Source organism: Pseudomonas sp. DF11 (genome assembly GCF_058148565.1).
This window is the reverse complement of the sequence record NZ_JBYVYN010000002.1, coordinates 456,893-568,763: the sequence shown is the minus strand read 5'-3', so window position 1 is coordinate 568,763 and position 111,871 is coordinate 456,893. Positions and strand designations below refer to the sequence as shown.

Below are 111,871 nucleotides of genomic sequence, written 5' to 3'. Positions count from 1 at the left end.
TTGCCCGGCGTAGGTATAGGTCGGCGGGTCGAGCTGGTAATAGCCGTCCAGTTCGGCGGGCAACACCCGGACGATGCTTTCGATGGTGTTCAGCGGAATCGCGTACTGGTCTTCATGGCATTGCACCATCAGCGCCCGGTTGACCGCCACGGTAAACGGCAGGCGGATGCGAAAATGCACGCCCTGCCCCGGCGTGGAATCGATGATCATGCTGCCGCCCAGTTGCCGAACTTCTTCATGGACCACGTCCATGCCAACGCCGCGCCCCGAGATCTGGGTGATTTTTTCCGCGGTGGAAAACCCCGGTTGCAGGATGAACTGCAGCACGTCGCGGTCGCTGATGTCGCTGTCCGGCGCCAACAGGCCACGCTTGATCGCCTTGCTCCGCACCGCCTCCAGCGGCACGCCGGCGCCGTCGTCACGGATGTCGAAAATGATGTCGCCGCCTTCCCGGGACAGGTCGAGGCTGATGCGTCCCCGGGCCGGTTTACCAGCGGCTATGCGCACATCGGCCGGCTCAAGGCCATGGTCGACGGCGTTGCGCAGCATATGTTCCAAGGGCGCGGCCATGCGTTCCAGCACGTTACGGTCCATCTCGCCGTCGGCATTGCCAACCACGAATTCCACATCCTTGCCCAGTTCCTGCGCCACTTGCCGGACGATGCGCTTGAGCCGTGGCAGCATGCGCTCGAACGGCACCATGCGCGTGCGCATCAGGCCTTCCTGGAGTTCGGTATTGATGCGCCCCTGCTGTTGCAGCAAGACCTCGGCATCGTGATTGCTGCGATCAAGGGTTTCCTTGAGCTCGAGCAAGTCCGAGGCGGACTCGAACAGCGCCCGGGACAGCTGCTGCAACTGGGAATGGCGGTCCATTTCCAACGGGTCGAATTCTTCGTAGCCCAGGCGCTCGGCCTCCACCTGTTGACGGCTGAGGATTCGCCCCTGGGTTTCGGTATCCAGGCGCCGCAACTGGTCGCGCATGCGCTCGATGGTGGTTTCCATTTCGCCGAGGGCCACGCGTGCGTCGTTGACCTGCTGTTCGATGCGCCCACGGAAGATCGATGTTTCACCCGCCAGGTTCACCAGGTCATCGAGCAGTTCGGCGGAGACCTTGACCATGTCCGCCCCGTCGCCCGGGGCACCGGGGTCAGGTCTTGCGGGCGCCGCCGGCGGACTCACGATGGGAGTGGAGACGGGGGCCGGCTCCGGCGCCGCGACGGCCTGCGGCGCGGCATTCTCCTGGGGATGATTCACCGCCTGGATCTGCGCGATCAGCCGGTCGGCCAGCGGGCACGGGTGGCCGGCGCGCACCGCGTCGAGCATCTGCGCCAGGCGGTCATGGCTGCTTTGCAGCAAGGTGAACAACGCCGGGGTCGGCTGGAGCAGGCCCGCCGACAAGCCTTCATAGAGGTTTTCCAGCTCGTGGGCCAGGTCGCCAATGGGGACGATTTCCACCATGCGCGCACCGCCCTTGAGGGTGTGCAAGTCCCGCAGCAGGGTTTCCACTGCCTGGCGGTTCGACGGGTCTTCTTGCCAGCGCAACAGCGCCGCGCCTGAGCTGTCGAGGATATCGAAACCTTCTTCAAGGAAGATTTCCAGCAGCTCGGGATCATGACCAGCACCGTCGGCCTGGCTCGCTGCGCTCGTCTCGATGGCGTTAGGCTTGTCCTGGCGGAACCGTCGTATGGCGTCGATCAACGCCACGGGATCGCCCAACGGCTGGCCCTGCTGCAACTGTCCAAGCAACAGATCGAGGCGTTCGTGGCTGCTTTCGAGCAGTTGCGCCAGTTCCTTGCTGTAGCTGTAACGGCGGTCCACCAGTCCTTCGTAGAGGTTTTCCAGCTCCTGGGCCAGGTCGCTCACCGGCCGGATGTCGGCCATGCGCGCACCGCCCTTGAGGGTGTGCAAGTCACGTTGCAGCGAGGACAGCGGCGCGCCGTTATCCGGATCGGCCAACCAGCGTTGCAAGGCCTGGGCGGCGCTTTCGAGGATGTCCTGGGCCTCTTCGAGGAAAATCGACGCCAGATCATCCTCCATCGAGGTATCGGCGGGCGCGTTGCGTTCCATTTCCGCTGTTGCGTGGCCCAGCTCGCGGATGCTCAGGGTTCGGCTGCCATCGCTGCGGATCAGGCCGGTGGCCGACGGGTCGAGACTCTCCTGGAGCAAGCGGCGCAGGGCTTGGACCCGTTCCGGCTGCGCATGCACATGCTGCCCGGCCGCCAACTGGTCGAGCATGTCGATCAGCGCTTCATGGGCGAGCTGCGCTTGCCGGAAAAACTCATCGCTGACCGCCAGGCTGCTTTCTTCTACCGCACCGTAGAGGTCCAGCAGGGCTTCGCAGAGTTCATCCACCGGGCGCAGGTCGGCCAGGTGCGCGCCTTCGCCGAGGGTGGTCAGCTCATCGAGCAGCGCACTCAGCTCCTGGCCCTCGCCAGGGTGCTGCTGCCAGCGCTGCAAGAGGCTTTCGGCATCCAGCAGGATGTCCATGCCCTGGGCGAGGAAGTTGTTGATCAGTTGTGGGTCGCGTTTGGTTCGTAGCGCCTTGTCCGGCGCACTGTTGGCGGCGTGCAGGCGCTCGGCCTGCAGGGCCTGGGCGCGCCGGATCAGATCCGCGGCACCAGGGATCGCCGCCAGCGGCTCGCTGTGCAACTGGCGCAGGCCCCGGCGCAGCAGCCCTTCGGCTTCCATCAGCAACTCGACCTCATCCAGGTCGAGGGCAATCAGGTGCGCCCGGTATTCCCGGGCCAGCTCATCCATCGCACCAGCCAGCTCGGCGATAGGCAGCACGCCGGCCATGGACGCGCTGCCCTTGAGGGTGTGCAAGGCCCGCTGCAACTCATCGCTGGCCTGCAACGGCAAGTGGTCGGCCGCCTGGTCGAGAAAGCGATTGAGGCTGGCAAGGTGGCCTTGGGCTTCGTTATCGAAGATCTTCAACAGCAGCGGATCGAGGGCGGCCACGTCCTGCTCGTCTTCATCGTCCTCATCGCCGCCCTTGGCCAGGACATGGGCACGGGCGGCCAAACGGTCGACATCGTCGCGCTGGCGCTGACGATTGGCGGCGAATTCGGCCACCAGGTCCGGTAACAATTGCACCGTGTCTTCGATCAACTGGCGCACCGGGGCCTGCGGCTCGACGCTGCGCTCCAGCACCCGGTTGAGCAGGTTTTCCACGGCCCAGGCCAGTTCACCGAGCACCAGGGCCCGGACCATCCGGCCGCTGCCCTTGAGGGTATGGAAGGCCCGACGCAGTTCGCCCAGGGCAACAGGGTCGTCGGGATGCGCGCTCCAACGGGGCAGGTACTCACGCAGAACGTCGAGCACCTCGTCGGCTTCTTCGAGGAAGACCTCGCGCAACTCGTCGTCCACCGGATTTTCATCCATCGGTGGCGGTAACAGGCTGCCCGGGGTGCTCCTGGCCGGCGGATTGACCGCCGAGACCGGGCTGGCCAGCACCTCGGCCAAGGACTGCACCGTCTGCGGGTCATCCAGTTCCTGCAAGTCCTGCATGACCTGGGCTTCGTTGGGGCTCAACACATCATCGAGCACCGGCACCCGTGCTTCGTCAGGGAAATAACCGAGCGCGGCCAGGCTCCGTTCGACCCCGTCCAGCAAGGGCTCGCCAGGGGTTTCCGGGTCCTCGCTCAAGCGTTCCAGATAGTATTCGAGGCCGGTGATCACGTCGGCCAGGTGGTCGAGTTCTTCCCAGCCCGGCTGGGCCTGCTCCAGCAACAGATGGTCGCGGATGAACGCGTTGCAGGCTTCTACCAGGCTGGCGGCACGGCTCAGGGGAATCATCGCCAGCGCGCCGCGCACCTGGGTCAGCAGCGCCGGCAAGGGTTGTAGCTGCTCGCTGTTCCAGTCCGCGTCGATGTAGTCGACGATCATGTCCTTGGCCTGTTGCAGGCAGGTGTGGGCTTCCTTGATGACGATCTGGTGGATCTGGGTCAGGTCGGTGGTGGGCAGGTGGGTGTCTTCGCGGCTCTCGGGCTCGACGGTGCCGACCATGCCGGCCAGGGTCGCCTCGACATAGAGCAAGGCCCCGGCGACGTCCATGAGGGTCGCGTCATCCGGTTCGCGCTGGCCCTGGGCGAGGCTCAACACCACCGCCAACTGATCGATGATGACCTTGCGCGGTTGGCCGAAACCCAGCACCGCCAGGGTGTCGGCGATCTGCCGCAGCGGCGCCAACAGGCTGTCCAGCTCCGAGGCGTGCTGGCGATCGCTGCGTACGAACAGGTCCAGGCGTTCCTTGACCCGTACCAACTCCTCGCACAGCGCGGCGAGCACCGAGCGCATGGCGTCGCGGTCGGGCCCGGCCAGGCGTGCGCGTTCTTCGTCGACCATGGCGCTGTCGGGTAGCGCGTCGTCCAGTGAGTAGCGTTCTTTCATGATCTGCATCTGCCCGCTGGGATGTTCGGCCTTGGCAATATAGAACAACAAACTCTTGAGCAGGTGGGGCGGTGCCGGCTGATTGATGCCGGGCATGCCTTGCTCCAGCAGGCGCTTGAGTTCCTTGTCGGCTTCCTTGAACAGGCTGCGCAGCGCCGGGCTGTTGGCGATGCGCCCGTCACGCATGCCTTCGACCAACGCCGAGGCCACCTGCCATAACGCATTGAGCGGCGCCCCGGTACACAACGTTTCCAGGCGATGGAAAACCTTGGCCAGGTAACCGAGATGGGTCGCGTCGTCCTGTTCGCGCAGCAAGCCCACCAGGGCCATTTGCAGGGTCTGGCGCAATTTGCGCAAGGTGTTTGGCAGGTCAGCGGGTTCGAGACGTTGCAAGGCCTCGTCGCTGAGCGGCGCGATATCGGGCAATTCGGGGCTGAACAGGCTGGTTTCCGACAACAGGCTCTCGCCCCGGGCACTGCGCAGGTCGTTGATCAAGGGCAGTACCACCAGCGGCAGGTCGCGACGGGCACCTTGTACGCGGTCCAGATAGATCGGCAATTGCCCCAGGGCCTGGCTCAACAGGCTGATGGCTTCGTCGCGATGGGTCACGCGGTTGTCCTGCAGGGCGGCGCACAGCTGTTCCATCTCCTCGGCCAGCAACGCCGCACCGTAGAACTCGACCATCTGCAGGCCGCCATGGACCTGGTGAATGCAGGCCAGGCATTGCCCGAGGGCATCCGACGCCTGCGGATCGTCCACCAGGCGGTTGAGGGCCAGATGAGCCTGCTTCAGCGTTTCGGCAATCTCGCCCTTGACCCATTCCAGGGCCACGTAGTCGTGCCGATCACCCATAACCACTCCAAATCAAAGTCATATGCCGCAGGCGCTTATCAGCCTTTGTGGCGAGGGGATTTATCCCCGCTGGACTGCGGAGCAGTCCCAAAATAGCCAGCCTGGGACACAAGTGCTGGACTCAGCATTGCTGGGGGCCGCTTCGCAGCCCAGCGGGGATAAATTCCCTCGCCACAAAGGCTCATCACCCCCCGACAGGTCCAGTCCGTCACGCCTTGTCCTCATCCGCCGCAGGCGCTGCCGGCAAGGTAAACCCCGACACCGAACGGCGCAGCTGGCTGGCCATTTTCGCCAGGTTGCCGATGCTCTCGGCGGTGGCGGTGGAGCCCGACGAGGTTTGGGTGGTGATCTGCTGAATCACGTTCATGGTCAAGGAAATCTGTCCCGCCGAGGTGGTCTGTTGCTGCGCGGCGTTGGAAATGCTCTGGATCAGCGCTGCCAGGGTCTTGGACACACCTTCGATTTCCTCCAGGGCCACACCGGCATCCTGGGCCAGTCGCGCACCGCGCACCACTTCGGTGGTGGTCTGCTCCATGGAAATCACCGCTTCGTTGGTATCGGCCTGGATCGCCCGCACCAAGGTCTCGATTTGCCGGGTCGCCGCCGACGAACGTTCGGCCAGGCGCTGCACCTCATCGGCCACCACCGCGAAGCCGCGCCCGGCATCACCGGCCATGGACGCCTGGATGGCGGCGTTGAGGGCCAGGATGTTGGTCTGGTCAGCGATGTCGTCGATCAGGCTGACAATGTCGCCAATCTCCTGGGATGACTCACCCAGGCGCTTGATGCGCTTGGCGGTGTCCTGGATCTGCTCGCGAATGTTGTCCATGCCATGAATGGTGTTGTGCACCACCTCATTACCCTTGTTGGCGATCTCCACCGACCGCTCGGCCACCGCCGACGATTCGGCGGCGTTGGCCGATACCTGGTCGATGGACTGGGCCATTTCATTAATTGAAGTCGAAGCTTCGGAGATTTGCTGGGCCTGGTGCTCGGAAGCCTGGGCCAGGTGCATCGCCGTGGCCTGGGTTTCCTGCACGGCGGCGGCGACCTGCCCGGCGGTGAGGTTGATGGTCGCCACCAGGTCGCGCAGTTGGTCCACCGAATAGTTGATGGAGTCGGCGATGGTGCCGGTGAAGTCTTCGGTGACCGAAGCGGTAACGGTCAGGTCGCCGTCGGCCAGGTCCTCGATTTCATCCAGCAGACGCATGATCGCGTTCTGGTTGCGCTCGTTCTTTTCCGCGGTTTCGTGCAACTGGCGATTGGTTTCGCGGACCATCACCAGCCCGATCAGGATGATCGACATCAGCGCCAGCAAACCCAGCACATAGCCGCCGATGGTGTTGATGGAACGCCCGCCGGCGAGGTTTTCGAAGGCCGTGGCCAGGTGCGAAGCCTCGTCGAGCAGGGTCTGCGACAGGTTGAAGATGTTGCCGGCCGATTCACGGACCTTGAACAGCTCCGGGGAAGTCTCGAGGATTTCATCCACCGAGCCCGAGACAAACTCGAACAGCTCGCTGATTTCGCTCAGGCGTGCCCGGGCATCGCGGTCCTGGACCTGGGAAATCTTCAAGGCCGGGTCACCTTGCAACATGCCATTGAGCACCTGGCCAAAACGCGCGGCGTCGCGACCGAAGGTGTCGGCGGCCTGGCTGGCGTTTTCGTCCCCCGCCAGCACGGTGTTCACCGCGCCGAGAATCCGCTCGGCCAGCAATGACTGGCGCTGGGCCATGGCCACCTGGGCGGCCGGCGCGCCGCGCTGCAGCAGGATCTCGACGACTTTTTCGTACTCGACCTGCAACTGCGGCACGGTTTCGGCCAAGGTGGCCGCCACCTGATGCAACGACAGCACAGTCTGTTCACTGGAGAGAATGGCATCGGTGTTCTTGAGCAGGCGCTCCCAATCCAGCTGCACGGCGCGCATCTGCGGGCGCAGGGTGGCGGGCGCAGGTGGCAGGCCGGTCACCGGGTCGCCCTGCTTCAGGTAGCCCCAGCGCTGGGCGAAATCATTGCGCGCATCGCTCAACAGCTTGAACGCCGCAGCCTTGCCGGCAGCGGCCTCGGTGGCGTTCTTGGCGATGCGCTGGGACAGCACCCGCAATTCACCGGCATGGCCGATGTACTGCTTGTCATAGGTGGATTGGGTATTGAGGTAAGCGAAGTTGGCGAACAGCAACATGATGAAGACGATCAGCGCGACGAACAGCACGATGATCTGCGAACGACTGCGCGACGCTTCCAGTGGCTTGCCTGTTTTTGCTTTGATCATCGGTTCTCGCCTGTACTGCCCAATCCCACTCACCGCTGTTCCTGGGGGTAACTGCCTTGCTTACCTGCCAGACTGAGTCGCCTCCTTCGCGAGCAAGCCCGCTCCCACATTGGATCTGCTGAGAACTCAAACTGTGTGAGCGCCAGAGACCAAATGTGGGAGCGGGCTTGCTCGCGAAAAGGCCAGCCCATTCACCCAACCTTTCTCGTCAAACAGCCACATCCATGAACCCTGGCGAACGCGCCAGGGCAAACGGGCTGAACACTTGCCACTCGCGCTCGCCGCAAAACCGACCCTTGACGAAAACCGATTCGGGGCCATCGAGATCATCCATCAGTGTCGGCTCCAGGCTGTCCTGGGCGAAATGCTGCAACCCGAGGACCTCGTCCACCAGCAACCCGGCGAACACTTCATCGTGATCCACCACCAGTACCCGGCGCTGCTTGCGCACGGGCGACAGCTCATGACCGAAGAAACCGCACAGGTCCATCAGCGGCAACAACCGCCCGCGCAGGTTAGCCACACCACGAACCCACGGCTTGACCCCGGGCAAATGTGTGTGACGTGGTTCGTGCAGTACTTCGCTGACTTCGCCCATCGGCGCCACGTACCAGTGCTCGCCCAAACGAAAGCCGATACCGCTCCAACCGGCGCGGTGGGTCGGCTGGGAGGGCAAGTCCGCTCCCAGCAACCGGCAACGCCGATCGATCTGTAGCAGCAGTTCGAATGCAGTCAGCGATTGGCTCATGGCTGCGCCGTCAACCCGCCAGCACTTTGTTCAGGGTCGCGATCAGGGTTTCTTCGTCCACCGGCTTGGTCAGGTAGTCCTTCGCGCCTTGGCGCGTACCCCAGACCTTGTCGGTGTCCTGGTCCTTGGTGGTGATGATGATCACCGGGATGTGGCCGGTGTCCGGATCCTTGGTCAACTGGCGCGTGGCCTGGAAACCGTTGAGGCCGGGCATGACGATGTCCATCAGTACCGCGTCGGGTTTTTCCTGGCGGGCCAGGGCCACGCCATCGGCGCCGTTCTCGGCCTTCAGGACCTGATGGCCGTGTTTTTCCAGCATACCGGTCAGTTTGTACATTTCAGTCGGCGAATCATCGACGATCAGAACTCGTGCCATGGTGTTCCCCATTTTCTTGTCGACCCCAGGCCCGATGGCCGAGTGTCATTAATGTGCCTGGTGCGGCTGGACAGCGGCAAAGCCCGGGACATGGGCCTGTATCGCGCCCAGCAGTTCTTCCTTGCTGAACGGCTTGGTCAAAAACTGATCGGAACCGACGATGCGCCCCTTGGCCTTGTCGAACAACCCGTCCCGGGACGACAGCATGATCACCGGCGTGGCCTTGAACGCGCTGTTGTTCTTGATCAGGGCACAGGTCTGGTAGCCATCGAGGCGCGGCATCATGATGTCGACAAAAATGATACCCGGATGATGGTCGGCGATCTTGGCCAGGGCATCGAAGCCGTCGATTGCCGTGATCACCTCGCAGCCCACGTTGCGCAGCAAGGTTTCGGCGGTGCGGCGGATGGTCTTCGAGTCGTCGATGACCATGACCTTCAAGGCGCTGGGTTGCTGCGTGAGATGCTCTGCCATTGCCACTGCGAACCGATTTTTAACGCGTAAGTGTGATCGACAGCGCAAACCCTTGATGTTCAAGGCCCGCACGTCACATGGCAGCCTTTTTAGCACAGTCTCCATCGCCGATCTATCGGCCGCTCGGCGCGGTGGTTTTTCCTTGACCGCCAATCTTCCGGGCGCCACTCTGACGCCACTTTTTCACGCCATATGTGCCCATCAAATTTCGAGGAACCAAGCCATGAGCGTACGCGTCGGCATTGTCATGGACCCTATCGCCAGCATTTCCTATAAAAAGGATAGCTCGCTGGCCATGCTGCTGGCCGCTCAAAAGCGCGGCTGGGAGCTGTTCTACATGGAGCAGCGCGACCTCTACCAGGCCGAAGGCCAGGCGCGGGCGCGGATGAAACCGCTGAAAGTCTTCGCCAACCCGCAAAAGTGGTTCGAACTGGGCGAAGAAAGCGATGCGCTGCTGAGCGACCTGGATGTGATCCTGATGCGCAAGGATCCGCCGTTCGACATGGAGTTCGTGTATTCCACCTACCTGCTGGAACAGGCTGAAAGCGCTGGCGTGCTGGTGGTCAACAAGCCCCAGAGCCTGCGCGATTACAACGAAAAGCTGTTCGCCACGCTGTTCCCGCAGTGCACGCCGCCGACCATCGTCAGCCGGCGCCCGGACGTGTTGCGTCAGTTCGCCGACCACCACGGTGACGTGATCCTCAAGCCCCTGGACGGCATGGGCGGCTCCTCGATCTTCCGGCACACCGCCGGCCATCCGAACCTGTCGGTGATCCTGGAAACCCTGACCTTGCACGGCAAGCAGCAGATCATGATCCAAGGCTACCTGCCAGCCATCGTCGATGGCGACAAACGCATCCTGATGATCGATGGCGAACCGGTGGACTATTGCCTGGCGCGTATCCCGGCAGCCGGCGAGACCCGCGGCAACCTGGCCGCCGGCGGGCGTGGCGAAGCCCGTCCGTTGACCGAGAAGGACCGCTGGATCGCCGCCCAGGTCGGCCCGACCCTGCGCGAGAAAGGCCTGCTGTTCGTGGGCCTGGACGTGATCGGCGAGCACCTGACGGAAATCAACGTCACCAGCCCGACCTGCATCCGCGAGATCGACAACGCCTTCGGTACGGATATCGGCGGGATGCTGATGGATGCCATCGATCAGAAGCTCAAGGCTCGTTGATCCAGATCTGCTGAAGGAAACCCACATTGCGTTATCATGCCCGGCCTGAAAAAAACGCGATGTTGGTTTCCTTGTCATGACTCTCCCGTCCGATCTGCCCCAAGAGCTCGCCCATCGTGGCGTGCGCCCGGCTGATCGCCTCGGTTTTACCCTGTTCCTGGCGGCGCTGATCCACTTGGCCTTGCTGCTGGGCGTCGGGTTTGCCACGGTCGAGCCCAAGCAGATCAGCCAGACCCTGGAAATCACCCTGGCCACCTTCAAGAGCGAGGCCAAGCCCAAGAAGGCCGATTTCCTCGCCCAGGAAAACCAGCAAGGCAGCGGCACCCTGGAAAAAAAGGCGATCCCCAAGACCACCGAGATCGCGCCGTTCCAGGACACTACGGTGCAAAAAGTCACCCCGCCGCCAGCGGCCAAGCCCGAAGTGCAGGAGACAGCGCCCAAGGCCGCCGTGACCACCGTGGCGCCAAAGCCGAAAAAAGCCCCGGCCAAGGAAGAGGTCAAGCCTGACCCCAAGCCCCAGGCCCCCGCACCGACTTTCGACAGCTCCCAACTGTCCAGTGACATCGCCAGCCTGGAGGCCGAACTGGCCCAGGAGCAACAGCTCTACGCCAAACGCCCGCGCATCCACCGCCTGAGCGCCGCCTCGACCATGCGCGACAAGGGCGCCTGGTACAAGGACGAGTGGCGCAAGAAGGTCGAGCGCATCGGCAACCTCAACTACCCCGACGAAGCCCGGCGCAAACAGATCTATGGCAACCTGCGGCTAATGGTCTCGATCAACCGCGACGGCTCATTGTATGAAGTGCTGGTGCTCGAATCCTCCGGCCAACCACTGCTGGACCAGGCCGCCCAGCGGATCGTGCGCCTGGCCGCGCCGTTCGCACCGTTTACCGGCGATCTGTCGGACATCGACCGGCTGGAAATCATCCGCACCTGGAAATTCGCCCGGGGCGATCGCCTGTCCAGCAACTGACACACCGCCAATCTTTTAGCCAGTATGAACATCCTGTGGGAGTGAGCCTGCTCGCGAAGCCATTTGTCATTCAGCATGGAAGCGACTGATACACCGCATCGCGAGCAGGCTCGCTCCCACAAGGGATTTGTGTCCGCCAGACGATTTGCAGCACATCCCCAGCTTGTCAGTTCGGCCCTGCGCCGCCACACTAGCGCCTATGAAAAACGTCAGCCCCACCTACCTCAAGCATCACTTCCTGATCGCCATGCCGCACATGGCCGATCCGAACTTTGCCCATACCTTGACCTACATCGTCGAGCACACGGCCAATGGGGCCATGGGGCTGGTGATCAATCGCCCGCAGGAGCTGAACCTGGCGGACATTCTTGAGCAGTTGCGCCCCGATGTAGAACCGCCACTCCTGTGCCAGCACGTGCCGATTTTCATCGGCGGCCCGGTGCAGACCGACCGTGGCTTCGTGCTCCACCCGTCGGGCCCCAAATACCAGGCCACGGTGGATCTGGACGGCGTGTCACTGTCCACTTCCCAAGACGTGCTGTTCGCCATCGCCGACGGCGTCGGCCCGGAAAAGAGCCTGATCGCCCTCGGCTATGCCGGCTGGGAACCTGGACAACTGGAAGCCGAACTGGCTGATAACGCCTGGCTGACCTGCCCGTTCGACGCCGACATCCTGTTCAACACCAGCAGCGAACTGCGCCTGGAAGCGGCGGCCAGCCGGTTGGGGGTCAACCTCAGCCTGCTGACCAGCCAGGCAGGACACGCCTGATGGCGATGCGCTTGCTGCTGGGCTTCGATTACGGCACCAAACAGATCGGCGTGGCGGTCGGCCAGGTCATCACCGGCCAGGCCCGCGAGTTGTGCACATTGAAGGCGCAGAACGGCGTTCCGGACTGGAACCAGGTCGAAGCGCTGATCAAGGAATGGAAACCCGACGCCGTGGTGGTCGGCCTGCCGCTGAACATGGACGGCACGCCCAGCGATATGTGCCTGCGCGCCGAAAAGTTCGCCCGCCGGCTCAATGGTCGCTTCAACCTGCCCTTCTATACCCATGACGAGCGCCTGACCACCTTCGAGGCCAAGGGCGAGCGCCTGGAGCGCGGAGGGCAGAAAGGCAGTTACCGCGACAATCCGGTGGACGCCATCGCCGCCGCCCTGCTGCTGCAAGGCTGGCTCGACGCGAACGCCGCCCTGTTCGAAACCTGATTTCTTACAAAGCGCCGCCAAGGCGCTTTCTTTTAGCGACAAACCGCGCCACTCACCATCGGCCCGGGAACCTGAAGGAGCCAGCATGAGCCTGCCCAATCCTGCCGAACTGATCAGCCAGATGGCGATTCGTCTCACGGCGCACCTGGAACAACGTGGCATCAGCGAACCGCGCTATATCGGCATTCGCACCGGTGGCGTCTGGGTCGCCCAGGCCTTGCTCGATGAACTGGGCAGCCAAGCGCCCCTGGGCACCCTGGACGTGTCGTTCTACCGCGACGACTTCAGCCAGAACGGCCTGCACCCACAAGTGCGCCCCTCGGCCCTGCCGTTCGAGATCGAAGGCCAGCACCTGGTCTTGATCGATGATGTACTGATGAGCGGCCGGACCATCCGCGCCGCCATGAACGAACTGTTCGACTACGGCCGCCCGGCCAGCGTGACCCTGGTGTGCCTGCTGGACCTGGACGCCGCCGAGCTGCCGATCCGGCCAAATGTCGTCGGTGCGACGCTGAAGCTGGCCGCCCACGAGCGGGTCAAGCTTTCCGGCCCGTCGCCGCTGCAACTCGAATTGCAAGACCTTGCCCTTTAACTGCCCTTGTAAGAGTCCATCGCGATGACGCCTCTCGAAACCAAGCGCCCGCTGCAGCTCAACGATCAGGGCCAGCTGCGCCACTTCCTGTCCCTCGACGGCCTGCGCCGCGAGCTGCTGACGGAAATCCTCGACACTGCCGACTCATTCCTCGAAGTCGGTGCCCGGGCAGTGAAGAAAGTCCCGTTGCTGCGCGGCAAGACCGTGTGCAACGTGTTCTTCGAAAACTCCACCCGCACCCGCACCACCTTCGAACTGGCGGCCCAGCGGCTGTCGGCGGACGTGATCACCCTGAACGTGTCCACGTCCTCGGCGAGCAAGGGTGAAACCCTGCTCGACACCCTGCGCAACCTCGAGGCCATGGCCGCCGACATGTTCGTCGTGCGTCACGGCGATTCCGGCGCGGCGCACTTCATTGCCGAACACGTGTGCCCGCAAGTGGCGATCATCAATGGCGGCGACGGCCGTCATGCCCACCCGACCCAGGGCATGCTGGACATGCTGACCATCCGTCGGCACAAGGGCAGTTTCGAGAACCTGTCGGTGGCGATCGTCGGCGACATCCTGCACTCACGAGTGGCCCGCTCGAACATGCTGGCCCTCAAGACCCTCGGCTGCCCGGATATCCGCGTGATCGCGCCGAAAACCCTGCTGCCCATCGGCGTTGAACAGTACGGCGTGAAGGTCTACACCGACATGACCGAAGGCCTCAAGGATGTGGACGTGGTGATCATGCTGCGCCTGCAGCGTGAACGCATGACCGGCGGCCTGCTGCCTAGCGAAGGCGAGTTCTACCGCCTGTTCGGCCTGACCACCGCCCGCCTGGCCGGGGCCAAGCCGGACGCCATCGTCATGCACCCGGGGCCGATCAATCGCGGCGTGGAGATCGAATCAGCGGTGGCTGACGGGCCACACTCAGTGATCCTCAACCAGGTGACCTACGGCATCGCCATCCGCATGGCCGTGCTGTCCATGGCCATGAGCGGGCAAACGGCCCAGCGCCAATTCGACCAGGAGAACGCCCAGTGAAGCTCAGCATTCTCGGCGCACGCGTGATCGATCCAGCCAGTGGCCTGGATCAAGTGACTGATATCCATATCGATGCCTGCAAAATCGTCGCCCTGGGCGCCGCCCCGGCCGGTTTTGCCGCGGTCGAGACCGTCGACGCCCAAGGCCTGGTGGCCGCCCCTGGCCTGGTGGACCTGAACGTCGCCCTGCGCGAACCGGGCTACAGCCGCAAAGGCAGCATCGTCAGCGAAACCCGCGCCGCCGCCGCCGGTGGCGTGACCAGCCTGTGCTGCCCGCCGCAGACCAAACCGGTGCTGGACACCTCGGCCGTGGCCGAACTGATCCTCGACCGCGCCCGCGAGGCCGGCAACACCAAGGTCTTCCCGATTGGCGCACTGAGCAAAGGCCTGGACGGCGAGCAACTGGCCGAGCTCATCGCCCTGCGCGACGCCGGCTGCGTGGCGTTCGGCAACGGCCTGAACAACTTCCGCAATACCCGCACCCTGTGCCGCGCCCTGGAATACGCGGCGACCTTCGGCCTGACGGTGATCTTCAACTCCCAGGACCACGACCTGGCCGAAGGCGGCCTGGCCCACGAAGGCCCGACCGCCAGCTTCCTCGGCCTGCCGGGCATTCCGGAAACCGCCGAGACCGTGGCTCTGGCCCGGGACCTGCTGTTGGTGGAGCAAAGCGGCGTGCGCGCGCACTTCAGCCAACTGACCAGTGCTCGCGGCGCGGCGCTGATCGCCCAGGCCCAGGCCCGTGGCCTGCCGGTGACCGCCGACGTGGCGCTGTACCAGTTGATCCTGACCGACGAAGCGCTGATCGATTTCAACAGCGTCTACCACGTCCAGCCGCCGCTGCGCACCCGCGCCGACCGCGAGGGCTTGCGCGAGGCGGTGAGATCCGGGGTGATCTCAGCCATCTCCAGCCACCACCAGCCCCATGAGCGCGATGCCAAGTTGGCACCGTTCGGCGCCACCGAGCCGGGCATCAGCAGCGTCGAACTGCTGCTGCCGCTGGCCCTGACACTGGTGGAAGACGGCTTGCTCGACCTGCCGACCTTGCTCGCACGCCTGAGCGCCGGCCCGGCCCAGGCACTGCAATTGCCAGCTGGGAAACTGGCGGTTGGCGCGGCAGCGGACCTGGTGCTGTTCGACCCTGCCGCGTCCACCGTGGCCGGTGAAGCCTGGCGCTCCAAGGGCGACAACTGCCCGTTCCTCGGCCATAGCCTGCCGGGTGTGGTGCGTTACACCTTGATGGATGGGCGGATTACTCACCAGGCCTGATACCGCGTCGCTCCTCTCGCGAGCAGGCTCGCTCCCACAGAGGGATCCTCGGTGAACACATGATGTGTGAACACCTCGATCCAATGTGGGAGCGAGCCTGCTCGCGATGCAGACGACTCGGTCTTACTGAAAAGCCCCCCGCTTCTGCGCATTCCGAATCGAAACCTGATCATTCAGCGTCCAGAAGTCATACAGCACCCCCAGGAAAAACACCCCACCCGTCAGCAGGTAGATAATCCCGCTGAGCCATTTGCCCTGGTACATGCGGTGTACGCCAAGCACCCCGAGAAACGTCAGCAGGATCCACGCCACGCTGTATTCGATAGGCCCTGGGGTGAAACGCAGGTCCGCTTCGCGATCCATGGCCGGGATCAGGAACAGGTCGATCAACCAGCCAATGCCCAGCAGGCCGAAGGTAAAGAACCAGATCGTGCCCGTGACCGGCTTGCCGTAATAGAAACGGTGGGCACCAGTGAAACCGAAAATCCACAGCAGATACCCGATGACCTTGCTGTGAGTATCGCGGATTGCATCCTGCTGATAGCTGTTCATGAATGGCCTCTTTTGCCTCGATAGATAAATTTGTTCAGATTTTTTGTGACTTTTTTGTGTCTCGCCGACAAGCGGTCCTGAGCGACTTTGAACCAAGGAAACCCCCGTGGTGTCGGGGTTCTGTCGGACAATCGGGTCAATTTGTCACAATCATGCGGGGTTGGCGCCAGGTTTCGAATCGACAAACGGCCTCGGAATAGCGAAAAAAGCTGTTATAAAGTTGCGCGCTAACCTTTAAGAGCCCTGCCTAATGCGTCCATTTTTCAAGACATGGCTAACCATTTGCCTATTATTGCCACTGGCCGCCCACGCCACCAATCGTGAGCAACGTCTTCCCAACGTCAACGGCTACACCCCGAAATCCCATGTTTCTGCTTCCTTGAGCAAGAACAAGCCAAGCGCCCAGCGCCTGAGCACGGCCAACAGCAAACTGGTTCCGCCGATGGCGACCAAAGCGAGCAGCAACGTGCTGAGTCGTGCCGTGAATGTGCTCGGCACACCTTATCGTTGGGGCGGCAGTAGCCCAAGTAAAGGCTTCGATTGCAGCGGCTTGGTGAAATACGCCTTCAACGACGCCACCTTCGACCTGCCGCGCACCTCCAATGCGATGGCTGCCGGTCATGGCGAGAAAGTCGAACGCAAGGACCTCAAGCCCGGCGACCTGATTTTCTTCAAGCTCAAGAGCCGCCGAGTCAATCATGTGGCCATCTACCTGGGCAACGACCGTTTCATCCACGCTCCGCGCCGTGGCAAGTCGGTGACCATCGATACCTTGAACAAGCCGTACTGGGACACCCACTACGTGGTGGCCAAGCGGGTTCTGCCGAAAGAGCCGGGTGGTTTGCGGGTGGTTCAGCGCTGATCCAAAGAACTCAGCGGCCTCTGTGGCGAGGGGATTTATCCCCTCGCCACAGGTCACACCGCTTGTCCCTCTAGAAGTTATCCGGTGTACGCGCCCGCTCCCGGGCATGTTCGCGGCTGATCAAGCCCTTGCTCACCAAATCCTTCAAACACATATCCAGCGTCTGCATCCCCAGCGAACCACCGGTCTGGATGGCCGAGTACATCTGCGCCACCTTGTCCTCGCGGATCAGGTTCCGGATCGCCGAGGTTCCCAGCATGATTTCATGCGCCGCGATCCGACCGCCGCCGATCTTCTTGACCAGCGTCTGGGAGATCACCGCCTGCAACGATTCCGACAACATCGAGCGAACCATGGACTTCTCGTCACCGGGAAACACGTCCACCACCCGGTCAATGGTCTTGGCCGCCGATGTGGTGTGCAGTGTGCCGAACACCAGATGCCCGGTTTCCGCGGCGGTCAGCGCCAGGCGGATGGTCTCCAGGTCGCGCATCTCCCCTACCAGGATCACGTCCGGATCCTCCCGCAGGGCCGAACGCAGGGCCGTGGAGAAACCCTGGGTGTCGCGGTGCACTTCGCGCTGGTTGATCAGGCATTTGCGCGGTTCGTGAACGAATTCGATGGGGTCTTCGATGGTGAGAATGTGATGGTGCTTGTGGCTGTTCAAGTGATCGATCATGGCCGCCAGGGTGGTGGACTTGCCTGAACCGGTAGGCCCGGTCACCAACACCAGCCCACGCGGCGCTTCGGTCACTTTGCGAAACACTTCGCCCATCCCCAGGTCTTCCATGGTCAGGACTTTCGACGGAATGGTCCGGAATACCGCCCCCGCGCCGCGATTCTGGTTGAAGGCGTTGACCCGGAACCGCGCCACACCCGGCACGTCGAAGGAAAAGTCGGTCTCCAGAAACTTTTCGTAATCTACCCGTTGCCGGTCATTCATGATGTCGTAGATCAGTTCATGGACCTGCTTGTGGTCCAGCGCCGGCAGGTTGATGCGCCGCACATCGCCATCGACGCGGATCATCGGCGGCAACCCGGCGGACAGGTGCAGGTCCGACGCGCCCTGTTTGGCGCTGAACGCCAGTAACTCAGTGATATCCATAGCGCTCCTCAATTCCAGTAGAATGCCGCGAACCTCACCGCTGGCGCTTCTTTATGTCCACGATAGCAGACAACATCGCTCAGGTTAGATCGCGTATCCGCGCTGCGGAGCAGGCCGCCCAACGTGTCGAACACAGTGTCCATCTGCTGGCCGTGAGCAAGACCAAGCCCGCCCAGGCCCTGCGCGAGGCCTATGCCACCGGCCTGCGGGACTTCGGCGAGAACTACCTGCAAGAAGCCCTGGGCAAACAGGTCGAACTGACCGACCTGCCCTTGATCTGGCACTTCATCGGCCCCATTCAATCGAACAAGACCCGTGCTATCGCCGAACATTTCGACTGGGTGCATTCCGTGGATCGCTTGAAAATTGCACAGCGCCTGTCCGAACAACGCCCGGCCGAGTTGCCGCCGCTGAACATCTGCATCCAGGTCAATGTCAGCGGTGAAGCCAGCAAGTCCGGCTGCACCCCGGCAGACCTGCCCGCCCTGGCCAGCGCCATCAGCGCCTTGCCGCGCTTGAAGCTGCGTGGGCTGATGGCGATTCCCGAGCCGACCGACGATCGGGCCGCCCAGGATGCCGCCTTCGCCGCAGTCCAACGCTTGCAAGCCAGCCTCGACCTGCCACTGGACACTCTTTCCATGGGCATGAGCCACGACCTCGAGTCGGCCATTGCCCAGGGTGCGACTTGGGTGCGGATCGGGACCGCCCTGTTTGGTGCCCGTGACTACGGTCAAGCCTGAAGCATGCTCAACTCATCTCTTTATAAGGACCTGTCATGAGCAACACGCGTATTGCCTTCATCGGCGCCGGCAACATGGCCGCCAGCCTGATCGGCGGCCTGCGGGCCAAGGGCCTGGACGCTTCCCTGATCCGCGCCAGCGATCCGGGTGAAGAGACCCGCAACCGGGTGAGCGCCGAGCACGGTATCGAAACCTTCGCCGACAACACCCAGGCCATCGACGGCGCGGACGTCATCGTGCTGGCGGTCAAGCCGCAAGCGATGAAAATCGTGTGCGAAGCCCTGCGCCCCAGCCTCAAGCCCCAGCAACTGGTGGTGTCGATTGCCGCAGGCATCACCTGCGCCAGCATGAACAACTGGCTCGGCGAACAGCCGATCGTACGCTGCATGCCCAATACCCCGGCGCTGCTGCGCCAGGGCGTCAGCGGGCTGTTCGCCACCGCACAGGTAAGCGCCGCACAACGCCAGCAGGCCGAAGAGTTGCTGTCGGCCGTCGGCCTGGCGCTGTGGCTGGAAACCGAGCAACAACTGGACGCCGTCACCGCCGTCTCCGGCTCGGGCCCGGCGTACTTCTTCCTGCTGATCGAAGCCATGACCGCCGCCGGCGAGAAACTCGGCCTGCCCCGGGATATCGCCGCGCAGCTGACCTTGCAGACCGCATTGGGGGCCGCGCACATGGCCGTGTCCAGCGACGTCGATGCGGCCGAGTTGCGCCGCCGCGTGACCTCGCCGGCCGGCACCACCGAAGCGGCCATCAAATCGTTCCAGGCCGGGGGCTTCGAAGCCCTGGTGGAAAAAGCACTCGGCGCCGCCGCGCACCGCTCGGCCGAAATGGCCGAACAACTGGGCCAATAAGGAGCCATTCATGATTGGATTGAACACCGCAGCGGTCTATGTGCTGCAAACCCTCGGCAGCCTGTATCTGCTGATCGTGCTGATGCGTTTCGTACTGCAACTGGTGCGCGCCAACTTCTACAACCCGCTGTGCCAGTTCGTCGTCAAGGCTACCCAGCCGCTGCTCAAGCCTTTGCGCCGGATCATCCCCAGCCTGTTCGGCCTGGACATGTCGTCGCTGGTGCTGGCGATCCTCGTGCAACTGGCGCTGATGGCCCTGACCCTGCTGCTGACCTACGGCACCACCGGCAACCCGCTGCAATTGTTGATCTGGTCGATCATTGGCGTGACCGCGCTGTTCCTGAAGATTTTCTTCTTCGCCATGATCATCAGCGTGATCCTGTCGTGGGTCGCTCCGGGCAGCCACAATCCCGGCGCCGAGCTGGTCAACCAGATCTGCGAGCCGGCCCTGGCGCCGTTCCGTCGTATCGTGCCGAACCTTGGCGGCCTGGATATTTCGCCGATCCTGGCGTTCATGGTGCTCAAGCTGATCGACATGCTGGTGATCAACAACCTGGCGGCGATGACCATGATGCCGGAAATCCTGCGCCTGCTGATCTGACCCCGGTGAGCTACTTTCGCTGGGACGGCGACGACCTGATCCTGGAATGCCACCTGCAACCGGCAGCCCGCAGCGATGATTTCGCCGGGCTGCACGGTGACCGCCTGAAGATCCGTCTCACCGCTCCGCCGGTCGAGGGCAAGGCCAATGCCTACCTGATGGCGTTCCTGGCCAAGGCGTTTGGCGTGTCCAAGAGCCAGGTCAGCCTGATCAGCGGCGAATTGAACCGACAGAAACGGGTGCGGATTCATTCGCCGAAGAAGCTGCCGGAGCTGCCAGGCCTGACACGGGCCTGATCGGTTAGCGCAATCTTGTGGCGAGGGGATTTATCCCCGCCGTCGCCTCGGCGTGTCTGACGGATCGCATTAGCTGTATTGGGGCTGCTGCGCAGCCCAACGGGGATAAATCCCCTCGTCACAGTTAAATCGCCCAGCCGCGCCTTTGCTTGCCGCCTGCCACAGCGGTCTTTAGACTTACGCCTCATTTCAACGCGAGCAGGGTCGATGCCAACTGCCTTTCCCCCCGATTCCGTTGGTCTGGTGACGCCGCAAATGGCGCATTTCAGCGAGCCCCTGGCCCTGGCCTGCGGCCGTTCGTTGCCAGCCTATGACCTGATCTACGAAACCTACGGCACCCTCAATGCCACGGCCAGCAACGCCGTGCTGATTTGCCACGCCTTGTCGGGGCATCACCACGCCGCCGGCTACCACAGCGTCGACGACCGCAAGCCCGGCTGGTGGGACAGTTGCATCGGCCCGGGCAAGCCCATCGACACCAACAAGTTCTTCGTGGTCAGCCTGAACAACCTCGGCGGCTGCAACGGCTCCACCGGCCCCAGCAGCCTCAACCCGGATACCGGCAAGCCCTTCGGCGCCGATTTCCCGGTGCTGACCGTGGAAGACTGGGTCCACAGCCAGGCGCGCCTGGCCGATCGCCTCGGCATCGCCCAGTGGGCAGCCGTGATCGGTGGCAGCCTGGGCGGCATGCAAGCCTTGCAGTGGACCATCACCTACCCAGACCGCGTGCGCCATTGCCTGGCAATCGCCTCGGCGCCCAAGCTGTCGGCGCAGAACATCGCCTTCAACGAAGTGGCGCGCCAGGCGATCCTCACCGACCCCGAATTCCACGGCGGTTCGTTCCAGGAACACGGTGTGATCCCCAAGCGTGGGCTGATGCTGGCGCGGATGGTCGGCCACATCACCTACTTGTCCGACGACTCCATGGGCGAGAAATTCGGCCGTGGCCTCAAGAGCGAAAAGCTCAACTACGACTTCCACAGCGTCGAGTTCCAGGTCGAGAGTTACCTGCGCTATCAGGGTGAGGAGTTTTCCGGGCGCTTCGATGCCAACACCTATCTGCTGATGACCAAGGCGCTGGACTACTTCGATCCGGCAGCGAACTTCGACGACAACCTGGCGAAAACCTTCGCCAATGCCACTGCCAAGTTCTGTGTGATGTCGTTCACCACTGACTGGCGCTTCTCCCCGGCGCGCTCCCGGGAGCTGGTGGACGCGCTGATGGCCGCGCGCAAGGACGTCTGCTACCTGGAAATCGACGCGCCCCAGGGCCACGACGCCTTTTTGATCCCGATCCCGCGCTACTTGCAGGCGTTCGGCAACTACATGAACCGTATAACGCTGTGAGGACGCCATGAGAGCCGATCTGGAAATCATCCAGGAATGGATCCCCGCCGGCAGCCGCGTGCTCGACCTGGGCTGCGGTAACGGCGAACTGCTGACCTGGCTGCGGGACAACAAGCAAGTCAGCGGCTACGGCCTGGAAAACGACCCGGACAACATCGCCGAGTGCGTCGCCAAGGGCATCAACGTCATCGAGCAGGACCTGGACAAGGGCCTGGGCAACTTCGCCAGCAACAGCTTCGACATCGTGGTCATGACCCAGGCCCTGCAAGCGGTGCACTATCCGGACAAGATCCTCGACGAAATGCTGCGGGTCGGGCGCCAGTGCATCATCACCTTCCCCAACTTCGGCCACTGGCGTTGCCGCTGGTACCTGGCGAGCAAGGGTCGCATGCCGGTCTCGGAGTTCCTGCCCTACACCTGGTACAACACGCCGAACATCCACTTCTGCACCTTCGCCGACTTCGAGGCGCTGTGCCGCGAACGCGAAGCCAAGGTCATCGATCGCCTGGCCGTGGACCAGCAGCACCGCCACGGGTGGGCCAGCAAGCTATGGCCTAATCTGTTAGGTGAGATAGGCATCTATCGGGTCAGCAGCCCGGGCCTTACCGATTACCAGGTCGCGGTGTGAGCCCCGGCCTCACCAGGAGCACGACATGAAACGTCTAGGGTTGTTTCTCATCACCGTTTGCCTGAGCGTTGGCGCCATGGCCGCCGACGTTATCAAGGGCGAGCGCAAGGAAGTGTTCGGTGACGTCACCGTGCACTACAACACGTTCAATTCCACCTTCCTGACACCAGACATCGCCAAGGCCGCCGAGCTGATTCGCAGCAAGGAACAGGGCGTGATCAACGTCTCGGTGCTCAAGGATGGCAAGCCCTTGATGGCCCAGGTCAGTGGCACGGTGAAAGACCTCACCAGCCAGAGCATCCCGCTGCAATTCAAGCAGGTGACCGAGCCAGGCGCGATCTACTACATCGCCCAGTACCCGGTGCCCCAGCAGGAAACCCGCACCTTCGAGATCAAGGTGCAAACCGGCGACAAGATCAACACCATCAACTTCAACCAGGAACTGTTCCCGGGCCAATGATCAACTTCACCCAACTCGTACTGGCCAGCCACAACGCCGGCAAACTCAAGGAACTGCAGGCCATGCTCGGCGGGTCGGTGCAGTTGCACTCGATTGGCGAGTTCAGCCAGGTGGAACCGGAAGAGACCGGCCTGTCGTTCGTCGAGAACGCCATCCTCAAGGCCCGCAATGCCGCGCGTATCTCGGGCCTGCCGGCGCTGGCCGACGATTCCGGGCTGGCCGTGGACTTCCTCGGCGGCGCCCCGGGCATTTACTCGGCGCGTTACGCGGACGGCAAAGGGGACGCGGCGAACAACGCCAAGCTGCTCGAAGCCCTCAAGGATGTGCCCGAAGCCGAGCGCGGCGCGCAATTCGTGTGTGTGCTGGCCCTGGTGCGCCATGCCGACGATCCGTTGCCGATCCTCTGCGAAGGCTTGTGGCATGGGCGCATTCTGACCGAAGCCAGCGGCGAGCACGGTTTCGGCTACGACCCGCTGTTCTGGGTACCGGAGCGCAATTGCTCCAGCGCCGAGCTGGGGCCGGTGGAAAAGAACCAACTGAGCCACCGCGCCCGCGCCATGGCCCTGCTGCGTCAACGCCTGGGCCTGCAATGATCGATGACGCTCCGGCACCGCTGATTCACGGCGGTGCACAAACGCCTCGGGCGCCCCTGCCGGTGCTGCCGCCCCTGGCGTTGTACGTCCACATCCCGTGGTGCGTGCGCAAATGCCCGTATTGCGACTTCAACTCCCATACCGCCAGCCCGCAGTTACCGGAAGAAGAATACGTCGACGCCCTGCTGGCCGACCTCGACCAGGATCTGCATGCGGTCCATGGTCGACCGTTGAGCTCGATCTTTTTCGGTGGCGGCACCCCGAGCCTGTTCAGTGCCCAGGCCCTGGGCCGGTTGCTCAAGGGCGTCGAAGCACGCATTCCCTTCGCCCAGGACATTGAAATCACCCTGGAAGCCAACCCTGGCACCTTCGAGCAGGAAAAATTCGTCGCTTACCGGGCCTTGGGTATCAATCGCCTGTCCATCGGCATCCAGAGCTTCCAGCAGGCCAAGCTCGAAGCCCTGGGCCGGATCCACAACGGTGACGAGGCGGTGCGCGCCGCCGGCATGGCTCGCCAGGCCGGGTTCGACAACTTCAACCTGGACCTGATGCACGGCCTGCCCGACCAGTCCCTCGACGACGCCTTGAGCGACCTGCGCCAGGCCATTGCCCTGAAGCCGACCCACCTGTCCTGGTACCAACTGACGCTGGAGCCAAACACGGTGTTCTGGAACCAGCCGCCGACGTTGCCCGAAGACGACACGCTGTGGGACATCCAGGAAGCCGGACAAGCCCTGCTGGCCGAGCACGGCTACGCCCAGTACGAAGTCTCGGCCTACGCCCAACCCGGTCGGGCGGCGCGGCATAACCTCAATTACTGGAGCTTCGGCGACTTCATTGGCATCGGCGCCGGCGCCCATGGCAAGCTCAGCCACCCGGACGGGCGCATCGTGCGCACCTGGAAGACGCGCCTGCCCAAGGACTACCTCAACCCGGCCAAACGCTTCCTGGCCGGCGAGAAAACCCTGGCCAATGAAGAATTGCCATTCGAGTTCCTGATGAACGCCCTGCGCCTGACCGCAGGTGTCGAAGCGCGGCTGTACCCGGAGCGCACCGGGCTGCCCCTGCAAAGCCTGGCCGAAGGCCGGCGCGAGGCCGAACAAAGCGGGTTGTTGCAGGTCGAACCGGAACGTCTGGCGGCCACCGAGCGCGGACAGCTGTTTCTCAATGACTTGCTGCAGAAATTTCTGAGCTGATCAACACAAGGAAATCGAATGGATCTGGTACTCGACCTGCTGGCCACCGTGTCCCGCTGGAGCCGCAGCAACCTGTCGGAAATCTCCCTGGCATTGGTGGGCTGCCTGCTGGTGCTGTTTGGCGCCGACATCAAGGGCTGGGTCGAACAACGCCTGGGCAGCATCGCCGGCGCCTTGCGCGTTCCACTGATCGCCCTGCTGTGCATGATCGGCAGCGGCGCGGCCCTGATCTACGCCACGCCGTGGGTCGTCCGGGGTTTGAGCCAGTTCAACAACTACAGCCTGGCGCCGGTGTTGTTGGTGGTGCTGGTGTTGATTGGTGTCGTGGCGGATCGGCGCTGACCCTACAAACACCAGAAAACAAATGTGGGAGCGGGCTTCTGTGGGAGCAAAGCTTGCTCGCGATGCAGGCAACTCGGGTTGAAGTTGGTACCGAGGTGCTGCTATCGCGGGCAAGCCTTGCTCCCACAAAGCTTTGCTCCCACAGTTTCTACCGCGTGATGCTTACGCTACCTTCTCGAACTTCAAATCCCAAACCCCATGCCCAAGCCGTTCGCCACGGCGTTCGAACTTGGTGATCGGCCGTTCGGCCGGGCGTGACACGCACTTGCCGTCTTCGGCCAGGTTGCGGTAGCCCGGGGCGACATTCATCACTTCCAGCATGTATTCGGCATAGGGTTCCCAGTCGGTGGCCATGTGCAGCACACCGCCGACCTTCAACTTGCTGCGCACCAGTTCAGCGAACGACGCCTGGACGATACGGCGCTTGTGGTGGCGGCTCTTGTGCCATGGGTCCGGGAAGAACAGCATCAGCCGGTCGAGGCTGTTGTCGGCCACGCAGCGGTTGAGCACTTCGATGGCGTCGCAATCGTAGACCCGCAGGTTGGTCAGCCCTTGGGTCAGCACGCCGTTGAGCAGCGCACCGACACCGGGACGGTGGACTTCCACGCCGATGAAATCCTGTTCCGGCGCGGCTGCGGCCATTTCCAGCAGCGAGTGGCCCATGCCGAAGCCGATTTCCAGCGAGCGCGGGGCCGAGCGGCCGAACACCTGGTCAAAATCCACCGGGGCATCGGCAAGCGGCAGGACAAACAGCGGCGCGCCCTGCTCCAGGCCGCGTTGCTGGCCTTCGGTCATGCGCCCGGCGCGCATCACGAAACTCTTGATGCGGCGGTGTTGGCGCTCTTCGCCTTCTTCCGGCAGGACAGGCGTGTCGTTCGATTCAGTCATCAATGGCTCTTACTTGATCAGACCATCCAGCGGCGAGGAGGCGCTGGCGTAGAGTTTTTTCGGCATGCGGCCGGCGAGGTACGCCAGGCGCCCAGCGACAATCGCGTGTTTCATGGCTTCGGCCATCAGGATCGGTTGCTGGGCATGGGCGATGGCGGAGTTCATCAGCACCGCTTCGCAACCCAGCTCCATGGCGATGGTGGCGTCGGAGGCGGTACCGACACCGGCATCCACCAGCACCGGGATCTTCGCTTCTTCGAGGATGATCTGCAGGTTGTACGGGTTGCAGATCCCCAGGCCCGTGCCGATCAGGCCGGCCAGCGGCATGACCGCAATGCAGCCGATTTCCGCCAGTTGCCGGGCGATGATCGGGTCATCGCTGGTGTAGACCATCACGTCGAAACCTTCCTTGACCAGGGTTTCAGCGGCCTTGAGGGTTTCGATCACGTTGGGGAACAGGGTTTTCTGGTCCGCCAGCACTTCCAGTTTCACCAGGTTGTGGCCGTCGAGCAGCTCACGGGCCAGGCGACAGGTGCGCACGGCCTCGATGGCGTCGAAGCAGCCGGCGGTGTTCGGCAGGATGGTGTAGCGATCCGGCGGCAGGATATCCAGCAGGTTCGGTTCGCCCGGGTTCTGGCCGATATTGGTGCGGCGCACGGCGACGGTCACGATTTCGGCGCCCGAGGCCTCGATAGCCAGGCGGGTTTCTTCCATGTCGCGGTATTTGCCGGTGCCTACCAGCAAGCGCGACTGGTAGGTACGACCGGCCAGGACGAAGGGCTTGTCGCTACGAACGATGCTCATGGGAAATCCTCTGTTGGGGTGAGGTTCTTGCGAAATGCTGCGAAACCGAAGCGACTAGCCGCCGCCGATGGCATGGACCACTTCGACCGAGTCGCCATCGTTCAACGTGGTTTCGGCGTGCTGGCTGCGCGGGACGATATCCAGATTGAGCTCCACCGCGACGCGACGTCCGGCAAGTTCCAGACGGGTCAGCAGGGCCGCGACGGTTTCACCGTCGGGCAGATCAAGGGGTTCGCCGTTCAACTGAATGCGCATGCCGGATGCCGCCATCATTTTTAGGGGCTGGCATTCTAGCCCGATCAGTCTGGGTGACCCAAGCCATTCGTCATGAAATGGACTGCCCGGTCAGCCCAGCCGCCAGGCGGCAAGCCCCAGGCACAGCCAGCCGATCAGGAACGCCACGCCGCCAAACGGCGTGATGATGCCCAGTTTGCCGATGCCTGTGAGGGTCAGCAGGTACAGGCTGCCGGAGAACAACAGGATGCCCACTACAAAGGAAACCCCGGCCCAAGTGACGATACGCCCGGGGATGTGTGTGGCCAGCAGCGCGACGCCCAGCAGCGCCAGGGTATGCACCAGTTGATAGGTGACGCCAGTGTGGAAAATCGCCAGGTAATCAGCGCTCAGGCGGTTTTTCAGGCCGTGGGCGGCGAACGCCCCCAGTGCCACGCCTGTGAAGCCGAAAAAAGCAGCCAGCATCAGAAAGCTACGCAGCATGAGAACTCCAATCAGACTCGGTGGACAGGGTCTGTATAATGGCCCGCTCGACGGGTTCGGCCAAGCCATCTCTATGCTGCGTTTATTGTTTCGACGATTCCTTAAAGCCCTGCTCTGGTTCGCCGTCGGCAGCGTTGTGCTCGTGCTGCTGTTTCGCGTGGTGCCGCCACCGTTCACCGCGCTGATGATCGAGCGCAAGGTCGAATCCTGGTTCGGTGGCGAACCGATTGACCTGCAACGCACCTGGCAGCCTTGGGATCGGATCTCCGATAGCCTGAAAGTCGCGGTGATCGCCGGTGAAGACCAGAAATTCCCCGAACACTGGGGCTTCGACATCGGCGCGATCCAGGCCGCCTTCGCCCACAACGAGCGTGGTGGTTCGATTCGCGGCGCAAGCACCCTCAGCCAGCAAGTGTCCAAGAATCTGTTCCTGTGGTCGGGTCGCAGCTGGCTGCGCAAAGGGCTGGAGGCCTGGTTCACTGGGCTGATCGAAGTGTTCTGGCCCAAGCAGCGGATCCTTGAGGTGTACCTCAACAGCGTCGAGTGGGATGACGGTGTGTTCGGGGCTGAAGCCGCGGCGCGCCACCATTTCGGGGTCAGCGCCGACGGCTTGTCCCGGCAACAGGCCAGCCTGCTGGCGGCAGTCCTGCCGAATCCGCGCAAGTGGAGCGCCAGCCGGCCGAGTCCTTACGTGCTACGGCGGGCGAGCTGGATTCGCCAGCAGATGAGCCAGTTGGGGGGCGACAGTTACTTACTGGAACTCAATAATTCGCGGCGAGCGCCTTGGGCGCAGTAAACCAAGACACCGCAGATCCCACAGGTGGAGTGTCGGGTCCGAGAGTGAGCACAAACAAAAACGCCCCGATCATCACTGATCGGGGCGTTTCTTATTGCACTACAGCAGGTCAAGCCGCAATCGACACCTTGAGCTTGTTCATCGCGCTTTTCTCAAGCTGGCGAATCCGCTCGGCCGATACGTTGTACTTCTGTGCCAGGTCGTGCAGCGTGGCTTTTTCCTCGGCCAGCCAGCGCTGGTAGAGGATGTCGCGGCTGCGTTCGTCCAGCACTTCCAGGGCTTCGTGCAGGTTGGTGTTGGAGTTGTCGCTCCAGTCGGCATCTTCCAGTTGACGCGCCGGGTCGTACCGGTGGTCTTCCAAGTAGTTGGCCGGCGATTGGAAAGCGCTGTCGTCGTCCGCTTCGGCAGCCGGGTCGAAGGCCATGTCATGGCCGGTCAGGCGGCTTTCCATCTCGCGCACTTCCCGAGGCTCTACGCCCAGGCTTTCGGCTACACGGTGGACTTCTTCGTTGTTCAGCCAGGCCAGGCGTTTCTTCTGGCTGCGCAGGTTGAAGAACAGCTTGCGCTGGGCCTTGGTGGTCGCGACTTTCACGATGCGCCAGTTGCGCAGAATGAACTCGTGGATTTCCGCCTTGATCCAGTGCACCGCAAACGACACCAGGCGCACACCCATTTCCGGGTTGAAACGCTTGACCGCCTTCATCAGGCCGACGTTACCTTCCTGGATCAGGTCGGCCTGGGCCAGCCCGTAGCCGGAATAGCTGCGGGCGATATGTACGACAAAACGCAGGTGGGCGAGCACCATCTGCCGAGCCGCCTCAAGATCCTGCTCATAATAGAGACTCTCGGCCAGTTCACGCTCCTGCTCGGGCGTCAGCAAAGGAATGCTGTTCACCGTGTGCACATAAGCCTCCAGGTTCGCACCCGGGACCAGAGCATAAGCAGGTTGCAAAGAAGTGGTCATACGAAAAAACCTCCGACTCACATAACTCGTGCAGTTCAGCACTGCGAAAATTGACCGGGAACCGTAGGACAAGTTCCCACAAAAACTGAAAGGTCAATACGCGCAAAAACCCTATTTTGGCGCAAGCTCACGCAAGTGGCGTGCTACCGCAATCCATGCACCGATATAACCCAACAGCACCGCGCCAAGCAAGAGCGACAGACCGTCGGCGACTGGCACTCCGGCCAGGGAAAAATCACTGCCGTACAAACCGGCCAGCCCCACTACCGCGTCGTTCAGCCAATCCAGGCCGAACGCCAATACACCCCAGGACAGAATCCCGGCACCGAAACCATACAGCGCCCCCATATAAAGGAAGGGCCTGCGTACATAACTGTCCGTACCGCCGACGAGTTTAATCACTTCTATCTCGGTGCGGCGGTTTTCAATATGAAGACGAATGGTATTGCCTATCACCAAAAGTAATGCAGAAACCAGAAGCACCGTCAGACCGAAGACAAACCGGTCGCCGAGCTTGAGGATCGCCGCAAGACGCTCGACCCAGACTAGATCAAGTTGCGCCTGTTGTACCTTCGGCAACTCGGAAAGTCTTTGTCTTAATGCTTCAAGGGTCGGCTTGTCGACTTCATTCGGCGTCACCAGCACCACGCCCGGCAGCGGATTCTCCGGCAGTTCCTTGAGGGCTTCGCCCAGGCCGGATTGCTGCTGGAACTCTTCAAGTGCCTGTTCGCGTCCGATGTATTCGGCATCGGCCACGCCCGGCATGGCCTTGATCTGCTCACGCAACGCCTGGCCTTCGCCGGGGCTCGCGTCCATCTGCAGGTACAGGGAAATCTGCGCCGCACGCTGCCAGGAACCACCCAGGCGTTCGACATTACTGAGCAATAATGACAGGCCCATGGGCAGGCTCAGGGCCACCGCCATCACCATGCAGGTAAAGAAGCTGCCGATGGGCTGCTTGCCCAGGCGCCGCAGGCTGTCCAGCAGACTGGCGCGATGGCTCTCGATCCAGGCGCGCAACAGCGTGGCGAAGTCCGGGCCGTCGTCATCGTCGCGTTTTTTCTTCTGCGGCTGCGGATCGGAGGCTTTCGGGGCCACACGTTCGGCCACTTTCGGGCTGCGAGTCGCACTCATACGCCAGCCTCCCCGTCACCGATCAAGCGACCGCGCTGCAAGGTAAGCATGCGGTGACGCATGCGCGCGATCAACGCCAGGTCGTGACTGGCGATCAGCACACTGGTGCCCAGGCGGTTGATGTCTTCGAATACACCCATGATCTCCGCCGCCAGGCGCGGGTCGAGGTTACCGGTGGGTTCGTCCGCCAGCAGCAAGGCCGGGCGGTGGACGATGGCGCGGGCGATGCCGACGCGTTGTTGCTGGCCGGTGGACAGGTCGCCGGGGTACAGGTCGGTCTTGTCCGACAGGGCCACGCGCTCCAGGGCCGAGTCCACGCGCTTGATGATCTCGGCCTTGGACAACCCAAGGATCTGCAACGGCAACGCCACGTTATTGAACACGGTGCGATCGAACAGCAACTGGTGATTCTGGAACACCACGCCGATCTGCCGGCGCAGGTAAGGGATCTGTGCATTGCTGATGGTGCTCAGGTCCTGGCCGGCCAGCAGCAGTTTGCCGGTCGAGGGCCGTTCCATCGCCAGCAGCAGGCGCAGCAAGGTGCTTTTACCGGCACCGGAATGGCCGGTGACAAACAGAAACTCGCCCCGACGGACCCGAAAGCTCAGCTCATGCAAGCCGACGTGTCCGTTCGGATAGCGTTTACCGACCTGTTCGAAACGAATCATGAATGCTCCCGTTCGGCAAACAGCGCCTGGACAAAGGGCTCGGCTTCAAAGGTGCGCAAGTCGTCGATGCCTTCACCCACGCCGATATAGCGAATGGGTAGGCCGAACTGCTTGGCCAGGGCGAAAATCACCCCGCCCTTGGCGGTGCCGTCGAGCTTGGTCAGGGCCAGCCCGGTCAGTTCGACGGTCTGGTTGAACTGCTTGGCCTGGTTGATGGCGTTCTGGCCGGTACCGGCGTCCAGCACCAGCAGCACTTCGTGGGGTGCGTCGGCGTCGAGCTTGCCGATCACCCGGCGTACTTTCTTCAATTCTTCCATCAGATTGTCTTTGGTGTGCAGGCGACCGGCCGTGTCGGCGATCAGCACGTCGATGCCACGGGCCTTGGCCGCCTGCACGGCGTCGAAGATCACCGAAGCGGAGTCGGCCCCCGTATGCTGGGCGATCACCGGGATCTTGTTGCGCTCGCCCCACACTTGCAGTTGTTCGACCGCGGCAGCGCGGAAGGTATCGCCCGCAGCCAGCATGACTTTCTTGCCTTCGAGCTGCAGTTTCTTGGCCAGCTTGCCGATGGTAGTGGTCTTGCCTGCGCCGTTGACGCCGACGACCAGGATCACGAACGGCTTGTTCTGCGAAGCGATCACCAGCGGCTGTTCCACCGGCTTGAGCAGGCTGGCCAGCTCACCTTGCAGGGATTTGTACAGCGCATCGGCATCGGTCAGTTGTTTGCGCGCGACTTTCTGGGTCAGGCTCTGGATGATCACCGAGGTGGCTTCGACGCCGACATCGGCAGTCAGCAGGCGGGTCTCGATGTCTTCGAGCAATTCGTCATCGATGGCTTTCTTGCCCAGGAACAGGCTGGCCATGCCTTCGCCGATGCTGGCGCTGGTCTTGGACAGGCCCTGCTTGAGGCGGGCGAAGAAGCCGACCTTGTTTTCCTCGGCGCTACGGACGGGCTCGACGGGGGCCATGGTTTCCAACACGGCAGGTGCCGGTTCGGGTGCGGCAGGCGCAACCACAGGTGCAACGACGGCGGCCGGCGGTTCAATGACAGCTTCGACGACGGGAGTCTCGATAACCTGTGTCGGCGCTGGAATCGGCGGGGTGATATGGGGCGCCGTTTCCTCGACCAGCGCGACCGGCTCTTCAGCCACCGGCAAGGTCAACCAGGGCGTTTGCCCGGCGGGCGGGGTCAGAGGCTGTTCGACCACCGGCTCGGCAACGGGCTCAGGCGCGACCGGTTGCAGCACCGGCTCGGCAATCGGCAGGATAATTGGCGCAGCTTCTTCGACTACCGCCTCGGCATCGGGCTCAGGCAGCGTCTGTGGCTGTTCGACGACGGTTTCCTGCGGCTTCTTGCGCAGCCATCCGAACAGGCCTTTTTTTTCACCAGCCGCAGCTGGGGTCTTCTTGTCGTCGTTGGAACCAAACATGGAGGACGGCTATCTCACGGTAGCGACGCGCCACGAAGGCGCCTCGGTGATAAATATTCAATGCTGAACAGACTGCGTTTCATCCAGCTTGTTCACGCGCAACATTTTGTCGAAGCGTCCCCAGGACACCTCAAAGTCGATTTTTTCGAAGGACTGGTACGGCATCATCGGCGAAAACGCCGGGATCAACAGGCAATCCCAAGGCTTCTCCGAGGAACCCAAACAGCCAGGGGTCGATAAAAGACCCGATAGGCGTGGCCGCCAGTAAAACGGATCAGTATCCTAGCACCTCCTCGCCTGCTGAGGCTAAGGCCAAGCGGGCAACCCAACAGGTTTAAACACGAATGAATGCTCTTGCCCGCCGCGCCGCAGGCCTGCTGCTCAGCACAGTTTGTCTGCCTCTTTCAGCCTTGGCTGCCGATCCACAACCCACCCACGAATTCACCCTCGACAACGGCCTGAAGGTCGTCGTGCGCGAAGACCATCGTGCGCCAGTGGTGGTGTCCCAGGTCTGGTACAAGGTTGGCTCCAGCTACGAAACGCCAGGCCAGACCGGTTTGTCCCATGCCCTCGAGCACATGATGTTCAAGGGCAGTGAAAAAGTCGGCCCCGGCGAAGCGTCGCTGATCCTGCGCGACCTCGGTGCCGAAGAGAACGCCTTCACCAGCGATGACTTCACCGCCTACTACCAGGTGCTGGCCCGTGACCGCCTGGGCGTGGCCTTCGAACTGGAAGCCGACCGCATGGCCAGCCTGCGCCTGCCGCCGGAGGAGTTCAGCCGTGAGATCGAGGTGATCAAGGAAGAGCGCCGCATGCGCACCGACGACAAGCCCATGTCCAAGGCCTACGAGCGTTTCAAGGCCATGGCTTATCCGGCCAGCGGTTATCACACGCCGACCATCGGCTGGATGGCCGATCTGGACCGGATGACCGTCGAGGAACTGCGTCACTGGTACGAATCCTGGTACACCCCGAACAACGCGACCCTGGTGGTGGTCGGCGACGTGACGCCAGACGAGGTCAAGTCCCTGGCCCAGCGTTATTTTGGCCCGATCGCGCGGCGCGCGGTGCCGGTGGCGAAAATCCCCCTGGAACTGGCCGAACCCGGCGAGCGCCAGATCACCTTGCATGTGCAGACCCAACTGCCCAGCGTGATGCTGGCCTTCAATGTGCCGAGCATCGCCACCGCGACGGACAAGGGTTCGGTCAACGCACTGCGGCTGATCTCGGCCCTGTTGGACGGCGGCTACAGCGGTCGCATCCCGACCCAACTGGAGCGCGGCGAAGAGCTGGTGTCCGGCGGCTCGTCGAGTTACGACGCCTTCACCCGCGGCGACTCGCTGTTCACGTTGTCGGCGACGCCCAACACGCAGAAAAACAAAACCCTCGCCCAGGCCGAAGCGGGCCTGTGGCGCTTGCTTGAGCAGTTGAAAACCACCGCCCCGACCGCCGACGAACTGGAGCGCGTTCGCGCCCAGGTCATCGCCGGCCTGGTGTATGAACGCGACTCGATCACCAGCCAGGCCACCGCCATCGGCCAGTTGGAGACCGTCGGCCTGTCCTGGAAGCTGATGGATACCGAACTCGCCGAACTGCAAAGCGTGACCCCACAAGACATCCAGAAGGCAGCCCAGCTGTATTTCACCCGCTCGCGCCTGAGCGTTGCGCATGTCCTGCCCGAGGAGAAAGCTCATGAGTGAGCGTCAATCATCGCGCCGGGTGCTGATCGGCCTGGTATCGATCGCCCTGGTCGGCGCGCTGGCCTTTTACCTGTCGCCGTCGAGCAGTTCCAACGCCAGCCAGGCATTGGACAAGGCCAAGTCCGGCAACAAACTGCAATCTTTGCTCGAACTGAACGACAAGGCGCCCAGTCGGCGCCAGCTCGACGTGCAAACCTGGAAAACCGCTGACGGCGCCAAGGTGCTGTTCGTCGAAGCCCGGGAGTTGCCAATGTTCGACCTGCGCCTGACCTTCGCCGCCGGCAGCAGCCAGGACGGCGACGCCCCCGGTCTCGCGCTGTTGACCAACGCCATGCTCAACGAAGGCGTGGCCGGCAAGGACGTCAGCGCCATTGCCCAAGGCTTCGAAAGTCTCGGCGCGGACTTCGGCAACGGTGCCTACCGGGACATGGCCGTGGCATCCCTGCGCAGCCTCAGCGCAGTCGACAAGCGTGAACCGGCGCTGAAGCTGTTCGCCGAAGTCGTCGGCAAGCCAACCTTCCCCGCTGACTCCTTCGCCCGAATCAAGAACCAGATGCTCGACGGTTTCGAATACCAGAAGCAGAACCCGGGCAAACTGGCCGGCCTGGAACTGATGAAGCGCCTGTATGGCGAGCATCCTTATGCCCACTCCAGCGATGGCACCGCCGACAGCATTCCCCCGATCACCCTGGCCCAGGCCCGGGCTTTCCACGCCAAGGCCTACGCCGCCGGCAACGCCGTGATCGCGCTGGTGGGGGATTTGTCCCGCGCCGAAGCCGAAGCGATTGCCAGCCAGGTATCCGCCGCACTGCCAAAAGGCCCGGCCCTGGCGAAAACCCCGCCACCGGTGGAACCGAAGGCGAGCATCGGCCACATCGAATTCCCGTCCAAGCAGACCAACCTGATGCTCGCGCAACTGGGCATCGACCGCGACGACCCGGACTATGCCGCAGTGTCCCTGGGCAACCAGATCCTCGGCGGCGGTGGCTTCGGCACGCGGTTGATGACCGAGGTGCGGGAAAAGCGCGGCCTGACCTACGGCGTGTACTCCGGCTTCACGGCGATGCAGGCCCGCGGCCCATTCATGATCAACCTGCAGACCCGTGCCGAAATGAGCGAAGGCACCCTGAAACTGGTGCAGGACGTATTCGCCGACTACCTCAAGAACGGTCCCACCCAAAAAGAACTCGATGACGCCAAGCGTGAGTTGGCGGGCAGCTTCCCGCTGTCCACCGCCAGCAATGCCGACATCGTCGGCCAACTCGGTGCCATGGGCTTCTATGACTTGCCGCTGAGCTACCTGGAGGACTTCATGCGCCAGTCCCAGGAACTGACGGTCGAGCAGGTCAAGGCCGCGCTGAACAAGCACCTTAGCACCGACAAAATGGTCATCGTCACCGCCGGTCCGAGCGTGCCGCAAAAGCCGCTGCCGCCCCCCACTGACAAACCTGCCGAGCAGCCGCTCGGGGTCCCGGAGCACTAATGGCCCGTCCATCGAATTCCAGCAAGAAACCCGTGCACAACGGTGTGAACCAGTTGCGCATCATCGGTGGCGAATGGCGCAGCCGGCGCCTGAGTTTCCCGGATGCCCCGGGCCTGCGCCCCACTCCCGACCGCGTGCGGGAAACCCTGTTCAACTGGCTCGCCCCCTACGTGGCCGGAGCCCGGGTACTCGACCCATTCGCCGGCAGCGGCGCGCTGTTTCTCGAAGCGCTGTCCCGTGGCGCCGCCATGGGCCAGGCACTGGACGCCAGCAGCCTGGCCGTCTCCAGCCTGAAAGAACACTTGGGCACCCTGCGTTGCACCGTCGGCCAGGTGCAGACCGCCGACGCATTGCGCTATCTGGAAAGCCAACCGGCGACGCCTTTCGACCTGGTGTTCCTGGACCCACCGTTCAACCAGAATCTGTTGCCGACGGTCTGCACGCTGCTCGAGGAGCGTCAGTGGCTGGCCGAGGATGCCTGGGTCTACACTGAAAGCGAGACTGCCCCGTCCACCCTGGGCTTGCCGAGCAATTGGCGCTTGCATCGCGAGCAGAAATCCGGACGGGTGTATTATGCGTTGTGGCAACGTTTGGCAAAGGACATTGGCTGAACGGCTGACCAGTGCATCGAGAACAAGAATGATGTCCGCCGCATCCGAACGTTTCGTCCCCGCCCCGGGCCTTGGCAATCCGCACCTGCAAACCCTGTGGGGCCCGTTATGGCGCAAGACCACTCACATCGACCGCCAACGCGAACGCCTATGGCTGGAAGACGGTGATTTCCTCGACCTCGACTGGCACGGCCCCCACAGCGTGGAGGCGCCACTGGTGCTGGTCCTCCATGGGCTGACTGGTTCTTCCAACTCACCTTACGTGGCCGGGCTGCAACAAGCCCTTGGCCGCCAGGGCTGGGCCAGTGCAGCCTTGAACTGGCGTGGCTGCTCGGGCGAGCCGAACCTGCTGCCCCGCAGCTACCACTCGGGCGTCAGCGAAGACCTGGCCGCCGCCATCGCCCACTTGCGCACCCGACGGCCCTTGGCGCCGTTGTTTGCAGTGGGTTATTCATTGGGTGGCAATGTGTTGCTCAAGCACCTGGGGGAAACCGGCAGCGACAGCCAGTTACAAGGGGCAGTGGCGGTCTCGGTACCGTTTCGCCTGGACCAGTGCGCCGATCGCATCGGCCAGGGATTCTCCAAGTTCTACCAGGCGCATTTCATGCGGCAGATGGTCGCCTATGTGCGCAACAAGCAACGTCAGTTCCAGCACGACGGACGCCACGAAGGCCTGGCGACCCTGGCGGCGCTTGGCCCGCTGGAGAACATGCGCACGTTCTGGGACTTTGACGGTCGGGTGACGGCGCCGCTGCACGGGTTCTCCGATGCGGCGGATTACTACCGTCGCGCCTCCAGCCGTTATTTCATGGCGGGGATCAGCACGCCGACCCTGGTCATCCAGGCCGCCGACGATCCTTTTGTATTCCCTCACAGCCTGCCCGAACCGGACGAGTTATCCACCTCGACCCGACTCGAACTACACGCCCAGGGCGGGCATGTAGGGTTTGTCGACGGGACCCTGCGGCGCCCGGGGTACTACCTGGAGCGGCGGATTCCCGATTGGCTGGCCAGCCTGGGGCGTGGCTGACCATGGCAGGATTTGCAACCCAAACAAATCCCTTGTGGGAGCGAGCCTGCTCGCGATAGCGGTAGATCAACGACATTGAGGTTTACTGACATACCGTCATCGCGAGCAGGCTCGCTCCCACAATTTTTTCCGGGGTGTTCGCGAAATGGGTGTTCACCAAGAATCCCTTGTGGGAGCGAGCCTGCTCGCGATAGCGGTAGATCAGCGACATTGAGGTTGACTGACATACCGTCATCGCGAGCAGGCTCGCTCCCACAATTTTTTCCGGGGTATTCGCGAAATGGGTGTTCACCAAGAATCCCTTGTGGGAGCGAGCCTGCTCGCGATAGCGGTGGATCAGCGACATTGAGGTTTACTGACATACCGTCATCGCGAGCAGGCTCGCTCCCACAATTTTTTCCGGGGTGTTCGCGAAATGGGTGTTCACCAAGAATCCCCCCTGTGGGAGCGAGCCTGCTCGCGATAGCGGTGGATCAGTGACATTGAGGCTGACTGACATACCTTCATCGCGAGCAGGCTCGCTCCCACAGGGGTTTGGGGTGTGAGCGTTATTCGCCCGTCGCCACGCCCCGCTGGGGATCATTGATCCATTCACTCCACGAGCCGGCGTACAGTTTCCCCAAGGGATACCCTGCCAGGCACAAGGCAAACAGGTTATGACACGCCGTCACGCCGGAGCCGCAATAGGCCACCAGTTCGGTGGGCGAGCGCTCGCCCAGTTTTTCGGCGAAGCGCTGCTTGAGCTGGTCGGCCGGCAAGAAGCGGCCATCGGCGCCCAGGTTGTCGGTGAACGCAGCGCACTGGGCGCCCGGGATATGCCCAGCCACCGGATCGATCGGCTCGACTTCCCCCTTGAAACGCGGCAACGCCCGGGCATCGAGGAGGGTCATTTCCGATTGGCCGAGGCGTTGTTGCAGCGCTTGGGCACTGAGCACCAGGCTCGCATCCGGCGCACCGCTGAAGGTCCCGCGGTTGTTCTGCGGCGGATCCAGGCTCAAAGGCAAGCCGGCAGCATGCCAGGCCTTGAGCCCGCCATCGAGGATGCACACGCCATCGCGCTTGCCCAACCAGGCCAGCAACCACCAGGCCCGCGCGGCATAGGCACCGGGACCGTCGTCATACAGCACCACATCGCTATCGTTATCGATCCCCCAGGCCTTGAGTCGCTCTATCAAGGCCCCGGGCTCCGGCAGCGGATGACGCCCGGTCACGCCTTTGGTCACCGACCCGCTCAGGTCGCGCTCAAGGTCCGCGAACGACGCACCGGCGATGTGCCCCTCGGCATAACTGCGCTGACCGTAATCCGGGTCTTCCAGGGCAAAGCGGCAATCGAGGATGACCAGCCCGGGCTGTGATCGCCGCCGTTCGAGGGCTTGAGGACTGATGAGTTGCGCAATAGGCATGGTGAGCTCCTGTGGCTAAGTCGGGATCGGTCCTACTGCCCTTCCTCCAGGGTCTGGGCCAGGGGGACGTAGAATTCTTTGAACAGCGCATCCACCGCATCGCGCGCCTGGTCGGTCACGAAACCGGCTTCCAGCACCAGGACCTGATAGACGCCACGCTTGATGGCCTGCTCACTCAGGTGACTGAAGTTTTCCCGCGTGGTGCACAGGAACCGTACCCAGGACGTGAGGATGATCCAGGCATTGAGGGTCAGGGACTCGATCTGCACCCGGTCCATCTTCAGGATGCCGGCGGCAACGAAGCCTTCATAGATAGCGGTACCGTGGATCAGGCTGCGCTGGGAAAACCGTCGATAGCGCGCCGCGAGGTCCGGGTCACTGTCGAGCAGATGCTCCAGGTCCCGGTGCAGGAAACGATAGCGCCACATGGCCGACAGCAGCTCCTGCAGGTAGAAGCGCTTGTCCTCCACCGTGGCCGCACGGCCCTGGGGCGGGCGCAGGAAACTGTCCACCAGGTTCTCGTATTCACTGAACAGCACGGCAATGATCGCCTGCTTGTTGGGGAAGTGGTAGTAGAGGTTGCCTGGGGACATGTCCATGTGGGCGGCGATGTGGTTGGTGCTGACGCTGCGCTCGCCCTGCTGATTGAACAGCTCAAGGCTGTTTTGCACGATGCGCTCGCTGGTTTTCATTCGTGGGGCCATGGTTTGGGCTTTAATTCGACGAAGGCATTGATCGGCATCTTACGACCTATCGGTCACAGGAAAAACCCACCGCCGTCACGGATGCCATTGACTTTCTAGAGTATAAGCTCTAGAAAACACCCACTCTAATAATATCCGGTGCCCGACGATGCCCGCCGACATTGCCTACCTGCACGAGTCTCAACAACAACTGGACGAGCTGCGGTCGCTCTTCGATGCCCAGCGCCAGGCCTATGCCGCCCATCCAATGCCACCGGCCGAACAGCGCCGACAATGGCTCAAGGCGCTGCGCGAGGTATTGAGCAACGAACGCCAAGCCTTGATCGACGCCATCAGTCAGGATTTCAGCCACCGCAGCGCCGACGAAACACTGCTGGCCGAGCTGATGCCCAGCCTGCACGGCATCCATTACGCCAGTCGGCATCTCCGGGGTTGGATGAAGCCCTCCCGGCGCAAGGTCGGCATGGCCTTCCAACCGGCGTCGGCCAAAGTGGTGCACCAGCCGTTGGGCGTGGTCGGGGTCATCGTGCCGTGGAACTACCCGCTGTTCCTGGCCATCGGGCCGCTGACGGGAGCGCTGGCGGCGGGTAACCGGGTGATGCTCAAGCTCAGCGAGTCGACACCGGCGACCGGCTTGCTGCTCAAGCAATTGCTGGCCCGGGTCTTCCCCCAGGACCTGGTGTGCGTGGTGCTTGGCGAGGCCGAGATCGGCATGGCGTTTTCCAAGCTGCCCTTCGATCACCTGTTGTTCACCGGCGCCACCAGCATCGGCAAGCATGTCATGCGCGCCGCTGCCGAAAACCTGACCCCGGTCACCCTCGAGCTGGGTGGGAAATCGCCGGCCATCGTGTCAGGCGATGTGCCTATCAAGGACGCCGCCGAACGCATCGCCTTCGGCAAGACCCTGAATGCCGGGCAAACCTGTGTCGCCCCGGATTACGTGCTGGTGCCACAGAACCGCGTCGGCGAATTCGTTGAAGCCTATCGCGAGGCGGTTCGCGGGTTTTATCCGACCCTGGCGGACAACCCGGACTACACCGCAATCATCAATGAGCGACAGCTGGCGCGGCTCAACGGCTATATCAGCGACGCCACCAGCAAGGGCGCGCTGCTGATCGAGCTGTTCGATCAAAGCCAGGGGCGGCGCATGGCCCACAGTCTGTTGCTCAACGTCAGCGACGAGATGACCGTGATGCAGGATGAAATCTTCGGCCCGCTGCTGCCCATCGTGCCCTATGAACATCTGGACCAGGCGTTCGCCTACATCAATCAGCGACCTCGCCCGCTGGCGCTGTATTACTTCGGCTACAACAAGGCCGAACAGCATCGCGTGCTCCACGAAACCCATTCCGGCGGTGTCTGCCTGAACGACACGCTGCTGCACGTCGCCCAGGACGACATGCCGTTCGGCGGCATCGGCCCTTCGGGAATGGGGCATTACCATGGACATGAGGGCTTCCTGACCTTCAGCAAGGCCAAGGGCGTTCTGACCAAGCAGCGATTCAACGCGGCGAAGCTGATTTATCCACCCTACGGCAAGCCGTTGCAGAAACTGATCCAGAAGCTGTTTGTCCGCTGACACGTCTCTTCCCGGGTAATCACAAGAATGAACCCAAGCCTCATCGATACACCCGCGCTGTCACGGCGCGGCCTGCTGAAATTCAGCCTCGGCGCCAGCGCGTTCCTGGCCACTGTCGGCCTGGCCGCCAGCCTGAGCGGTTGTTCGCCAAGCCAATCGGCCAACGGCCTGACGACCCTGCGCGATAGCGACTTGCCGTTTTTACGCAGCATCATCCCCGTGATGCTGGACGGCGCAGTGGCCGTCGGACAAATCCCGACCGCCACTGACGCGACCCTGCGAAGCCTGGACAGCGGCCTGGCTCACTTGTCCCCTGCGATGCTCAAGCTCACGCACCAACTGTTCGACGTGCTCACGCTGGGCATCACCCGCGGGCCACTGACCGGGGTCTGGGGCTCGTGGGAAAACGCCAGCGCCGATGACATCCGCCAGTTCCTCAATCGGTGGGAAAACAGTTCGCTGGACCTGCTGCGACAAGGCCACAGTTCGTTGCTGCAACTGGTAATGATGGCCTGGTACAGCCGACCCGAGGCCTGGGCGCATTGCGGGTATCCAGGGCCGCCAACAGTTTAACAGTCACATCCAAACCCTGTGGGAGCGAGCCTGCTCGCGATTGCGGTGTGTCAGTCAATACAGACGCAACTGATCCGACGCCATCGCGAGCAGGCTCGCTCCCACAGGGATCTTCATCGCTAAACTTATAACAATAAGAGGCCCCAAACATGTCCGTCCCCGACCCCTTCCGCGAAGGCCTCGCCCGTGGCTGGACCACCTACAACGGCGCGCAACTGACCCAGGACCTGAGCCTGGAAGCGGACGTGGCAATCGTCGGCAGCGGTGCCGGTGGCGGCACCACGGCGGAAATCCTCAGTGCCGCTGGCTACCGGGTGTTGCTGATCGAGGAAGGGCCGCTCAAGACCAGCCACGACTTCAAGCTGCTCGAAGACCAGGCCTATGGCAGCCTGTACCAGGAAGGCCTCGGACGCATGAGCAAGGACGGCGCCATCACCATTCTCCAGGGCCGGGCCGTCGGCGGCACGACGCTGATCAATTGGACTTCCAGCTTCCGTACGCCCGACCAGACTCTCGTCCACTGGGCCGCCGAGCACAATGTCAAGGGTCACAGCCCCGCCGAGATGGCGCCCTGGTTCGAGCAGATGGAACAACGCCTGGGCGTGGCGCCATGGCTGATTCCGCCCAACGCCAACAACGACGTGATCCGCAAAGGCTGTGAACAATTGGGCTACGCCTGGCACGTCATCCCGCGCAACGTACGCGGTTGCTGGAACCTGGGCTATTGCGGCATGGGTTGCCCGACCAACGCCAAGCAGTCGATGCTGGTCACCACCATCCCGGCCACGCTGGACAAGGGCGGCGCGCTGCTTTACCTGGCGCGGGCCGAGCGCCTGACGATCAAAAACGATGCCGTCATCGGCCTCGAATGCCAAGCCATGGACGAACGTTGCGTGGCGCCGACCGGGCGGCGCATTACCGTCAAGGCGCGGCATTACGTGCTGGCGGGCGGCGGCATCAACAGCCCGGGCCTGCTGTTGCGCTCCGATGCGCCGGACCCGCATGAACGCTTGGGCAAGCGCACGTTCCTGCACTTGGTGAACATGTCCGCCGGGCAATTCGACGAGGTCATCAACCCGTTCTACGGTGCGCCGCAATCGATTTATTCGGATCATTTCCAGTGGCAGGACGGAACCACCGGCAAAATGTCCTACAAGCTCGAAGTCCCGCCCTTGCACCCGGCCCTCGCCGCCACGCTATTGGGCGGTTACGGCCCCGAGAACGCCTTGCACATGTCCCGACTGCCCCATACCCACGCCATGCTGGCGCTGTTGCGCGACGGTTTTCATCCGGACAGCCCCGGCGGCAGCGTCGAGTTGCGCAGCGACGGCACGCCTGTGCTCGACTACGCCGTTTCACCGTATGCCTGGGATGGTTTGCGCCGGGCCTTCCACAGCATGGCCGAGATCCAGTTTGCCGGCGGCGCCAAGGCCGTCATGCCCGTGCACAGCGATGCTCGCTACGTAAAGACCCTGGCCGCAGCCCGCACGTTGATCGACGGGCTCGACCTGGCCTTGTACCGCACGCGCCTGGGCAGTGCCCATGTGATGGGTGGCTGCGCCATGGGGGAAGACCCGAAAACCGCCGTCGCCGACAGCCTGGGCCGCCATCACCAACTGGCCAACCTGTCGATCCATGACGGCTCGTTGTTCCCCACCAGCATCGGCGCCAACCCACAACTATCGGTGTACGGGCTGACCGCGCAATTGGCGACGGCCCTGGTCGAACGCCTGAAAAACCCATGAATATCCGGATTATTCGCAGCGTCTATAGTGCTTTCTTACGTAACAGCCGACTTGGCCGACCGAGAAGGCTGCGATACCATCCGACTCCCCAACGGACTCCCGCCAGGACGACGCGATGAACCGAGTGTTGTACCCAGGTACCTTCGACCCTATTACCAAGGGCCATGGCGATCTGGTCGAACGCGCCGCGCGCCTGTTCGACCATGTGATCATTGCCGTCGCCGCCAGCCCGAAGAAAAACCCGCTGTTCCCGCTGGAGCAACGTGTGGAACTGGCCCGCGAGGTCACCAAACACCTGCCCAACGTGGAAGTGGTCGGTTTCTCGACGCTTTTGGCCCACTTTGCCAAGGAAAAGAACGCCAATGTGTTCCTGCGCGGCCTGCGTGCGGTCTCGGACTTCGAGTACGAGTTCCAACTGGCCAACATGAACCGCCAACTGGCTCCGGACGTCGAGAGTCTGTTCCTGACGCCGTCGGAGCGCTATTCCTTCATTTCCTCGACGCTGGTACGGGAAATTGCGGCGTTGGGCGGTGACATCAGCAAGTTCGTCCACCCGGCCGTGGCCGATGCGCTGACCCTGCGCTTCAAGAAATGACCTGCGGGCTGCGACTCGCTTCGCAGCCCGGCACAGCGCAGTCCATCGCGCCCGCGTGCACTGCGCTCGCCAATGCGGCACAATTGCGCCCATACGTTTTCAGATGCCCGGGCTCAACGCCCCGGCAGGAGCCCGCATGTCCCTGATCATCACCGACGACTGCATCAATTGCGACGTCTGCGAACCCGAATGCCCGAACGAGGCCATTTCCCAAGGCGAGGAGATCTACGTCATCGACCCGAACTTGTGCACCCAGTGCGTCGGCCACTACGACGAACCGCAGTGCCAACAGGTTTGCCCGGTGGATTGCATTCCCTTGGACGAAGCCCATCCGGAAACTGAAGAACAGTTGATGGCGAAATATCGCAGGATTACTGGCAAGGCTTGAACCAGGTGACTTTGCAGTGTTTGTGCCGGCCCTATCGCGAGCAGGCTCGCTCCCACAAGGGATTTTGCTCAAGACACAAATTATGTGAGCACAGCGAATCTCTGTGGGAGCGAGCCTGCTCGCGATAGGGCCATCAGCTGCAGCCAAGATCCAACAGCCTGCCTCACTCCTGCCGCTCGAACCCCTCCCCCACACACCCCAGACACCGCACGAACGTGGCCTTCGCCGGGTCCACCACCAGTGCCTTCCCCGCGTCGCCAACACCACCGCCCAACGCGGTAAACGGCAGGGACACCACAAATGCCCCGGCGCCGATCACAGTGGCGGCCAGCAACAGCGGGCGAGCGATCAGCAGGTCGCCGATCATGGCAAAAGCCGGCGGGTTCTGGATGGTGTAGCGTGGGTCGCCGCTGCCGCTGTTCGCCAGGGCAGGCAAACCGACACTCAGCAGCAGCGCAAGAACGACAGGTCGAAACAGATTCATGGGGCGATCCTTCGGCTTAGCAGCAGTATGACTACTGACTATAGACCGTAGGACAAATCAGCTCTGGCAGCGCGGACACCAGACACTGGCACGCTGGCCCAGGCGAATTTCCCGTAGCCCCGTGCCACAGACCTTGCACAGCTCCCCGCCTCGGCCATAAACGAACAGCTCCTGCTGGAAATAGCCGGGCTGGCCATCGCCGCCGATGAAATCCCGCAACGTGGTACCGCCACGCTCGATGGCATGGGCGAGGATGCGCTTGATCTCGATCGCCAGTTTCAGGTAACGCCCCCGGGAAATGCCTCCGGCGGCCCGACGCGGGTCGATGCCGGCGGCGAACAGCGCCTCGGTCGCATAGATATTGCCCACGCCCACCACCACCGCGTTGTCCATGATGAACGGCTTGACCGCCATGGAGCGCCCACGGGAGAGCTGGAACAACCGTTCGCCATCGAACAGATCGGTCAACGGCTCGGGACCAAGGCGAATCAACAATTCGTGATTGAGCGGGTCGAGGCTCCAGAGCATCGCGCCAAAGCGTCGAGGGTCGGTGTAGCGCAGGGCCAGGCCGGACTCCAGCTCGATGTCCACGTGCTCGTGCTTGGCGGCAGGCATGCCCACCTCCACCAACCGCAGGTTGCCGGACATGCCCAGATGGCTGATCAACGTGCCGACCTCGGCATTGATCAACAGGTACTTGGCCCGCCGCTCCACCTGCACGATGCGCTGGCCCGAGAGCCGCACGTCGAGATCTTCCGGAATCGGCCAGCGCAGGCGGCTGTCGCGGACCACCACGCGGCTGACCCGCTGGCCTTCAAGATGGGGGGCGATTCCGCGACGGGTGGTTTCGACTTCCGGCAGTTCTGGCATGAGGCTCTCGATTCAAGCGAAGCCGCGCACTCAACGAGTGGCGAGGTCGCGGATTTCCTGTTTCTGGGTCTGGAAGTCGTATTCCGACAAGCCGATGTAATCGAGCACCAGGCTGCCGACGCTATTCCATTCATGGTCTTCGGCCTGATTGCCAAGCACCCGGTGGGACGCACAGATGTTCTCGGACATTTTCAGGATCGCCAGCAGGTTTTTCAGTTGGCTGTTGTTGCGTGAGGACTCGTCGCTGAAAATCGCCAGGGCGTTGTGGTGGTTGGCGATGGCCTGGCTGACGTGATCCGGCAGGCGCCAGGACTTGGAAGTGTAGTAACCGACCACCGCGTGGTTGGTGTTGAACACGCGGTTCTCGGTGTCCACCACCCGACACTCGGCGCTGGCATTGGCGTAGGCCTCTTCCAACACGCTCATGTAGTTGGGGAACTGCTTGAGCATCAACGGTACGCCACAATCGTGGAACAAGCCCAACGCATAGGCTTCGTCGCCATTCTCCAGGCCGACGCGCTTGGCCAGGGTCAGGCAGGTCATCGCCACGTCCTGGGCGGTATCCCAGAAGCGGTTCAGGGTGACGATGGCATCGTCGTGCAGCTCGCCCTTGATCGACTGCGCATTGATCAGGTTGATGATCGAACGGCTGCCCAACAGGTTCACCGCGCGCTGGATCGAAGTGATCTTGTTGCGCAGGCCGTAATACGGCGAGTTGACGATCTTGAGCAGGGCACCGGAAAGGCCCGGATCCTGGGAGATCAGCTTGGCGATGGTCTCCAGGTCCGGGTCGGGCATGTACTGTTCCATCTGCAGATCCACCATGATCTGCGGCTGGGGCGGCACACTGATCCCTTGCAGGGACTGTTGGATCTGTTCGGCGGAAAGTTCTTTGGACATGAGTACACACTCTGGGTCAGGCGGGGATTCTAACCTTTAAAGATGGATCCGATACACCGTCGGGTAGATGGGCGGAACTTTCCTCCTGGCATCGGCTTCGGACTTTAAAGGACCGACACCCATGCCTGCCTACAGGCTTGAGTCGGCAACCCAACCACTTAGCTTGAGGAGACTTTTCATGCCTGGCACCCTGAATAACAAACGTGTCGCCATCCTGGTGACCGACGGTTTCGAACAGGCCGAACTGACCGGCCCCCAGCAGGCGCTGGAACAGGCCGGGGTCAAAGTGGACATCGTTTCGGCCCATGAAGGCCAGGTCAAAGGTTGGAACCATGACCAGCCGGCCGACGACTTCCCGATCGACCTGACTTTCAAGGCCGCCAATGTCGAGCAGTACGACGCCGTGGTACTGCCCGGTGGCGTGCAGAACTCCGACACCATCCGCATCGACCCCGATGCCCAGAAACTGGTCAAGGGCTTCGAGGCGGCAGGCAAGCCCATCGCGGTGATTTGCCATGGTGGCTGGCTGCTGGTGTCGAGCGGGCTGGTCAAGGGCAAGACCATGACCAGCTACAAGACCCTCAAGGATGACCTGGTCAACGCCGGCGCGAACTGGGTCGACCAGGAAGTGGTCAAGGACGGCACGTTGATCAGCAGCCGCCAGCCCAATGACATCCCGGCGTTCAACCGCGAGTTGCTCAGCGCATTGTCCGCTCGATAACTCGAGGCCACTGCCAAACTGTCGAGCCGGAGACACGATGTACCTGTGGCGAGGGGATTTATCCCCGCTGGGCTGCGAAGCAGCTCTAAAATCTGGGAACGCGATTCATTGGCCTGACCGAGCCAGCTATTTTGGGACCGCTTCGCGCTCCAGCGGGGATAAATCCCCTCGCCACAGGTTCCGTGTTCGACTTGCCGACAGGGCACGCCGCCACGTTTCATCGTCCTTCAAACCCGCCGTACACTTCAACACGGTATACTCCCGCTCTTTTTTCCGGAGCGACGTCATGTCCCTGCCTAGCCTGCGCCTCAAAGCCAACGCCGACCGTCGCCTGCGCGCCGGCCACCTGTGGGTCTACAGTAACGAAATCGATGTTGCGGCCACCCCGCTGCACGGCTTCAAGGCCGGCGACCAGGCCATTCTCGAAGCCGCCGGCGGCAAGCCGTTGGGCATCGTCGCGATGAGCCCCAACAACCTGATCTGCGCCCGTCTGTTGTCCCGTGACGTGAAGCTGCCGCTGGACAAATCCCTGCTGGTGCATCGCCTCAACGTCGCGCTGTCGTTGCGCGAACGGCTGTTCGATAAGCCGTTCTATCGCCTGGTCTATGGCGATTCCGACCTGTTGCCGGGCCTGGTGGTCGACCGTTTCGGCGATATCCTGGTGGTGCAGATCGCCTCCGCCACCATGGAAGCCCACAAGGACGACGTGATCGCCGCCCTGACTCAGGTGCTCAAGCCCAGCGGCATCCTGTTCAAGAACGACTCTGCCGCTCGCGACGCCGAAGGCCTGAACCGCTACGTCGAGACCGTGTTCGGCCTGGTGCCGGAATGGGTCGCCCTGGAAGAGAACGGCGTGAAGTTCGAAGCGCCGGTCATGGAAGGCCAGAAAACCGGCTGGTTCTACGACCACCGCATGAACCGCGCACGCCTGGCACCTTATGCCAAGGGCAAGCGTGTACTGGACCTGTTCAGCTACATCGGCGGTTGGGGCGTGCAAGCGGCGGCGTTTGGCGCCAGTGAAGTGTTCTGCGTCGACGCCTCGGCCTTTGCCCTCGATGGCGTCGAGCGCAACGCCGCGTTGAACGGCTTTGCCGAGAAGCTGACCTGCATCGAAGGCGACGTGTTCGAGGCGCTGAAGGAGCTCAAGGCCAGCGAAGAGCGTTTCGACGTGATCGTGGCCGACCCACCGGCCTTCATCAAGCGCAAGAAGGACCTGAAGAACGGCGAAGGCGCCTATCGCCGCCTCAATGAGCAAGCCATGCGCCTGCTCAGCAAGGACGGCATCCTGGTCAGCGCGTCGTGCTCGATGCACCTGCCTGAAGACGACCTGCAGAACATCCTGCTGACCAGCGCCCGTCACCTGGACCGCAATATTCAACTGCTTGAGCGCGGCGGCCAGGGGCCGGACCATCCGGTCCACCCGGCCATCGCCGAAACCCGCTACATCAAGAGCATTACCTGCCGATTGTTGCCCAACAGCTAAGGCCGGACGGGGCCAGGGCAGTCGCCCTGCGCCCCTCTGTCGAGAGACACCCCGATCGCAGCCTTGGCTGCGATTTTTTTTTGCGCGTCCGATCAGTCTCCAGCGCAAAAATCACTCACCAGCAAAAGCCTTGTAGGAGAACCCCCACGCAATTACCAGAGCCTTCCTACTCAATCTCCCCGGCGCCTGGCGGGCATGACGCATTAGGATTGAAAGCGCCCCTCAGGTACGCCTTGGAACTCGTCGATGACTGATCCGCAAAATCGCCTGGCTAGCCGCAAACCGGCCACCGTTGGCTTGTTGCTGACGCTGACATTGCTCGGCGTCTTTCCAATCGATGTCGTGCTGCCCTCGTTCCCCGCCCTTTCCGAGCATTTTGGACGCTCATCGTCGGACATCGCCCTGTCTGTCAGTCTGTACGCGGTGGGCATCGCCCTCTCGCAACTGCTGGTCGGTCCACTGTCCGATGCCATGGGACGAAAGAACCTGCTGTTGATCGGGATCAGCGTTTCAGCCGTCGGGGCAACGGGTTGCGTACTCGCCGATGGCTACTGGTCCTTCCTGTTTTTCCGTGTCGTTCAGGCCTTGGGGTGCGGTTGTTTCGTGCTGTCCCAGGCGTTGATCCAGGACCTGTTCACAGGCAGGGAGCAGCAGCGACTGCGTATTTTCCTGGTCACCTGCGGCGGCATTTTCATTTCCGTTTCGCCCCTGGCCGGCACCGGCCTGCAAAGCTGGATGGGTTGGCGCGGCAGCTTCCTGGTGTTCGTCGCCCTGGCCGTCGGCGTGTTTGTGGGCGCAAGCCTGTTACTCAAGCCTTCCCCGGCGGGTCACCCACGGCGGCGCCTGGACTTAATTGCCTCCTATCGAAAGGTCTGCGGCGACTTCAGCTTCATGGCCTATTGGCTGACATCGGCACTGGCCTTTTCCTGCCATTTTTCGTTCATCGTCATTTCGCCGTTGGTGCTCATCGATCAGTTGCAACTCTCGCCCGAGGCCTTTTCGTGGGCACTGCTGGGTTACGGGCTGGCTTATATTGGCGGCGGAGCGGTGGCGACCGTGCTGAGCAATCGCATCGACCCACAGACGCAAATCATCACCGGCCTGGGCCTGATCCTGGCGGCGGGTGTCTTGATGCTCGGGCTCTCCAGCCAACTGGGCTTGTCGGTCGCCACCCTGCTGCTGCCCATGATCGTGTGCACCGCCGGAACGACCATTGCCCGGGCGGCGGCCCACACCCTGGCAATGAATAGATTCCCGGAGCAAGCCGGTACGTCCGCCTCGGCCGGCAGCGTGCTGATCTTCATCGTCGGCGGGCTGACCAGTGCAAGCATCAGCCTCACCCCGCTGGATATGCAGGTCACGCTAGCCCTGTGCCTGATGTTACTCAGCCTCCTGGGGCTGGGGCTCAATACCCTGGTCCGGCAGCGTAACAGTGGGTTGTTGGTCGGCTGAACCCTGCCAGTCGTCATCCCAAGCGCGACATTGGCCTCCGATCAGCGCTTTGCGTCATTTCATCCTGGCGCCAGCGGTGTAGAATCGCGACATTCATCGCCATTCATCCCCGGCGGGTTTATGAGCTCATGCTGAGGCGCGCAGTGATCCTGCAAAGTCATCGGCCACTTCCGGACACACGGCCAAACCCGGGTGCTCCAGACGTCGACAGAAGCTCACTTCCCCTTTGATATCTGATTAGCCGCCCGGAGTGCTCCATGCCTGATTACCGCTCGAAAACATCCACCCATGGCCGCAACATGGCCGGCGCCCGTGCCTTGTGGCGCGCCACGGGGATGAAGGATGACGACTTCAAGAAGCCGATCATCGCCATTGCCAACTCCTTCACCCAGTTCGTACCGGGCCATGTCCACCTCAAGGACCTGGGCCAATTGGTCGCCCGGGAAATCGAACGGGTCGGCGGCGTTGCCAAGGAATTCAACACCATCGCCGTGGACGACGGCATCGCCATGGGCCACGACGGCATGCTCTATTCGCTGCCCAGCCGCGAGATCATCGCCGACTCCGTCGAATACATGGTCAACGCCCACTGCGCCGACGCCATCGTGTGCATTTCCAACTGCGACAAGATCACCCCTGGCATGCTCATGGCCGCCCTGCGCCTGAACATCCCGGTGATCTTTGTTTCCGGCGGCCCGATGGAAGCCGGCAAGACCAAGCTCGCCAGCCACGGCCTGGACCTGGTGGACGCCATGGTCATCGCCGCCGACTCCAGCGCCTCTGACGAGAAGGTTGCCGAGTACGAGCGCAGCGCCTGCCCGACCTGCGGCTCGTGCTCCGGCATGTTCACCGCCAACTCGATGAACTGCCTGACCGAAGCCCTGGGCCTGGCCCTGCCGGGCAATGGTTCGACCCTGGCCACCCACAGCGACCGCGAACAGCTGTTCCTGCAGGCCGGCCGGACCATCGTCGAGCTGTGCAAGCGCTACTACGGTGAGAACGACGAATCGGTGTTGCCGCGCAACATCGCCAATTTCAAGGCGTTCGAAAACGCCATGACCCTGGACATCGCCATGGGCGGTTCCACCAATACCATCCTGCACCTGCTGGCGGCGGCCCAGGAAGCCGAGATCGATTTCGACCTGCGCGACATCGACCGCCTGTCCCGTCACGTGCCGCAACTGTGCAAGGTCGCGCCGAACATCCAGAAGTACCACATGGAAGACGTGCACCGTGCCGGCGGGATCTTCAGCATCCTCGGTTCCCTGGCCCGTGGCGGCCTGTTGCACACCGACCTGCCGACCGTGCACAGCAAGACCATGGCCGAGGCCATCGCCAAGTGGGACATCACCCAGACCACCGATGAAGCCGTGCATCACTTCTTCAAGGCCGGCCCGGCAGGCATTCCGACGCAAACCGCGTTCAGCCAGTCGACTCGCTGGGAAACCCTGGACGACGACCGTGAAAACGGCTGCATCCGCAGCGTCGAGCACGCCTATTCCAAGGAAGGTGGCCTGGCCGTGCTGTACGGCAACATCGCCCTGGACGGCTGCGTGGTGAAGACCGCCGGCGTCGACGAGTCGATCCATGTGTTCGAAGGTAACGCGAAGATCTTCGAAAGCCAGGACAGTGCCGTACGCGGCATCCTCGCCGACGAAGTGAAGGCCGGCGACATCGTGATCATTCGCTACGAAGGTCCGAAAGGCGGCCCGGGCATGCAGGAAATGCTCTACCCAACCTCCTACCTGAAGTCCAAGGGCCTGGGCAAAGCCTGCGCCCTGCTGACCGACGGCCGCTTCTCTGGCGGCACCTCGGGCCTGTCCATCGGTCATGCCTCGCCGGAAGCGGCGGCTGGCGGCGCCATCGGCCTGGTGCGCGATGGCGACAAGGTGCTGATCGACATTCCGAACCGCTCGATCAACCTGTTGATCAGCGACGAAGAACTGGCCGGGCGCCGCGTCGAGCAAGACAACAAGGGTTGGAAACCGGTGGAAGTGCGTCCACGCAAAGTCACCACCGCGCTCAAGGCTTATGCCCTGCTCGCCACCAGCGCCGACAAGGGCGCGGTGCGTAACAAGGCGATGCTTGACGGCCTGTAAGCGTCGTTAGCCGCAATAAAAATGCCCCGCCAAGTGCGGGGCATTTTTATTGCGGTGAGACAGGTCACAGATGATCAACTGTGGGAGCGAGCCTGCTCGCGATAGCGGCGTATCAGCCAAAGAAAATGCCGCTGGCCTGACGCCATCGCGAGCAGGCTCGCTCCCACAGGGTTGGTGAGTTCATCCGCAACCCGGGTTTACTGGATGTCCTCGGGCTTGACGATCACCCAGTTCTTGTCCGCCGTCACCGGTAGCCCTTCCTTGGCCTGGGCGGCGGCGTGCTTGGCCATCATGCCGTTAATCTGGGTCATGTATTTGTCCTTGCGGTTGACCCACAGGTGAATGCCGCCCTTGGCCACGTCCACATCGTGGAACAGCATGTAGCCGTCGCTGCTCGGCGTGTCACCCGCCACCAGCACCGGTTTTTTCCATTCGTCGATGTACGTCAGGATCGCCGCGTGCTTGCCAGCCATCCAGGTCGCCGGGGTCCACAGATAAGGCGTGTATTCCAGGCCGAGGTTGGCCTTCTCGTCATACTTGCCAGCGGTGATCTGCTTGCGCGCGGTGGTCAGTTCGCCGGTCTTGCGATCCTTGAGCAGCGTGGTCACGCCGATCACGTTCTGCGGCTTGAGGTTGTAGCCGTATTTCGGATCGGAGGCGACCATGCGCACCAGTTCCTCGGAAGCGGCGGTCATGACATAGACCTCGATACCGTTTTCCATCAGTTTGTTGTACAGCTCGGCCTGGCCGGTGAAGATCTTGGGCGGGTTGACGTTGTACTGGACCACCTTATCGCCATCGTAATACGTGGTCGGCACCGGCTTGCCGGACGCCATCAGCTCATCGACGTACCCCTTGAGCTCCTTGAGGGTAAAGCCGGAAAACACCTGGGCCACCCACGGATAGCAGACCATGTCGTCCACTTCGCACAGGCGGTAGTAATAGCTGAACAGGCTTTCCTTGTGGTCGGCCGTGTCTTTGAACGGCATCAGTTTCAAGGACGGGTCCAGGCTTTCACGGGTGATGAGGCCTTTGTTCTCCATGAACGGCAGCAACGATTCTTCAAGGTCGTAGCGGTAACTGGTGTTGTCCATGTCGAACACCGCGTAGTTACCCTTGTTGGCGTTGGCTGCGATCATCGCATCCAACGCCTTGGCCTGCTCGGCCGGCCAGTGCTTGAGTTCGGTGGCAAGTACTTGGCTGGCCAGGCCCAGACTCAAGGCGACAGCAAGAAAACGAGGTACGAATTTCATCGGCATTCCTCCCAGGTTGAAAGAACCCGACGCTAACAAATGCGTGTGACAGTCCTCGCCTGTGGGCGACCGCTTACATCTTGATAGCGCCAGCGACATACCCGTAAACGTCGCCGCCTTATTCCATAAACGACAATCCACATGCGTTTTTAGTATTAATTCATTAGTTATCAGGCTGTTAGGCTTCCCGGCTCACAGTCGCGGCTTCGGGCGACTGGCACGTCTTTTCGGAGTCTCTTTTGATGAATCTGCCGCTGATCCTCAATCTGCTGGTATTCCTCGCCTTGCTGTTCGGCCTGGCGCAAACCCGTCATCGCACCTGGAGCCTGGCCAGGAAGGTGTTGCTGGCACTGGTGCTGGGCGTGGTGTTCGGTATTGCCCTGCACACGATCTACGGCGCCGGCAACCCGGTGCTCAAGGCCTCGATCGGTTGGTTCGACCTAGTGGGCAACGGCTACGTGCAGTTGCTGCAAATGATCGTCATCCCGCTGGTCTTCGCCTCGATCCTCAGCGCCGTGGCCCGACTGCATAACGCTTCGTCCCTGGGCAAGATCAGCTTCCTGACCATCGGCACGCTGTTGTTCACCACCGCTATCGCCGCGCTGATCGGCATCGGCCTGACCAACCTGTTCGGCCTCACCGCCGAAGGCCTGGTGGCCGGTACCCAGGAACTGGCGCGCCTGCAGGTGATCCAGAGCGACTATGCCGGCAAGGTCGCCGACCTGAATATCCCGCAATTGCTGCTGTCGTTCATTCCGCAGAACCCCTTTGCCGACCTGGCCCGGGCCAAGCCGACCTCGATCATCAGCGTGGTGATTTTCGCGGCGTTCCTCGGTGTGGCGGCGTTGCAGTTGCTCAAGGATGACGTGGAAAAAGGCCAGAAAGTGATCAACGCCATCGACACCCTGCAAAGCTGGGTGACGCGCCTGGTGCGTCTGGTGATGAAGCTGACCCCGTACGGCGTGCTGGCCCTGATGACCAAGGTCGTGGCTGGCTCCAACTTGCAGGACATCATCAAGCTCGGCAGCTTCGTGGTGGTGTCGTACCTGGGGCTGGGCCTGATGTTCGTGGTCCATGGCCTGCTGGTGTCCGCCGCCGGGATCAACCCGCTGCGTTTTTTCCGCAAGATCTGGCCGGTGCTGACCTTCGCCTTCACCAGCCGCTCCAGCGCCGCGACCATCCCGTTGAGCATCGAAGCCCAGACCAGCCGCCTCGGCATCCCGCGGGCGATTGCCAGCTTCAGCGCCTCGTTCGGCGCCACCATCGGCCAGAATGGTTGTGCCGGTCTTTATCCAGCCATGCTGGCGGTGATGGTCGCGCCGACCGTGGGCATCAACCCGCTGGATCCGCTATGGATCGCGACGCTGGTGGCAATCGTGACGTTGAGTTCGGCCGGGGTGGCCGGAGTCGGTGGCGGCGCTACGTTTGCCGCGTTGATCGTGCTGCCGGCCATGGGCTTGCCGGTTTCGCTGGTGGCTTTGCTGATCTCCGTCGAGCCGCTGATCGACATGGGCCGCACGGCGTTGAACGTCAGCGGCTCGATCACCGCCGGGGCGATCACCAGCCAGGTGATGCAGCAGACCGACAAGGCGCTGCTGGATGCCGACGAGCATGGGGAGTTGGTGCACGCTTGATTGCCTGATACCTGTGGGAGCAAAGCCTTGCTCCCACAGGTATAGTTCCCACAGGACTTACAGCTTTTCCCACACCTCAAAGCTGTAGGCCGGCTTGTCCCCTTCAGCCGGGTTCGGCTGGTTCGACACCAGCTTCCACTGGCTCGAATCAAATTGCGGAAACCATGCATCCCCTTCCGGGCTCAGCGCCACGCGGGTCAGGTACAGCCGATCCGCCTGCTCCAGGGCCTGGGCGTACAGCTGGGCACCGCCGATCAACATCAGCTCGTCGACGCCCTGCTCCAGCGCCCACGCCTCGGCGCGCGCCACTGCTGCCTCCAAGGTGGAAAACACTTCGGCGCCCTCCAGCACCAAATCCGGCTGACGGCTGACCACGATGTTCAAGCGCCCCGGCAGCGGTCGACCGAGGGAATCCCAGGTCTTGCGCCCCATGATGATCGGTTTGCCCAGGGTGGTGGCCTTGAAGTATTTGAAATCCCCTGGCAGGTGCCAGGGCATGCTGTTGTCGACGCCGATCACACGGTTTTCACCGAGAGCTGCGATCAGGCTTAAGGGGAGAGTTTTGTTCATGGCCGCGAGGATACCAGAGGCTCGGCGTACCCCGACAGGCATCACAGCGGTTATGCTCAACCCTCATTCGAGCAACGGAAGCGCCCGTGACAGCACTGCAGAACCTCTGGTTGACCGAGACAATACGCCTGCGTGAAGAGCACGCCGGCCCGCTCGAGGACCAGGAAGCCAATCGCCTGGCCCGCGCATCAGGCGGCGATCTATCCACTCGCATCCGCCACCGCGCCCGCTGGCTGGCCGAACGCGATGGCCTCACCGAGGCCCTGCGCCATTGGCTGCAAGGGGCACGCCTGGCGCTGATCGCATTGGCGCTGCTCGCCATCATCAGCGGCGCCGGCCTTGGGTTTGCCGCACTCGGCGACGGGCAAACCCCGGTCAACGTGTTCTGGGCCCTGGGCAGCCTTTTGGGGCTGAACCTGATTCTGCTCATGTCTTGGGCCCTGGGCCTGATCTTCGCCGGTGAGCAAGGTGCCGCACTGGGGCGCCTGTGGCTGTGGCTCAGCGAAAAACTCGCCCGCGATGCCAAGGCCGCCCAACTGGCGCCGGCCCTGCTGCTGTTGCTGCAACGGCACAAGCTCAATCGCTGGGCCCTCGGCGTGTTGGTCAATAGCCTGTGGCTGCTGGCGATGCTCAGCGCGCTGGTCATTGTGTTGCTGCTGATGGCGACCCGGCGCTATGGCTTCGTCTGGGAAACCACGATTCTCGGCGGCGAAACCTTCGTCGCCATGACTCAAGCCCTCGGCGCACTGCCCGCCCTGCTGGGCTTCAGCGTGCCAACGGTGGAAATGATCCGCGCCAGTGGCGACACCGCGCTGAACATCGAGAGCGCCCGCCAGGCCTGGGCCGCCTGGCTGGTCGGCGTGCTGTTAGTCTATGGTCTGCTGCCGCGCCTGGGCCTGGCCTTGCTGTGCCTGTGGCGCTGGCGGCGCGGGCGCGCCACGTTGCGCCTGGATTTGAACCTGCCGGGCTACGCCCAATTGCGTGAACGGCTGATGCCCAGTAGCGAACGCCTGGGCGTCAACGACGCCGCACCCGCGCAGTTGCACCCCATCGAAAGTGCCGTCGGTGCGATGGACAGCGACGGCGCGCTGCTGGTGGCGATCGAACTGGACGATCGACCCTGGCCGCCCAAACTGCCCGAAACCGTGAAAAACGCCGGCATCCTCGACAGCCGCGAGTCACGCCACAAACTCCTCGAACAACTGTCGCGCTTTCCGCCGGCACGCCTGGTCATTGCCTGTGACCCACGCCGTTCACCGGATCGCGGCAGCCTGGCGCTGATCGCCGAGCTGGCCCGCAGCGCCAGCGCCACCCGCGTCTGGCTGTTGCAGGCGCCACCCGGCGAAGCGCTGGACGCCGAGCGCCTGGGCGACTGGCACAACGCGCTGCAACAGCTGCAACTGCCCTTCGCCGACTGCATGCCCTTGAACTGGCTGGAGACCGGCCATGACTGAGCCCATGAAGCCGCTGAAGCTGGCCGTGGTCGGCCACACCAATGTGGGCAAGACTTCGCTGCTGCGTACCTTGACCCGCGACGTCGGCTTCGGCGAGGTGTCTCATCGCCCGAGCACCACCCGGCATGTCGAGGGAGCGCGTTTGTCGGTGGACGGCGAAGCGCTGCTGGAGCTGTACGACACACCGGGCCTGGAGGACGCCATCGCCCTGCTCGATTACCTCGAACGCCTGGAACGCCCGGGTGAACGCCTGGACGGCCCGGCGCGCCTGGCCCGTTTCCTCGAGGGCAGCGAGGCTCGGCAGCGCTTCGAACAGGAAGCCAAGGTACTGCGGCAACTGCTCGCCAGCGACGCCGGACTGTATGTGATCGATGCCCGGGAACCGGTGCTGGCCAAGTACCGCGATGAATTGGAAGTCCTCGCCAGTTGTGGCAAGCCGCTACTGCCGGTGTTGAATTTCGTCAGCAGCGCCAGTCACCGTGAGCCCGATTGGCGCGAAGCCCTGGCGCGCCTGGGGTTGCACGCCCTGGTTCGGTTCGACAGCGTCGCCCCGCCCGAGGACGGCGAGCGACGTCTGTATGAAAGCCTCGCACTGTTACTGGAAAGTGCCCGTGGGCAATTGGAACGCCTGGTCACTGACCAACAGGCCCAACGCCTGGCCCGTCAACAGAGTGCGGGACGCTTGATCGCCGAACTGCTGATCGACTGCGCCGCCTGCCGCCGCAGCGTAGCCAGCGACGCCGAGCAGGAACGCGAAGCCATCAGTGAACTGCGCAACGCGGTGCGCCAGCGCGAGCAGCGTTGCGTCGAAGCCCTGCTCAAGCTCTACGCTTTCCGGCCCCAGGACGCCGCCGCCAGCGACCTGCCGCTGCTCGACGGGCGCTGGGGCGACGACCTGTTCAACCCCGAGACTCTCAAGCAACTGGGCGTGCGGGTCGGCGGCGGGATCGCGGCGGGCGCGGCGGCCGGGGCCGGCGTCGACTTGCTGGTGGGCGGCCTGACCCTTGGCGCCGCCGCCCTGGCCGGGGCCATTGTCGGCGGCACCCTGCAGACCGCCCGCAGCTATGGCAACCGGTTGATGGGCAAGCTCAAGGGGCAACGGGAATTGACAGTGGACGACAGCGTACTGCGCCTGTTGGCCCTGCGCCAACGCCAACTGCTGCAAGCTCTCAACCAGCGCGGCCACGCGGCGATGGACAGCATCCGCATCGCCACGCCCCAGGACAAGACCTGGCGCGAAGGCAAGCTGCCCGAAGCCCTGAACAAGGCCCGGGCGCATCCGCAATGGTCTTCCCTGAACCCCCAGGCGCGGTTGAGTCAGGCAGAGCGACAGGAGCAGATTGAGCAGTTGGCGCAGCGGCTCTAGATCACACAAATCCTGCTTGGGAACATGGTGCCCCCTGTGGCGAGAGGATTTATCCCCGCTGGGGTGCGAAGCGCCCCCAAATGGTTGGCCACGATTAACCTGACACACCGAGGTGACAGGTTTTGGGGCTGCTACGCAGCCCGGCGGGGATAAATCCCCTCGCCACAAAAGCGATCGGCACCTGAGCAGTTATTCGTTACTCAAGGCGTTGAGGGCCGCTGCCGCGTCAGCCAATTCCAACTCATTGAACACCCGCACCCCATGGCGCTTGAGCAACGCCGCCGTCACGCCTTCACCACTGACCTTCACACCGCTGAACGTCCCGTCGTAAGTCAGCAGGTTGCCGCACGACGGGCTGTTGGCCTTGAGCACGGCGATCTGGATGCCATGGGCACACACCAACTCCAGCGCTTGATTCGCACCGGACAGGAACTGCGCACTCACATCTTCGCCCTCGGTGGTAATCACCGCCGCCTGGCTGTCGAGCACTCGACCGCCCTGCCCGCCAGGAATCTCCGCCGCCGCCCGAGGCGTAGGCAAGCCGCCGGCGACTTCCGGGCACAACGGCACGACCCGCCCCTCGTCGAGCCACTGCTGGAGTTGATCGAACGGCCCACTGGCACCACCGTCGTAGCGCACGCGATGCCCGAGCAGGCAGCGACTGACCAGGATCTTTTCCATCGTCAGAACAACTCGTTGCCGCGACGGCGGAACCAACCGGTCAAGGACAGGCGATCGCGCGTGGCGGGCAGGACTTCATGGGGGATGTCCCCCGACAGGAACACCACCAGGCAACCGCCGATGGGCACCACATCGTGCTCCACGCCATCGTCCAGGTACATGCGCAACTGGCCGCCGTGTTCCGGCAGCCAATCGTCGTTGAGGTAGAGCACCGCCGACACCGTGCGCCGGTCGTCATCGCGAAAGCGGTCGACGTGCTTGAGGTAGAACGCGCCCGGTGGGTAGAGGGCGAAGTGGCTTTCAAAATCCTCCAGGCCCAGGAACAGCCCCCGATTCATCGCCTCGCGCAGGCTGTCCATCAGCATCAGGTATTGGTCGCAGGCTTGCGCCTGGCCAGGTTCGATCCACTGGATGCGATCACCCCGGATGCCTTCGCGGATCTCCGAGAACGGCCCGCGCCCGACCGCTGCCGGAGCCAATTCGCCCTCGGCGGCACGCTGGCGGCATTCGGCCGCCAGGGCACGGGTCAGCGCCTGGGGCAGGAAGAGGTCCTGCTGCGACCAGCCGCGCTCGGCCAGGTCGTCGACGATACGTAACAGCAGCGGGTGATCAGAAGGTATTTGCATGGCGCGCATAGTATGCCTGTGCCTGCAAAACCGACAGCGACGCTCGGCAGGTTTTTTGCCGCCAGTTAGCACCGCCGTACGAACTTGATACGAATTCTCGACAAGACCCCACACCCCACGGAGAATAGTCGGCTGCTGACAGGAGTCCCTATGCGCCGTTTGCTTTTCTCACTGTTGATGTTCTGCGTTTTGCCCGCCTGGGCAGACAGCTACGACCAGTTGTACAAGGTCGCCGGCTGGCCGGAACAGCGGGCGCATTTCAATGATGCCTTGAGCGCCGCCCAGCAGCGCTACCAGAGCAGCCTGCCGCCGGCGGTGTTCCAGGCGCTGGTGAACAACAGCAATCAACGTTTCGCCCCCCAGGCCATGGACCAGCGGGCCGAGGCGCAAATGCGCAAGAATCTTCGCGACCCTCAAGCGGCCCTGAACTTTTTCCAGTCCCCTTTGGGCCGCAAGGTCGTGGCGGCCGAGTTGCTGGCGACCCGACGCGATCAATTGGCGAAAAACGCCAAGGGCCTGCCGAAGATGCAAGCCAGCGACAACCGCCTGTTGATCATCGGTCACCTGGCCCAGGCCCTGCCCGCTCGCGAGGCCGGCGCCGAAGTCAGCCTGGCGATCGCCGGCGTGGCGGCCGACAGCCTGAGCTCGATGATCCCGGGGCTCTTGGGCGCCGGCCAGGCCCAGGGCATGTTGAACGGCCAGCGCCAACGGCTGATGGAACAGATCGGCGCGGACCTGAACAACACGCTGCTGTACGTCTACCGTGACCTCACGGATACCGAGCTGGAAGAATTCGCCACCTTCGCCGAATCGACCGAGGGCCAGGCTTATTATCAGGCGGCTTTGGCGGCGATTCGGGCGGGGTTGGCGGTGGGGCAGAATCTCGGGCAGTAGCTCTTCTGTGCCGCTGACACCGCTATCGCGAGCAGGCTCGCTCCCACACTGGGTCTGCGACGATCACAAAACCTGAGTTCACTCAAATACTCTGTGGGAGCGGGCTTGCTCGCGAAGGCGATTGATCAGTCAGCGCCGAACCCGACTCATCCGCTTCGTCAAAAACCCAAACATCTCCTGCCGCATCGCCAGCGCCTCATTCGCCAAGTGATGACGCCCCTCGGGCAACATCAATACCTGCGGCCGGTCGAACTTGCTGCGCAGCACTTGCAGGTTGTGCACCCAATCCACCGTCATGTCCGCCTGCCCCTGCACGATCAACGGCTGGCGCGGGCTGCTCGGGGCGGCTTCGATACGCTTGATCCATTGCCCCAACGCGCCCACCCACGCGGTGGGCAGGCGCAATGGTTGCAGTGGGTCGGCTTGCAGGAAGGGCAGGAACTGCGGGTCAGTGGAGTTCTCGCTGAAACGTCGGGCGATACCGGTCACGAACGGCTTGAGCAGGTAATAACTCAGGCGCGACCAACCCCAGGCCCGCGGTCGCACCAAGGGTGACAGCAGGATGACCTGGCCCTGGGCCGGGCTCTGCGCGCCCTGGTTGAGCACATGATCGACAACGATGGCCCCGCCGGTACTTTGCCCGCACAGGTGCCAGGGTTGCGGCAGGTCCAGCGTCGCGGCCTCGGCCAACAAGCCCTGCAAGGTGGCCTGGTACTCGGCGAAATCCTCGATGCTGGCGCGTTCGCCACTGGACAGGCCGTGGCCCGGCAGGTCGCAGGCGATCACCGCGAATTTCTGTTCCAGGGCCCATTCGATCAAGTGCCGGTACAGCCCCATGTGATCGTAGTAACCGTGGAACACGAACATCGTCGCCACGGCTTTTTCCGGCCACCAGACCTGGCTCACCAGTTCGTACCCTTTTATCTCGAAACGCCCCAACCCCCTGCGCAACGTACGCTGGGGGAAGTCCAGCCCATAGAACCGCTGATAAGCCTGCGCTTGTTCCGACAGGGGTTGCCACTGCGCCAAGGGTTGCAGGCTGGTACGCAGGAGATCAGGGTCGAAAGTGGCAGGCATCAAGGTTTCCAGGCATGGGCGCATCGCGCGAAACAGACTTTACAAGCCTGCGATATTCATCTGTCGCGGCAGGCATGGCAAGCTACGCGGCTTCAGAGGATCGACTCCATGCGCCCATCCCACCGCACGACCTTGCTCGCCAGCCTGCTTGCCCTCGGATGTGCCATCGTATTGTGGGCGGCCTACGACTGGTTCCAGGGCCGTTTCCTGCGGGCCTTCAGCCAACACACCGCGGTGTTTTCCGGCGATCCTCTACGCCTGCCTGTCGATCTGGCCGGCCCTGGCGCGATACGCCTGGTGCACTTCTGGGACCCGGCATGCCCGTGCAACGTCGGCAATCAGCAACACCTGGCTGAACTGATCGATAAATACGTGCCGCAAGGCGTCGAGTTTTACGCGGTACAAAAGGCCGGCAGCCAAGGTCGCCTGCCGACCACGCTGAGCAGCCTCAAGTCCCTCACGGTACTCCCCGGCTCGAGCCAGATTCCAGCCAGCCCCGCTGTGGCGATCTGGGATCGCAGCGGCAAACTGGCGTATTTCGGCCCCTACAGCGAAGGCCTGACATGTAACTCGAGCAATAGCTTCATCGAGCCGATCCTCGAGGCATTGAGCGTCGGCCGGACGGTCGATGCCACTCACACACTGGCGGTGGGGTGTTATTGCCCGTGGAGCCAGGACACATCAGCCAAAGAATAGCCAGTCGGGGGAAATCCCTCCGAGGAGCGATGCGTAGGGAAGCAGCAGCGTGTTAAACAGGGAATAAGCAGCGAGACCATGGGGTCGCTGTCACTCAATAAGGAATCTCCATGAAACGCACCCTCATCACCTTCCTGTCATTGGTCGTCACCGCCATCATCGTCGCGGGTGGCTACCTCTACAGCAAGCAGCCCACCCGCCAGGGCACGGTGCAATTGCAAGGACTGCATGGTTCAGTGACGGTGCGCTACGACGAACGTGGCGTGCCGCACATCCGCGCCGAGAACGAAGCCGACCTGTACCGCGCCCTCGGCTATGTCCATGCCCAGGACCGGCTGTTCCAGATGGAAATCATGCGCCGCCTCGCCCGTGGCGAGCTGGCCGAGGTGCTGGGGCCGAAGCTGCTCGACACCGACAAGTTGATGCGCAGCCTGCGCATCCGCGAGCGCGCCGCGGCCTATGTGACCGAGCAGGATCCCCAATCCCCGGCCTGGATCGCTATGCAAGCCTACCTGGACGGGATCAACGCCTATCAGGACAGTCACACCCGGCCAGTGGAATTCGATGTGCTGGGCATTCCCAAGCGCCCCTTCACCGCCGAAGACACCGTGAGCATTACCGGCTACATGGCCTACAGCTTCGCCGCCGCGTTCCGTACCGAACCACTGCTTACCTATGTGCGCGACCAACTGGGCGCCAACTACCTGAATATTTTCGACCTCGACTGGCAGCCTCAAGGCGTACTGGCCGCCAGTCGCAAAAGCGCCCTGCCACTGGCCGCCAGCGACTGGAAGGACCTCAACGCCCTGGCTCGCCTGAGCGAGCAGGCCCTGGCCGACAATGGCCTGCCGCAATTCGAGGGCAGCAACGCCTGGGCGGTCTCCGGCAACCGCACCCACAGTGGCAAACCTTTGCTGGCGGGCGACCCGCACATTCGCTTTTCCGCGCCTTCGGTGTGGTACGAGGCGCATTTGTCGGCCCCAGGCTTCGAACTCTACGGGCAGTACCAGGCGCTGTTGCCCTTTGCGACGCTGGGCATGAACAAGGATTTCGGCTGGAGCATCACCATGTTCCAGAACGACGACCTGGACCTGATCGCCGAGAGGGTCAACCCGGACAATCCCGAGCAGGTCTGGTATCGCGGCCAATGGGTCGACATGACTCGCAGCGAGCAGCAGATCGCCGTCAAGGGCCAGGCGCCGGTGACGCTGGTGCTGCGCCAGTCGCCCCACGGCCCGATCGTCAACGATGTCCTCGGTGCGAACGCCGGCAAGACCCCGATCGCCATGTGGTGGGGGTTCCTGGAAAGCCGCAACCCGATCCTCGAAGCCTTTTATCAGCTCAACCGCGCCGATACCCTGGCCAAGGCCCGTGGCGCTTCGGCCAAGATCCACGCCCCGGGGTTGAACGTGGTATGGGCCAACGCCAAGGGGGACATCGGTTGGTGGGCCGCCGCGCAACTGCCCAAGCGGCCGGTCGGCGTGAAGCCCGGCTTCATCCTCGATGGCAGCAGCCCGGAGGCGGAAAAGGAAGGTTTTTATCCATTCAGCAGCAACCCGCAGGAAGAGAACCCGGCGCGGGGCTACATCATCTCGGCCAATTTCCAGCCGGTGCCGGCCAGTGGCATCGAGATCCCGGGTTACTACAACCTCCCCGACCGTGGCCAGCAGCTCAACCGTCAGCTCAGCGACAAGCAGGCAAAGTGGGATATCGAGACCACCCGGAAACTGCAACTGGGCACCACCACCGCCTATGGCCCGCGCCTGCTCGCACCTTTGCTGCCGGTGCTGCGTGAAGTGGTCAGCGATCCGCAGGAACGCAAATGGGTGGAGCAATTGGCTCAATGGCAAGGCGACTACCCGCTGGATTCCATCAGCGCCACGCTGTTCAACCAGTTCTTGTTCAACCTGGCCGATGCAGCCCTGCGCGATGAACTGGGCGACGGCTTCTTCGACACCGCGCTGTCGACCCGGGTGATCGACGCGGCCCTTCCACGCCTGGCGGCAACGGCAGACTCACCGTGGTGGGACGACCGCTCGACGCTGGGAACGGAAACCCGTGCCGACACCGTGAAAAAAGCCTGGGACAAAAGCCTGGCGCACCTGAAGACCACCCTCGGCGACGATGCCACGCAATGGCAATGGGGCAAGGCCCACACCCTGACCCACGGTCATCCGCTGGGGACACAAAAGCCGCTGGACCGGATCTTCAACGTCGGCCCGTTCGCTGCACCGGGCACCCACGAAGTGCCCAACAACCTCTCGGCCAAAATCGGTCCGGCGCCCTGGCCGGTGACCTATGGTCCTTCGACCCGGCGCATCATCGACTTCGCCGACCCGGCCCACAGCCTCACCATCAATCCTGTCGGCCAGAGCGGTGTGCCGTTCGACAAGCATTACGAGGACCAGGCCGAAGCCTACATCGAGGGGGTGTATCACCAGGCGCACCTGGCCGAGGAAGAAGTGGTGGCCAATACCCGCGCGACCCTGAAACTGTTGCCGGCCAGGGCCGCGCCCTGAATCTGACGGGCGTATTTTTCAGCACCAACAGGCTAGATCGTCATTGATGGTCAAGACTACAGGGGTTCAACACCCCGTCCCCCTTCATAGGAGTCAACGCAATGTTCAACAACTGGTCCGAGCTGCTGCCCACCATCAAAAGTGCTTTTGGCGCCCTGGGCAAGAGCAATCCGAAAATGGTCAAGGCCTACATGGCCCTGGATGAAGCCGCGGCTGAAAACAACGTGCTCGATGCCAAGACCCGTGAGCTGATCTCCATCGCCGTGGCGATCACCACCCGCTGTGACGGTTGCATCGGCGTACACACCGACGCCGCCATCAAGGCCGGCGCCACCCGCGAGGAAATCGCCGCCACCCTGGCCACAGCGGTGTCACTGAATGCCGGCGCGGCGTACATCTACTCCCTGCGCGCGCTGGAGGCCCATGACGCGTTGAAGAAGTGAGAGGCTGACACTTACGCCAGCGCGCCGAAATTCAGCCTGAATTGCTGCGGCGTTACGCCCAGCCTGCGATTGAATACGCTGCGCATGTGCTGGGCATCGCGAAAGCCGCATTGCCAGGCCACGGTCTTGAGTGGGGCGCGGGTGCTTTCCAGCATAACCCGCGCCGCATCCACCCGAGCCTGCTCGACGAACTCCGCTGGCGTGACCTTCGCCTCCCGGGTGAACACCCGGGAGAAGTTACGCTGGCTCATGTTCGCGGCATTCGCCAGGTCGGCGATGGTCAGATCACCGTTCAGGTGCGCCAGGACATAGGTCTGGACCTGGGCCACGGCGGACGTCGGCTCCGCGTGGGGTGCGAGAAAAGGGCTGAATTGCGACTGCCCGCCCGCGCGCTGGGTAAACACCACCAGCCGCTTGGCGACACTCAGCGCCACGTCCGGGCCATGGTCCTGGGCCAGCAGGAACAACGACAGGTCGATCCCCGCGCTGACCCCGGCGGAGGTGTAGAGCTGACGATCCTGCACGTACAAACGGTCCGCTTCGACCCGGGTCAAGGGATACAGCTGCGCCAGCGCCGCGGCGTCCCCCCAATGAGTGGTGACGGTCCGCCCCTCCAGCAATCCAGCCCGGGCCAGCATGAAAGCGCCATTGCAGATCGAGCCAAAGCGCCGTGCTCGTGCGCAAGCATCCCGCAACCAGGCATCGAATTCTGCGCCAAGGTGTATGAACGGCAACTGCGGCCCGCCCGCCACCAATAGCAGGTCGTAAGCCTGCCGAGCCTCGCTGAAATGCCGGTGGGCATTCAGGGACAAACCGTTGGAACAGGACATCGCGCCTCGCTCGGCGCCGATCACTTCAAGCCGATAGTGATCCTCGGCGACCAGGAACCGATTGGCTTCGCTGAACACGTCCATGGGCCCGGTAACGTCCAGCGACTGGACGCCTGGGAATACCACGACGGCGACGACTTTCTGCATGGTGCTCGCTTGCCTTCGAGTGGAACGACCCCAGCACCCTAGCCAATTCGCGCCCCGGAAGCCATCTGGCACGAAACCCAGGCTTATTGGCAGGGATCGCAGCCATGGGAACATTGTTCGGCTACCTTGCGGCGAACAGACTGAAACCCTCGGCGCCGCACTGGCCCATCGTCAAGAGGAGAACAGTATGAACAGCATCGCCGGCATCAAGATTCCCGACAGCGCCCTCGCCCGCGCCACCACCGAATACATTCGCGATATCGAGTCCGACTTGCTGTACCACCATTCTCGCCGGGTATTTCTGTTCGGCGCCCTGAGTGGGCAGCGTCGGCAGTTGGCCTATAACCCGGAGTTGTTGTATGTCGGTGCGATGTTCCACGATCTGGGTCTGGTGGAGGGTTATCGCAGCGACAACGAGCGCTTCGAAGTGGACGGTGCGAACACGGCCGCAGCGTTTCTCAAGCCTTACGGGTTGAGCGATGACGACATTGAGCAGGTGTGGCTGTCGATTGCCCTGCACACTACGCCGGGCGTGCCCAAACATCTGCGTCCCACGGTGGCGCTGGTGACCGCTGGCGTGGAAATGGACGTGCTGGGCATGGACTACGCCGCGTTTCCCGCCGCACAGCGCGACGCCGTGGTGCATGCTCATCCGCGCGGGGAAGGGTTCAAGGAATGCATCATCTGCGCCTTCGCCGACGGTTTGCGGCATCGTCCGCAGACCACCTTCGGCAACGTGAAGACCGACGTGCTAGTTGATCAGGAACCCGGGTTCAAACCGATGAACTTCGTGGAGGTAATCCGCACTTCGCCTTGGCACTCGTAGCCAGCACGCCTCACCGCTATCGCGAGCAGGCTCGCTCCCACAAGGAGTCTGCGGTGGTTCGCGAATTTTTGAGCAACAAAAAACTGTACGAGCTTGCTCGCGATGACGGGCTGACCTTCAACCTCTTCGTCCACTGTCACACCGCTATCGCGAGCAGGCTCGCTCCCACAAGGGGATCTGCGTTCGGCCGCGGATTTGTAGGCGAACAAAAACTGTGGGAGCGGGCTTGCTCGCGAAAGCGGTGTATCAGCCAACATGAAAGTTGGATGTACCTCCGTCTTCGCGAGCAAGCCCGCCCCCACATTTGACGCCAGTGTCGGGTCAGACCGGTGCGGTCTCGGCCCGGCGTACTTCCGGTTGTTTCCAGGAGTCGGCGGCGCTTTCTTCGATGGCTTGCTGGATCGCCCGCTTGCGGCTTTCTTCGGCGCGACGGCTGAAGTACCAGACCAGGAAGGTCACCAGCGACACCGCCAACAGGATCAGGCTCGCCACGGCGTTGATCTCCGGTTTCACCCCCAGGCGCACCGCCGAGAACACTTCCATCGGCAAGGTCGTCGAGCCAGGGCCGGAAACGAAGCTCGCCAGCACCAGGTCGTCCAAGGACAACGCGAAGGACATCATGCCCCCCGCCGCCAGTGACGGCGCGATCATCGGGATGGTGATCAAAAAGAACACCTTCCATGGCCGCGCACCGAGGTCCATGGCCGCCTCTTCAATGGACAGGTCCAACTCACGCAAGCGCGCCGAAACCACCACCGCCACATAGGCCGCGCAGAACGTGGTGTGGGCGATCCAGATCGTGACAATGCCACGCTCCTGGGGCCAGCCGATCATCTGCGCCATGGCCACGAACAGCAGCAACAGCGACAGACCGGTGATCACTTCCGGCATCACCAACGGCGCGGTGACCAGGCCACCGAACAGCGTACGGCCCTTGAAGTGAGTGATGCGGGTCAGCACGAAAGCCGCCAGCGTACCCAGGGCCACTGCGGCAATCGCCGTGTAGCAGGCGATTTCCAGCGAACGCACCACCGAGCCCATCAACTGAGTGTTGTCCAACAGGCCGACGTACCACTTGATCGACCAACCGCCCCATACCGTCACCAGTTTCGAGGCGTTGAACGAGAAGATCACCAGGATCAGCATCGGTGCGTAGATGAACAGCAAACCCAGCACCAGCATCAGGCTTGAAAAACTGAAGCGCTTCATTCCTTGCCCTCCATTTCTTTGGCCTGACTGCGGTTGAACAGGATGATGGGCACGATCAGGATCGCCAGCATCACCACCGCCAGGGCGGATGCCACCGGCCAGTCGCGGTTATTGAAGAATTCCTGCCACAACACTTTACCGATCATCAGGGTTTCCGGGCCGCCCAGCAGTTCCGGGATCACGAACTCGCCCACCACGGGGATGAACACCAGCATGCAGCCGGCGACGATGCCGTTCTTGGACAGCGGCACGGTGATTTTCCAGAAACTGTTGAAGGTACTCGAACCCAGGTCCGACGCGGCTTCCAGCAGGCTGGGGTCATGCTTCACCAGGTTGGCGTACAACGGCAGGATCATGAACGGCAGATAGGAGTAGACGACGCCGATATAGACCGCCAGGTTGGTGTTGAGGATCTGCAGCGGTTCGCTGATCCAGCCCATGCTCAGCAAGAAGCCGTTGAGCAGACCGTTGTTGCTGAGGATGCCCATCCATGCGTAGACGCGGATCAGGATCGCGGTCCAGGTCGGCATCATGATCAGCAGCACCAGCACCGTCTGCAGCTCTTTGCGGGCGTTGGCGATGCCATAGGCCATCGGGTAGCCGATCAGCAGGCACAAGACAGTGCTGATCAGGGCCATTTTCAGCGAGCCGAGGTAGGCGGCGATGTACAACTCGTCCTCGCTCAGCATCGCGTAGTTGGCAAGGTTGAGCAGCACCTGCAGCTTCTGGTCGACGTAGCTGTAGATCTCGGTGTACGGCGGAATGGCCACATCGGCTTCAGCGAAGCTGATCTTCAGGACGATGAAGAACGGCAGCATGAAGAACAGGAACAGCCAGAGGAAGGGCACCCCGATGACCAGTTGGCGGCCACCGGGCGTTATTCGGTCGAGTCGGCGTTTGAGTTTGCGCATGTTCATGAGCGAAGCACCACGCCGCTGTCGTCTTCCCACCAGACGAACACCTGGTCGCCCCAGGTCGGCCGCTGGCCACGGCGCTCGGCGTTGGCGACGAAGGACTGCACCAGCTTGCCGCTCGGCAATTCGACGTAGAACACCGAGTGACCGCCCAGGTAGGCGATGTCATGGACCTTGCCGCTGGACCAGTTGTTGTCGCAGGTCGGCTGCTCGGCGGTGACCAGCAGTTTTTCCGGGCGAATGGCGTAGGTCACGGACTTGTCCTGCACCGAGGTGCTGATGCCGTGGCCCACATAGATGTTGCGGTCCAGGTCCTTGCAGGTCAGTACCGCGTGGCCCTCGGCGTCGTCCACCACTTCGGTCTCGAAGATGTTGACGTTACCGATGAACTCGCACACCAGCCGGCTGGTCGGGGTTTCGTAGATGTCGATCGGGCTGCCGATCTGGGCGATCCAGCCCAGGTGCATGATCGCGATGCGCTCGGCCATGGTCATGGCCTCTTCCTGGTCGTGGGTCACCATGACGCAGGTCACGCCGACCCGCTCGATGATCTCGACCAGTTCAAGCTGCATTTGCGAGCGCAGCTTCTTGTCCAGGGCGCCCATCGGTTCGTCGAGCAGCAACAGCTTTGGCCGCTTCGCCAGGGAACGGGCCAGGGCCACGCGCTGGCGCTGGCCGCCGGAAAGCTGGTGCGGCTTGCGCTTGGCGTATTGGCTCATCTGCACCAGCTTGAGCATTTCGGCCACGCGGGCATCGATCTCGGCCTTGGGGATCTTGTCCTGTTGCAGGCCGAAGGCGATGTTCTGCGCCACGGTCATGTGGGGGAACAAGGCGTAGGACTGGAACATCATGTTGATCGGCCGCTCATAGGGCGGCATGTCGGTGATATCCACGCCGTCGAGGAAAATCCTTCCCTCGGTGGGCCGCTCGAAACCGGCCAGCATGCGCAGCAAGGTGGATTTGCCCGATCCCGAACCGCCGAGCAAGGCGAAGATCTCGCCTTTCTTGATTTCCAGGGACACATCGTCCACGGCAATCGTCTCGTCGAACTTCTTCGTGACCCGGTCGATTTTGACCAGCACCTGCTTGGGTGTCTGGTCGCCCTCGAGGGCTTTCTTATAGGCGCCGGAGGCAACTGCCATTTACGAAACTCCCACAGAATTTGCAGTTCGCCCCACGCGGACGAACCTAAGAGTGTTGACGTTATTTACCCGACTTGACCTTGGTCCAGCTGCGGGTCATGAGTCGTTGGATCTTGGGCGGCAACTCGGAGTTGACGTAGAGCTTGTCGACGACCGCTTGCGGTGGATAAACCGCCTCATCGGTGCGTACTTTCTGGTCCATCAGCTCGCCAGCCTTCGGGTTTGGGTTGGCATAACCGACGGTGTCGCTGACCTGGGCGATCACCTCAGGCTTGAGCACATAATTGATGAAGGCATGGGCCTGCTTGACGTTGGTGGCGTCACGCGGGATCGCCAGCATGTCGAACCAGAGGTTGCCGCCTTCCTTGGGGATCACGTAGGCGATTTCGACGCCTTTGCCGGCCTCGCTGGCGCGGGCACGGGCCTGGAAGATGTCGCCGGAGAAACCGGCGGCCACGCAGATCTCGCCGTTGGCCAGATCGGAGATGTACTTGGAGGAATTGAAGTAAGTCACGTAAGGCCGGATCTTGAGGAGCTGGGCCTCGGCCTTCTTGTAGTCTTCAGGGTCTTCGCTGTTGGGATTCAGGCCCAGGTAATTGAGCATCGCCGGGATCATCTCGTCGCCCGAATCGAGGAACGAAACGCCGCAGCTGGACAGCTTCTTGATGTTTTCCGGCTCGAACAGCATGGCCCACGAGTCGATCTTCTCGACGCCCAGGACTGCCTTGATTTTCTCGACGTTGTAGCCGATGCCGTTGGTGCCCCACAGGTAAGGCACGGCGTACTGGTTGCCCGGATCGTTCTTTTCCAGGCGCTTGAGCAGCGCAGGGTCGAGGTTGGCGTAGTTGGGCAACTGCGCCTTGTCGAGCTTCTGGAACGCCCCGGCCTTGATCTGCTTGCCCAGGAAGTGGTTGGACGGCACGACCACGTCGTACCCGGTACGCCCGGCCAGCAACTTGCCTTCCAGGGTTTCGTTGGAGTCGAACACGTCATACACCGGCTTGATGCCAGTGGCTTTTTCGAAATCCGCCAGGGTGGTCTCGCCGATGTAGTCCGACCAATTATAAATATGCACGGTGGAGGCGGCCTGGACGCTGACGGCGAGCGTCAGGCCGGCGCCGACCAGCAAGGCGTTGCGTAACAAAGAAAAAACTGGCACGTGGAGGTCCTCTTAAATAGTTGGGCCCAAGTTGCCCCCGTCACTTGGCCAAGAGAGGCCCTGCAACAAAACCGGCGCGCAACTTACCCTCGATAAACCGATCCAGCAAAACTTTTAGTTATTTAATTGCTCCTGTTGCCGCCGCCGCGATGACAGCGACAACAGGAAGATGCTTCAGGCCGGCTTATTTACCGGATTTGATCTTGGTCCAGCTGCGGGTCAGGATCCGCTGGGTCGCGGACGGCAGATCGCTGATGGCGTACAGCTTGGCCTTCACTTCATCCGATGGGTAAATGCTCGGGTCACCGGAGATTTCCTTGTCCACCAACGCGGTGGCGGCCTTGTTGCCGTTAGGGAAGCGCACGTTGTCGGTGATCTCCGCCATGATTTCCGGCTGCATGATGAAGTTCATCCATTTATAGGCGGCTTCGACATTCTCGGCATCCTTGGGAATGGCGACCATGTCGTAGAACGAACCGGCACCTTCCTTGGGAATGGTGTAGGCCACTTTCACTTTGCCGCCAGCCTCGGCAGCCCGGCTCTTGGATTGCTCGATATCACCCGAGTAGCCCACGGCGACGCAGATGTTGCCGTTGGCCAGGTCGGAAATGTATTTGGAAGAGTGGAAGTAACCGATCGATGGACGCAACTTGAGGAACAGCGCTTCGGCGTCGGCCAGTTGCTTCTTGTCCTGGGTGTCGGTCGGGTAGCCAAGGTAATGCAGGGCCACCGGAATCATTTCGGTTGGCGAATCGAGGAAGCTCACGCCGCAGCTCTTGAGCTTGGCGATGTTCTCGGACTTGAGCAGGGTGTCCCAGGAATCGATCTTGTCGACGCCCAATGCGGCCTTGACCTTCTCGGGGTTGTAACCGATGCCGATGGTGCCCCACATGTAAGGGAAGGCGTGTTTGTTGCCCTGGTCGCTGGCATCGCCGACAGCCTTGAGCAGGTCGGTGTCCAGGTTCTTCCAGTTCGGCAGCTTGGACTTGTCCAGCTCCCGGTAGACACCGGCCTTGATCTGCTTGGCCAGGAAGTTGTTCGACGGCACCACGATGTCATAACCGGACTTGCCGGCCAGCAACTTGGCTTCCAGGGTTTCGTTGCTATCGAACACGTCGTAGACAACTTTGATCCCCGTTTCTTTCTCGAACTTGGCAACAGTGTCCGGCGCAATGTAGTCGGACCAGTTGTAGACGTGCAGCACTTTATCGTCCGCCTGAACGGCACCCGCCATCACGCCCATCAGGGACATGGCGAGGAGGGTCTTGCCAGCTATCTTCATACCTAATGTCTTCATGCCTAATGCCTTCATGAAAAAGTGCTCCAGTTATTCTTCTTAGCCACAGTTCAGTAGCCGACTCTCTGGCAACTTGAACAGGCGGTAGTCTGGCAAGTTACAGGGCAGGCTTTCAACACAAGCCCGGCCTTTTGTTCACGCCGGGCGAGGCCCTTGCAGGCACCTCGCTCAGAGCCTAGCACTTAGCCTTGCAACACACTGAGCGTCAGGTCCAGGCATTGCCGCGCCTTGGTCACCAGCTCATCGATCTCGGCCTTGCTGATCACCAGCGGCGGCGCAATGATCATGGTGTCGCCCACCGCGCGCATGATCAGCCCGTTATCGAAACAGAACTGCCGGCAGATCATGCCCACGCCCTTGCCTTCGTAGCGCTTGCGCGTGGCCTTGTCCTGGACCAGTTCGATCGCACCCAGCAAACCGACCCCGCGCACTTCACCCACCAGCGGATGATCGTTCAGCTCCCGCAAACGCTTCTGCAAATAGGGTGCCGTTTCAGCATGGACCCGCTCGATGATCTTTTCGTCGCGCAGGATGCGGATATTTTCCAGGGCCACCGCAGCGGCCACCGGGTGACCGGAATAGGTAAACCCGTGGTTGAAGTCACCGCCTTCGTTGAGCACCGCGACCACGTCGTCGCGCACGATCAGGCCGCCCATGGGGATATAGCCGGAGGTCAGGCCCTTGGCGATGGTCATCATGTGCGGTTTCAATCCGTAGTGATCGGTACCGAACCACTCACCGGTACGGCCGAACCCACAGATCACTTCGTCGGCCACGAACAGGATGTCGTACTTGGCGAGGATTTCCTTCATGCGCGGCCAGTAGCTGTCGGGCGGCACGATCACGCCGCCGGCACCCTGGATAGGCTCGGCGATGAAGGCACCGACGTTATCCACGCCGATCTCCAGGATCTTTTCTTCCAATTGGTTGGCCGCCCAGACGCCGAACTCTTCGGGGCTCATGTCGCCGCCTTCGCCGAACCAGTAGGGTTGGGCGATGTGGACAATGCCCGGGATCGGCAGGTCGCCCTGTTCGTGCATATAGGTCATGCCGCCCAGGCTCGCGCCGGCCACGGTCGAGCCGTGGTAACCGTTCTTGCGGCTGATGATGACTTTCTTGTCCGGCTGGCCCTTGATCGCCCAATAGTGGCGGACCATCCGCAGCATGGTGTCGTTGCCTTCGGAGCCGGAACCGGTGAAGAACACGTGATTCATGCCTTCAGGGGCGATGTCGGCGATGGCTTTGGACAGTTCCAGCACCGGCGGGTGGGCGGTCTGGAAGAACAGGTTGTAGTACGGCAGCTCACGCATCTGCTGGCTGGCGGCATCGGCCAGTTCTTCGCGACCGTAACCGACGGCCACGCACCAGAGGCCGGCCATGCCGTCGAGGATCTTGTTGCCTTCACTGTCCCAGAGGTAGACACCCTTGGCGTGGGTGATGATGCGCGGGCCTTTCTCTTTGAGCTGCTTGAAGTCGCTGAACGGCGCCAGGTGGTGATCGTTGCTCAGGGCCTGCCATTCACGGGTTTGCGGGTTATTGCGGGTCATGCCAATTCTCCTGTTATCGGTGAGGGCGAAGCTGCCTCAGGCAGCTTCGCCCGGCGCTTCAGACGGCAAAGAGCAGGAATTCCCGCTCCCACGAACTGATCACGCGCTTGAAGTTTTCATGCTCGGCCCGCTTGACCGCGACGTAGCCTGTGATGAATTTCTTGCCCAGGTATTTCTCGATGGTGGTGCTGTTTTCCATGCGTTCCAGGGCGTCTTCGATGGTCAGCGGCAAACGCAGGTTGCGGCGTTCGTAGCCTCGGCCCACCACCGGCGCGCTCGGGTTGATGCCTTCGACCATGCCGATGAAGCCACACAGCAGGCTGGCGGCAATCGCCAGGTACGGGTTGGCGTCGGCGCCCGGCAAGCGGTTTTCCACCCGACGGTTCTGCGGCACGGCATCCGGCACGCGCAAGCCCACGGTGCGGTTCTCTTCGCCCCACTCCACGTTCACCGGTGCCGAGGTGTCGGGCAGGAAGCGGCGGAACGAGTTGACGTTGGGGGCGAACAGCGGCAGCAGCTCGGGGATGAACTTCTGCAGGCCACCGATGTGGTGCAGGAACAGATCGCTCATGGTCCCGTCGTCATTGGAGAAGACGTTCTTGCCGGTTTCCTTGTCGATGATGCTCTGGTGCAGGTGCATCGCGCTGCCCGGCTCGCCGGTCATGGGCTTGGCCATGAAGGTGGCCGCCACATCATGCTTGAGCGCCGCCTCGCGCATGGTGCGCTTGAACACCAGGATCTGGTCGGCCAGGGACAGGGCATCGCCATGACGGAAGTTGATTTCCATCTGCGCCGTGCCGTCCTCGTGGATCAGGGTGTCGAGGTCCAGCTCCTGCAATTCGCACCAGTCATAGACGTCTTCGAACAGCGGGTCGAATTCGTTGGCCGCTTCGATCGAGAAAGACTGGCGGCCGGTTTCCGGGCGGCCGGAGCGGCCAATGGGCGGTTGCAGCGGAAAGTCCGGGTCGTCGCTGCGCTTGGTCAGGTAGAACTCCATCTCCGGCGCGACGATTGGCTGCCAGCCCTTGTCGGCGTAGAGCTTGAGCACCTTCTTGAGCACATTGCGCGGCGACAGCTCGATGGGATTGCCCTGCTTGTCGTAGGCGTCGTGAATGACCTGTGCGGTGGGCTCGATGGCCCAGGGCACAAGGAACACTGCGTTCTCGTCCGGGCGACAGATCATGTCGATGTCGGCTGGGTCGAGCAGTTCGTAATAGATGTCGTCTTCGACATAGTCGCCCGTAACGGTCTGGAGCAGAACGCTCTCGGGCAGGCGCATGCCTTTCTCGGCGATGAACTTGTTGGTCGGCGAGATCTTGCCCCGGGTGATACCGGTCAGGTCGCCAATCATGCATTCGACTTCTGTGATCTTATGGTCTTTCAACCAATCGGTGAGCTGGTCGAGGTTGTTACTCATAAATGCCTCTAGGCGTGAGTTTCCTGACTGCTATTAGTCGTCAGGCGTTGTTTGACGCATCGGCGTCGCGTTGTGTTGCCCTTGCTCGGCAGGCATCGCCAAATGCCTGGAAAATCGCAAGGTAGTGCGGGTTAGAGCTTACCTCCCATTCAGGGTGCCATTGCACACCTAAAGCAAAAGCCTTGCCTCCTGGCACCGAAACAGCCTCGATCAGGCCATCGGGCGCCACCGCTTCGGCCCGCAAACCGGGCGCCAGGCGCTCGATGCCCTGGCTGTGGATCGAGTTGACCTCTATCAGTTGGGGCAGCCCCAGGCCGGCCAGTACACCGCCAGGCTGGATATGCACGGCGTGGGCAGGACCGTATTGGACATCCACCGCTTGAGTGTCGTCTTCACGATGATCGATGAAGGTTCCGACTTCATGAACTTTCTGATGCAGGCTGCCGCCAAAGGCTACGTTCATCTCCTGGAACCCACGGCAGATACCCAGCACCGGGATGCCGGCGGCGACAGCGGCGCGGATCAGCGGCAGGGTGGTGGCGTCCCGTGCAGGATCATGAGCAGTGCCCGGCGCGCTGGCGGGGCCCTGATAATGAAAAGGTTCTACATTGGAAGGAGAGCCGGTGAAAAGAATGCCGTCCAGGGCGTCCAGAATATCGGACGGCGTGAACAGATCCGCCAGGGACGGAATCAGCATTGGCAAGCCCTTGGCGGCTGTCGCGACAGCCCGGGAATATTTATCGCCACTGATGTGATACGCATGCAGACCAATCTGCCTGGAGCAGGTGGTGACGCCGATTAACGGCAGGCGAGACATGAAGCACCCCGGTATTATTGCTGTTATGGGTTTGAATCGAGCTTAGCCTTGTTCATTTTTTTACACAACACCCCCGTAAAAAATACAACACGGCCCGCTCAAGCCTGCGGGCGCCAAGCCCGGCAAAGGGAAAAAAACGCCCTAAATTGCCTCAAAAAAGCCCCTAAGGTGCTTTTTTAGGGCAAAAAAGGCCCTGCTTGACTTCGGCATGCCGTTCGGGTTGACTGGGTTTCGAAGAGATCAATGATTGATATTTTTAACAACAAAGGTGTTGCATCATGTCGGTACCCCCGCGTGCCGTTCAGCTTAACGAAGCGAACGCGTTCCTTAAGGAACATCCTGAGGTTCTGTACGTTGACCTTCTGATTGCGGATATGAATGGTGTGGTGCGCGGCAAGCGCATAGAACGCACCAGCCTCCACAAGGTTTACGAGAAAGGCATCAACCTGCCGGCCTCTTTATTTGCCCTGGATATCAATGGCTCCACGGTGGAAAGCACCGGCCTGGGCCTGGACATCGGCGATGCTGACCGAATCTGCTATCCAATCCCTGACACCCTGTGCAACGAGCCTTGGCAGAAGCGCCCCACCGCGCAACTGTTGATGACCATGCACGAACTCGAAGGCGAGCCTTTCTTCGCCGACCCGCGTGAAGTCCTGCGCCAGGTCGTGACCAAGTTCGATGAACTGGGCCTGACCATCTGCGCCGCATTCGAGCTGGAGTTCTACCTGATCGACCAGGAGAACGTGAATGGACGCCCACAACCGCCCCGCTCGCCGATCTCCGGCAAACGCCCGCACTCGACACAGGTCTACCTGATCGATGACCTCGACGAATACGTCGATTGCCTCCAGGACATTCTGGAAGGGGCCAAGGAGCAAGGCATTCCCGCCGACGCCATCGTCAAGGAAAGTGCCCCGGCGCAGTTCGAAGTGAACCTGCACCACGTGGCCGACCCGATCAAGGCCTGCGACTACGCGGTCCTGCTCAAGCGCCTGATCAAGAACATCGCCTACGACCATGAAATGGACACCACCTTCATGGCCAAGCCGTATCCGGGCCAGGCGGGCAATGGTCTGCACGTCCACATCTCGATCCTGGATAAAGAGGGCAAGAATATTTTTGCCAGCGAGGATCCCGAGCAGAACGCCGCGCTGCGTCACGCGATCGGCGGTGTGCTCGAGACCCTGCCCGCGCAGATGGCTTTCCTCTGCCCGAACGTGAACTCCTACCGTCGTTTCGGCGCACAGTTCTACGTGCCGAACTCGCCGACCTGGGGCCTGGACAACCGCACCGTGGCCTTGCGTGTCCCTACCGGCTCGGCCGATGCCGTGCGCCTGGAACACCGCGTTGCCGGCGCCGACGCCAACCCGTACCTGCTGATGGCCTCCGTACTGGCGGGTGTGCATCACGGCCTGGTCAACAAGATCGAGCCCGGTGCGCCGGTGGAAGGCAACAGCTACGAGCAGAACGAGCAAAGCCTGCCGAACAACTTGCGCGATGCCCTGCGCGAGCTGGACGACAGCGAAGTCATGGCCAAGTACATCGACCCGAAATACATCGATATCTTCGTGGCCTGCAAGGAGAGTGAGCTGGAGGAGTTCGAACACTCCATCTCCGACCTTGAGTACAACTGGTACCTGCATACCGTGTAAGCGGTTGCTGTAAAGAAAGACGCCGCAGGCCTCCAGGGCTGCGGCGTTTTTTATGGGCGCTCATTGACCATTGTGGCGAGGGGATTTATCCCCGCTAGGGTGCGTAGCGCCCCTGAAACCAACCGCCTCGTTGTGTCAGGCTGGACGCCATTCGGTCGGGTCGGGGCTGCTACGCAGCCCAGCGGGGATGAATCCCCTTGCCACTGGAAATCCTCACCACAAGACCAGGCTATGGACCATCTGCCCGCTCTGCGTACAATGCCCGGCAGCCCCGCAGGAGACACTCATGACGCGCATCGCCACCCCTCGCAAACCCCGCGCACGCAGCCAGGCCCGGATCGACACCATTCTGGATGCCGCCCGTACGCTGCTTGCCGCCGAAGGCGTGGCCAGCCTGTCGATCTACAGCGTCGCCGAACGTGCGGGGATCCCGCCCTCTTCCGTCTACCACTTCTTCGCCAGCGTCCCGGCGTTGCTCGAAGCGTTGACCGCCGATGTCCATGCGGCCTTTCGCGCCTGCCTGCAGGCACCGATCGACCACGCCGCGCTGAACCACTGGCACGACCTGTCACGGCTGGTAGAGCAGCGCATGCTCACCATCTACAGCCAGGACGCCGCCGCGCGCCAATTGATCCTGACCCAGCATGGCCTGACCGAAGTCACCCAGGCCGACCGCCAGCACGACCTCGAACTGGGCGCCCTGATGCATAAGGTTTTCGATCACCATTTCGAACTGCCAAGCCTGCCCGGCGACGTCGACGTGTTCGCCCTGGCCATGGAACTGGGTGACCGTGTCTACGCCCGCTCGGTGCAACAACACGGCCAGATCACCCCGCGCATGGCCGAAGAAGGCATGCGGGTGTTCGATGCGTACCTGGGGCTGTATCTGCCACCGTATCTGCCCAAGCGTTCTGATTGATCGTTCTCCGCGTGGGAACGATAAGCCCCGAAGGGCTCACGCCGTCCGGGGCTGTGGGTGGAGCATCGCTCACAACTTGGCGATAGACACCTCGGTGGACTTGACGAAGGCGATCACTTCGCTGCCGATCGCCAGCTCCAGCTCTTTGACCGAGCGGGTGGTGATGACCGAAGTGACGATGCCCGAAGCGGTCTGTACGTCGATTTCCGACAGCACGTCGCCTTCGACGATTTCCTTGATGGTGCCTTTGAACTGGTTGCGTACGTTGATGGCTTTGATAGTCATGGTGTCGATTCCTGTCTGGATGAAGTTATTGCGCCCAACGCAGTTGCGTGGGCAAGGGTGAAACGGGTTCGGGTTCCGGCGGTTGGCCGGGCAAGGACAGCACACGGTTGAGGACTTCGGTTTCCAGGCTCGCCAGGCGATGAGAGCCGCGAACCCTTGGGCGTGGCAGGTCGATGGCCAGGTCGAGGCCGATCTGGCCGTCCTCGATCAGGATCACCCGGTCGGCAATCGCCACCGCCTCGCTGACGTCGTGGGTCACCAGCAACACGGTGAAGCCATGCTGCTGCCAGAGGTTTTCGATCAGTTGCTGCATTTCGATTCGGGTCAGGGCGTCCAGCGCTCCCAAGGGTTCGTCGAGCAACAGCAGGCGCGGCTGATGAATCAGCGCACGGGCCAGGGCCACTCGCTGTTTCTGTCCGCCGGAAAGCGCCGCCGGCCACTCATGGGCGCGGTCGGCCAAGCCCACCGCTTCCAGTGCTTGCAACGCCTGCGGGCGCCAGTTGCCCTTCAGCCCGAGGCCGACGTTATCGATGATTTTTTTCCAGGGCAGCAATCGCGCCTCCTGGAACATCAACCGCGTGTCTTCCCGTGCGGCGCTCAGGGACGCGGAGCCCGCCAGCAACTCCCCACCCGTAGGCTGGTCGAGGCCGGCCAGCAAACGCAGCAAAGTACTTTTGCCACAGCCACTGCGACCAACCACGGCCACGAACTGCCCGGCCGGGATATGCAGGTCGATGTCACGCAGCACCTGGCGCGAACCGAAGGTTTTTTGCAGCTTGCGCACAGCCAGCGGAATGCCTCGCAGCAGGCGTGGAGGTTGTTGGGCGGTCATGCGACACCTCCCTTGTTCACTTGGTACGCCGGGTGCCAGCGCAGCCAGACCCGCTCAAGCCCGCGGGCCGCAAGATCGGCCAATTTGCCCAGCACGGCGTACAGGAGAATCGCCAGCACCACCACATCGGTTTGCAGGAATTCCCGGGCATTCATCGCCAGATAACCGATACCGGAGCTGGCCGAGATGGTTTCCGCCACGATCAGCGTCAGCCACATGAAGCCCAGGGCAAAGCGCACGCCCACCAGGATCGAAGGCAAGGCACCCGGCAGGATCACTTGGCGAAACAGGCTGAAGCCGGACAAGCCGTAGCTGCGGGACATTTCCACCAGCGCCGGATCGACGTTGCGAATCCCGTGGTAGGTGTTGAGGTAGATGGGAAACAGCGTGCCCAGGGCCACCAGGAAAATCTTCGCTGACTCGTCGATGCCGAACCACAGGATCACCAGCGGGATCAGCGCCAGGTGCGGAACGTTCCGGACCATTTGCACGGAGCTGTCCAACAGGCGCTCGCCCCATTTCGACAAACCGGTGATAAAGCCCAGGGTCAGGCCGATGCCACCGCCGATCAGGAAGCCCACCGCTGCGCGCCAACCGCTGATGGCAAGGTGCGTCCAGATCTCGCCGCTACGCACCAAGTTCACCCCAGCTTCGATCACTGCCACAGGTGCCGGCAGGATCCGCGTGGATAACCAACCCGCCGACACCGACAGTTGCCACACCGCCAGCAACAGCAGCGGCACCGCCCAAGGCGCGAGGTTGTGGATAATTTTCTTCATGGCCGCCTCAGCTCTGGGACGCGGCTTTGGGAAGAATATCGTTGGCGACCATTTCCCCGAACGGGCTCACATAGCCCTGGCTCTTCGGCAACTCCGGGCGCTCCACGTCCAGATGCGGGAACAACAGTTCCGCCACGCGATAGGACTCTTCCAGGTGTGGATAACCGGAGAAAATGAATGTGTCGATCCCCAGGTCCGCGTATTCCTTGACCCGCGCCGCCACGGTCGGGCCATCACCCACCAACGCCGTTCCGGCGCCGCCGCGCACCAGGCCGACACCGGCCCAGAGGTTGGGGCTCACTTCCAGCTTGTCGCGTCGGCCACCGTGCAGCGCCGCCATGCGTTGCTGGCCCACCGAATCGAAGCGCGCCAGGGAGGCCTGGGCACGGGCGATGGTCTCGTCGTCCAGGTGAGAGATCAGCCGGTCGGCCGCCTGCCAGGCTTCGGCGTTGGTTTCCCGCACGATCACATGCAGGCGGATACCGAAGCGTACGGTACGACCAAGCTTGGCGGCCTTGGCCCGCACTTGTTCGATCTTTTCCGCCACGGCTGCGGGGGGTTCGCCCCAGGTCAACACCATTTCCACTTGCTCGGCGGCCAGGTCTTGGGCGGCTTCCGAAGAACCACCGAAATACAGCGGCGGACGCGGTTGCTGGATCGGCGGATAGAGCAGCTTGGCCCCCTTCACACTGATGTGTTCGCCGTCGTAATCCACGGTTTCGCCTTCCAGCACACGGCGCCAGATGCGGGTGAATTCCACCGACGCCTGGTAGCGCTCTTCGTGGTCCAGGAACAAGCCGTCGCCGGCCAGTTCGTCCGGGTCACCGCCAGTCACCAGGTTGAACAACGCGCGCCCGCCGGACAACCGGTCGAGGGTCGCGGCCTGGCGCGCCGCCACCGTCGGGGAAATGATCCCGGGGCGCAGGGCAACGAGGAACTTCAGGCGCTGGGTCACCGGTATCAACGAAGCGGCCACCAGCCAGGAATCCTCGCAGGAACGCCCGGTGGGAATCAGCACGCCGCCGAAACCCAGTCTATCCGCCGCCTGGGCGACCTGCTGCAGGTAGCCGTGGTCGACGGCGCGGGCGCCTTCGGCGGTGCCAAGGTAATGGCCGTCGCCGTGGGTAGGCAGGAACCAGAAAATATTGAGGCTCATGGAGTGGTCTCCTAAGGAATCGAATTACTGCGCTTTCGCAACGGCCGCCGGCGGCGTCCAGATCACGTCCTTGATGCTCAAGGGTTTGGGAATCAATTTGAGCTGGTAGAAGCTGTCGGCGATTTTCTGCTGCGCCGCCACCACTTCCGGCGTGAGGAACAACGCCCCATAGCCTTGGCGTTTCACCGACGTCAGGGTGATGTCCGCCGGCAGGCCGAGCAGTGGCGATACCTGCTTGGTCACGTCTTCAGGGTTGGCCTTGGACCATTCCCCCACTGCGCGCACTTCTTCCACCAGCGTCGCGATGACCTGGGGATTTTTTTGCGCATAGGGTTTGGTGGCGAGATAAAACTGGTGGTTATCGACGATGCCTTTGCCGTCACGCAGGGTGCGCGCCTGCAACTGTTGTTCGGCGGCAGCCTGGTACGGATCCCAGATCACCCATGCGTCGACACTGCCACGCTCGAACGCCGCGCGGGCGTCGGCCGGCGGCAGGAAAACGGTCTGGATGTCGGAATACTTGAGACCGGCATCTTCCAGCGCCCGCACCAGCAGGTAGTGGACGTTGGAGCCTTTGTTCAGCGCGACTTTCTTGCCCTTGAGGTCTTGCACCGACTGGATCGCCGAACCCTTGGGCACCAGGATGGCCTCGCTGGTAGGCGCTGGCGGCTCGTAGGCGACGTAGAGCAGATCAGCGCCCGCGGCCTGGGCGAATACCGGCGGGGTTTCACCGGTCACACCAAAGTCGATGGAGCCGACGTTCAGGCCTTCGAGCAGTTGCGGGCCGCCGGGGAATTCGGTCCATTGCACATCCACGCCTTGGGCGGCGAGACGTTTTTCCAATGAGCCCTTGGCCTTGAGCAGCACCAGGGTGCCGTATTTCTGGTAACCGATCCGCAAGGTTTCGGCTTGGGCTTGGGTGATGACGCCGAGGGACACAGCCGCAGCAAACAGAGCGACCAGCCCGCGACGCAAAATGACAGTGCGCATGGCGCCTCTCCTTTTTGCTGTGGGGTTTTGGCTGCACCTGCTTGGCCGTTGGCGGCTGAGTAAGGTGAGTTGAATCAGTGGTGTTCGGGGTTCAAATGCTCCAGCGAGCACTCAGCAAACGTTCGTTCAATACATTGGGATCCAGCGGCCTGGGCCGACGGGCCATGGCGCTGAAAAACTGTTCCAGCGCTTCGTCCAGGCGCTGTTGCAGGGCCGGCGCCAACTGCGCCTGGGCGCTGCCTTCGCCATAAGCGATCTGGCTGTCTTCGGCAAAGATCCCGTGGAGCATTTCCTGGGCCTTGAGCGCCGACAACACTGGCTTGAGGGCGTAATCCACCGCCAGCATGTGGGCGATGCTGCCGCCGGTTGCCATCGGCAACACCACTTTATGGGCCAGGGCGCGCTCAGGCAGCAGGTCCAGCACGGTCTTCAGCGCACCGGAAAAAGACGCCTTGTACACCGGCGTGGCGATCAACAGGCCATCGGCGTTTTCGATCTGCTGGAGCAGGTCGACCACCTTCGGGCTATCGAAACGGGCATGGAGCAGATCTTCGGCCGGAAAGTCGCGCACCTGATAACTCACCACTTCCACACCTTGTTGCTGCAACCAGCGTTGCGAGCGCTCCAGCAGCACCCCGGAGCGGGAGCGTTGGCTGGGACTGCCACCGAGTGAGACGACCAACATGCCTACCATTCCTTAACTGTCACGTGCGATTCGCGGCGGGCGATCTCGCTGCATGGGTCAAACCATAACAGGGGATTAATATATCTTTAAATCATATTTATTCATTTGGTTATTCGATATGGAGATATACAAATTGCCTTATTCGGGGCATTAAAAAAGGCCGTCGGAACGGCCAAAACCCTTGGTGCACAGAAATCCCTTTGTGGGAGCGAGCCTGCTCGCGATGGCGTCGGATCTGCCAGCAGCGATGTCGACTGATAGACCACTATCGCGAGCAGGCTCGCTCCCACAGGTTCAGGTTGCGTCAGCGATTGGGCTGCGGGGTGAGGCGCAGGTAGGGCTTCACGGCGCGGTAGCCCTTGGGAAAGCGCTGCTTGAGTTCCTCTTCATCCTTGAGCGACGGCACGATCACTACCTCATCACCGTCCTGCCAGTTGGCCGGCGTGGCGACTTTGTAGTTGTCGGTCAGTTGCAGAGAATCGATCACCCGCAGGATTTCGTTGAAATTGCGCCCGGTGCTGGCCGGGTAAGTGATGGTCAGGCGAATCTTCTTGTTCGGATCGATCACGAACAGTGAACGCACAGTCAAGGTGTCGCTGGCGTTGGGGTGGATCAGGTCGTAAAGGTCCGACACCTTGCGGTCGGCATCGGCCAGGATCGGAAAATTGACCACGGCGTTCTGGGTCTCGTTGATGTCCTCGATCCACTTGTGGTGCGAGTCCACCGGGTCTACCGAGAGGGCAATGGCCTTGACCCCACGCTGGGCGAATTCGTCCTTGAGCTTGGCGGTCAGGCCCAGCTCGGTGGTGCATACGGGGGTGAAATCCGCCGGGTGAGAAAACAGCACGCCCCAGCTGTCGCCGAGCCATTCGTGGAAGCGAATCTTGCCGGCGCTGGAATCCTGTTCGAAGTCGGGGGCGATGTCGCCAAGTCTGAGGCTCATGGTGCGGCTCCTGGATGAGGTTGTTGTGAGCCCAACTTTGCACCGGTTTTGATTGCTTTAAAAAGAATAAATATCCATTTATCTAGATCTTTAGTGAATATAAAAAACTGTTCACTGGCGCCATTCCGCATACCGGCCCAAGATCGATTCCGAGGTTTCGAGAAGGCCTCGAGTTGCTGAAAGAGGAGAAGTTTCGAGGAAGGCTACAGGGGTGGGCCCGACTCGAAAACGTAAAAGCCCCGCCCGGCGTGTTGCCGGGCGGGGCTTTTTTTTGTTTTGTACCCACACTACGGAAATTATTGAGGCGATTTCAGGACGAGCGGCTAGGATAGGCAGGATGAACACTCAAGCCTTGCTGACTCATCTGCAAAACCATCTCCCTGGACTGCTGGCGGTTTACCTGTTCGGTAGCCATGCACAGGGCACCGCTGGGCCTGACAGTGATGTCGATTTGGCTGTGCTTTTGTCGGGCGAAGTCGATCCTGTGTCGTTATGGCAGCTTTCAGGTGATCTGGCGGATATCGCGGGCAGTCCGGTGGATCTGATTGATTTACGCGGGGCAACAACCGTCATGCAATACCAGATTGTGACCCGAGGCCAGAGACTCTGGGCCAGAGACGTACAGGCGGGATTGTTCGAGTGTTTCATTCTCAGCGAAAAAACCGCTCTCGATGAGGCTCGGGCGGGATTGCTCAAGGATATTCAGGAAGAAGGCAGCGTGTATGGCGATGACGTACTGATCAATAAAGCCGCCAGTATCGAACGTTGCGTCGCCAGGGTACGGGAAGAGTACGAGAAGGATCCCGCTACGTTTGCCACCGACTTCACTCGCCAGGATTCGGCAGTCCTGAACATCCAGCGTTCGTGTGAAGCGGCACTGGATATGGGGCAGCATTTGATTCGCCGTGAACGACTGGGTGTCCCGCAAAGTGCCCGCGATACATTCGAGTTGCTTTTCCAAGGAGGCTGGATGCAAGAGGGTTTGGTGAAAAACCTGAAGAACATGGTGGGTTTCAGGAATATCGCCGTGCATGACTACCAAGCCCTGCAATTGCCGATCATGGTCGCGATCATTACCGGGCATCTGGACGATTTCCTGGCGTTCAGCGCGTTCATTCTGCGTAAGGACGCGATGGAGACCAAGGGATAAAGCGAGATCCGGCTCGTTGAGCCAAAAACGCAAAAGCCCCGCCCGGCGTGCTGCCGGGCGGGGCTTTTTTACTTCGCTACGTCTTACATGAAGTTGTAAGTGTAGTTGAAGATCAGGCGGGTCTGATCCTGGCTGTCGCCTGCACCGCTGCTGCGGTAGGTACCCTGACGCAGGGTAGTGCCGAAGCCTTTCAACGCGCCCTGCTGGATCACGTAATCCACACGCATGTCGCGTTCCCACTCGGAGTAATCGCTTGCGCCGTTGGCGGTTTTGACGTCGTCACCACGCAGGTAGGCAACCGAGGCTTTCAGGCCTGGAACGCCCAGGGAAGCGAAGTCATAGGAGTACTGACCGAAGGTGGTGTTTTCACCGGCACGGACAAACCCGTTGATCATGCTGTCGGTGAACAGGTAGAAGCTCGAGCCGCCGGCACCTTCGGGACGACCGTTGCTGTTAACCACGTTGCCCTGGTTCAGGTATACGAAGCCACCGTCATCACCGACTTGCTGGTGACCCAGCAGGAAGGCGCTGCCGCCGAGGGTGTAAGTGAACATGGCGCTCCAGGTCTTGTTATCGACCTCGCCCGCATGCTTGGCATAACCGCCGTTGTTGTTGAACCGATAACCCGCGTCGCCGTTGCGACCATCGGAACTGCTGTCGAAGTAACGCAGGTCCGTCTTGAAGGATTGACCTTCGCTGATCGGGAAAACATGCACCGCGCCCAGGAAGTGTTGCTTGTAGTAATCCTGCAGGTTGGCGTAGTAGTACTGCAGCGTCAGGTCCTTGGTGACCTTCCAGTCAGCACCGCCAAAGCGGAACTGGTTGCTGTCCTGGGTACCGCCCGCCACTGCCAGGCCGGTGCTGTTGCTCGATGCACGGCCTGTGGCGTGTTCCAACTGACCGGCGTTGAACGTGACGTTGTCGATTTCCTTGGAGGTGATGGTGCCACCTTCAAAGGTTTGCGGCAGCAGACGGCTGTCGTTGGCAACCAGGATCGGCAGGTTAGGCGCCAGGGCACCGCCCAGGTGGGCCTCGGTCTTGGAGAAAAGCGCCTTTACGTTACCGGACAGACGGCTCCAATCATGTACCGCCGAACCATCGGTCTCAGCTGGCATATAGGAGCCGTTGTTACGGCCCCGGCCGCCATCGAGACGAATACCAACCAGCGCCTGGGCGTCGATACCGAAGCCAACAACACCTTGAGTGAAGCCGGATTTGTAGTCGAACTTGAGGCCGGTGCCCGTTTCGCGCAGATCCTCGCTACCCGTTTCATGGTTGTCGTTATTGAAATACAACGTACGAGAACTGACAGACGCCTTGCTGTCTTCGATAAAACCGGCGGCGCCTGCCTGCTGCGCCAAAACCCCAACGGCCACAGCCAGGGCCAAGGTGGACTTGTTCATGCTTCGCTCCTCTCGTTTTCTAATTCTTGTGTGTCTTTGGTTCCGGATCGAACGCCCGGATTCCGCGGATGCGCGATTAGCGCCAGACCGTGACTGACAAGTCAATCGTAACCATTTGTGAGTACGACTATGGTCTAACCCCCACTACACCGGTCCGCAGGATAATGGATTCTCTATAATTCCAAAAAGAATTGTTTCAACAGTTTTCAGCTCTTTTCGACATATGGTTGCCATCAAAGCGTCATCAAGCCGAGACAAGGCTTATCGGCGCCGTTGAGGAATCCTGAAGCGTGTTTCGTCGCAACGGTGGTCAGGCGTACCAACGCTCGTACATGCCGCGATCTTGAGCCCTCCCAGACTAGTCGCTCATTGTCTGAAATCAAGAAGACCGCGGCAGCACGTAATGCTGTTCACTTAAGGCGTGCCTGACTCATTGTGGCGAGGGGATTTATCCCCGTTGGGCTGCGTAGCGGCCCCAAAAGCTTGAATGCGATTCACCTGGCCCTGCGGCGACCGGGGTCAGGGCTGCTGCGCAGCCCAACGGGGATAAATCCCCTCGCCACAGGTTCATCTACCTTCTCAAGTGAATAGCATTAGCGGCAGCACGGGTTTTTAGACGGGTCGCTCAGAGCGCTTTTTCGAAGATCTTCGAATTACGCTGGTAGTTGTAGAGCGACGCCCGCGCGGCTGGCAGACGGTCGACGCTGCTGGGCTCGAAGCCGCGCTCGCGGAACCAGTGGGCAGTCCGGGTCGTCAGTACGAACAGCGTCTTGAGCCCTTGGGCCCGAGCCCGGGCTTCGATCCGTTCCAGCAGCTCATCGCCCCGGCCACCGTGGCGGTACTCCGGGTTCACTGCCAGGCAGGCCAGTTCCCCGGCATCCGAATCGGCGATCTGGTACAGCGCTGCGCAGGCGATGATCATGCCTTCGCGCTCGACCACGCTGAACTGTTCGATCTCACGCTCCAGTACTTCGCGAGAACGACGCACCAGGATCCCCTGCTCTTCCAGCGGGCTGATCAGGTCCAGCAGCCCGCCGACATCCTCAATGGCCGCTTCGCGTACCACTTCGAATTGCTCCTGGGCCACCAGCGTGCCGCTGCCATCGCGGGTGAACAGCTCAGCCAGCAGCGCACCGTCCTCGGCATAGCTGACGATATGGCTGCGCGCGACGCCGCCGCGACAGGCCTGGGCCGCCGCATCCAGCAGTTCGGCCTGATAGTCGCTGCCCAGCCGTTGCATGTGGGCCGGGACCTGTTGCGGACGCAGTTCGCGCACCAACCGACCGTCTTCGCCGATCAGTCCCTGCTCGGCCCCGAACAGCAGCAGCTTGTCGGCCGCCAGGTCGATGGCCGCCCGGGTGGCGACGTCTTCGCAGGCGAGGTTGAAGATCTCTCCGGTGGGCGAATACCCCAGCGGCGACAGCAGCACGATGGAGCGCTCGTCCAGCAGGCGATTGATGCCCTTGCGATCGACCCGACGGACTTCGCCGGTATGGTGATAGTCCACGCCTTCCAGCACGCCGATCGGGCGCGCGGTGACCAGGTTGCCGCTGGCGACCCGCAGCCGCGAGCCCTGCATGGGCGAGGAGGCCATGTCCATGGACAGGCGTGCCTCGATAGCGATGCGCAGTTGGCCGACCGCATCGATCACGCATTCCAGTGTGGCGGCATCGGTGATGCGCATGCCGTGGTGATAATGGGGCGTCAGCCCCCGTGCAGCGAGGCGGGCCTCGATTTGCGGGCGCGAACCATGGACCAGCACCAGGCGCACGCCGAGGCTGTGCAGCAGCACCAGGTCATGGACGATGTTGCCGAAGTTTGGGTGTTCCACCCCGTCGCCGGGCAGCATGACGATGAAGGTGCAATCGCGGTGGGCGTTGATGTAGGGCGAAGCGTGGCGAAGCCAATTGACGTATTCGGGCATGAACCTGGACCTGTAATAAATAACAGCCAAAAAAAGACGAAACAGAACGCACAACGGGCTGGTGGTTATCGTCGGAACAGGCTTGGCGACACGCGCGCTCTCCTCATGTGATGAATACGGGCCCGCAAGGGGGCAATTTAACCGGCTGTGGCCGGCGTCAGGCAGTAATGACCGATCAACTGCCGCAACAGCTGTACGGTAGGTTGCAAACGTGACATTTCAAGGTACTCGCCCGGTTGGTGGGCACAGGCGATATCGCCAGGACCGAGTACCAGGGTTTCGCAGCCAAGGCGCTGAAGATAAGGCGCTTCGGTGCCAAACGCCACTGCTTCGGCTCGATGGCCGGTGAGTCGCTCGGCCACCCGTACCAGTTCGCAGTCCTCGACCTGCTCGAACGGCGGCACTTCGGGGAACAGCGGGGCGTAGTCGATCTTGACCTTATGGCGCTCGGCGATGGGGTCGAGCTTCTGCTGGATCGCCGCACGCAGCACTTGTGGATCCATGCCGGGCAAGGGCCGCAGGTCGAATTCCATGGAGCACTGGCCGCAAATCCGGTTGGGATTGTCGCCACCGTGGATGCAGCCGAAGTTCAGGGTCGGCTGCGGCACGGTGAACTGCGGGTTACGGAACTCACGCTGCCATTGCAGGCGCAGGCCACGCAGTTCGCCCATGGCATCGTGCATGGCTTCCAGCGCGCTGTGGCCCAGGCTCGGGTCGGAGGAATGACCGCTGCGCCCGAGAATATCGATGCGCTCCATCATCACACCTTTGTGCAGGCGAATCGGCCGCAGGCCGGTCGGTTCGCCGATCACCGCCGCGCGCCCCAGCGGCCGTCCGGCATCGGCCAGGGCCCGGGCGCCAGCCATGGAGCTTTCTTCGTCGCAGGTGGCGAGGATCAGCAGCGGCTGCTTGAACGGTTGGTCCAGCAGCGGCTTGACCGCTTCAATGGCCAAGGCGAAAAAACCTTTCATGTCGCAGCTACCCAGGCCAACCCAGCGGCCATCGACCTCGGTGAGCTTCAGCGGGTCGGTCTGCCACAACGCGCCGTCGAACGGCACCGTGTCGCTGTGACCCGCCAGCACCAGGCCACCGGGACCACTGCCAAAACTGGCCAGCAGGTTGAATTTGCCCGGGCTGACCTGTTGGATATCGCAGGAAAACCCAAGCTCAGTGAGCCAGCCTGCCAACAGCTCGATCACGGCACTGTTGGACTGGTCGAGCCCAGGCTGGGTACAACTGACCGAAGGCGCGGCGATCAGGGCAGCGAATTGATCTTTCATGGACGGCAAAGGCATCGCTGACTCCGGGCTTACAGATTGATGTCCATCATAGAACCATCCGGCGCAAGGAATAAACCGCCGCAGCACCTAGGGCCAATGAGTCCTGTACACTGCACGGCCTTGGCAGCCACACCTTCCCCCGGCTGCACACCCGATCCCTGGATTTTCCGGCCATGCAGAAAGAAACCGAAATCAAACTCCGCGTCAGCCGCGAGACCCTGGCAGCCTTGCGCGAGCATCCGCTGCTGAAAAAACGCAACAAGAGTGGCTGGGAACGCCACGAACTGATGAACCAGTATTTCGACACGCCGGAGCGTGACCTGGCCCGGGCCAAGGTTGCCCTGCGCCTGCGTCGCGACGGCGAAGAGGTGATCCAGACCCTCAAGACCCGCGGCCAGAGCGTCGCCGGCCTGTCCGAACGCAACGAATACGACTGGCACCTGCCCAAGGCCAAGCTCGACCTGAAGAAGCTCGACGGCGAATGCTGGCCCGAGGCCTTGGCCGAACTGGACAAGAAAACCCTCAAGGCCATCTTCACCACCGATTTCGTTCGCGACCGCGCTGAAATCGCCTGGGGTCGGGGCAAAAGCAAAGTGGTTATCGAAGCTGCCCTGGACCTGGGCCATGTCGTGGTTGGCAAGCAGAAGGAAGAAATCTGCGAGCTGGAACTGGAGCTGCGCGAAGGCGAACCCGCCGCCCTGCTGGAACTGGCAGCCGAACTGGCCGCGACCCTGCCGTTGATGCCTTGCGACATCAGCAAGGCCGAGCGTGGCTATCGCCTGTATGACGCAGGCAGCTATGCCCTGAGCCTGCCAGCCCCGCAACTGACCGCCGAAACGCCGCTGGACGACGCCTTCGCCGCGCTGAGCTGGCATTTGCTCGGCAGCAGCCAGCGCCTGGCCGAGCAGTACCGCTTCAATGGCCACTGGCGCCTGTTGCAGGATTGGGTGGAAAACCTCGCCGAACTGCGCGCCCTGCTCAGCAGCCTCGGCCAGGCCGCACCGCGCCAATCGACCCATGACTTGCGCCTGGCCCTGGACGCCCTGCTGGAAGACTGGCGCCCGCTGGTCCAGGCAGGCCTGGATGACGAAGACGTGCGCAAGGCCGCGCCGGAACAGTTCCTCGAAGAGCTGCAAGACCCGCGCTGGGGCCTGTTTTCCCTCAACACTTCACGCTGGCTGCTGGCTCGTAGCTGGGCCGCCGAGCGCAACACCCGCGGCAATCGCCAGGGCGCGGCGCAATTGGGCAGCTGGTTGCCGCGCCTGCTGGGCGAAGAGTCCTCGTCCTTGCAATTGCAGCGTTACCAGCAACAACCGGAAGACCTCGCCGAGCAATTGCCGCGCATCGAACGCATCCAGGCCTGGCTGCACCACGCCCGTCATGTGCTGGAGATCCCGGAAATGGATCGCCTCTACGGTGAGCTGAACAAACTGGCGCAACTGGCCAACGCACCGATCACCGACGAAGCGCTGGACGCTCGTAAGCAACAGGCGATCGCGGTTTACCAGAATCGGGCGTGGAAGACTTTGCTGCGTCTGTAACCGAGATATCTGCGGCATCTGTCATATCGCCTTCGCGAGCAAGCCCGCTCCCACACTGGATCTCTGCCATACACGCTATTTGTGTTCACTAGAGATCAAATGTGGGAGCGGGCTTGCTCGCGAAGAGGCCAGCACATTCAACCCGAGTCCAACTATCGCACCACCGGCAAACTCGTGGTCGACTTGATCTCCGACAGCGCCACGATCGAGTTCACTTCCTGGATCCCCGGCACCATCGACAGCTTCTCGAAAAAGAATCGCTCATAGGCCTCGATGTCCGCCGTAACGATGCGCAGCAGAAAATCCACCGACCCCATCAGCACGTAACACTCCAGCACCTCGGGGAAGCCGCGAATCGCCTCGGTGAACTCGGTGAAATTCGAACGTCCGTGGGCGTTGAGTTTGATTTCGGCGAAAATCTGCGTATTGAGGCCGATTTTCTTCCGATCCAGCAGCGTCACCTGGCCGCGAATGATGCCCTCCTCCTTCATCCGCTGGATCCGTCGCCAGCATGGCGATTGAGACAAACCAACCTGCTCGGCGATCTGCGCACTGGACAGCGAGGCATCTTCCTGCAGCAGCGCCAGTATCCTGCGGTCGTAGCCGTCCAACTCGCTATGCATAATCAAACCCATAATTATTGATTTTTAGAATCAGACAATTCGAAACACCGTCAATTTCACGCATCTTAGATAAGAAATACCCCAAGACGCATGTAAATATTTCTCCCGCCCCCAAGGAGACCGAACATGCCCCCACTCGAAGCCGTTGCCCTTGCCCCGACCCGCGCCGATGCCTGGCACGCCGCCAGTACCCATTGCCGGGCGCGGTACCAGCTGTTGGCCGAAGCCGAGCCGGATTTACTGTGCCGGGCGTTGAACCTGTTTGCCTTGCAGGGCCTGACGCCGCAGCAGGTTCATGTCGAGCGCCTCGACGATACGCTGTCGCTGGACATCGTCATGGACGGGCTGAGCTGGCACCGTGCCCAGGTCATCGCGGAAAAATTACGTAACCTGATCAGCGTCTGCTCGGTGGACCTGCAAGATGCTGATATTGCGCAGGTTGGGCCGGCCCAAGCAGCGGGATGAGCCTGCACGGGCAAGATTTCGCAACGCATTGGTCGGGTAGTGGCCCAACGGTCCATAGGGTCGGGACTATTCTTTTGCAGACCGAGCGAGGACGCCGAAGCGTCTGTATCGCGGCTTTGCTGCAATTGTCCAATAGGAACCCGCATGTCCACCAAACACGCCACTCAGGACCGCTGGCTGGACCTCAACGATCTGCTGCGCCAACTGGTCGCCCAGGGCTTCATCAGCCAGGATTCAGCCGAAACCGCGCTTAACGCCCGCCGACGCCACAGCGCCAATGCCCAGCTGCATCCCCTGGAGTTCATCGCCAACCAGCACCTGGACGACCTCAGCCGCCCCGGCAAGCGCCTGGACCTGGAGAGCCTGACCCTATGGTTGTCCCAGCAGGCCGGCCAGCCCTACATGCGTATCGACCCGTTGAAAATCAACGTCGCGGCCGTGACGCCCTTGATGTCCTATGCCTTTGCCCAGCGCCACAAGATCCTCGCGGTGGCGGTCGATCGTGACGCCGTCACCGTCGCCAGCGCACAACCTTACGTCAACAGCTGGGAAGCCGACCTGACCCACGTGCTCAAGCTGCCGATCAAGCGGGTGGTCGCCAACCCGGTGGACATCCAGCGCTTGAGCGTGGAGTTCTATCGCCTGGCCAAATCGGTCAGCGGCGCCACTACGGTCGACCAGCAACCGAGCAACCTGAGCAATTTCGAACAGTTGCTCAACCTCGGTGCCAGCGACCAGGAGCCGGACGCCAATGACGCCCACATCGTCAATATCGTCGACTGGCTGTTCCAGTACGCCTTCCAGCAGCGCGCCAGCGATATCCACATCGAACCGCGCCGCGAGCAGGGCACCGTACGGTTTCGCATCGACGGGGTGCTGCACACCGTCTATCAGTTCCCGCCGCAGGTCACGATGGCGATCGTCAGCCGCCTCAAGAGCCTGGGGCGGATGAACGTCGCGGAAAAACGCAAACCCCAGGACGGCCGGGTCAAGACCAAGACCCCGGACGGCGGCGAAGTGGAATTGCGTCTGTCGACCTTGCCCACGGCGTTCGGCGAAAAAATGGTCATGCGGATCTTCGACCCGGAAGTGTTGCTCAAGGACTTCGACCAACTCGGTTTCTCCGCCGACGACCTGCGCCGCTGGCAAGACATGACCCGCCAGCCCAACGGCATCATCCTGGTGACCGGGCCTACCGGTTCCGGCAAGACCACCACCCTCTACACCACCCTCAAGAAGCTGGCGACGCCGGAAGTGAACCTCTGCACCATCGAAGACCCGATCGAGATGGTCGAGGCATCCTTCAACCAGATGCAGGTCCAGCACAACATCGACCTGAGCTTCGCTGCCGGGGTGCGGGCCCTGATGCGACAAGACCCGGACATCATCATGATCGGTGAGATCCGCGACCTGGAGACCGCTGAAATGGCGATCCAGGCGGCGCTCACCGGGCACCTTGTCCTGTCGACGCTGCACACCAACGACGCGCCGAGCGCCATCAGTCGCCTGCTGGAGCTGGGTGTGCCCCATTACCTGATCAAGGCCACCGTGCTCGGGGTCATGGCCCAGCGGCTGGTGCGCACCCTGTGCCCGCAGTGCAAGGCCCCCCTGACCCTGGATGAAGATGACTGGCAGACCCTGACCCGGCCCTGGCAGGCACCGCTGCCGAGCAATGCCCAACAAGCCGTCGGTTGCCTGGAATGCCGCGACACCGGTTACCGCGGCCGCGCCGGGGTCTACGAGATCATGCAACTGACCGACAGCGTCAAGGCCTTGATCCACCCCGACACCGACCTGTTGGCGGTGCGCCGCCAGGCCTTCAAGGAAGGCATGCGCAGCCTGCGCTTGTCGGGGGCGCAGAAGGTGGCGGCGGGCTTGACCACTGTCGAGGAAGTGCTGCGGGTGACGCCACAGAGCGAGCAGAAGTAGTTGTGGCAGCACCTGTGGCGAGGGGATTTATCCCCGTTGGGCTGCGCAGCGGCCCCCTAAACAGCCAACTCAATCTGCCTGATGCACCGAGGTGCTTTTTACAGGGCTGCTGCGCAGCCCTACGGGGATAAATCCCCTCGCCACAGATAAATACCCTCCCCACAGATAAATCCCCTCGCCACAGATGATGGCCGCTTGCCCTACACTCAGGGCTCGCCAGTCATTCAATTCGCACAGGGAACCGTCATGCAGATCGGTAGCGTACTTCTACTTTTCATCGGCCTCGTGGTCGCCATCCTGTTCATGGGTTTCAAGGTCGTGCCCCAGGGCTACCAATGGACTGTCGAGCGGTTCGGTCGCTACACCAACACGCTCAAGCCAGGCCTGAACATCATCATCCCGGTGATGGATCGCATCGGGCGCAAGATCAATGTCATGGAAAGCGTACTGGACATCCCGCCCCAGGAAGTCATCACCGCCGACAACGCCACGGTGCAGATCGATGCCGTGTGCTTTTTCCAGGTGGTCAATACGGCCCAGGCGGCCTACGAGGTCAACAACCTCGAACACGCCATCCGCAACCTGTTGCAAACCAACATCCGTACCGTGCTGGGGTCCATGGAGCTGGACGCGATGCTGAGCCAGCGCGACGGTATCAACGAAAAACTGCTGCGCACCGTCGATGAAGCCACGGCGCCGTGGGGCATCAAGATCACCCGGATCGAGATCAAGGACATCAGCCCACCGGCCGACCTGATGGCCGCCATGTCGGGGCAAATGAAAGCCGAACGCATCAAGCGTGCCCAGATCCTCGAAGCCGAGGGCCTGCGAGCGTCGGCGATTCTCACCGCCGAAGGCAAGAAGCAGGCGCAAATTCTCGAGGCCGAGGGCAGCCGCCAGGCCGCGTTCCTGGAATCCGAGGCCCGCGAGCGCCAGGCACAGGCCGAAGCGCTGGCCACCCAGGTGGTGTCCCAGGCCATTGCCGACGGTAACGTCCAGGCCGTGAACTATTTCGTCGCGCAAAAGTACATCGATGCGCTGGGCAAGCTGGCTTCGGCCAACAACAGCAAGGTGATCCTGATGCCGCTGGAAGCCAGCCAGGTCATCGGTGCCGTCGGTGGCATCGGCGAGATCGTCAAGGCCACCTTCGACAGCAAAAAAGCCTGAGGCACGCCTATGTGGGAGTTCCTGCAACACATGTCGTACTGGGACTGGCTGGCGCTGGGCGTCATCCTGCTGATCCTTGAAGTGTTCGGCGCTGGCGGCTACTTGCTGTGGATCGGCATGGCCGCCGCATTGGTCGGCGTGCTCACGTTCATCCTGCCGCAGATGTCGAGGGAGATGCAGTTCCTGTTATTCGGTCTGTTCGCCATCGCGACAGCACTGTACTGGTGGCAGCGCCAGCGCAGCGTTGTGCGCCCAAGCGATCAGCCGCACCTGAACCTGCGCGGGCAGGAGCTGATCGGCAAGGTCTTCCCGGTTCATGAAGCGATTGTCGATGGCCGCGGCAAGATCAAAGTGGCCGACAGTGTCTGGCTGGCCAAGGGGCCCGAGTCGGCCGTTGGCACGCGGGTCAGGGTGGTGGCGCAGGAAGGCGCGGTATTGCAGGTGGAACGGGCTGACTGAGAAGTCATGGAACTGAATAGAGGCGCAGGTAATCCAAAGTCATAGTTAACCCAGTGGAGTCACCTATCATGCGTCTCAAACTTGCTGTCGCTACCCTAGCCTTGCTGTCTCTTCCTGTTGGCTCGGCAATGGCTGACACGTTTTGGCGTAACGTCATCTCATCCGGTGCGACCACCGGTTCCACCTACCTGACCTTCAAGGATCACAAACTGATCGTCGCTGCCCAGGACGATGCCGGCAGCTTTGTCGCCAGTGACGGCGGTATCCGTGGTCCATACCTGGAAGCGGCGATGCAGAAAGTTCGTGCCGACAACCCAGGCCTGCAAGCCACCGACATGGAGCTGGCCAACGCGATCCTGGCGAAAAACGCCGTTGCCCAGGATTGATTCCCGCCCAATAAAAAATGCCGCTCGATTGAGCGGCATTTTTTTGCCCGGTGAACATCCCAAGGCTGACCCCAGTACCCTGTGGGAGCGGGCTTGCTCGCGAAAGTGGCGTATCAGTCAACACTACTGAACCTGACACACCGCTTTCGCGAGCAAGCCCGCTCCCACATTAAATCCGGGTTATTCGCCGATAGCAGCCTTGTAGCCTGCTGCATCGAGCAAATTGCCCAACTCGGTCTTGTCGCTCGGCTTGAGCTTGAAGATCCAGGCGCTGTACGGATCGGAGTTCAGCAGTTCCGGCGAACCGCCCAAGTCCTCGTTGACCGCGATCACTTCACCTGCAATCGGGGAGTAGATATCGGAAGCGGCTTTGACCGACTCAACCACACCGGCCTGGTCATTTGCGGAAAAAACCTTACCGACCTCGGGCAGCTCGACAAATACCACATCGCCCAAGGCTTCCTGCGCATGATCGCTGATGCCCACGGTGACGCTACCGTCAGCTTCCAGGCGCGCCCATTCATGGCTTTCGGCAAAATGCAAATCGGTAGGGATAAAACTCATACTCTGTGTCCTCAAGAGAAGTGTCAGCGGCCAGCGGCCCGCCGCAAAAGGTTAGATCAGGGTTTTGCCATGGCGGACGAAGGTCGGTTTGACCACCCGTACCGGGTACCACTTGCCGCGAATTTCTACCTCGGCCCGATCAGCGGTCGCCATCGGAACACGTGCCAGGGCGATCGACTTGCTAAGCGTAGGAGAAAAACTACCACTGGTGATCTCTCCTTCGCCAACATTGGCGATGCGAACCACCTGATGGGCGCGTAAAACACCTCGTTCTTCCAGCACCAGCCCGACCAGTTTGTGCTGTACACCGCTGGCAAGCTCGGCTTCCAGCGCACTGCGCCCGATGAACTGACGGTTCGCCGGTTCCCAGGCGATACTCCAGGCCATGTTCGAGGCCAGCGGTGAAACGTCCTGGTGGATGTCCTGGCCGTAGAGGTTCATGCCGGCCTCCAGGCGCAAGGTATCGCGGGCGCCGAGGCCGATCGGCGAAATGCCGGCACCTACCAGGTCATTGAAGAAACTCGGGGCCTCCTGGGCAGGCAGGACGATTTCCAGGCCATCCTCGCCGGTGTAGCCGGTCCGGGCGATGAACCATTCACCGTCGGCGCGCCCTTCGAAAGGCTTGAGTTGCTGGATGATTTGCCCACGCTGTTGCGTCACCAGTTCAGCGATCTTCTGCCGAGCCTGGGGGCCTTGGATCGCCAGCATCGCCAATTCGGGACGCTCATGCAGTTGCACGTCGTAGTCACCGAGCTGTGCCTGCATCCAGGCCAGGTCCTGGTCGCGGGTCGAGGCGTTGAAGACCAGCCGATAACCGTCCTCGACGCGGTAGACGATCATGTCGTCGACGATGCCGCCGCGCTCATTGAGCATCGCGCTGTACAAGGCACTTCCTGCGTCTTGCAAACGATCGACGTCATTGGCCAGCAAACGCTGGAGCCAGGCCTTGGCCTGGGTGCCTGCGACATCGATCACGGTCATGTGGGAGACATCGAACACACCGCAGTCGCGACGCACCTGATGGTGTTCTTCGACTTGCGAGCCGTAGTGCAAAGGCATATCCCAACCGCCAAAATCGACCATCTTCGCGCCGAGGGCGAGATGAAGGTCATACAGAGGCGTACGCTGTCCCATGGGTTTCTCCTTCCGGGCTTGGCGAAGGTGCGGACGGGCACTGCGTAGCGCGAACGCCTGAAAAAAGGAGTTTTCTGACGCTCTCAGTTGCCCGGTCCGACAGACGGACCGCACCGAATGCCGCGCATTGTAGCCGCATGAGGTAGGACTGGCACCTAGCTGTTTCGATGGGCCGAACGTCGTATCAATCCGATGACCGGCAATAATCCAACCAGCACCAGGGTCAGCGCCGGCAGCGCGGCCCGGGCCCACTCCCCTTCGCTGGTCATTTCGAAGATCCGCACCGCCAGCGTGTCCCAGCCGAACGGGCGCATCAGCAGGGTCGCGGGCATTTCCTTGAGGACGTCGACGAACACCAGCAACGCCGCGCTCAAGGTGCCGGGCAACAGCAACGGCAGATACACTTTGAAAAACAGTCGTGGCCCACTGACCCCAAGGCTGCGTGCCGCCTCGGGCAAGGACGGGCGAATTCGCGCCAGGCTGCTTTCCAACGGACCGTAGGCCACGGCCAGGAAACGCACCAGATACGCCAGCAACAGTGCTGACAGGCTACCCAGCAACAACGGCTTGCCTGCACCGCCGAGCCAGGTCGACAGCGGGATGACCAGCTCACGGTCCAGAAAGCTGAATGCAAGCATGATCGACACCGCCAGCACCGAACCGGGCAAGGCATAGCCCAGGTTCGCCAGGCCGACGCCAGCACGAATGGGGCGGGTCGGCGCCAGCCGCCGGGCGAACGCCAGCAACAAGGCGACGCAAACGGTGATCAGCGCCGCCAGGCCTCCCAGGTAGAGGGTGTGAAGGATCAGCCCGGCATAACGCTCGTCAAGGTCAAGGCGACCGCGCTGCCAGAACCACACCAGCAACTGCAGCACCGGAATGACAAACGCACAGGCAAATACCAGGAAGCACCAAGTGCTGGCAGCCACCGCCTTGAGGCCGCGCAACGTGTACAGAGCCTTGACCCGAGGTCGCTCGTTACTGGCTCGGTGGGCACCACGGGCGCGGCGTTCGCCGTAGAGCACCAGCATCACAGCCAGCAACAACAGGCTGGCCAGTTGGGCGGCGCTGGAGAGGCTGAAGAAGCCGTACCAGGTCTTGTAGATGGCGGTGGTGAACGTGTCGAAGTTGAACACCGACACCGCGCCGAAATCCGCCAGGGTTTCCATCAGCGCCAACGCCACGCCCGCACCGATAGCCGGCCGGGCCATCGGCAGCGCCACGCGCCAGAACGCCTGCCACGGCGACTGCCCAAGCACCCGGGCCGCTTCCATCAAGCCCTTGCCCTGGGCCAGGAAGGCACTTCGCGCCAGCAGATAGACGTAAGGGTAAAACACCAGGACCAGCACCAGGATCACCCCGCCGGTGGAACGGACCCGGGGCAGGCGCAGGCCGCTGCCGAACCATTCACGCATCAGCGTCTGCACGGGGCCGGCAAAATCCAGCAGGCCAACGAAGACAAATGCCAACACATAGGCTGGAACCGCAAACGGCAGCATCAATGCCCAGTCGAGCCAACGTCGCCCCGGGAACTCACACAGGCTGGTGAGCCAGGCGAGGCTGACACCCAGTAACGTCACCCCGACACCCACCCCAAGGATCAACGTGAGGGTATTGCCCAACAGACGTGGCATCTGGGTGTCCCACAAGTGGGACCAGATCTGCTGGTCGATGCTCTGCCAGGACAGCAGCAGGACGCTCAAGGGCAACAGGACCAACGCAGCGATGGCGAAGACCAGGGGGTACCAGCGGCGTTGGGCGGGGTGGGCCAAGGAATAATCTCGTTTAAATGACGATGCCCGCGCATTGGCGTGGGCACCTATTTTATAACCAGTCGCATGAAAACCTGTGGCGAGGGGATTTATCCCCGCTGGGTTGCGAAGCAACCCTCCAATCAGAGCGCGCGGCGTGTCAGACGGATTGAACTGTCTGTAATTGGGCTTGCTGCGCAAGCCAGCGGGGATAAATCCCCTCGCCACAAGGAACCGCGTCTGACTTGAGGTTAATTCCAGCCAGCGCGATCCATCATGCGAATGGCTTCAGCCTGGCGTTTACCCGCGACTTCCACCGGCAGGGTATCGGCCTTGAACTTGCCCCAGGCTGCCACTTCCTTGGAAGGCTCCACCTTCGGGTTGGCCGGGAACTCCTGGTTCACGTCGGCGAAGATGCTCTGCGCCTCTGGCGTGGTCATCCATTCCACCAGCTTCTTCGCGGCCTCTGGATGCGGTGCATGCTTGGTCAAGCCAATGCCCGAAAGGTTGATGTGTACGCCACGGTCAGCCTGGTTCGGCCAGAACAGCTTCACCTTCAGGTCCGGCTTCTGCTGGTGCAGGCGGCCATAGTAGTAGGTGTTGACGATGCCGACGTCGCATTGCCCAGCGTTGATCGCCTCGAGCAGCGCGGTGTCATCGGAGAAAACGTCGGTGGACAGGTTGCGGACCCAGCCCTTGAGAATCTCCTCGGTTTTTTCCGCACCGTGGGTTTCGATCAGGGTGGCAGTCAGGGACTGGTTGTAGACCTTCTTCGAGGTGCGCAAGCACAGGCGGCCTTCCCACTCGTCACCCGCCAAGGCCTCGTAGGTAGTCAGTTCACCGGGTTTGACCCGATCGGTGGAATAGGCAATGGTTCGCGCCCGCAGGCTCAAGCCGGTCCAGGCGTGGGAAGAGGCACGGTATTGAGACGGGATGTTGGCGTCGATTACCGGGGAGGTGAACGGCTGGAGAATGCCCATTTGCTCGGCCTGCCAGAGGTTGCCGGCGTCGACGGTGAGCAGCAGGTCGGCGGTGGCGCTCTCGCCTTCGGCCTTGATCCGCTGCATCAACGGCGCTTCCTTGTCGGTGATGAACTTCACCGACACGCCGGTTTTCTTGGTGTAGGCGTCGAAGACCGGCTTGATCAGCTCATCAATACGCGAGGAGTAGACCACCACCTCGTCGGCGGCCTGGGCGGCGGTGGTGCCGATCAGGGTCAAGGCGAGGGCGGACAGCAGGCGCTTGGAAGCCAACATGGGAGCGGTCTCTCGATGTATGAACGAGCGCAAATGATAAGGACTCACATTTGGCATCTCAATCGAACAGTGGGCGGACACATTTCCAAATGTTGCAACTTTGAGATGTGCTGTGTTTTTGCGGCCGCCATCGCGGGCAAGCCTTGCTCCCACAAAAGCTCGTTCCACATTGCACACCTGTGGGAGCAAGGCTTGCCCGCGATGAGGCCTTTCGCCCTGTCTAGGCCTTGGCCAGTTCCGGCAAATCCCCAATCAACCCCAGCGCTTCGCGCACGAACAGGGCCTTGGCCTCGGGCATGCGGTCTACCAGCTTCAGCCCGGTATTACGCAACCAGCGCACCGGTAAGGGATCGGCCTGGAACAACCGCTCGAACCCCTCCATCGCCGCCATCAGTGCCAGGTTATGGGGCATGCGTCGGCGCTCGTAGCGGCTCAACACCTTCACGTCCGCCAGTCGCTCGCCACGCCGGGCCGCCTGCAACAGCACTTCGGCCAACACGGCGGCATCGAGGAAGCCCAGGTTCACGCCCTGCCCGGCCAACGGATGGATGGTGTGGGCGGCGTCGCCGATCAGCGCCAGCCCTTCGGCCACGTAGCGCTTGGCATGTCGCTGGCGCAGCGGCACGCACAGGCGCGGATCGGCGCTCAGCACCGGGCCGAGCTGGCCTTCGAAGGCGCGTTCCAGTTCGTTGCAGAATGCGGTGTCATCGAGCGCCATCAAGCGCTGTGCTTCTTCGGGGGTGGTGGACCAGACGATCGAGCACCAGTCGTGCTGGCCGTCACGCTCAAGTGGCAGGAACGCCAGCGGACCGTTGTCGGTGAAGCGCTGCCACGCCGTCATTCGATGGGGCCGGGTGCTGCGCACGCTAGTGACGATGGCGTGGTGCAGGTAATCCCATTCGCGGGTGGCGACACCGGTCAGGCGCCGCACAGCGGAATTCGCGCCGTCGGCGGCAATCACCAGCGGTGCTCGCAAGGTGCGGCCATCGGCCAGGGTCAGCAGCCAGTCGTCACCGGAACGGCGCATCTGTTCCAGCCGGGCATTGGCCAGCAGGCCCAGGTCGCAGTCATGCAGTCGATCCAGCAAGGCGTCCTGCACAACGCGGTTTTCAACGATGTGCCCAAGCGCCTCGGCATGCAGGCTGGCGGCCGAAAAATGGATCTGCCCGGTGCCGCTGCCGTCCCAGACGTGCATGTCGGTGTAGGGGCTGGCACGCCGGGCGGTGATGCCATCCCAGACGCCCAGGCGATCGAGGATCCGCTGGCTGGCCGTCGACAAGGCACTGACCCGGGGCTCGAACGCGGCCTGGGGATCGAAAGGTTTGACACTCATCGGGCTGCCATCGAGCAGCAACACTTGCAGGCCACTGCCCTGCAACGCCAGCGCCAGGGCGCTGCCGACCATACCGGCGCCGACAATCAGCAGATCTGCACGCAATTCCATGCTCTAAGCCTGTTTTGCTGGCGACATCAGCCGCCCATGAAAAAAAATGACAGCCCCGGCCTCAAGCATCGGGACGCGTCCCCAACCCCATGGCCTGGCGAGCGAACCAGCGCTTGGCCGGAGGCAACAGGTCGAGCCCCAACAGACCGAGGTTACGCCCCAGGGACACCAGCGGCAGGCTGCTGCCGAACAGGCGCGTGACCTGGTCGGAAAACCCGACGGTCAGGGCCTGATCCATTCGCTGGCTCTCGCGATAGGCTTGCAATACGGCAAAATCCCCAGGCTCGCTTTCGCTGTCGAGCAAGGCATCGGCCAGGGCCTGGGCATCGCGCAGGGACAGGTTGAACCCCTGCCCGGCAATCGGATGCAGGCTGTGGGCGGCGTTGCCGAGGATCGCCAGGTGTGGACGCACCTGTTCTTCGGCCTCCACCAGCGCCAGCGGATAGAGATGTCGCACGCCCACCTGCTTCAGCGTACCCAGGCGATAACCGAACACGCCCTGCAATTCGCTGAGGAAGCTGCGCTCGTCGAGGGCCGCCAGCCGTTGCGCGTCCATGCCCTGACGGGTCCAGACCAGCGCGCAGCGATTCTCCGGCAGTGGCAACAAGGCCATCGGACCGTCATCGGTGAAGCGTTCGAAAGCCATGCCATTGTGGGCTTCGCTGGGGGTGATGTTGGCAATCAACGCACTCTGGTCATAAGGCCGATTGCGTACGCCGACGCCCAACTGCTCTCGCAGGCTGGAGCGACCACCGTCGGCCAACACGGCAAGGTCGCACTCCAGGGTGGTTTCGTCGTCGAGGGTCAGGCGATAACCGCCGACCAGCGGTTCCATCCGGGTGACCTGCGCCGGACAGCGCCAACTGACCACTTCGTTGTCCAGAGCTTGCCACAGGCACTGGCCGAGCCAGGCGTTCTCCACCACGTATCCCAGGGCCGGCACGCCTTCTTCCATGGCCGACAGGCGCGCCGTGGAGAATCGCCCGCGATCGGACACGTGGATCTGTTTGATCGGCTCGGCGCGACGGGAAATTTCCTGCCAGACGCCCAAGCGTTGATAGATCTGCCGGGCCCCGTAGGACAACGCCGAAGAACGGGCGTCGTAGCTCGGCTGCCAGGCATGGCCGGGGGCGAAGGGCTCGATCAGCATGATCTTCCAGCCCCGGGCCTTGGCACCGGCCTGCAGCGCCAGGGCCAGGCTCGCGCCGACCAGGCCACCGCCAATGATCGCCAGGTTGACCCGGCTCATGCCGCTTGAGTCCGGGCGGCGGCCATCAGGGCCTCGATATCGGCGACCGTTTTCGGCACGCCATGGCTCAGGATTTCACAACCGGTTTTGGTCACTACCACGTCATCCTCGATGCGCACGCCAATGCCGCGCCATTTTTTCGCTACGCTGCGGTTGTTCGGGCTGATGTAAATGCCCGGTTCCACCGTCAGGGTCATGCCGATCTCCAGTACCCGCCACTCGCCGCCAACCCGGTATTCACCCACGTCATGCACATCCATGCCCAGCCAGTGACCGGCACGGTGCATGTAGAAGGCCCGGTAGGCTTCGCTGGCGATCAACTCGTCCACCTCACCCTCCAACAGCCCCAGGCGCACCAACCCATCGGTAATGACCCGGACTGTCGCTTCGTGGGCCTGGTTCCAGTGTTTGTCTGGCGCGATCTGGGCAAACGCGGCTTCCTGGGCGGCCAGCACCACTTCGTAGATCGCCTTCTGCTCGGGTGAAAACTTGCCACTGACCGGCCAGGTACGGGTGATATCGCTGGCGTAGCAGTCGATTTCACAGCCGGCGTCGATCAGCACCAGGTCGCCATCCTTGAGCAACGCGTCGTTCTGCTGGTAATGCAGGATGCAACTGTTGCGCCCCGCAGCGACGATCGAGCCATAGGCCGGCATTTTCGCGCCGCCCTTGCGGAACTCATAATCGAGTTCGGCTTCGAGGCTGAATTCATGCAGCCCCGGACGCGCCGCCTGCATCGCCCGGATGTGCGCCTGGGCGGAAATCCGCGCCGCTTCGCGCATCACCTTCACTTCTGCCGCCGATTTATACAGGCGCATGTCATGCAGCAGATGATCCAGGGCAACGAATTCGTTCGGCGGCTGGGCGCCGAGGTGGGCCTTGGAGCGAATCACGTTGATCCACTCCATCAGGTGCCGGTCGAACTCAGGGTTGCTGCCCATGGCCGAATACACCCGGTCGCGGCCTTCGATCAGGCCCGGCAGGATGTCGTCGATATCGGTGATAGGGAATGCGTCGTCGGCGCCGTAGTCACGGATCGCGCCTTCCTGGCCGGCACGCAGGCCATCCCACAATTCACGTTCGGCGTTGCGCTCGCGACAAAAGAGGATGTATTCACCATGGGCCCGGCCGGGCATCAGCACCAGCACCGCTTGCGGTTCGGGAAAGCCGCTGAGGTACTGGAAGTCGCTGTCCTGGCGGTAGACGTGCTCGACGTCGCGGTTGCGGATCGCAACGGCGGCGGCGGGCAGGATTGCGATACTGTTGGGTTCCATCTGCGCCATCAGGGCCTTGCGGCGACGGCTGTATTCCGATTTCGGGATATGAATCATGGGCAGACGGTGTTCCCTCTAAAAATTAATGCAAGGATGGCTTGGGGGCCGCTGCATCGGTTTTCTTGGTCTCGGTGAACAGCAGCAATGGCGCGACCCGCAGGTATTCCATCACTTCCATGTAGTCGCTTTCGCCGTCATCGGACTCTTCCAGGGCATCCTGGACCTGGGAGATCGCGGCCAGGTCCTGCAACACTTCCTTGGCCTCTTCGCTCAAGGCGTATTCGCGGCGGGTCAAGCCAAAGCCGGCAAGGAAACCCTGACACCACTGGCCCAGCGCTGCGGCGCGTTCGGCCAGGGGGGCGTCGTCAGTGGGCAGCAATAGGACGACAGTCATGTCGTCGCTGGTCAGCTCGCCCTTGACCATTTCCTGCAGGCCGATGAGCGCGTTACGGACGTTGTCCGCCGGCTCGCCTTCCAGCAGCTCGGCGGCGTCGGCCAACCAGCCGTCGGCATCGAAACCGGCGCCGGCGCAGCTGCGACCGAGCAGCAGGCCATGCAGTTCGGCAGGCGAGACAGGATGACCGCTGGTGCTCAGCAGGGTGGCGAATGCTTGATACGGGGAATTCTGAATGGGCATGGGTAGCTAGGCGCCAGACGGCGCTATGTCTAGAATGGAGGCCTTGTATCCTACATCGACAGACTCGCCAAGACTATCAGAGGCTGTACGACCTACATCCCTCCATCAGACACAATCTTCAGTGGACACAATGGAAGACACCGACCTGCAAGCGCTGATGGCCAGACTCGAGTTGCTAATTGACCGGGTCGAGCAACTTAAGAGCCAAAACGGACTCCTATTAGCTCAGGAAAAGACCTGGCGCGAGGAACGCGCGCACCTCATTGAAAAAAACGAAATCGCCCGGCGTAAGGTCGAATCGATGATTTCGCGCCTCAAGGCCCTGGAGCAAGACTCATGAGTTCAAGCAATAGCGTTACCGTGCAGATCCTCGACAAAGAATATTCGATCATCTGCCCCCAGGAAGAGCGCAGCAACCTGGTCAGCGCCGCCCGTTACCTGGACGGCAAGATGCGCGAGATCCGCAGCAGCGGCAAAGTCATCGGTGCCGATCGCATCGCCGTGATGGCCGCCTTGAACATCACCCACGACCTGTTGCATCGCCAGGATACGCCGGACGTACAGGTCAGCGGCTCGACCCGTGAACAGGTGCGCGACCTGCTCGATCGGGTGGATCTGGTGCTCGCCACCGATCCAGACGTCAGCAAGGGCTGATTCGCGAGGCTGCCTGGGGTATACTCGCCTCACTCCCTGGGGTGCTTGCCAGTTGGTGATGTCCCTGAGCCGATACGCACAACCACGGGGGTTGCACGTTGGGGCCGGTGTGCATGTCCGCTTGACGGAAAGCCTTAACGCCCCCTGCAACTTCCACCTTGAACTTTCGGGTTCAAGGGCTAAGCCGACAGCGGTTCATCCGGGGAGCCTGACTCCAGACAATGCCAGTCCATGCGGACTGGCATTGTCGTTTCTGGCGCAGGCATTTCTGAGCGTCCTGTTTTGCGGTTACGCTGTGCTCCGTCGCCGACTCCGTGAAGCATCGATATGACCGAACCCGCGCTGCTGCCCCGCCCGCAACTTCGACGCCTGCTGCGCCAGGCCCGTCGTGCCCTGACACCCGCCCAGCAACGGCAAGCCGCCCGCGGGCTGTACAGACAACTGGCCCAGCATCCGCTGTTTCGCCGTGCGAAGCATATCGCCCTGTACCTGCCCAACGACGGCGAGATCGACCCGCGCCTGCTGCTGCGCGCGGCCCAGCGGCGGGGCAAGGCCACTTACCTGCCGGTACTCAGCCCGTGGCCGCAGACCAAGATGGTGTTCCAGCGCATCCACCCTGGCGAAAAAATGCAGCCCAACCGCTTTCGTATTCCCGAACCGCGCAAGAACATCTCCCGACAGCGCAAGGTCTGGACATTGGATCTGGTGTTGTTGCCACTGGTGGGGTTCGACGATGCGGGAGGCCGGCTGGGCATGGGCGGTGGCTTCTATGACCGTAGCCTGGCGTATCTGGCGCGACGCAAGCAGTGGCGCAAGCCGACGCTATTGGGGTTGGCCCATGAATGCCAGAAAGTCGAACGATTGGCGCAGGCAAGCTGGGACGTGCCGCTGCAGGGCACGGTCAGCGACAGGCATTGGTACATCGCGGGGTAGACGCCGCGGTAAACAGCGGCGCCAGGAAAGCGGATTCAGCGTTTGAGCGATGGCGCGGGTTGGGTGATATCCACCGGCGCCTCGGTCTTGTTGGCCCACAGGCTTTGGGCGTAACCCGTGGTCACGACACCCAGACCGAACAGAATGACCAAGATCCACAACAAATCCGGTTTGCGTTTCATCGATTGCCCCCCTCAAGGCATATCACACACGATGACAGCAGCGGTTTTCTTATTGGCCGTGCAGCAGCGTCAAGCTTGGAAGGCCGGCATTTTGCGGCAACCTTCAGCGACACGCAAACTCTGGCGTCAACCGACTGTCGGTTTGTCATAAAATCGCTGAACTATTTTTTCCGACACCGCCAAGGAGTAGCAATCATGGCCTATTGGCTGATGAAATCCGAGCCTGACGAATTATCCATCCAAGGTTTGGAAAAACTCGGCCAGGCGCGCTGGGATGGAGTTCGCAACTACCAGGCGCGTAATTTCCTGCGGGCCATGGCGGTGGGCGATGCGTTCTTTTTCTACCACTCCAGTTGCCCCGAGCCAGGCATCGCCGGGATCGGCCGGATCGTCCGCGCGGCCTACCCTGACCCAACGGCGCTGGAACCCGACAGCCATTACTTCGACCCCAAGGCCGGGCCGGACAAAAACCCCTGGACCGCGATCGACGTGGCCCACGTCGAAACCTTCCCCCGCGTGCTGAAGCTCGACTACCTCAAGCAACAGGCCGCCCTGGCTGAAATGCCGCTGGTGCAGAAAGGCTCGCGCCTGTCGGTGATGCCCGTCACGGCCGAACAATGGGCAGCGGTGATTGCCCTGCGCTGATCGCCGATGAGTTGATGGATATCAAGCGGGGTCGGTCGCTGATCCTGCAGACTTCGATGCTACAGCCGCAGGATGCCGGACATGTCGACGAACCATCGTACCTCTCGCTTTTTTGCCCTCGCCTTGATGACCGTGTTGCTGGCCGCCGGCGGTTTCGGCTATTGGAAATCGCGCCACGATCGCCTGCCGGAAGGCTTGAGCATGGGCAACGGCCGCCTTGAGGCCACCGAGGTCCAGATCGCCAGCAAGACCCCCGGGCGCCTGGCCGAAGTTCAGGTCGACGAAGGCGACAAGGTCATCAAGGGCCAAGTGCTGGCACGCCTGGACACCCGCACCCTTGAGGCCCAGCGCAACCAGGCCGAGGCCGAAGTCGTGCGGGCCCGGCAGAACCTCGCCGCCGCCGAAGCCAACGTGCAACTGCGCCAGAGCGAACAATTGCTCGCCCATCAAGAACTCAAGCGAACCCAGGAACTGTTCAAACGCGGCTACGCCAGCGGCCAGGTCCTCGACCAGCAACAAGCCCGCGTCGACACCGCCAACGCTGCGGTCAACGCCGCCCGGGCCCAGGTATCGGCAGCGAATGCGGCCATCGGTGCGACCCTGGCCCAGGTGGCCCAGCTCACCAGTGAAATAGACGACAGCACCTTGCGCGCGCCCCTCGACGGCGTGATCCAGTTACGCCTGGCCGAGCCAGGTGAAGTGCTCGGCGCCGGCGGTCGAGTGTTGCTGATGATCGATCCGAACGACCAATACATGAACCTCTACCTGCCGGCATCGGTGGCCGGGAAACTGGCGGTGGGCGATGAAGCGCGACTGTTGCTCGACGCCCTGCCCGAACGGCCGCTACCGGCCAAGATCAGCTTCGTCGCCGCCAAATCCCAGTTCACCCCGAAAGAAGTCGAGACCCGTGATGAACGCCAGAAACTGGTGTTCCGCGTCAAAGTGCACCTGACCCGCCCCGGTGAAGTACCCCAGGCAAAACCGGGCATGCCCGGCGCCGGCTACGTACGCACCGCCCCCATCGACTGGCCGGCCAACTTGCAATGAACGCCTCCGCCGGCGAGGTAGTGCACGCCTCGGGTCTCGAACACCGCTACGGCCAGCATGTGGCGCTGAGCGACATCACCTTCAGCCTGCCCGCCGGCACTCGCTGCGGCCTGATCGGCCCGGACGGTGCCGGCAAATCGAGCCTGCTGGGACTGATTGCCGGGGTGAAGAAGCTCCAGCACGGCCAACTGGACGTGCTCGGCGCCTCGATCGACGATCGACGCCATCGCGGCACCCTCTACCGACGCATTGCCTTCATGCCCCAAGGGCTGGGAGGCAACCTTTATCCGGACCTGTCGATACGCGAGAACATTCAGTTCTTCGGCACGCTGTTCGGGCTATCACGGGCAGAATGCGAACAACGCATGGGCACCTTGTTGCTGGCCACCGATCTGCAGCGTTTTGCCGACCGCCCGGCGGGCAAGCTGTCCGGCGGCATGAAACAAAAGCTCGGCCTGTGTTGCGCGCTGATCCATGAACCGGACCTGCTGATTCTCGACGAGCCCACCACTGGCGTGGACCCGCTGTCCCGGCGACGCTTCTGGGAACTGATCGAGAGCGTGCGCCAGCAAAGGCCGCAACTGACCCTGCTGGTCGCCACGGCGTACATGGAAGAGGCCGAGCAATTCGAGCACTGCTTGATGCTCGACAACGGTCGCTTGATCGCCAAGGGCTTGAGTGCGGAGCTGGCCAAGGTCACCCCGGACGGCAAGCTCGATTCGGCCTTCACCCATTTCCAGGGCGGCAGCGGCCATGACGCCGAACCGCTGGTGATCCCCCCCAGGACCGCCGACACTACCGACATTGCCATCCAGGCCCACGACCTCACCTTGCGCTTCGGCGATTTCACCGCTGTCGATAACGTCAGCTTCGCGATTGGTCGCGGTGAAATCTTTGGCTTCCTGGGTTCCAACGGTTGCGGCAAGACCACCACCATGAAGGTGCTGACCGGGCTGATCCCCGCCAGCGAAGGCAGTGCCCGGCTGCTGGGCAACCCGGTCAACGCCAAGGACCTCGCCACCCGCAAGCGGGTGGGTTTCATGTCCCAGAGCTTTTCGCTCTATGGCGAACTGAGCGTGCGCCAGAACCTGGAACTGCACGCCAAGCTGTTCGATCTGCCCACTGCGGACAGCCGCCAGCGCATCGACGAACTGATCCAGCGCTTCAACCTCCAGGAACTGGCGGACCAAACGTCCGGCGCGCTGCCTCTGGGCCTGCGTCAGCGTCTGTCCTTGGCGGTGGCGGTGCTGCATCGCCCGGAAGTCCTGATCCTCGATGAGCCGACCTCAGGTGTCGATCCGGCGGCGCGGGATGATTTCTGGCGGCTGTTGATCGAGTTGTCTCGCGAACAGGGCGTGACGATTTTCCTTTCCACGCACTTCATGAACGAGGCACAGCGCTGCGATCGCATTTCGCTGATGCATGCCGGCAAGGTCCTGGCCTGCGACACGCCAGCGGCCTTGCAAGCGCAGTTCAACGGTCAGACGCTGGAAGCCGCGTTCGTCACCTGCCTGGAAAAAGCCCAGGGCGAAACGCAGCAAGAGGCCGCCCCCGTGACCCTCGATAACGCCGGCGCGCCCCGGGACCGGCGCGGCATGAGCCTCGGACGCCTGTGGGCCGTCGCCAGCCGGGAGGGCAAGGAGTTGCTGCGCGACAAAGTGCGGATGGCATTCGCCCTGCTGGGGGCATTGTTCATGATGGTGGTCTTCGGCTTCGGTATTTCCCTCGACGTGGAGAAACTGGCCTTCGCCGTGTATGACCAGGATCAGAGCCCGCAAAGCCGTGCCTACCTCGAAGCGTTCCGCAGCTCGCGCTACTTCGAAGAACGACCGATCATCCGCGATGCAAAGGAGCTACACCGA

Annotated in this window: 110 protein-coding genes, 1 other RNA gene and 1 pseudogene (2 of these 112 cut by a window edge); 57 read left to right on the top strand and 55 right to left on the bottom strand. The window is 62.2% G+C overall.

Going from position 1 to position 111,871, the window contains the following annotated elements:
* The 5 genes from AC30D9_RS09270 to pilG all read right to left on the bottom strand — a co-directional run.
* A protein-coding gene (locus tag AC30D9_RS09270) for an Hpt domain-containing protein (protein WP_490143919.1) crosses the window boundary here: on the bottom strand, positions 1–5,241 show its 5' portion. It extends 699 nt beyond the left edge of the window; 5,241 of the gene's 5,940 nt are visible here — the first part of the coding sequence; its start codon is at positions 5,239–5,241; its stop codon lies off the left edge, out of view.
* A 208-nt stretch (positions 5,242–5,449) separates the two neighbouring features.
* Positions 5,450–7,510 carry a methyl-accepting chemotaxis protein gene (locus AC30D9_RS09265; RefSeq protein WP_134926217.1) on the bottom strand — a complete coding sequence of 687 codons (2,061 nt, stop codon included), beginning with the start codon at positions 7,508–7,510 and terminating at the stop codon, positions 5,450–5,452.
* Between the two features lie 208 nt (positions 7,511–7,718).
* Positions 7,719–8,258, bottom strand: coding sequence for a chemotaxis protein CheW (locus AC30D9_RS09260; protein WP_134926218.1), 540 nt, complete (start codon positions 8,256–8,258; stop codon positions 7,719–7,721).
* Between the two features lie 10 nt (positions 8,259–8,268).
* Complete coding sequence (gene pilH / locus AC30D9_RS09255; RefSeq protein ID WP_003206465.1) at positions 8,269–8,634, bottom strand: twitching motility response regulator PilH; 366 nt, start codon at positions 8,632–8,634, stop codon at positions 8,269–8,271.
* 48 nt (positions 8,635–8,682) lie between these two features.
* On the bottom strand, positions 8,683–9,108 hold the full coding sequence (gene pilG / locus AC30D9_RS09250) for a twitching motility response regulator PilG (protein ID WP_109752380.1): 426 nt from the start codon (positions 9,106–9,108) through the stop codon (positions 8,683–8,685).
* Positions 9,109–9,331: 223 nt separating this feature from the next.
* Between pilG and gshB the strand changes: the two genes are divergently transcribed.
* From gshB to AC30D9_RS09215, 7 genes are all read left to right on the top strand, one after another.
* Positions 9,332–10,285, top strand: coding sequence for a glutathione synthase (gene gshB / locus AC30D9_RS09245; RefSeq protein WP_490143918.1), 954 nt, complete (start codon positions 9,332–9,334; stop codon positions 10,283–10,285).
* Positions 10,286–10,361: 76 nt separating this feature from the next.
* Positions 10,362–11,258, top strand: a complete 897-nt coding sequence (locus AC30D9_RS09240) for an energy transducer TonB (RefSeq protein ID WP_307572485.1) — start codon at positions 10,362–10,364, stop codon at positions 11,256–11,258.
* Positions 11,259–11,457: 199 nt separating this feature from the next.
* Complete coding sequence (locus tag AC30D9_RS09235; protein WP_018609528.1) at positions 11,458–12,027, top strand: YqgE/AlgH family protein; 570 nt, start codon at positions 11,458–11,460, stop codon at positions 12,025–12,027.
* The gene (gene ruvX / locus AC30D9_RS09230; protein ID WP_490143917.1) at positions 12,027–12,464 is read left to right on the top strand and encodes a Holliday junction resolvase RuvX; all 438 of its coding nucleotides are present in this window, start codon (positions 12,027–12,029) and stop codon (positions 12,462–12,464) included. Before AC30D9_RS09235 ends, ruvX begins: the two co-directional genes overlap by 1 nt.
* Before the next feature lie 85 nt (positions 12,465–12,549).
* Complete coding sequence (gene pyrR / locus AC30D9_RS09225; protein WP_134926223.1) at positions 12,550–13,056, top strand: bifunctional pyr operon transcriptional regulator/uracil phosphoribosyltransferase PyrR; 507 nt, start codon at positions 12,550–12,552, stop codon at positions 13,054–13,056.
* A gap of 24 nt (positions 13,057–13,080) precedes the next feature.
* Complete coding sequence (locus AC30D9_RS09220) at positions 13,081–14,085, top strand: aspartate carbamoyltransferase catalytic subunit (protein ID WP_003177495.1); 1,005 nt, start codon at positions 13,081–13,083, stop codon at positions 14,083–14,085.
* Entirely contained in the window at positions 14,082–15,353 is a 1,272-nt protein-coding gene (locus AC30D9_RS09215; protein ID WP_490143916.1) for a dihydroorotase, read from the top strand. The genes AC30D9_RS09220 and AC30D9_RS09215 overlap by 4 nt, the downstream gene beginning before the upstream one ends.
* A 123-nt stretch (positions 15,354–15,476) precedes the next feature.
* On the opposite strand, the gene AC30D9_RS09210 is transcribed toward AC30D9_RS09215, so the two are convergent.
* Complete coding sequence (locus tag AC30D9_RS09210) at positions 15,477–15,905, bottom strand: NINE protein (RefSeq protein WP_053188929.1); 429 nt, start codon at positions 15,903–15,905, stop codon at positions 15,477–15,479.
* A 250-nt stretch (positions 15,906–16,155) separates the two neighbouring features.
* Here AC30D9_RS09210 and AC30D9_RS09205 point away from each other — a divergent pair, with 250 nt between their 5' ends.
* The gene (locus AC30D9_RS09205) at positions 16,156–16,767 is read left to right on the top strand and encodes a C40 family peptidase (RefSeq protein WP_134926225.1); all 612 of its coding nucleotides are present in this window, start codon (positions 16,156–16,158) and stop codon (positions 16,765–16,767) included.
* 70 nt (positions 16,768–16,837) lie between these two features.
* Here the strand turns inward: AC30D9_RS09205 and AC30D9_RS09200 are convergent, their stop codons facing one another.
* Positions 16,838–17,872, bottom strand: coding sequence for a type IV pilus twitching motility protein PilT (locus tag AC30D9_RS09200; protein WP_134926226.1), 1,035 nt, complete (start codon positions 17,870–17,872; stop codon positions 16,838–16,840).
* A 53-nt stretch (positions 17,873–17,925) separates the two neighbouring features.
* On the opposite strand from AC30D9_RS09200, the gene AC30D9_RS09195 reads away from it, so the two are divergent.
* The 10 genes from AC30D9_RS09195 to AC30D9_RS09150 all read left to right on the top strand — a co-directional run bounded on the left by AC30D9_RS09195 (position 17,926) and on the right by AC30D9_RS09150 (position 24,929).
* On the top strand, positions 17,926–18,612 hold the full coding sequence (locus tag AC30D9_RS09195; RefSeq protein WP_490143915.1) for a YggS family pyridoxal phosphate-dependent enzyme: 687 nt from the start codon (positions 17,926–17,928) through the stop codon (positions 18,610–18,612).
* A gap of 35 nt (positions 18,613–18,647) precedes the next feature.
* Positions 18,648–19,466 carry a pyrroline-5-carboxylate reductase gene (gene proC, locus AC30D9_RS09190; RefSeq protein WP_490143914.1) on the top strand — a complete coding sequence of 273 codons (819 nt, stop codon included), beginning with the start codon at positions 18,648–18,650 and terminating at the stop codon, positions 19,464–19,466.
* A gap of 10 nt (positions 19,467–19,476) precedes the next feature.
* Positions 19,477–20,067, top strand: a complete 591-nt coding sequence (locus tag AC30D9_RS09185; protein WP_109752399.1) for a YggT family protein — start codon at positions 19,477–19,479, stop codon at positions 20,065–20,067.
* Between the two features lie 5 nt (positions 20,068–20,072).
* Positions 20,073–20,363, top strand: a complete 291-nt coding sequence (locus tag AC30D9_RS09180; RefSeq protein ID WP_116833661.1) for a DUF167 domain-containing protein — start codon at positions 20,073–20,075, stop codon at positions 20,361–20,363.
* A gap of 207 nt (positions 20,364–20,570) precedes the next feature.
* Positions 20,571–21,710: a homoserine O-succinyltransferase MetX gene (metX, locus tag AC30D9_RS09175; RefSeq protein ID WP_134926229.1), complete on the top strand. Its 1,140-nt coding sequence runs from the start codon at positions 20,571–20,573 to the stop codon at positions 21,708–21,710.
* A 7-nt stretch (positions 21,711–21,717) separates the two neighbouring features.
* The gene (gene metW, locus AC30D9_RS09170; RefSeq protein ID WP_109752405.1) at positions 21,718–22,338 is read left to right on the top strand and encodes a methionine biosynthesis protein MetW; all 621 of its coding nucleotides are present in this window, start codon (positions 21,718–21,720) and stop codon (positions 22,336–22,338) included.
* Between the two features lie 25 nt (positions 22,339–22,363).
* Positions 22,364–22,798 carry a DUF4426 domain-containing protein gene (locus AC30D9_RS09165; protein ID WP_490143913.1) on the top strand — a complete coding sequence of 145 codons (435 nt, stop codon included), beginning with the start codon at positions 22,364–22,366 and terminating at the stop codon, positions 22,796–22,798.
* Positions 22,795–23,391: an RdgB/HAM1 family non-canonical purine NTP pyrophosphatase gene (gene rdgB / locus AC30D9_RS09160; protein ID WP_134926231.1), complete on the top strand. Its 597-nt coding sequence runs from the start codon at positions 22,795–22,797 to the stop codon at positions 23,389–23,391. Before AC30D9_RS09165 ends, rdgB begins: the two co-directional genes overlap by 4 nt.
* Entirely contained in the window at positions 23,388–24,587 is a 1,200-nt protein-coding gene (hemW, locus tag AC30D9_RS09155) for a radical SAM family heme chaperone HemW (protein WP_134926232.1), read from the top strand. Before rdgB ends, hemW begins: the two co-directional genes overlap by 4 nt.
* 18 nt (positions 24,588–24,605) lie before the next feature.
* Complete coding sequence (locus tag AC30D9_RS09150) at positions 24,606–24,929, top strand: DUF3392 domain-containing protein (RefSeq protein WP_003177482.1); 324 nt, start codon at positions 24,606–24,608, stop codon at positions 24,927–24,929.
* Positions 24,930–25,091: 162 nt separating this feature from the next.
* Here the strand turns inward: AC30D9_RS09150 and trmB are convergent, their stop codons facing one another.
* From trmB to AC30D9_RS09130, 4 genes are all read right to left on the bottom strand, one after another.
* Positions 25,092–25,817, bottom strand: a complete 726-nt coding sequence (gene trmB, locus AC30D9_RS09145) for a tRNA (guanosine(46)-N7)-methyltransferase TrmB (RefSeq protein WP_490143912.1) — start codon at positions 25,815–25,817, stop codon at positions 25,092–25,094.
* 9 nt (positions 25,818–25,826) lie between these two features.
* On the bottom strand, positions 25,827–26,621 hold the full coding sequence (locus AC30D9_RS09140; RefSeq protein ID WP_003177480.1) for a thiazole synthase: 795 nt from the start codon (positions 26,619–26,621) through the stop codon (positions 25,827–25,829).
* Positions 26,622–26,675: 54 nt separating this feature from the next.
* Positions 26,676–26,876 (bottom strand): sulfur carrier protein ThiS, encoded by a 201-nt coding sequence (thiS, locus tag AC30D9_RS09135; RefSeq protein ID WP_162893874.1) that lies wholly within the window; start codon positions 26,874–26,876, stop codon positions 26,676–26,678.
* A 90-nt stretch (positions 26,877–26,966) separates the two neighbouring features.
* Entirely contained in the window at positions 26,967–27,338 is a 372-nt protein-coding gene (locus AC30D9_RS09130) for a DUF423 domain-containing protein (protein WP_134926234.1), read from the bottom strand.
* Positions 27,339–27,411: 73 nt separating this feature from the next.
* On the opposite strand from AC30D9_RS09130, the gene mtgA reads away from it, so the two are divergent.
* Positions 27,412–28,134, top strand: coding sequence for a monofunctional biosynthetic peptidoglycan transglycosylase (gene mtgA, locus AC30D9_RS09125; RefSeq protein ID WP_134926235.1), 723 nt, complete (start codon positions 27,412–27,414; stop codon positions 28,132–28,134).
* A gap of 109 nt (positions 28,135–28,243) precedes the next feature.
* Here mtgA and rpoH read toward each other — a convergent pair whose 3' ends face one another.
* The 4 genes from rpoH to ftsY form a co-directional block, all read right to left on the bottom strand.
* Positions 28,244–29,098, bottom strand: coding sequence for an RNA polymerase sigma factor RpoH (rpoH, locus tag AC30D9_RS09120; RefSeq protein WP_003177476.1), 855 nt, complete (start codon positions 29,096–29,098; stop codon positions 28,244–28,246).
* 111 nt (positions 29,099–29,209) lie between these two features.
* The gene (gene ftsX / locus AC30D9_RS09115) at positions 29,210–30,232 is read right to left on the bottom strand and encodes a permease-like cell division protein FtsX (protein ID WP_134926236.1); all 1,023 of its coding nucleotides are present in this window, start codon (positions 30,230–30,232) and stop codon (positions 29,210–29,212) included.
* The gene (gene ftsE, locus AC30D9_RS09110) at positions 30,229–30,900 is read right to left on the bottom strand and encodes a cell division ATP-binding protein FtsE (protein ID WP_003177474.1); all 672 of its coding nucleotides are present in this window, start codon (positions 30,898–30,900) and stop codon (positions 30,229–30,231) included. The genes ftsX and ftsE overlap by 4 nt, the downstream gene beginning before the upstream one ends.
* Complete coding sequence (ftsY, locus tag AC30D9_RS09105) at positions 30,897–32,330, bottom strand: signal recognition particle-docking protein FtsY (protein ID WP_490143911.1); 1,434 nt, start codon at positions 32,328–32,330, stop codon at positions 30,897–30,899. Before ftsY ends, ftsE begins: the two co-directional genes overlap by 4 nt.
* 344 nt (positions 32,331–32,674) lie before the next feature.
* Here ftsY and AC30D9_RS09100 point away from each other — a divergent pair, with 344 nt between their 5' ends.
* Genes AC30D9_RS09100 through AC30D9_RS09085 form a run of 4 tightly spaced genes read left to right on the top strand, consistent with a single transcriptional unit; the run spans position 32,675 to position 37,154 of the window.
* Complete coding sequence (locus AC30D9_RS09100; RefSeq protein WP_134926238.1) at positions 32,675–34,030, top strand: M16 family metallopeptidase; 1,356 nt, start codon at positions 32,675–32,677, stop codon at positions 34,028–34,030.
* The gene (locus AC30D9_RS09095; RefSeq protein ID WP_490143910.1) at positions 34,023–35,513 is read left to right on the top strand and encodes a M16 family metallopeptidase; all 1,491 of its coding nucleotides are present in this window, start codon (positions 34,023–34,025) and stop codon (positions 35,511–35,513) included. Before AC30D9_RS09100 ends, AC30D9_RS09095 begins: the two co-directional genes overlap by 8 nt.
* Positions 35,513–36,124, top strand: a complete 612-nt coding sequence (rsmD, locus tag AC30D9_RS09090; RefSeq protein WP_490143909.1) for a 16S rRNA (guanine(966)-N(2))-methyltransferase RsmD — start codon at positions 35,513–35,515, stop codon at positions 36,122–36,124. The genes AC30D9_RS09095 and rsmD overlap by 1 nt, the downstream gene beginning before the upstream one ends.
* A gap of 31 nt (positions 36,125–36,155) precedes the next feature.
* Positions 36,156–37,154 carry a hydrolase gene (locus AC30D9_RS09085; protein ID WP_134926709.1) on the top strand — a complete coding sequence of 333 codons (999 nt, stop codon included), beginning with the start codon at positions 36,156–36,158 and terminating at the stop codon, positions 37,152–37,154.
* A gap of 82 nt (positions 37,155–37,236) precedes the next feature.
* On the opposite strand, the gene AC30D9_RS09080 is transcribed toward AC30D9_RS09085, so the two are convergent.
* From AC30D9_RS09080 to AC30D9_RS09070, 3 genes are all read right to left on the bottom strand, one after another.
* Complete coding sequence (locus AC30D9_RS09080) at positions 37,237–37,500, bottom strand: hypothetical protein (protein ID WP_490143908.1); 264 nt, start codon at positions 37,498–37,500, stop codon at positions 37,237–37,239.
* Positions 37,501–37,702: 202 nt separating this feature from the next.
* Positions 37,703–38,557, bottom strand: a complete 855-nt coding sequence (locus tag AC30D9_RS09075; RefSeq protein ID WP_490143907.1) for a sulfurtransferase — start codon at positions 38,555–38,557, stop codon at positions 37,703–37,705.
* A 32-nt stretch (positions 38,558–38,589) separates the two neighbouring features.
* Positions 38,590–39,261 carry a TetR/AcrR family transcriptional regulator gene (locus AC30D9_RS09070; RefSeq protein ID WP_109752430.1) on the bottom strand — a complete coding sequence of 224 codons (672 nt, stop codon included), beginning with the start codon at positions 39,259–39,261 and terminating at the stop codon, positions 38,590–38,592.
* A 148-nt stretch (positions 39,262–39,409) separates the two neighbouring features.
* On the opposite strand from AC30D9_RS09070, the gene AC30D9_RS09065 reads away from it, so the two are divergent.
* From AC30D9_RS09065 to AC30D9_RS09045, 5 genes are all read left to right on the top strand, one after another.
* Entirely contained in the window at positions 39,410–40,840 is a 1,431-nt protein-coding gene (locus tag AC30D9_RS09065; RefSeq protein WP_307572536.1) for a coniferyl aldehyde dehydrogenase, read from the top strand.
* A 27-nt stretch (positions 40,841–40,867) separates the two neighbouring features.
* The gene (locus AC30D9_RS09060; protein ID WP_490143906.1) at positions 40,868–41,413 is read left to right on the top strand and encodes a twin-arginine translocation pathway signal protein; all 546 of its coding nucleotides are present in this window, start codon (positions 40,868–40,870) and stop codon (positions 41,411–41,413) included.
* 149 nt (positions 41,414–41,562) lie between these two features.
* A complete protein-coding gene (locus AC30D9_RS09055; protein WP_490143905.1) occupies positions 41,563–43,158 on the top strand; it encodes a GMC family oxidoreductase in 1,596 nt (531 codons plus the stop codon).
* Between the two features lie 115 nt (positions 43,159–43,273).
* The gene (coaD, locus tag AC30D9_RS09050) at positions 43,274–43,753 is read left to right on the top strand and encodes a pantetheine-phosphate adenylyltransferase (protein WP_109752438.1); all 480 of its coding nucleotides are present in this window, start codon (positions 43,274–43,276) and stop codon (positions 43,751–43,753) included.
* A gap of 136 nt (positions 43,754–43,889) precedes the next feature.
* Positions 43,890–44,141 carry a YfhL family 4Fe-4S dicluster ferredoxin gene (locus AC30D9_RS09045; RefSeq protein ID WP_009683359.1) on the top strand — a complete coding sequence of 84 codons (252 nt, stop codon included), beginning with the start codon at positions 43,890–43,892 and terminating at the stop codon, positions 44,139–44,141.
* A 163-nt stretch (positions 44,142–44,304) separates the two neighbouring features.
* Here AC30D9_RS09045 and AC30D9_RS09040 read toward each other — a convergent pair whose 3' ends face one another.
* The 3 genes from AC30D9_RS09040 to AC30D9_RS09030 are packed head-to-tail and all read right to left on the bottom strand — an operon-like array spanning position 44,305 to position 46,341.
* A complete protein-coding gene (locus tag AC30D9_RS09040; protein WP_134926244.1) occupies positions 44,305–44,625 on the bottom strand; it encodes a multidrug transporter in 321 nt (106 codons plus the stop codon).
* Positions 44,626–44,682: 57 nt separating this feature from the next.
* Complete coding sequence (gene mutM / locus AC30D9_RS09035; protein WP_134926245.1) at positions 44,683–45,495, bottom strand: bifunctional DNA-formamidopyrimidine glycosylase/DNA-(apurinic or apyrimidinic site) lyase; 813 nt, start codon at positions 45,493–45,495, stop codon at positions 44,683–44,685.
* A 30-nt stretch (positions 45,496–45,525) separates the two neighbouring features.
* A complete protein-coding gene (locus tag AC30D9_RS09030; protein ID WP_167659403.1) occupies positions 45,526–46,341 on the bottom strand; it encodes an HDOD domain-containing protein in 816 nt (271 codons plus the stop codon).
* Positions 46,342–46,573: 232 nt separating this feature from the next.
* Between AC30D9_RS09030 and AC30D9_RS09025 the strand changes: the two genes are divergently transcribed.
* From AC30D9_RS09025 to ilvD, 4 genes are all read left to right on the top strand, one after another.
* The gene (locus tag AC30D9_RS09025) at positions 46,574–47,116 is read left to right on the top strand and encodes a type 1 glutamine amidotransferase domain-containing protein (RefSeq protein ID WP_490143904.1); all 543 of its coding nucleotides are present in this window, start codon (positions 46,574–46,576) and stop codon (positions 47,114–47,116) included.
* Between the two features lie 286 nt (positions 47,117–47,402).
* On the top strand, positions 47,403–48,599 hold the full coding sequence (locus AC30D9_RS09020; RefSeq protein WP_003206543.1) for a class I SAM-dependent rRNA methyltransferase: 1,197 nt from the start codon (positions 47,403–47,405) through the stop codon (positions 48,597–48,599).
* A 246-nt stretch (positions 48,600–48,845) separates the two neighbouring features.
* Positions 48,846–50,051, top strand: a complete 1,206-nt coding sequence (locus tag AC30D9_RS09015; RefSeq protein ID WP_490143903.1) for an MFS transporter — start codon at positions 48,846–48,848, stop codon at positions 50,049–50,051.
* A gap of 257 nt (positions 50,052–50,308) precedes the next feature.
* Positions 50,309–52,150 (top strand): dihydroxy-acid dehydratase, encoded by a 1,842-nt coding sequence (gene ilvD / locus AC30D9_RS09010; RefSeq protein WP_063323942.1) that lies wholly within the window; start codon positions 50,309–50,311, stop codon positions 52,148–52,150.
* Positions 52,151–52,347: 197 nt separating this feature from the next.
* On the opposite strand, the gene AC30D9_RS09005 is transcribed toward ilvD, so the two are convergent.
* A complete protein-coding gene (locus AC30D9_RS09005) occupies positions 52,348–53,403 on the bottom strand; it encodes an HAD family hydrolase (protein WP_134926249.1) in 1,056 nt (351 codons plus the stop codon).
* Positions 53,404–53,645: 242 nt separating this feature from the next.
* On the opposite strand from AC30D9_RS09005, the gene AC30D9_RS09000 reads away from it, so the two are divergent.
* Positions 53,646–55,037, top strand: a complete 1,392-nt coding sequence (locus AC30D9_RS09000; protein WP_307572555.1) for an L-cystine transporter — start codon at positions 53,646–53,648, stop codon at positions 55,035–55,037.
* A 57-nt stretch (positions 55,038–55,094) separates the two neighbouring features.
* Here the strand turns inward: AC30D9_RS09000 and AC30D9_RS08995 are convergent, their stop codons facing one another.
* Complete coding sequence (locus AC30D9_RS08995; protein WP_307572557.1) at positions 55,095–55,607, bottom strand: dihydrofolate reductase; 513 nt, start codon at positions 55,605–55,607, stop codon at positions 55,095–55,097.
* 86 nt (positions 55,608–55,693) lie between these two features.
* On the opposite strand from AC30D9_RS08995, the gene AC30D9_RS08990 reads away from it, so the two are divergent.
* Both AC30D9_RS08990 and AC30D9_RS08985 read left to right on the top strand, forming a co-directional pair.
* Positions 55,694–57,061, top strand: a complete 1,368-nt coding sequence (locus tag AC30D9_RS08990; RefSeq protein WP_490143902.1) for a DUF2868 domain-containing protein — start codon at positions 55,694–55,696, stop codon at positions 57,059–57,061.
* Entirely contained in the window at positions 57,054–58,427 is a 1,374-nt protein-coding gene (locus AC30D9_RS08985) for a GTPase/DUF3482 domain-containing protein (RefSeq protein ID WP_307572561.1), read from the top strand. Before AC30D9_RS08990 ends, AC30D9_RS08985 begins: the two co-directional genes overlap by 8 nt.
* 189 nt (positions 58,428–58,616) lie before the next feature.
* Here the strand turns inward: AC30D9_RS08985 and AC30D9_RS08980 are convergent, their stop codons facing one another.
* Both AC30D9_RS08980 and AC30D9_RS08975 read right to left on the bottom strand, forming a co-directional pair.
* Positions 58,617–59,108, bottom strand: coding sequence for a 2-thiouracil desulfurase family protein (locus AC30D9_RS08980; RefSeq protein WP_307572563.1), 492 nt, complete (start codon positions 59,106–59,108; stop codon positions 58,617–58,619).
* A 2-nt stretch (positions 59,109–59,110) separates the two neighbouring features.
* Positions 59,111–59,743, bottom strand: coding sequence for a 2OG-Fe(II) oxygenase (locus tag AC30D9_RS08975; protein ID WP_307572565.1), 633 nt, complete (start codon positions 59,741–59,743; stop codon positions 59,111–59,113).
* Positions 59,744–59,884: 141 nt separating this feature from the next.
* Between AC30D9_RS08975 and AC30D9_RS08970 the strand changes: the two genes are divergently transcribed.
* Positions 59,885–60,628, top strand: coding sequence for a DUF2059 domain-containing protein (locus tag AC30D9_RS08970; RefSeq protein ID WP_109752461.1), 744 nt, complete (start codon positions 59,885–59,887; stop codon positions 60,626–60,628).
* 129 nt (positions 60,629–60,757) lie between these two features.
* Here the strand turns inward: AC30D9_RS08970 and bipL are convergent, their stop codons facing one another.
* Positions 60,758–61,705, bottom strand: coding sequence for a phospholipase BipL (bipL, locus tag AC30D9_RS08965; protein WP_490143901.1), 948 nt, complete (start codon positions 61,703–61,705; stop codon positions 60,758–60,760).
* Positions 61,706–61,813: 108 nt separating this feature from the next.
* Between bipL and AC30D9_RS08960 the strand changes: the two genes are divergently transcribed.
* From AC30D9_RS08960 to AC30D9_RS08950, 3 genes are all read left to right on the top strand, one after another.
* Positions 61,814–62,401: a DUF6436 domain-containing protein gene (locus AC30D9_RS08960; protein WP_490143900.1), complete on the top strand. Its 588-nt coding sequence runs from the start codon at positions 61,814–61,816 to the stop codon at positions 62,399–62,401.
* A gap of 110 nt (positions 62,402–62,511) precedes the next feature.
* On the top strand, positions 62,512–64,920 hold the full coding sequence (locus AC30D9_RS08955) for a penicillin acylase family protein (RefSeq protein ID WP_490143899.1): 2,409 nt from the start codon (positions 62,512–62,514) through the stop codon (positions 64,918–64,920).
* 101 nt (positions 64,921–65,021) lie between these two features.
* A complete protein-coding gene (locus AC30D9_RS08950) occupies positions 65,022–65,363 on the top strand; it encodes a carboxymuconolactone decarboxylase family protein (RefSeq protein WP_014340738.1) in 342 nt (113 codons plus the stop codon).
* An 11-nt stretch (positions 65,364–65,374) separates the two neighbouring features.
* Here the strand turns inward: AC30D9_RS08950 and AC30D9_RS08945 are convergent, their stop codons facing one another.
* The gene (locus AC30D9_RS08945; RefSeq protein ID WP_490143898.1) at positions 65,375–66,340 is read right to left on the bottom strand and encodes a GlxA family transcriptional regulator; all 966 of its coding nucleotides are present in this window, start codon (positions 66,338–66,340) and stop codon (positions 65,375–65,377) included.
* Between the two features lie 187 nt (positions 66,341–66,527).
* Here AC30D9_RS08945 and AC30D9_RS08940 point away from each other — a divergent pair, with 187 nt between their 5' ends.
* On the top strand, positions 66,528–67,166 hold the full coding sequence (locus AC30D9_RS08940) for an HD domain-containing protein (RefSeq protein WP_490143897.1): 639 nt from the start codon (positions 66,528–66,530) through the stop codon (positions 67,164–67,166).
* Between the two features lie 321 nt (positions 67,167–67,487).
* On the opposite strand, the gene AC30D9_RS08935 is transcribed toward AC30D9_RS08940, so the two are convergent.
* The 8 genes from AC30D9_RS08935 to AC30D9_RS08900 all read right to left on the bottom strand — a co-directional run bounded on the left by AC30D9_RS08935 (position 67,488) and on the right by AC30D9_RS08900 (position 76,668).
* Complete coding sequence (locus AC30D9_RS08935; protein WP_490143896.1) at positions 67,488–68,375, bottom strand: ABC transporter permease subunit; 888 nt, start codon at positions 68,373–68,375, stop codon at positions 67,488–67,490.
* A complete protein-coding gene (locus AC30D9_RS08930; RefSeq protein ID WP_134926279.1) occupies positions 68,372–69,292 on the bottom strand; it encodes an ABC transporter permease subunit in 921 nt (306 codons plus the stop codon). Before AC30D9_RS08930 ends, AC30D9_RS08935 begins: the two co-directional genes overlap by 4 nt.
* A complete protein-coding gene (locus AC30D9_RS08925) occupies positions 69,289–70,431 on the bottom strand; it encodes an ABC transporter ATP-binding protein (RefSeq protein ID WP_134926280.1) in 1,143 nt (380 codons plus the stop codon). Before AC30D9_RS08925 ends, AC30D9_RS08930 begins: the two co-directional genes overlap by 4 nt.
* A 61-nt stretch (positions 70,432–70,492) precedes the next feature.
* Positions 70,493–71,590, bottom strand: a complete 1,098-nt coding sequence (locus AC30D9_RS08920; RefSeq protein ID WP_134926281.1) for a polyamine ABC transporter substrate-binding protein — start codon at positions 71,588–71,590, stop codon at positions 70,493–70,495.
* 184 nt (positions 71,591–71,774) lie between these two features.
* A complete protein-coding gene (locus tag AC30D9_RS08915; protein ID WP_490143991.1) occupies positions 71,775–72,872 on the bottom strand; it encodes a polyamine ABC transporter substrate-binding protein in 1,098 nt (365 codons plus the stop codon).
* Between the two features lie 197 nt (positions 72,873–73,069).
* Positions 73,070–74,434, bottom strand: a complete 1,365-nt coding sequence (locus AC30D9_RS08910) for an aspartate aminotransferase family protein (RefSeq protein ID WP_307572580.1) — start codon at positions 74,432–74,434, stop codon at positions 73,070–73,072.
* Positions 74,435–74,492: 58 nt separating this feature from the next.
* Positions 74,493–75,851, bottom strand: coding sequence for a glutamine synthetase family protein (locus AC30D9_RS08905; RefSeq protein ID WP_490143895.1), 1,359 nt, complete (start codon positions 75,849–75,851; stop codon positions 74,493–74,495).
* Between the two features lie 40 nt (positions 75,852–75,891).
* On the bottom strand, positions 75,892–76,668 hold the full coding sequence (locus AC30D9_RS08900) for a gamma-glutamyl-gamma-aminobutyrate hydrolase family protein (RefSeq protein ID WP_490143894.1): 777 nt from the start codon (positions 76,666–76,668) through the stop codon (positions 75,892–75,894).
* A 278-nt stretch (positions 76,669–76,946) separates the two neighbouring features.
* Here AC30D9_RS08900 and AC30D9_RS08895 point away from each other — a divergent pair, with 278 nt between their 5' ends.
* Complete coding sequence (locus AC30D9_RS08895) at positions 76,947–78,323, top strand: glutamine synthetase family protein (RefSeq protein WP_109752536.1); 1,377 nt, start codon at positions 76,947–76,949, stop codon at positions 78,321–78,323.
* A 286-nt stretch (positions 78,324–78,609) separates the two neighbouring features.
* Positions 78,610–79,242, top strand: coding sequence for a TetR/AcrR family transcriptional regulator (locus tag AC30D9_RS08890; protein ID WP_134926285.1), 633 nt, complete (start codon positions 78,610–78,612; stop codon positions 79,240–79,242).
* Positions 79,243–79,311: 69 nt separating this feature from the next.
* Here the strand turns inward: AC30D9_RS08890 and AC30D9_RS08885 are convergent, their stop codons facing one another.
* The 7 genes from AC30D9_RS08885 to AC30D9_RS08855 all read right to left on the bottom strand — a co-directional run bounded on the left by AC30D9_RS08885 (position 79,312) and on the right by AC30D9_RS08855 (position 84,912).
* Positions 79,312–79,527 carry a TOBE domain-containing protein gene (locus AC30D9_RS08885; RefSeq protein WP_003177394.1) on the bottom strand — a complete coding sequence of 72 codons (216 nt, stop codon included), beginning with the start codon at positions 79,525–79,527 and terminating at the stop codon, positions 79,312–79,314.
* Positions 79,528–79,552: 25 nt separating this feature from the next.
* Complete coding sequence (gene ssuB, locus AC30D9_RS08880; protein WP_134926286.1) at positions 79,553–80,359, bottom strand: aliphatic sulfonates ABC transporter ATP-binding protein; 807 nt, start codon at positions 80,357–80,359, stop codon at positions 79,553–79,555.
* Positions 80,356–81,138: an aliphatic sulfonate ABC transporter permease SsuC gene (ssuC, locus tag AC30D9_RS08875; RefSeq protein ID WP_060740151.1), complete on the bottom strand. Its 783-nt coding sequence runs from the start codon at positions 81,136–81,138 to the stop codon at positions 80,356–80,358. The genes ssuB and ssuC overlap by 4 nt, the downstream gene beginning before the upstream one ends.
* A 7-nt stretch (positions 81,139–81,145) precedes the next feature.
* Positions 81,146–82,294 carry an FMNH2-dependent alkanesulfonate monooxygenase gene (ssuD, locus tag AC30D9_RS08870; RefSeq protein WP_307572591.1) on the bottom strand — a complete coding sequence of 383 codons (1,149 nt, stop codon included), beginning with the start codon at positions 82,292–82,294 and terminating at the stop codon, positions 81,146–81,148.
* Between the two features lie 24 nt (positions 82,295–82,318).
* Positions 82,319–83,284, bottom strand: coding sequence for a sulfonate ABC transporter substrate-binding protein (locus tag AC30D9_RS08865; RefSeq protein ID WP_307572592.1), 966 nt, complete (start codon positions 83,282–83,284; stop codon positions 82,319–82,321).
* A gap of 91 nt (positions 83,285–83,375) precedes the next feature.
* Positions 83,376–83,969 (bottom strand): NADPH-dependent FMN reductase, encoded by a 594-nt coding sequence (ssuE, locus tag AC30D9_RS08860; RefSeq protein WP_092333046.1) that lies wholly within the window; start codon positions 83,967–83,969, stop codon positions 83,376–83,378.
* A 304-nt stretch (positions 83,970–84,273) separates the two neighbouring features.
* Positions 84,274–84,912 (bottom strand): peroxiredoxin, encoded by a 639-nt coding sequence (locus tag AC30D9_RS08855; protein WP_024617266.1) that lies wholly within the window; start codon positions 84,910–84,912, stop codon positions 84,274–84,276.
* A gap of 337 nt (positions 84,913–85,249) precedes the next feature.
* Here AC30D9_RS08855 and mntA point away from each other — a divergent pair.
* Positions 85,250–85,639, top strand: a pseudogene (mntA, locus tag AC30D9_RS08850) (type VII toxin-antitoxin system MntA family adenylyltransferase antitoxin); the annotation flags it as partial.
* Positions 85,631–86,062, top strand: coding sequence for a type VII toxin-antitoxin system HepT family RNase toxin (gene hepT / locus AC30D9_RS08845; protein WP_490143990.1), 432 nt, complete (start codon positions 85,631–85,633; stop codon positions 86,060–86,062). The pseudogene mntA and the gene hepT, both read left to right, overlap by 9 nt.
* 83 nt (positions 86,063–86,145) lie before the next feature.
* On the opposite strand, the gene AC30D9_RS08840 is transcribed toward hepT, so the two are convergent.
* From AC30D9_RS08840 to argE, 3 genes are all read right to left on the bottom strand, one after another.
* Positions 86,146–87,465 carry an OprD family porin gene (locus AC30D9_RS08840; protein ID WP_134926290.1) on the bottom strand — a complete coding sequence of 440 codons (1,320 nt, stop codon included), beginning with the start codon at positions 87,463–87,465 and terminating at the stop codon, positions 86,146–86,148.
* Positions 87,466–88,090: 625 nt separating this feature from the next.
* Positions 88,091–89,389, bottom strand: coding sequence for an amino-acid N-acetyltransferase (gene argA, locus AC30D9_RS08835; protein WP_134926291.1), 1,299 nt, complete (start codon positions 89,387–89,389; stop codon positions 88,091–88,093).
* Positions 89,390–89,526: 137 nt separating this feature from the next.
* Positions 89,527–90,684 (bottom strand): acetylornithine deacetylase, encoded by a 1,158-nt coding sequence (gene argE / locus AC30D9_RS08830; protein WP_307572600.1) that lies wholly within the window; start codon positions 90,682–90,684, stop codon positions 89,527–89,529.
* A 158-nt stretch (positions 90,685–90,842) separates the two neighbouring features.
* Between argE and AC30D9_RS08825 the strand changes: the two genes are divergently transcribed.
* Positions 90,843–92,210 (top strand): CYTH domain-containing protein, encoded by a 1,368-nt coding sequence (locus AC30D9_RS08825; RefSeq protein ID WP_307572602.1) that lies wholly within the window; start codon positions 90,843–90,845, stop codon positions 92,208–92,210.
* A gap of 152 nt (positions 92,211–92,362) precedes the next feature.
* On the opposite strand, the gene AC30D9_RS08820 is transcribed toward AC30D9_RS08825, so the two are convergent.
* Entirely contained in the window at positions 92,363–92,833 is a 471-nt protein-coding gene (locus AC30D9_RS08820; RefSeq protein WP_038856038.1) for an Lrp/AsnC family transcriptional regulator, read from the bottom strand.
* Between the two features lie 126 nt (positions 92,834–92,959).
* On the opposite strand from AC30D9_RS08820, the gene AC30D9_RS08815 reads away from it, so the two are divergent.
* The 5 genes from AC30D9_RS08815 (at position 92,960) to AC30D9_RS08795 (ending at position 97,239) form a co-directional block, all read left to right on the top strand.
* A complete protein-coding gene (locus tag AC30D9_RS08815) occupies positions 92,960–93,298 on the top strand; it encodes an ACT-like domain-containing protein (protein ID WP_134926294.1) in 339 nt (112 codons plus the stop codon).
* Between the two features lie 144 nt (positions 93,299–93,442).
* Entirely contained in the window at positions 93,443–95,227 is a 1,785-nt protein-coding gene (gene tfpB / locus AC30D9_RS08810; protein WP_134926295.1) for a type IV pilus assembly ATPase TfpB, read from the top strand.
* A gap of 246 nt (positions 95,228–95,473) precedes the next feature.
* Positions 95,474–96,394 (top strand): SPFH domain-containing protein, encoded by a 921-nt coding sequence (locus tag AC30D9_RS08805; RefSeq protein ID WP_003206668.1) that lies wholly within the window; start codon positions 95,474–95,476, stop codon positions 96,392–96,394.
* Positions 96,395–96,403: 9 nt separating this feature from the next.
* Entirely contained in the window at positions 96,404–96,853 is a 450-nt protein-coding gene (locus AC30D9_RS08800) for an NfeD family protein (protein ID WP_490143893.1), read from the top strand.
* A 65-nt stretch (positions 96,854–96,918) separates the two neighbouring features.
* Positions 96,919–97,239 carry a DUF2388 domain-containing protein gene (locus tag AC30D9_RS08795; protein WP_170846005.1) on the top strand — a complete coding sequence of 107 codons (321 nt, stop codon included), beginning with the start codon at positions 96,919–96,921 and terminating at the stop codon, positions 97,237–97,239.
* Between the two features lie 180 nt (positions 97,240–97,419).
* On the opposite strand, the gene gcvH is transcribed toward AC30D9_RS08795, so the two are convergent.
* The 8 genes from gcvH to AC30D9_RS08755 all read right to left on the bottom strand — a co-directional run bounded on the left by gcvH (position 97,420) and on the right by AC30D9_RS08755 (position 106,548).
* Positions 97,420–97,803, bottom strand: coding sequence for a glycine cleavage system protein GcvH (gene gcvH, locus AC30D9_RS08790; protein ID WP_307572610.1), 384 nt, complete (start codon positions 97,801–97,803; stop codon positions 97,420–97,422).
* Between the two features lie 51 nt (positions 97,804–97,854).
* A complete protein-coding gene (gene gcvT, locus AC30D9_RS08785; RefSeq protein ID WP_134926298.1) occupies positions 97,855–98,937 on the bottom strand; it encodes a glycine cleavage system aminomethyltransferase GcvT in 1,083 nt (360 codons plus the stop codon).
* Positions 98,938–99,092: 155 nt separating this feature from the next.
* The gene (locus AC30D9_RS08780) at positions 99,093–100,709 is read right to left on the bottom strand and encodes an ABC transporter permease (protein ID WP_490143892.1); all 1,617 of its coding nucleotides are present in this window, start codon (positions 100,707–100,709) and stop codon (positions 99,093–99,095) included.
* Positions 100,710–100,939: 230 nt separating this feature from the next.
* Complete coding sequence (locus AC30D9_RS08775; RefSeq protein ID WP_307572617.1) at positions 100,940–101,944, bottom strand: extracellular solute-binding protein; 1,005 nt, start codon at positions 101,942–101,944, stop codon at positions 100,940–100,942.
* Between the two features lie 220 nt (positions 101,945–102,164).
* Entirely contained in the window at positions 102,165–103,382 is a 1,218-nt protein-coding gene (locus AC30D9_RS08770) for a 2-octaprenyl-3-methyl-6-methoxy-1,4-benzoquinol hydroxylase (protein WP_209022224.1), read from the bottom strand.
* Between the two features lie 67 nt (positions 103,383–103,449).
* Positions 103,450–104,637 (bottom strand): 2-octaprenyl-6-methoxyphenyl hydroxylase, encoded by a 1,188-nt coding sequence (ubiH, locus tag AC30D9_RS08765; RefSeq protein ID WP_307572620.1) that lies wholly within the window; start codon positions 104,635–104,637, stop codon positions 103,450–103,452.
* The gene (gene pepP, locus AC30D9_RS08760) at positions 104,634–105,968 is read right to left on the bottom strand and encodes a Xaa-Pro aminopeptidase (RefSeq protein ID WP_490143891.1); all 1,335 of its coding nucleotides are present in this window, start codon (positions 105,966–105,968) and stop codon (positions 104,634–104,636) included. Before pepP ends, ubiH begins: the two co-directional genes overlap by 4 nt.
* A 25-nt stretch (positions 105,969–105,993) precedes the next feature.
* Positions 105,994–106,548 (bottom strand): YecA/YgfB family protein, encoded by a 555-nt coding sequence (locus AC30D9_RS08755; RefSeq protein WP_060740134.1) that lies wholly within the window; start codon positions 106,546–106,548, stop codon positions 105,994–105,996.
* Between the two features lie 130 nt (positions 106,549–106,678).
* On the opposite strand from AC30D9_RS08755, the gene AC30D9_RS08750 reads away from it, so the two are divergent.
* From AC30D9_RS08750 to AC30D9_RS08735, 4 genes are all read left to right on the top strand, one after another.
* A complete protein-coding gene (locus AC30D9_RS08750; protein ID WP_003177365.1) occupies positions 106,679–106,888 on the top strand; it encodes a TIGR02449 family protein in 210 nt (69 codons plus the stop codon).
* Positions 106,885–107,202: a cell division protein ZapA gene (locus AC30D9_RS08745; protein ID WP_039590276.1), complete on the top strand. Its 318-nt coding sequence runs from the start codon at positions 106,885–106,887 to the stop codon at positions 107,200–107,202. Before AC30D9_RS08750 ends, AC30D9_RS08745 begins: the two co-directional genes overlap by 4 nt.
* A 30-nt stretch (positions 107,203–107,232) precedes the next feature.
* A non-coding RNA gene (gene ssrS, locus AC30D9_RS08740) (6S RNA) lies at positions 107,233–107,412 on the top strand.
* Between the two features lie 117 nt (positions 107,413–107,529).
* Complete coding sequence (locus AC30D9_RS08735; RefSeq protein WP_490143890.1) at positions 107,530–108,135, top strand: 5-formyltetrahydrofolate cyclo-ligase; 606 nt, start codon at positions 107,530–107,532, stop codon at positions 108,133–108,135.
* Between the two features lie 35 nt (positions 108,136–108,170).
* On the opposite strand, the gene AC30D9_RS08730 is transcribed toward AC30D9_RS08735, so the two are convergent.
* On the bottom strand, positions 108,171–108,317 hold the full coding sequence (locus AC30D9_RS08730; protein WP_162893876.1) for a hypothetical protein: 147 nt from the start codon (positions 108,315–108,317) through the stop codon (positions 108,171–108,173).
* A gap of 195 nt (positions 108,318–108,512) precedes the next feature.
* Here AC30D9_RS08730 and AC30D9_RS08725 point away from each other — a divergent pair, with 195 nt between their 5' ends.
* The 3 genes from AC30D9_RS08725 to rbbA all read left to right on the top strand — a co-directional run.
* Positions 108,513–108,962, top strand: a complete 450-nt coding sequence (locus AC30D9_RS08725) for an EVE domain-containing protein (RefSeq protein WP_307572629.1) — start codon at positions 108,513–108,515, stop codon at positions 108,960–108,962.
* A gap of 81 nt (positions 108,963–109,043) precedes the next feature.
* Entirely contained in the window at positions 109,044–110,009 is a 966-nt protein-coding gene (locus AC30D9_RS08720) for an HlyD family secretion protein (RefSeq protein ID WP_490143889.1), read from the top strand.
* Positions 110,006–111,871, top strand: partial view of a ribosome-associated ATPase/putative transporter RbbA gene (gene rbbA, locus AC30D9_RS08715; protein WP_490143888.1) — the 5' portion only. 858 nt of this gene lie beyond the right edge of the window; the window shows 1,866 of its 2,724 coding nt (coding positions 1–1,866); its start codon is at positions 110,006–110,008; its stop codon lies beyond the right edge, outside the window. The genes AC30D9_RS08720 and rbbA overlap by 4 nt, the downstream gene beginning before the upstream one ends.

Excerpts from the sequence above, each read along its gene's own strand:
- AC30D9_RS09265 (WP_134926217.1), bottom strand. The coding sequence starts at position 7,510 with ATGATCAAAGCAAAAACAGGCAAGCCACTGGAAGCGTCGCGCAGTCGT.
- AC30D9_RS09260 (WP_134926218.1), bottom strand. The coding sequence starts at position 8,258 with ATGAGCCAATCGCTGACTGCATTCGAACTGCTGCTACAGATCGATCGG.
- pilH (WP_003206465.1), bottom strand. The coding sequence starts at position 8,634 with ATGGCACGAGTTCTGATCGTCGATGATTCGCCGACTGAAATGTACAAA.
- pilG (WP_109752380.1), bottom strand. The coding sequence starts at position 9,108 with ATGGCAGAGCATCTCACGCAGCAACCCAGCGCCTTGAAGGTCATGGTC.
- gshB (WP_490143918.1), top strand. The coding sequence starts at position 9,332 with ATGAGCGTACGCGTCGGCATTGTCATGGACCCTATCGCCAGCATTTCC.
- AC30D9_RS09240 (WP_307572485.1), top strand. The coding sequence starts at position 10,362 with ATGACTCTCCCGTCCGATCTGCCCCAAGAGCTCGCCCATCGTGGCGTG.
- AC30D9_RS09235 (WP_018609528.1), top strand. The coding sequence starts at position 11,458 with ATGAAAAACGTCAGCCCCACCTACCTCAAGCATCACTTCCTGATCGCC.
- ruvX (WP_490143917.1), top strand. The coding sequence starts at position 12,027 with ATGGCGATGCGCTTGCTGCTGGGCTTCGATTACGGCACCAAACAGATC.
- pyrR (WP_134926223.1), top strand. The coding sequence starts at position 12,550 with ATGAGCCTGCCCAATCCTGCCGAACTGATCAGCCAGATGGCGATTCGT.
- AC30D9_RS09220 (WP_003177495.1), top strand. The coding sequence starts at position 13,081 with ATGACGCCTCTCGAAACCAAGCGCCCGCTGCAGCTCAACGATCAGGGC.
- AC30D9_RS09210 (WP_053188929.1), bottom strand. The coding sequence starts at position 15,905 with ATGAACAGCTATCAGCAGGATGCAATCCGCGATACTCACAGCAAGGTC.
- AC30D9_RS09205 (WP_134926225.1), top strand. The coding sequence starts at position 16,156 with ATGCGTCCATTTTTCAAGACATGGCTAACCATTTGCCTATTATTGCCA.
- AC30D9_RS09200 (WP_134926226.1), bottom strand. The coding sequence starts at position 17,872 with ATGGATATCACTGAGTTACTGGCGTTCAGCGCCAAACAGGGCGCGTCG.
- AC30D9_RS09195 (WP_490143915.1), top strand. The coding sequence starts at position 17,926 with ATGTCCACGATAGCAGACAACATCGCTCAGGTTAGATCGCGTATCCGC.
- proC (WP_490143914.1), top strand. The coding sequence starts at position 18,648 with ATGAGCAACACGCGTATTGCCTTCATCGGCGCCGGCAACATGGCCGCC.
- AC30D9_RS09185 (WP_109752399.1), top strand. The coding sequence starts at position 19,477 with ATGATTGGATTGAACACCGCAGCGGTCTATGTGCTGCAAACCCTCGGC.
- metX (WP_134926229.1), top strand. The coding sequence starts at position 20,571 with ATGCCAACTGCCTTTCCCCCCGATTCCGTTGGTCTGGTGACGCCGCAA.
- metW (WP_109752405.1), top strand. The coding sequence starts at position 21,718 with ATGAGAGCCGATCTGGAAATCATCCAGGAATGGATCCCCGCCGGCAGC.
- AC30D9_RS09165 (WP_490143913.1), top strand. The coding sequence starts at position 22,364 with ATGAAACGTCTAGGGTTGTTTCTCATCACCGTTTGCCTGAGCGTTGGC.
- rdgB (WP_134926231.1), top strand. The coding sequence starts at position 22,795 with ATGATCAACTTCACCCAACTCGTACTGGCCAGCCACAACGCCGGCAAA.
- hemW (WP_134926232.1), top strand. The coding sequence starts at position 23,388 with ATGATCGATGACGCTCCGGCACCGCTGATTCACGGCGGTGCACAAACG.
- AC30D9_RS09150 (WP_003177482.1), top strand. The coding sequence starts at position 24,606 with ATGGATCTGGTACTCGACCTGCTGGCCACCGTGTCCCGCTGGAGCCGC.
- trmB (WP_490143912.1), bottom strand. The coding sequence starts at position 25,817 with ATGACTGAATCGAACGACACGCCTGTCCTGCCGGAAGAAGGCGAAGAG.
- AC30D9_RS09140 (WP_003177480.1), bottom strand. The coding sequence starts at position 26,621 with ATGAGCATCGTTCGTAGCGACAAGCCCTTCGTCCTGGCCGGTCGTACC.
- thiS (WP_162893874.1), bottom strand. The coding sequence starts at position 26,876 with ATGCGCATTCAGTTGAACGGCGAACCCCTTGATCTGCCCGACGGTGAA.
- AC30D9_RS09130 (WP_134926234.1), bottom strand. The coding sequence starts at position 27,338 with ATGCTGCGTAGCTTTCTGATGCTGGCTGCTTTTTTCGGCTTCACAGGC.
- mtgA (WP_134926235.1), top strand. The coding sequence starts at position 27,412 with ATGCTGCGTTTATTGTTTCGACGATTCCTTAAAGCCCTGCTCTGGTTC.
- rpoH (WP_003177476.1), bottom strand. The coding sequence starts at position 29,098 with ATGACCACTTCTTTGCAACCTGCTTATGCTCTGGTCCCGGGTGCGAAC.
- ftsX (WP_134926236.1), bottom strand. The coding sequence starts at position 30,232 with ATGAGTGCGACTCGCAGCCCGAAAGTGGCCGAACGTGTGGCCCCGAAA.
- ftsE (WP_003177474.1), bottom strand. The coding sequence starts at position 30,900 with ATGATTCGTTTCGAACAGGTCGGTAAACGCTATCCGAACGGACACGTC.
- ftsY (WP_490143911.1), bottom strand. The coding sequence starts at position 32,330 with ATGTTTGGTTCCAACGACGACAAGAAGACCCCAGCTGCGGCTGGTGAA.
- AC30D9_RS09100 (WP_134926238.1), top strand. The coding sequence starts at position 32,675 with ATGAATGCTCTTGCCCGCCGCGCCGCAGGCCTGCTGCTCAGCACAGTT.
- AC30D9_RS09095 (WP_490143910.1), top strand. The coding sequence starts at position 34,023 with ATGAGTGAGCGTCAATCATCGCGCCGGGTGCTGATCGGCCTGGTATCG.
- rsmD (WP_490143909.1), top strand. The coding sequence starts at position 35,513 with ATGGCCCGTCCATCGAATTCCAGCAAGAAACCCGTGCACAACGGTGTG.
- AC30D9_RS09085 (WP_134926709.1), top strand. The coding sequence starts at position 36,156 with ATGTCCGCCGCATCCGAACGTTTCGTCCCCGCCCCGGGCCTTGGCAAT.
- AC30D9_RS09080 (WP_490143908.1), bottom strand. The coding sequence starts at position 37,500 with ATGTCGCTGATCCACCGCTATCGCGAGCAGGCTCGCTCCCACAAGGGA.
- AC30D9_RS09075 (WP_490143907.1), bottom strand. The coding sequence starts at position 38,557 with ATGCCTATTGCGCAACTCATCAGTCCTCAAGCCCTCGAACGGCGGCGA.
- AC30D9_RS09070 (WP_109752430.1), bottom strand. The coding sequence starts at position 39,261 with ATGGCCCCACGAATGAAAACCAGCGAGCGCATCGTGCAAAACAGCCTT.
- AC30D9_RS09065 (WP_307572536.1), top strand. The coding sequence starts at position 39,410 with ATGCCCGCCGACATTGCCTACCTGCACGAGTCTCAACAACAACTGGAC.
- AC30D9_RS09060 (WP_490143906.1), top strand. The coding sequence starts at position 40,868 with ATGAACCCAAGCCTCATCGATACACCCGCGCTGTCACGGCGCGGCCTG.
- AC30D9_RS09055 (WP_490143905.1), top strand. The coding sequence starts at position 41,563 with ATGTCCGTCCCCGACCCCTTCCGCGAAGGCCTCGCCCGTGGCTGGACC.
- coaD (WP_109752438.1), top strand. The coding sequence starts at position 43,274 with ATGAACCGAGTGTTGTACCCAGGTACCTTCGACCCTATTACCAAGGGC.
- AC30D9_RS09045 (WP_009683359.1), top strand. The coding sequence starts at position 43,890 with ATGTCCCTGATCATCACCGACGACTGCATCAATTGCGACGTCTGCGAA.
- AC30D9_RS09040 (WP_134926244.1), bottom strand. The coding sequence starts at position 44,625 with ATGAATCTGTTTCGACCTGTCGTTCTTGCGCTGCTGCTGAGTGTCGGT.
- mutM (WP_134926245.1), bottom strand. The coding sequence starts at position 45,495 with ATGCCAGAACTGCCGGAAGTCGAAACCACCCGTCGCGGAATCGCCCCC.
- AC30D9_RS09025 (WP_490143904.1), top strand. The coding sequence starts at position 46,574 with ATGCCTGGCACCCTGAATAACAAACGTGTCGCCATCCTGGTGACCGAC.
- AC30D9_RS09020 (WP_003206543.1), top strand. The coding sequence starts at position 47,403 with ATGTCCCTGCCTAGCCTGCGCCTCAAAGCCAACGCCGACCGTCGCCTG.
- AC30D9_RS09015 (WP_490143903.1), top strand. The coding sequence starts at position 48,846 with ATGACTGATCCGCAAAATCGCCTGGCTAGCCGCAAACCGGCCACCGTT.
- ilvD (WP_063323942.1), top strand. The coding sequence starts at position 50,309 with ATGCCTGATTACCGCTCGAAAACATCCACCCATGGCCGCAACATGGCC.
- AC30D9_RS09005 (WP_134926249.1), bottom strand. The coding sequence starts at position 53,403 with ATGAAATTCGTACCTCGTTTTCTTGCTGTCGCCTTGAGTCTGGGCCTG.
- AC30D9_RS09000 (WP_307572555.1), top strand. The coding sequence starts at position 53,646 with ATGAATCTGCCGCTGATCCTCAATCTGCTGGTATTCCTCGCCTTGCTG.
- AC30D9_RS08995 (WP_307572557.1), bottom strand. The coding sequence starts at position 55,607 with ATGAACAAAACTCTCCCCTTAAGCCTGATCGCAGCTCTCGGTGAAAAC.
- AC30D9_RS08985 (WP_307572561.1), top strand. The coding sequence starts at position 57,054 with ATGACTGAGCCCATGAAGCCGCTGAAGCTGGCCGTGGTCGGCCACACC.
- AC30D9_RS08980 (WP_307572563.1), bottom strand. The coding sequence starts at position 59,108 with ATGGAAAAGATCCTGGTCAGTCGCTGCCTGCTCGGGCATCGCGTGCGC.
- AC30D9_RS08975 (WP_307572565.1), bottom strand. The coding sequence starts at position 59,743 with ATGCGCGCCATGCAAATACCTTCTGATCACCCGCTGCTGTTACGTATC.
- AC30D9_RS08970 (WP_109752461.1), top strand. The coding sequence starts at position 59,885 with ATGCGCCGTTTGCTTTTCTCACTGTTGATGTTCTGCGTTTTGCCCGCC.
- bipL (WP_490143901.1), bottom strand. The coding sequence starts at position 61,705 with ATGCCTGCCACTTTCGACCCTGATCTCCTGCGTACCAGCCTGCAACCC.
- AC30D9_RS08960 (WP_490143900.1), top strand. The coding sequence starts at position 61,814 with ATGCGCCCATCCCACCGCACGACCTTGCTCGCCAGCCTGCTTGCCCTC.
- AC30D9_RS08955 (WP_490143899.1), top strand. The coding sequence starts at position 62,512 with ATGAAACGCACCCTCATCACCTTCCTGTCATTGGTCGTCACCGCCATC.
- AC30D9_RS08950 (WP_014340738.1), top strand. The coding sequence starts at position 65,022 with ATGTTCAACAACTGGTCCGAGCTGCTGCCCACCATCAAAAGTGCTTTT.
- AC30D9_RS08945 (WP_490143898.1), bottom strand. The coding sequence starts at position 66,340 with ATGCAGAAAGTCGTCGCCGTCGTGGTATTCCCAGGCGTCCAGTCGCTG.
- AC30D9_RS08940 (WP_490143897.1), top strand. The coding sequence starts at position 66,528 with ATGAACAGCATCGCCGGCATCAAGATTCCCGACAGCGCCCTCGCCCGC.
- AC30D9_RS08935 (WP_490143896.1), bottom strand. The coding sequence starts at position 68,375 with ATGAAGCGCTTCAGTTTTTCAAGCCTGATGCTGGTGCTGGGTTTGCTG.
- AC30D9_RS08930 (WP_134926279.1), bottom strand. The coding sequence starts at position 69,292 with ATGAACATGCGCAAACTCAAACGCCGACTCGACCGAATAACGCCCGGT.
- AC30D9_RS08925 (WP_134926280.1), bottom strand. The coding sequence starts at position 70,431 with ATGGCAGTTGCCTCCGGCGCCTATAAGAAAGCCCTCGAGGGCGACCAG.
- AC30D9_RS08915 (WP_490143991.1), bottom strand. The coding sequence starts at position 72,872 with ATGAAGATAGCTGGCAAGACCCTCCTCGCCATGTCCCTGATGGGCGTG.
- AC30D9_RS08910 (WP_307572580.1), bottom strand. The coding sequence starts at position 74,434 with ATGACCCGCAATAACCCGCAAACCCGTGAATGGCAGGCCCTGAGCAAC.
- AC30D9_RS08905 (WP_490143895.1), bottom strand. The coding sequence starts at position 75,851 with ATGAGTAACAACCTCGACCAGCTCACCGATTGGTTGAAAGACCATAAG.
- AC30D9_RS08900 (WP_490143894.1), bottom strand. The coding sequence starts at position 76,668 with ATGTCTCGCCTGCCGTTAATCGGCGTCACCACCTGCTCCAGGCAGATT.
- AC30D9_RS08895 (WP_109752536.1), top strand. The coding sequence starts at position 76,947 with ATGTCGGTACCCCCGCGTGCCGTTCAGCTTAACGAAGCGAACGCGTTC.
- AC30D9_RS08890 (WP_134926285.1), top strand. The coding sequence starts at position 78,610 with ATGACGCGCATCGCCACCCCTCGCAAACCCCGCGCACGCAGCCAGGCC.
- AC30D9_RS08885 (WP_003177394.1), bottom strand. The coding sequence starts at position 79,527 with ATGACTATCAAAGCCATCAACGTACGCAACCAGTTCAAAGGCACCATC.
- ssuB (WP_134926286.1), bottom strand. The coding sequence starts at position 80,359 with ATGACCGCCCAACAACCTCCACGCCTGCTGCGAGGCATTCCGCTGGCT.
- ssuC (WP_060740151.1), bottom strand. The coding sequence starts at position 81,138 with ATGAAGAAAATTATCCACAACCTCGCGCCTTGGGCGGTGCCGCTGCTG.
- ssuD (WP_307572591.1), bottom strand. The coding sequence starts at position 82,294 with ATGAGCCTCAATATTTTCTGGTTCCTGCCTACCCACGGCGACGGCCAT.
- AC30D9_RS08865 (WP_307572592.1), bottom strand. The coding sequence starts at position 83,284 with ATGCGCACTGTCATTTTGCGTCGCGGGCTGGTCGCTCTGTTTGCTGCG.
- ssuE (WP_092333046.1), bottom strand. The coding sequence starts at position 83,969 with ATGTTGGTCGTCTCACTCGGTGGCAGTCCCAGCCAACGCTCCCGCTCC.
- AC30D9_RS08855 (WP_024617266.1), bottom strand. The coding sequence starts at position 84,912 with ATGAGCCTCAGACTTGGCGACATCGCCCCCGACTTCGAACAGGATTCC.
- AC30D9_RS08840 (WP_134926290.1), bottom strand. The coding sequence starts at position 87,465 with ATGAACAAGTCCACCTTGGCCCTGGCTGTGGCCGTTGGGGTTTTGGCG.
- argA (WP_134926291.1), bottom strand. The coding sequence starts at position 89,389 with ATGCCCGAATACGTCAATTGGCTTCGCCACGCTTCGCCCTACATCAAC.
- argE (WP_307572600.1), bottom strand. The coding sequence starts at position 90,684 with ATGCCTTTGCCGTCCATGAAAGATCAATTCGCTGCCCTGATCGCCGCG.
- AC30D9_RS08825 (WP_307572602.1), top strand. The coding sequence starts at position 90,843 with ATGCAGAAAGAAACCGAAATCAAACTCCGCGTCAGCCGCGAGACCCTG.
- AC30D9_RS08820 (WP_038856038.1), bottom strand. The coding sequence starts at position 92,833 with ATGCATAGCGAGTTGGACGGCTACGACCGCAGGATACTGGCGCTGCTG.
- AC30D9_RS08815 (WP_134926294.1), top strand. The coding sequence starts at position 92,960 with ATGCCCCCACTCGAAGCCGTTGCCCTTGCCCCGACCCGCGCCGATGCC.
- tfpB (WP_134926295.1), top strand. The coding sequence starts at position 93,443 with ATGTCCACCAAACACGCCACTCAGGACCGCTGGCTGGACCTCAACGAT.
- AC30D9_RS08805 (WP_003206668.1), top strand. The coding sequence starts at position 95,474 with ATGCAGATCGGTAGCGTACTTCTACTTTTCATCGGCCTCGTGGTCGCC.
- AC30D9_RS08800 (WP_490143893.1), top strand. The coding sequence starts at position 96,404 with ATGTGGGAGTTCCTGCAACACATGTCGTACTGGGACTGGCTGGCGCTG.
- gcvH (WP_307572610.1), bottom strand. The coding sequence starts at position 97,803 with ATGAGTTTTATCCCTACCGATTTGCATTTTGCCGAAAGCCATGAATGG.
- gcvT (WP_134926298.1), bottom strand. The coding sequence starts at position 98,937 with ATGGGACAGCGTACGCCTCTGTATGACCTTCATCTCGCCCTCGGCGCG.
- AC30D9_RS08775 (WP_307572617.1), bottom strand. The coding sequence starts at position 101,944 with ATGTTGGCTTCCAAGCGCCTGCTGTCCGCCCTCGCCTTGACCCTGATC.
- ubiH (WP_307572620.1), bottom strand. The coding sequence starts at position 104,637 with ATGAGCCGGGTCAACCTGGCGATCATTGGCGGTGGCCTGGTCGGCGCG.
- pepP (WP_490143891.1), bottom strand. The coding sequence starts at position 105,968 with ATGATTCATATCCCGAAATCGGAATACAGCCGTCGCCGCAAGGCCCTG.
- AC30D9_RS08755 (WP_060740134.1), bottom strand. The coding sequence starts at position 106,548 with ATGCCCATTCAGAATTCCCCGTATCAAGCATTCGCCACCCTGCTGAGC.
- AC30D9_RS08750 (WP_003177365.1), top strand. The coding sequence starts at position 106,679 with ATGGAAGACACCGACCTGCAAGCGCTGATGGCCAGACTCGAGTTGCTA.
- AC30D9_RS08745 (WP_039590276.1), top strand. The coding sequence starts at position 106,885 with ATGAGTTCAAGCAATAGCGTTACCGTGCAGATCCTCGACAAAGAATAT.
- AC30D9_RS08735 (WP_490143890.1), top strand. The coding sequence starts at position 107,530 with ATGACCGAACCCGCGCTGCTGCCCCGCCCGCAACTTCGACGCCTGCTG.
- AC30D9_RS08730 (WP_162893876.1), bottom strand. The coding sequence starts at position 108,317 with ATGAAACGCAAACCGGATTTGTTGTGGATCTTGGTCATTCTGTTCGGT.
- AC30D9_RS08725 (WP_307572629.1), top strand. The coding sequence starts at position 108,513 with ATGGCCTATTGGCTGATGAAATCCGAGCCTGACGAATTATCCATCCAA.
- AC30D9_RS08720 (WP_490143889.1), top strand. The coding sequence starts at position 109,044 with ATGTCGACGAACCATCGTACCTCTCGCTTTTTTGCCCTCGCCTTGATG.